103 protein-coding genes, 2 tRNA genes and 1 pseudogene (1 of these 106 running past the window's edge) are annotated in these 115,343 nt (G+C 60.9%); 64 read left to right on the top strand and 42 right to left on the bottom strand.

Features of this window, described 5'->3' with window-relative positions:
• The 6 genes from uvrC to H9642_RS08080 all read right to left on the bottom strand — a co-directional run.
• A protein-coding gene (gene uvrC / locus H9642_RS08105) for an excinuclease ABC subunit UvrC (protein WP_251835928.1) crosses the window boundary here: on the bottom strand, positions 1–650 show its 5' portion. The gene continues 1,180 nt to the left of window position 1, outside the view; the window shows 650 of its 1,830 coding nt (coding positions 1–650); the start codon lies at positions 648–650; its stop codon lies beyond the left edge, outside the window.
• 2 nt (positions 651–652) lie between these two features.
• Positions 653–1,297 carry a response regulator transcription factor GacA gene (gene gacA / locus H9642_RS08100; RefSeq protein ID WP_251835927.1) on the bottom strand — a complete coding sequence of 215 codons (645 nt, stop codon included), beginning with the start codon at positions 1,295–1,297 and terminating at the stop codon, positions 653–655.
• Between the two features lie 231 nt (positions 1,298–1,528).
• On the bottom strand, positions 1,529–3,328 hold the full coding sequence (locus H9642_RS08095) for a thiamine pyrophosphate-requiring protein (protein WP_251835926.1): 1,800 nt from the start codon (positions 3,326–3,328) through the stop codon (positions 1,529–1,531).
• 107 nt (positions 3,329–3,435) lie between these two features.
• On the bottom strand, positions 3,436–3,663 hold the full coding sequence (locus H9642_RS08090; RefSeq protein ID WP_251835925.1) for a PLD nuclease N-terminal domain-containing protein: 228 nt from the start codon (positions 3,661–3,663) through the stop codon (positions 3,436–3,438).
• A 399-nt stretch (positions 3,664–4,062) separates the two neighbouring features.
• Entirely contained in the window at positions 4,063–6,426 is a 2,364-nt protein-coding gene (locus H9642_RS08085) for a DNA polymerase II (RefSeq protein ID WP_251835924.1), read from the bottom strand.
• Between the two features lie 529 nt (positions 6,427–6,955).
• A tRNA-Ser gene (locus H9642_RS08080) sits at positions 6,956–7,043 on the bottom strand.
• A 146-nt stretch (positions 7,044–7,189) separates the two neighbouring features.
• On the opposite strand from H9642_RS08080, the gene H9642_RS08075 reads away from it, so the two are divergent.
• The 7 genes from H9642_RS08075 to H9642_RS08045 all read left to right on the top strand — a co-directional run bounded on the left by H9642_RS08075 (position 7,190) and on the right by H9642_RS08045 (position 11,443).
• Positions 7,190–7,858, top strand: a complete 669-nt coding sequence (locus H9642_RS08075) for a Bax inhibitor-1/YccA family protein (protein ID WP_251835923.1) — start codon at positions 7,190–7,192, stop codon at positions 7,856–7,858.
• Between the two features lie 112 nt (positions 7,859–7,970).
• Positions 7,971–8,363 carry a sulfurtransferase complex subunit TusD gene (gene tusD / locus H9642_RS08070; RefSeq protein ID WP_251835922.1) on the top strand — a complete coding sequence of 131 codons (393 nt, stop codon included), beginning with the start codon at positions 7,971–7,973 and terminating at the stop codon, positions 8,361–8,363.
• Between the two features lies 1 nt (position 8,364).
• Positions 8,365–8,724 (top strand): sulfurtransferase complex subunit TusC, encoded by a 360-nt coding sequence (gene tusC, locus H9642_RS08065; RefSeq protein WP_251835921.1) that lies wholly within the window; start codon positions 8,365–8,367, stop codon positions 8,722–8,724.
• Positions 8,724–9,020 carry a sulfurtransferase complex subunit TusB gene (tusB, locus tag H9642_RS08060; protein ID WP_251835920.1) on the top strand — a complete coding sequence of 99 codons (297 nt, stop codon included), beginning with the start codon at positions 8,724–8,726 and terminating at the stop codon, positions 9,018–9,020. Before tusC ends, tusB begins: the two co-directional genes overlap by 1 nt.
• The gene (locus tag H9642_RS08055; protein WP_251835919.1) at positions 9,017–9,352 is read left to right on the top strand and encodes a TusE/DsrC/DsvC family sulfur relay protein; all 336 of its coding nucleotides are present in this window, start codon (positions 9,017–9,019) and stop codon (positions 9,350–9,352) included. Before tusB ends, H9642_RS08055 begins: the two co-directional genes overlap by 4 nt.
• A complete protein-coding gene (locus tag H9642_RS08050) occupies positions 9,349–10,332 on the top strand; it encodes a glycosyl transferase family protein (protein ID WP_251835918.1) in 984 nt (327 codons plus the stop codon). The genes H9642_RS08055 and H9642_RS08050 overlap by 4 nt, the downstream gene beginning before the upstream one ends.
• 109 nt (positions 10,333–10,441) lie before the next feature.
• On the top strand, positions 10,442–11,443 hold the full coding sequence (locus H9642_RS08045; protein ID WP_251835917.1) for a glutathione S-transferase family protein: 1,002 nt from the start codon (positions 10,442–10,444) through the stop codon (positions 11,441–11,443).
• A gap of 149 nt (positions 11,444–11,592) precedes the next feature.
• On the opposite strand, the gene cysG is transcribed toward H9642_RS08045, so the two are convergent.
• The 6 genes from cysG to H9642_RS08015 all read right to left on the bottom strand — a co-directional run bounded on the left by cysG (position 11,593) and on the right by H9642_RS08015 (position 19,211).
• Positions 11,593–12,981, bottom strand: coding sequence for a siroheme synthase CysG (cysG, locus tag H9642_RS08040; RefSeq protein WP_251835916.1), 1,389 nt, complete (start codon positions 12,979–12,981; stop codon positions 11,593–11,595).
• A 132-nt stretch (positions 12,982–13,113) separates the two neighbouring features.
• Positions 13,114–14,397, bottom strand: coding sequence for a serine--tRNA ligase (gene serS, locus H9642_RS08035; RefSeq protein WP_251835915.1), 1,284 nt, complete (start codon positions 14,395–14,397; stop codon positions 13,114–13,116).
• A gap of 15 nt (positions 14,398–14,412) precedes the next feature.
• Positions 14,413–14,787: a fluoride efflux transporter CrcB gene (gene crcB, locus H9642_RS08030; RefSeq protein WP_251835914.1), complete on the bottom strand. Its 375-nt coding sequence runs from the start codon at positions 14,785–14,787 to the stop codon at positions 14,413–14,415.
• Positions 14,787–16,109 (bottom strand): replication-associated recombination protein A, encoded by a 1,323-nt coding sequence (locus tag H9642_RS08025; RefSeq protein WP_251835913.1) that lies wholly within the window; start codon positions 16,107–16,109, stop codon positions 14,787–14,789. Before H9642_RS08025 ends, crcB begins: the two co-directional genes overlap by 1 nt.
• Positions 16,110–16,127: 18 nt before the next feature.
• Positions 16,128–16,760 (bottom strand): outer membrane lipoprotein periplasmic chaperone LolA, encoded by a 633-nt coding sequence (lolA, locus tag H9642_RS08020; RefSeq protein WP_251835912.1) that lies wholly within the window; start codon positions 16,758–16,760, stop codon positions 16,128–16,130.
• 15 nt (positions 16,761–16,775) lie between these two features.
• Positions 16,776–19,211 (bottom strand): DNA translocase FtsK, encoded by a 2,436-nt coding sequence (locus H9642_RS08015; protein WP_433962685.1) that lies wholly within the window; start codon positions 19,209–19,211, stop codon positions 16,776–16,778.
• Positions 19,212–19,421: 210 nt separating this feature from the next.
• Here H9642_RS08015 and trxB point away from each other — a divergent pair, with 210 nt between their 5' ends.
• The 4 genes from trxB to infA all read left to right on the top strand — a co-directional run bounded on the left by trxB (position 19,422) and on the right by infA (position 22,154).
• Positions 19,422–20,372 (top strand): thioredoxin-disulfide reductase, encoded by a 951-nt coding sequence (trxB, locus tag H9642_RS08010; protein WP_251835910.1) that lies wholly within the window; start codon positions 19,422–19,424, stop codon positions 20,370–20,372.
• Positions 20,373–20,413: 41 nt separating this feature from the next.
• Positions 20,414–21,130, top strand: a complete 717-nt coding sequence (aat, locus tag H9642_RS08005; protein ID WP_251836154.1) for a leucyl/phenylalanyl-tRNA--protein transferase — start codon at positions 20,414–20,416, stop codon at positions 21,128–21,130.
• Entirely contained in the window at positions 21,127–21,834 is a 708-nt protein-coding gene (locus tag H9642_RS08000) for an arginyltransferase (RefSeq protein ID WP_251835909.1), read from the top strand. The genes aat and H9642_RS08000 overlap by 4 nt, the downstream gene beginning before the upstream one ends.
• Before the next feature lie 101 nt (positions 21,835–21,935).
• On the top strand, positions 21,936–22,154 hold the full coding sequence (gene infA / locus H9642_RS07995) for a translation initiation factor IF-1 (protein ID WP_093113882.1): 219 nt from the start codon (positions 21,936–21,938) through the stop codon (positions 22,152–22,154).
• A 126-nt stretch (positions 22,155–22,280) separates the two neighbouring features.
• Here infA and clpA read toward each other — a convergent pair whose 3' ends face one another.
• Together clpA and clpS are read right to left on the bottom strand one after the other, a co-directional pair.
• On the bottom strand, positions 22,281–24,551 hold the full coding sequence (gene clpA, locus H9642_RS07990; RefSeq protein ID WP_251835908.1) for an ATP-dependent Clp protease ATP-binding subunit ClpA: 2,271 nt from the start codon (positions 24,549–24,551) through the stop codon (positions 22,281–22,283).
• Between the two features lie 27 nt (positions 24,552–24,578).
• Positions 24,579–24,938: an ATP-dependent Clp protease adapter ClpS gene (gene clpS / locus H9642_RS07985; RefSeq protein ID WP_251835907.1), complete on the bottom strand. Its 360-nt coding sequence runs from the start codon at positions 24,936–24,938 to the stop codon at positions 24,579–24,581.
• A 216-nt stretch (positions 24,939–25,154) separates the two neighbouring features.
• On the opposite strand from clpS, the gene cspD reads away from it, so the two are divergent.
• A complete protein-coding gene (gene cspD, locus H9642_RS07980) occupies positions 25,155–25,412 on the top strand; it encodes a cold shock domain-containing protein CspD (protein WP_251835906.1) in 258 nt (85 codons plus the stop codon).
• A gap of 65 nt (positions 25,413–25,477) precedes the next feature.
• Here the strand turns inward: cspD and icd are convergent, their stop codons facing one another.
• Complete coding sequence (gene icd / locus H9642_RS07975) at positions 25,478–26,734, bottom strand: NADP-dependent isocitrate dehydrogenase (RefSeq protein WP_251835905.1); 1,257 nt, start codon at positions 26,732–26,734, stop codon at positions 25,478–25,480.
• A gap of 361 nt (positions 26,735–27,095) precedes the next feature.
• Here icd and H9642_RS07970 point away from each other — a divergent pair, with 361 nt between their 5' ends.
• The 22 genes from H9642_RS07970 (at position 27,096) to nuoN (ending at position 53,038) form a co-directional block, all read left to right on the top strand.
• Positions 27,096–29,318, top strand: coding sequence for an NADP-dependent isocitrate dehydrogenase (locus H9642_RS07970; RefSeq protein WP_251835904.1), 2,223 nt, complete (start codon positions 27,096–27,098; stop codon positions 29,316–29,318).
• Positions 29,319–29,413: 95 nt separating this feature from the next.
• A complete protein-coding gene (locus tag H9642_RS07965; RefSeq protein ID WP_251835903.1) occupies positions 29,414–29,851 on the top strand; it encodes an NUDIX hydrolase in 438 nt (145 codons plus the stop codon).
• An 80-nt stretch (positions 29,852–29,931) separates the two neighbouring features.
• Positions 29,932–31,053: a tRNA 2-thiouridine(34) synthase MnmA gene (gene mnmA, locus H9642_RS07960; protein WP_251835902.1), complete on the top strand. Its 1,122-nt coding sequence runs from the start codon at positions 29,932–29,934 to the stop codon at positions 31,051–31,053.
• Positions 31,050–31,679, top strand: a complete 630-nt coding sequence (gene hflD / locus H9642_RS07955) for a high frequency lysogenization protein HflD (RefSeq protein WP_251835901.1) — start codon at positions 31,050–31,052, stop codon at positions 31,677–31,679. The genes mnmA and hflD overlap by 4 nt, the downstream gene beginning before the upstream one ends.
• A gap of 118 nt (positions 31,680–31,797) precedes the next feature.
• Complete coding sequence (gene purB / locus H9642_RS07950; RefSeq protein ID WP_251835900.1) at positions 31,798–33,168, top strand: adenylosuccinate lyase; 1,371 nt, start codon at positions 31,798–31,800, stop codon at positions 33,166–33,168.
• A gap of 77 nt (positions 33,169–33,245) precedes the next feature.
• The gene (locus H9642_RS07945; RefSeq protein ID WP_251835899.1) at positions 33,246–34,412 is read left to right on the top strand and encodes a ribosomal protein uL16 3-hydroxylase; all 1,167 of its coding nucleotides are present in this window, start codon (positions 33,246–33,248) and stop codon (positions 34,410–34,412) included.
• Positions 34,405–34,830: a GNAT family N-acetyltransferase gene (locus H9642_RS07940; RefSeq protein ID WP_251835898.1), complete on the top strand. Its 426-nt coding sequence runs from the start codon at positions 34,405–34,407 to the stop codon at positions 34,828–34,830. The genes H9642_RS07945 and H9642_RS07940 overlap by 8 nt, the downstream gene beginning before the upstream one ends.
• A 157-nt stretch (positions 34,831–34,987) precedes the next feature.
• Positions 34,988–35,743, top strand: coding sequence for a secretin N-terminal domain-containing protein (locus tag H9642_RS07935; protein ID WP_251835897.1), 756 nt, complete (start codon positions 34,988–34,990; stop codon positions 35,741–35,743).
• 462 nt (positions 35,744–36,205) lie between these two features.
• The gene (locus tag H9642_RS07930; RefSeq protein WP_251835896.1) at positions 36,206–37,801 is read left to right on the top strand and encodes an isocitrate lyase; all 1,596 of its coding nucleotides are present in this window, start codon (positions 36,206–36,208) and stop codon (positions 37,799–37,801) included.
• A 257-nt stretch (positions 37,802–38,058) separates the two neighbouring features.
• Positions 38,059–38,469, top strand: a complete 411-nt coding sequence (locus H9642_RS07925; protein WP_251835895.1) for an NADH-quinone oxidoreductase subunit A — start codon at positions 38,059–38,061, stop codon at positions 38,467–38,469.
• Positions 38,470–38,479: 10 nt separating this feature from the next.
• Positions 38,480–39,157, top strand: coding sequence for a NuoB/complex I 20 kDa subunit family protein (locus H9642_RS07920; RefSeq protein ID WP_251835894.1), 678 nt, complete (start codon positions 38,480–38,482; stop codon positions 39,155–39,157).
• 69 nt (positions 39,158–39,226) lie between these two features.
• A complete protein-coding gene (nuoC, locus tag H9642_RS07915; RefSeq protein ID WP_251835893.1) occupies positions 39,227–41,008 on the top strand; it encodes an NADH-quinone oxidoreductase subunit C/D in 1,782 nt (593 codons plus the stop codon).
• Position 41,009: 1 nt separating this feature from the next.
• A complete protein-coding gene (gene nuoE / locus H9642_RS07910; protein WP_251835892.1) occupies positions 41,010–41,504 on the top strand; it encodes an NADH-quinone oxidoreductase subunit NuoE in 495 nt (164 codons plus the stop codon).
• On the top strand, positions 41,501–42,835 hold the full coding sequence (gene nuoF / locus H9642_RS07905) for an NADH-quinone oxidoreductase subunit NuoF (RefSeq protein WP_251835891.1): 1,335 nt from the start codon (positions 41,501–41,503) through the stop codon (positions 42,833–42,835). Before nuoE ends, nuoF begins: the two co-directional genes overlap by 4 nt.
• A gap of 140 nt (positions 42,836–42,975) precedes the next feature.
• Positions 42,976–45,681, top strand: a complete 2,706-nt coding sequence (gene nuoG / locus H9642_RS07900; protein ID WP_251835890.1) for an NADH-quinone oxidoreductase subunit NuoG — start codon at positions 42,976–42,978, stop codon at positions 45,679–45,681.
• Complete coding sequence (nuoH, locus tag H9642_RS07895) at positions 45,678–46,670, top strand: NADH-quinone oxidoreductase subunit NuoH (protein WP_251835889.1); 993 nt, start codon at positions 45,678–45,680, stop codon at positions 46,668–46,670. The genes nuoG and nuoH overlap by 4 nt, the downstream gene beginning before the upstream one ends.
• Before the next feature lie 11 nt (positions 46,671–46,681).
• Positions 46,682–47,230: an NADH-quinone oxidoreductase subunit NuoI gene (gene nuoI / locus H9642_RS07890; protein ID WP_251835888.1), complete on the top strand. Its 549-nt coding sequence runs from the start codon at positions 46,682–46,684 to the stop codon at positions 47,228–47,230.
• A gap of 130 nt (positions 47,231–47,360) precedes the next feature.
• Positions 47,361–47,861 (top strand): NADH-quinone oxidoreductase subunit J, encoded by a 501-nt coding sequence (gene nuoJ / locus H9642_RS07885; RefSeq protein WP_251835887.1) that lies wholly within the window; start codon positions 47,361–47,363, stop codon positions 47,859–47,861.
• Positions 47,862–47,865: 4 nt separating this feature from the next.
• Positions 47,866–48,174 (top strand): NADH-quinone oxidoreductase subunit NuoK, encoded by a 309-nt coding sequence (gene nuoK / locus H9642_RS07880; RefSeq protein ID WP_251835886.1) that lies wholly within the window; start codon positions 47,866–47,868, stop codon positions 48,172–48,174.
• A complete protein-coding gene (gene nuoL / locus H9642_RS07875) occupies positions 48,171–50,015 on the top strand; it encodes an NADH-quinone oxidoreductase subunit L (RefSeq protein ID WP_251835885.1) in 1,845 nt (614 codons plus the stop codon). The genes nuoK and nuoL overlap by 4 nt, the downstream gene beginning before the upstream one ends.
• A gap of 22 nt (positions 50,016–50,037) precedes the next feature.
• Complete coding sequence (gene nuoM / locus H9642_RS07870) at positions 50,038–51,570, top strand: NADH-quinone oxidoreductase subunit M (RefSeq protein ID WP_251835884.1); 1,533 nt, start codon at positions 50,038–50,040, stop codon at positions 51,568–51,570.
• 7 nt (positions 51,571–51,577) lie between these two features.
• Positions 51,578–53,038, top strand: a complete 1,461-nt coding sequence (nuoN, locus tag H9642_RS07865; protein ID WP_251835883.1) for an NADH-quinone oxidoreductase subunit NuoN — start codon at positions 51,578–51,580, stop codon at positions 53,036–53,038.
• A 118-nt stretch (positions 53,039–53,156) separates the two neighbouring features.
• On the opposite strand, the gene H9642_RS07860 is transcribed toward nuoN, so the two are convergent.
• The 3 genes from H9642_RS07860 to H9642_RS07850 all read right to left on the bottom strand — a co-directional run bounded on the left by H9642_RS07860 (position 53,157) and on the right by H9642_RS07850 (position 57,408).
• Complete coding sequence (locus H9642_RS07860; RefSeq protein WP_251835882.1) at positions 53,157–54,218, bottom strand: AI-2E family transporter; 1,062 nt, start codon at positions 54,216–54,218, stop codon at positions 53,157–53,159.
• Positions 54,219–54,417: 199 nt separating this feature from the next.
• Positions 54,418–55,002 (bottom strand): Fe-S biogenesis protein NfuA, encoded by a 585-nt coding sequence (nfuA, locus tag H9642_RS07855; protein WP_251835881.1) that lies wholly within the window; start codon positions 55,000–55,002, stop codon positions 54,418–54,420.
• A gap of 126 nt (positions 55,003–55,128) precedes the next feature.
• A complete protein-coding gene (locus tag H9642_RS07850; protein ID WP_251835880.1) occupies positions 55,129–57,408 on the bottom strand; it encodes a fatty acid cis/trans isomerase in 2,280 nt (759 codons plus the stop codon).
• Between the two features lie 204 nt (positions 57,409–57,612).
• Here H9642_RS07850 and metH point away from each other — a divergent pair, with 204 nt between their 5' ends.
• The 3 genes from metH (at position 57,613) to H9642_RS07835 (ending at position 63,341) form a co-directional block, all read left to right on the top strand.
• Complete coding sequence (metH, locus tag H9642_RS07845; protein WP_251835879.1) at positions 57,613–61,323, top strand: methionine synthase; 3,711 nt, start codon at positions 57,613–57,615, stop codon at positions 61,321–61,323.
• A gap of 337 nt (positions 61,324–61,660) precedes the next feature.
• Positions 61,661–62,962, top strand: coding sequence for a leucine-rich repeat-containing protein kinase family protein (locus H9642_RS07840; protein WP_251835878.1), 1,302 nt, complete (start codon positions 61,661–61,663; stop codon positions 62,960–62,962).
• A 103-nt stretch (positions 62,963–63,065) separates the two neighbouring features.
• Positions 63,066–63,341 carry a hypothetical protein gene (locus tag H9642_RS07835; protein ID WP_251835877.1) on the top strand — a complete coding sequence of 92 codons (276 nt, stop codon included), beginning with the start codon at positions 63,066–63,068 and terminating at the stop codon, positions 63,339–63,341.
• A 23-nt stretch (positions 63,342–63,364) separates the two neighbouring features.
• On the opposite strand, the gene H9642_RS07830 is transcribed toward H9642_RS07835, so the two are convergent.
• A complete protein-coding gene (locus H9642_RS07830; protein WP_251835876.1) occupies positions 63,365–63,667 on the bottom strand; it encodes a DUF1883 domain-containing protein in 303 nt (100 codons plus the stop codon).
• 723 nt (positions 63,668–64,390) lie between these two features.
• Between H9642_RS07830 and H9642_RS07825 the strand changes: the two genes are divergently transcribed.
• The 8 genes from H9642_RS07825 (at position 64,391) to H9642_RS07790 (ending at position 76,338) form a co-directional block, all read left to right on the top strand.
• Complete coding sequence (locus H9642_RS07825) at positions 64,391–67,045, top strand: nitrate/nitrite transporter (protein ID WP_251835875.1); 2,655 nt, start codon at positions 64,391–64,393, stop codon at positions 67,043–67,045.
• A gap of 57 nt (positions 67,046–67,102) precedes the next feature.
• Positions 67,103–70,873: a nitrate reductase subunit alpha gene (locus tag H9642_RS07820; protein ID WP_251835874.1), complete on the top strand. Its 3,771-nt coding sequence runs from the start codon at positions 67,103–67,105 to the stop codon at positions 70,871–70,873.
• Positions 70,870–72,426 carry a nitrate reductase subunit beta gene (gene narH, locus H9642_RS07815; protein ID WP_251835873.1) on the top strand — a complete coding sequence of 519 codons (1,557 nt, stop codon included), beginning with the start codon at positions 70,870–70,872 and terminating at the stop codon, positions 72,424–72,426. The genes H9642_RS07820 and narH overlap by 4 nt, the downstream gene beginning before the upstream one ends.
• A complete protein-coding gene (gene narJ, locus H9642_RS07810; RefSeq protein ID WP_251835872.1) occupies positions 72,419–73,204 on the top strand; it encodes a nitrate reductase molybdenum cofactor assembly chaperone in 786 nt (261 codons plus the stop codon). The genes narH and narJ overlap by 8 nt, the downstream gene beginning before the upstream one ends.
• A 10-nt stretch (positions 73,205–73,214) precedes the next feature.
• Positions 73,215–73,898, top strand: a complete 684-nt coding sequence (gene narI / locus H9642_RS07805; RefSeq protein ID WP_251835871.1) for a respiratory nitrate reductase subunit gamma — start codon at positions 73,215–73,217, stop codon at positions 73,896–73,898.
• 14 nt (positions 73,899–73,912) lie between these two features.
• Positions 73,913–74,731 carry a peptidylprolyl isomerase gene (locus H9642_RS07800; protein WP_251835870.1) on the top strand — a complete coding sequence of 273 codons (819 nt, stop codon included), beginning with the start codon at positions 73,913–73,915 and terminating at the stop codon, positions 74,729–74,731.
• A gap of 72 nt (positions 74,732–74,803) precedes the next feature.
• Positions 74,804–74,944, top strand: coding sequence for a hypothetical protein (locus H9642_RS07795; protein WP_251835869.1), 141 nt, complete (start codon positions 74,804–74,806; stop codon positions 74,942–74,944).
• A 65-nt stretch (positions 74,945–75,009) separates the two neighbouring features.
• Entirely contained in the window at positions 75,010–76,338 is a 1,329-nt protein-coding gene (locus tag H9642_RS07790; RefSeq protein WP_251835868.1) for a ferredoxin reductase family protein, read from the top strand.
• Between the two features lie 59 nt (positions 76,339–76,397).
• On the opposite strand, the gene H9642_RS07785 is transcribed toward H9642_RS07790, so the two are convergent.
• The 6 genes from H9642_RS07785 to H9642_RS07760 all read right to left on the bottom strand — a co-directional run bounded on the left by H9642_RS07785 (position 76,398) and on the right by H9642_RS07760 (position 81,324).
• Positions 76,398–78,188, bottom strand: a complete 1,791-nt coding sequence (locus tag H9642_RS07785; protein ID WP_433962684.1) for a SulP family inorganic anion transporter — start codon at positions 78,186–78,188, stop codon at positions 76,398–76,400.
• Between the two features lie 7 nt (positions 78,189–78,195).
• Positions 78,196–79,059, bottom strand: a complete 864-nt coding sequence (locus H9642_RS07780; protein WP_251835867.1) for an MBL fold metallo-hydrolase — start codon at positions 79,057–79,059, stop codon at positions 78,196–78,198.
• Between the two features lie 132 nt (positions 79,060–79,191).
• Positions 79,192–79,608 (bottom strand): YeeE/YedE family protein, encoded by a 417-nt coding sequence (locus H9642_RS07775; RefSeq protein WP_251835866.1) that lies wholly within the window; start codon positions 79,606–79,608, stop codon positions 79,192–79,194.
• Between the two features lies 1 nt (position 79,609).
• Positions 79,610–80,044: a YeeE/YedE family protein gene (locus H9642_RS07770; RefSeq protein ID WP_251835865.1), complete on the bottom strand. Its 435-nt coding sequence runs from the start codon at positions 80,042–80,044 to the stop codon at positions 79,610–79,612.
• Positions 80,034–80,366, bottom strand: coding sequence for an ArsR/SmtB family transcription factor (locus tag H9642_RS07765; RefSeq protein ID WP_251835864.1), 333 nt, complete (start codon positions 80,364–80,366; stop codon positions 80,034–80,036). The genes H9642_RS07770 and H9642_RS07765 overlap by 11 nt, the downstream gene beginning before the upstream one ends.
• A gap of 148 nt (positions 80,367–80,514) precedes the next feature.
• Positions 80,515–81,324, bottom strand: a complete 810-nt coding sequence (locus tag H9642_RS07760) for a TlpA disulfide reductase family protein (protein ID WP_251835863.1) — start codon at positions 81,322–81,324, stop codon at positions 80,515–80,517.
• A gap of 259 nt (positions 81,325–81,583) precedes the next feature.
• Here H9642_RS07760 and H9642_RS07755 point away from each other — a divergent pair, with 259 nt between their 5' ends.
• The 3 genes from H9642_RS07755 to H9642_RS07745 all read left to right on the top strand — a co-directional run bounded on the left by H9642_RS07755 (position 81,584) and on the right by H9642_RS07745 (position 85,365).
• Entirely contained in the window at positions 81,584–82,681 is a 1,098-nt protein-coding gene (locus H9642_RS07755) for a carboxynorspermidine decarboxylase (protein WP_251835862.1), read from the top strand.
• A 20-nt stretch (positions 82,682–82,701) separates the two neighbouring features.
• The gene (locus H9642_RS07750) at positions 82,702–83,946 is read left to right on the top strand and encodes a saccharopine dehydrogenase family protein (RefSeq protein WP_251835861.1); all 1,245 of its coding nucleotides are present in this window, start codon (positions 82,702–82,704) and stop codon (positions 83,944–83,946) included.
• A gap of 264 nt (positions 83,947–84,210) precedes the next feature.
• Entirely contained in the window at positions 84,211–85,365 is a 1,155-nt protein-coding gene (locus tag H9642_RS07745; RefSeq protein ID WP_350027858.1) for an MFS transporter, read from the top strand.
• 160 nt (positions 85,366–85,525) lie between these two features.
• Here H9642_RS07745 and H9642_RS07740 read toward each other — a convergent pair.
• The 3 genes and pseudogenes from H9642_RS07740 to H9642_RS07730 all read right to left on the bottom strand — a co-directional run.
• Positions 85,526–85,879: pseudogene (locus H9642_RS07740) on the bottom strand (Rossmann-fold NAD(P)-binding domain-containing protein); the annotation flags it as partial.
• 123 nt (positions 85,880–86,002) lie between these two features.
• Positions 86,003–86,761, bottom strand: coding sequence for an SDR family NAD(P)-dependent oxidoreductase (locus tag H9642_RS07735; RefSeq protein WP_251835859.1), 759 nt, complete (start codon positions 86,759–86,761; stop codon positions 86,003–86,005).
• Positions 86,762–86,895: 134 nt separating this feature from the next.
• A complete protein-coding gene (locus tag H9642_RS07730) occupies positions 86,896–87,798 on the bottom strand; it encodes a DMT family transporter (RefSeq protein ID WP_251835858.1) in 903 nt (300 codons plus the stop codon).
• Between H9642_RS07730 and H9642_RS07725 the strand changes: the two genes are divergently transcribed.
• The gene (locus H9642_RS07725) at positions 87,722–87,946 is read left to right on the top strand and encodes a hypothetical protein (RefSeq protein WP_251836168.1); all 225 of its coding nucleotides are present in this window, start codon (positions 87,722–87,724) and stop codon (positions 87,944–87,946) included. The two genes, H9642_RS07730 and H9642_RS07725, sit on opposite strands and share 77 nt — an antisense overlap.
• On the opposite strand, the gene H9642_RS07720 is transcribed toward H9642_RS07725, so the two are convergent.
• Positions 87,885–88,166: a PhnD/SsuA/transferrin family substrate-binding protein gene (locus tag H9642_RS07720; RefSeq protein WP_350027857.1), complete on the bottom strand. Its 282-nt coding sequence runs from the start codon at positions 88,164–88,166 to the stop codon at positions 87,885–87,887. The two genes, H9642_RS07725 and H9642_RS07720, sit on opposite strands and share 62 nt — an antisense overlap.
• Positions 88,167–88,271: 105 nt before the next feature.
• Between H9642_RS07720 and H9642_RS07715 the strand changes: the two genes are divergently transcribed.
• Positions 88,272–89,120 (top strand): GNAT family N-acetyltransferase, encoded by an 849-nt coding sequence (locus tag H9642_RS07715; RefSeq protein ID WP_251835856.1) that lies wholly within the window; start codon positions 88,272–88,274, stop codon positions 89,118–89,120.
• A gap of 109 nt (positions 89,121–89,229) precedes the next feature.
• Here H9642_RS07715 and H9642_RS07710 read toward each other — a convergent pair whose 3' ends face one another.
• Complete coding sequence (locus tag H9642_RS07710) at positions 89,230–90,270, bottom strand: NADP(H)-dependent aldo-keto reductase (protein WP_251835855.1); 1,041 nt, start codon at positions 90,268–90,270, stop codon at positions 89,230–89,232.
• A gap of 146 nt (positions 90,271–90,416) precedes the next feature.
• Here H9642_RS07710 and H9642_RS07705 point away from each other — a divergent pair, with 146 nt between their 5' ends.
• Entirely contained in the window at positions 90,417–90,830 is a 414-nt protein-coding gene (locus H9642_RS07705) for a DoxX family protein (RefSeq protein ID WP_251835854.1), read from the top strand.
• Positions 90,831–90,892: 62 nt separating this feature from the next.
• Here the strand turns inward: H9642_RS07705 and H9642_RS07700 are convergent, their stop codons facing one another.
• Entirely contained in the window at positions 90,893–91,135 is a 243-nt protein-coding gene (locus H9642_RS07700; protein WP_251835853.1) for a hypothetical protein, read from the bottom strand.
• 215 nt (positions 91,136–91,350) lie between these two features.
• On the opposite strand from H9642_RS07700, the gene H9642_RS07695 reads away from it, so the two are divergent.
• From H9642_RS07695 to H9642_RS07660, 8 genes are all read left to right on the top strand, one after another.
• Positions 91,351–92,766, top strand: coding sequence for a hypothetical protein (locus H9642_RS07695; protein WP_251835852.1), 1,416 nt, complete (start codon positions 91,351–91,353; stop codon positions 92,764–92,766).
• Positions 92,767–92,863: 97 nt separating this feature from the next.
• Entirely contained in the window at positions 92,864–93,073 is a 210-nt protein-coding gene (locus tag H9642_RS07690; RefSeq protein ID WP_251835851.1) for a DUF3079 domain-containing protein, read from the top strand.
• A gap of 73 nt (positions 93,074–93,146) precedes the next feature.
• Positions 93,147–94,085: a curved DNA-binding protein gene (gene cbpA, locus H9642_RS07685; protein ID WP_251835850.1), complete on the top strand. Its 939-nt coding sequence runs from the start codon at positions 93,147–93,149 to the stop codon at positions 94,083–94,085.
• 1 nt (position 94,086) lies between these two features.
• Entirely contained in the window at positions 94,087–94,392 is a 306-nt protein-coding gene (locus H9642_RS07680) for a chaperone modulator CbpM (protein ID WP_251835849.1), read from the top strand.
• Positions 94,393–94,723: 331 nt separating this feature from the next.
• Complete coding sequence (locus H9642_RS07675) at positions 94,724–95,074, top strand: metalloregulator ArsR/SmtB family transcription factor (RefSeq protein ID WP_251835848.1); 351 nt, start codon at positions 94,724–94,726, stop codon at positions 95,072–95,074.
• A 99-nt stretch (positions 95,075–95,173) separates the two neighbouring features.
• Positions 95,174–96,178 (top strand): ArsJ-associated glyceraldehyde-3-phosphate dehydrogenase, encoded by a 1,005-nt coding sequence (locus tag H9642_RS07670; RefSeq protein WP_251835847.1) that lies wholly within the window; start codon positions 95,174–95,176, stop codon positions 96,176–96,178.
• A gap of 69 nt (positions 96,179–96,247) precedes the next feature.
• Positions 96,248–97,471, top strand: coding sequence for an organoarsenical effux MFS transporter ArsJ (gene arsJ / locus H9642_RS07665; protein WP_251835846.1), 1,224 nt, complete (start codon positions 96,248–96,250; stop codon positions 97,469–97,471).
• A 26-nt stretch (positions 97,472–97,497) separates the two neighbouring features.
• A complete protein-coding gene (locus H9642_RS07660; protein WP_251836167.1) occupies positions 97,498–97,692 on the top strand; it encodes a hypothetical protein in 195 nt (64 codons plus the stop codon).
• Between the two features lie 23 nt (positions 97,693–97,715).
• On the opposite strand, the gene rssC is transcribed toward H9642_RS07660, so the two are convergent.
• From rssC to H9642_RS07645, 3 genes are all read right to left on the bottom strand, one after another.
• A complete protein-coding gene (gene rssC, locus H9642_RS07655) occupies positions 97,716–98,198 on the bottom strand; it encodes an anti-sigma factor antagonist RssC (RefSeq protein ID WP_251835845.1) in 483 nt (160 codons plus the stop codon).
• Positions 98,195–99,379 carry a two-component system response regulator RssB gene (gene rssB, locus H9642_RS07650; RefSeq protein WP_251835844.1) on the bottom strand — a complete coding sequence of 395 codons (1,185 nt, stop codon included), beginning with the start codon at positions 99,377–99,379 and terminating at the stop codon, positions 98,195–98,197. Before rssB ends, rssC begins: the two co-directional genes overlap by 4 nt.
• Positions 99,380–99,560: 181 nt before the next feature.
• Positions 99,561–100,214: an MlaA family lipoprotein gene (locus tag H9642_RS07645; protein ID WP_251836152.1), complete on the bottom strand. Its 654-nt coding sequence runs from the start codon at positions 100,212–100,214 to the stop codon at positions 99,561–99,563.
• Positions 100,215–100,388: 174 nt separating this feature from the next.
• Here H9642_RS07645 and H9642_RS07640 point away from each other — a divergent pair, with 174 nt between their 5' ends.
• Positions 100,389–100,811, top strand: a complete 423-nt coding sequence (locus tag H9642_RS07640) for an acyl-CoA thioesterase (RefSeq protein ID WP_251835843.1) — start codon at positions 100,389–100,391, stop codon at positions 100,809–100,811.
• 118 nt (positions 100,812–100,929) lie between these two features.
• Positions 100,930–101,196 carry a DUF4404 family protein gene (locus H9642_RS07635; RefSeq protein ID WP_251835842.1) on the top strand — a complete coding sequence of 89 codons (267 nt, stop codon included), beginning with the start codon at positions 100,930–100,932 and terminating at the stop codon, positions 101,194–101,196.
• Between the two features lie 53 nt (positions 101,197–101,249).
• Here the strand turns inward: H9642_RS07635 and queF are convergent, their stop codons facing one another.
• The 4 genes from queF to H9642_RS07615 all read right to left on the bottom strand — a co-directional run bounded on the left by queF (position 101,250) and on the right by H9642_RS07615 (position 104,436).
• On the bottom strand, positions 101,250–102,077 hold the full coding sequence (gene queF, locus H9642_RS07630) for an NADPH-dependent 7-cyano-7-deazaguanine reductase QueF (RefSeq protein WP_251835841.1): 828 nt from the start codon (positions 102,075–102,077) through the stop codon (positions 101,250–101,252).
• A 103-nt stretch (positions 102,078–102,180) separates the two neighbouring features.
• The gene (locus tag H9642_RS07625) at positions 102,181–102,660 is read right to left on the bottom strand and encodes a cupredoxin domain-containing protein (RefSeq protein WP_251835840.1); all 480 of its coding nucleotides are present in this window, start codon (positions 102,658–102,660) and stop codon (positions 102,181–102,183) included.
• Between the two features lie 70 nt (positions 102,661–102,730).
• On the bottom strand, positions 102,731–103,507 hold the full coding sequence (locus H9642_RS07620; protein ID WP_251835839.1) for an ABC transporter permease: 777 nt from the start codon (positions 103,505–103,507) through the stop codon (positions 102,731–102,733).
• Positions 103,504–104,436 carry an ABC transporter ATP-binding protein gene (locus H9642_RS07615; protein ID WP_251835838.1) on the bottom strand — a complete coding sequence of 311 codons (933 nt, stop codon included), beginning with the start codon at positions 104,434–104,436 and terminating at the stop codon, positions 103,504–103,506. The genes H9642_RS07620 and H9642_RS07615 overlap by 4 nt, the downstream gene beginning before the upstream one ends.
• A gap of 228 nt (positions 104,437–104,664) precedes the next feature.
• On the opposite strand from H9642_RS07615, the gene H9642_RS07610 reads away from it, so the two are divergent.
• Together H9642_RS07610 and H9642_RS07605 are read left to right on the top strand one after the other, a co-directional pair.
• Entirely contained in the window at positions 104,665–107,112 is a 2,448-nt protein-coding gene (locus H9642_RS07610; RefSeq protein WP_251835837.1) for an acyl-CoA dehydrogenase, read from the top strand.
• A 67-nt stretch (positions 107,113–107,179) separates the two neighbouring features.
• On the top strand, positions 107,180–107,587 hold the full coding sequence (locus H9642_RS07605) for a PA2817 family protein (RefSeq protein WP_251835836.1): 408 nt from the start codon (positions 107,180–107,182) through the stop codon (positions 107,585–107,587).
• Positions 107,588–107,699: 112 nt separating this feature from the next.
• Here the strand turns inward: H9642_RS07605 and H9642_RS07600 are convergent, their stop codons facing one another.
• The 3 genes from H9642_RS07600 to H9642_RS07590 form a co-directional block, all read right to left on the bottom strand.
• Positions 107,700–109,205 (bottom strand): efflux transporter outer membrane subunit, encoded by a 1,506-nt coding sequence (locus H9642_RS07600; RefSeq protein ID WP_251835835.1) that lies wholly within the window; start codon positions 109,203–109,205, stop codon positions 107,700–107,702.
• Positions 109,195–112,377, bottom strand: coding sequence for an efflux RND transporter permease subunit (locus H9642_RS07595; protein ID WP_251835834.1), 3,183 nt, complete (start codon positions 112,375–112,377; stop codon positions 109,195–109,197). Before H9642_RS07595 ends, H9642_RS07600 begins: the two co-directional genes overlap by 11 nt.
• Positions 112,378–112,490: 113 nt before the next feature.
• Positions 112,491–113,678 carry an efflux RND transporter periplasmic adaptor subunit gene (locus H9642_RS07590; protein ID WP_286010271.1) on the bottom strand — a complete coding sequence of 396 codons (1,188 nt, stop codon included), beginning with the start codon at positions 113,676–113,678 and terminating at the stop codon, positions 112,491–112,493.
• Between the two features lie 404 nt (positions 113,679–114,082).
• Here H9642_RS07590 and H9642_RS07585 point away from each other — a divergent pair, with 404 nt between their 5' ends.
• Complete coding sequence (locus tag H9642_RS07585; RefSeq protein ID WP_251835833.1) at positions 114,083–115,105, top strand: LysR substrate-binding domain-containing protein; 1,023 nt, start codon at positions 114,083–114,085, stop codon at positions 115,103–115,105.
• 162 nt (positions 115,106–115,267) lie between these two features.
• Here the strand turns inward: H9642_RS07585 and H9642_RS07580 are convergent.
• Positions 115,268–115,343, bottom strand: a tRNA-Gly gene (locus tag H9642_RS07580).

The raw sequence follows: 115,343 nt of genomic DNA, 5'->3' as shown, positions 1-115,343 counted from the left end.
TGCTCCATTGCAGTCGATAGCTCCTCGGTCAGCGCATTGCTGCGTCCTTCCAGGAACATCACCGAACGACGCACATCCTCAGCATACTCGACAGGGTCTACCAGCCCCACACAAGGCCCTTTACAACGCTTGATTTGGTATTGCAGGCAGGGGCGAGTACGATTTTTGAAGAAGCTGTCTTCACATTGGCGCACCAAAAAAGCTTTTTGCAATAGAGCCAAGCTTTCCCGGATCGCGCCAGCACTGGGGTAAGGGCCAAAATAGCGACCCTTTTGCTTCTTCGCGCCGCGATGAATACCCAAGCGTGGGTAGAGGTCTTCACTGGACAGGAACACGTAAGGATAGGATTTATCATCACGCAGCAAAATGTTGTACGGCGGCCGCCATTCCTTGATCAGCGTCTGTTCGAGCAGCAGCGCCTCGGTTTCATTGGCGGTAATCGTGGTTTCAATTTGCGCGATGCGGGAGACCAGCGCAGCCGTTTTGCTAGCCAGACCTGTCTTGCGAAAGTAGCTGGAAAGTCGTTTTTTGAGGTTCTTGGCTTTGCCCACATAGAGCAGTTTGGCGCTCGCATCGAACATGCGATAGACGCCTGGGTGATTGCTACAGACAGCCAAAAAGGCTGCCGGATCAAAAACGGGTGTAGACATGATCAGCCGACGGCATCCACCATTCCATGACGCACAGCCAGCAGCGCCAGTTCCACATCACTGGTAATGGCAAGCTTTTCGAAAATGCGGTACCGATAGGTATTCACAGTCTTGGGGGACAAGCAGAGCTTGTCCGAAATATTCTGCACTTTATGACAATTGGCAATCATCAACGCGATCTGAATTTCACGCTCCGAGAGCAATTCGAACGGTGAAGATTGGCTATTGGGCTGGAAGGATTTGAGTGCCAACTGCTGCGCGATTTGCGGACTTAGAAAACGCTGCCCAGCGTGAACCATACGAATCGCCTGCACCATTTCTTCCAGCGCGGCCCCCTTAGTCAGGTAACCGGCCGCACCCGCCTGCAAGAGCCGGGTAGGAAACGGGTCTTCTTCACAACTGGTGACGGCCAGCACTCTAATGCCAGGGAAGCTACGCAGGAGTTTGCGAGTTGCTTCCAGACCTCCGATGCCAGGCATCCTGATATCCATCAGCACCACATCCGGCTGCAGCTCTCGCGCCTTCAGCAGTGCCGCCTCACCCGAATCGGCCTCCCCTACCACGCTCAACTCGCTGATATCACCCAGCATGCGAATGATGCCCGTACGCACCAGATCGTGATCATCGACCACCAGTACCCTAATCAAAAGACACCTCGTTTCGCATGACCGCTCAAATTGGCGGTTTCTTAGTATTGAGTTCACCCTAACAAAAAATACTCCAAGGGCCTAGCGCGTCCAGGCGCACGATATCACGGGAGCTCTCGACACCGCTCGGAGAAGCTTTAGGCACAGCCAGCAGCGGACAGGATCATGTTCAGGGCCGACAGCAGTGGGGCCAGGCTGAACTGCCTGACCCATAGCGTTGGAAGTACCCCTCTACTTGCCCTTATGATGCCCAGGCAGCAAAGAGCCCAAGACCTGCTTGGCGGTCTGCTTGATGATCCCGGACCGATCAGGATCTCCCCCTAAAAGCGCAGATGCGTATGCCTTGGCCTGTTCCAGCGTGATGTGCGAAGGCAACGGAGGTACGTCCGGGTCGGTTTTGAATTCGATCACCACTGGCCGGTCGGCAGCCAGCGCCTCGTCCCAGGCGCCGGCTACTGCGTCCTCGCGGTCGACGTAGATACCCCGAAGCCCGATGGATTCGGCGAAGCGGTGATAGGGAACATCAGGGATGTTCTGCGAGGCCTCAAACTTCGGATCGCCCTGCATCACCCGCTGCTCCCAAGTCACCTGGTTGAGGTCTTCGTTGTTGAATACGCAGCAGATCCACTGTGGGTTCTGCCATTCCCTCCAGTACTTGGCCACAGTAATCAATTCGGCCAGATTACTCATTTGCATGGCACCGTCACCGACCAGCGCCACAACCGGACGGTCTGGGTGGACAAACTTGCCGGCAATCGCATAGGGCACCGCCGCCCCCATCGAGGCCAGCCCGCCCGAAAGCGAACACATCATGCCGCGGCGGATCTTGATGTCGCGGGCGAACCAGTTGGCGCAGGAGCCAGAATCACAGGTAATGATGGCGTCATCGGGCAGACGGGGCGACAGCTCGCTGGCCACGCGCTGTGGATTGATAGGATCAGCACTGGCCATGGCCCGCTCTTCCAGCGTCTTATCCCATGAGCCGCGCCATTCCTCGACCTGTCGGCGCCAACTGCGATCAGCTTTCTCCATCAGCAGCGGCAGCAAGGCGCGTAGCGTCTCCCCAGCATCGCCGTGCAGATTCACATCCATGGGGTAGCGAATGCTCAGCATGTCCGCCTTGATATCAATCTGTACGCCGCGGGCCTTACCCTCCTCAGGCAGGAATTCGGCGTAAGGGAAGCCTGAGCCGACCATCAGCAGCGTGTCGCATTCGGTCATCAACTTATAGCTGGCCTCGGTGCCGAGCAGGCCGATCGAACCGGTGACCCAAGGCAGGTCATCCGGCAGTGCCGCTTTGCCGAGCAGCGCCTTGGCCGCACCTGCACCGAGCCTTTCCGCCACGGCGATAACCTCATTAGCAGCCCCCAGTGCACCGGCACCGACCAGAATGGCTACCTTGTTACCTGCATTAAGCACCTCGGCAGCGTGGCGCAGATCCTCATCGTGGGGCAATAGTCTGGGACGCGCATAACCGATACCGGAATGCACCGCACCATGGGCGCGCGGTGGTTCACTGTAAGCTTCGTCCTGCAAATCATTGGGCAGGATGATCACCGCCACCTTGCGCTCGGCCAGTGCCGTGCGTATCCCCCGGTCGATCAAATGTCGAACCTGCGCCGGTGCGGAGGCCTGCTGTACGAAGGCGCCAGCGACGTCCTTGAACATCGACGCCAGATCAATCTCTTGCTGGTAATGAGAACCCAACGCGGTGCGTGCCTGTTGCCCACAAATCGCCAGCACGGGCATGTGATCAAGACGGGCATCGTAGAGTCCCGTGAGCAAGTGCGTAGCACCGGGTCCTGATGTCGCGATGCAGACTCCCAGCCCTCCACCAAACTTGGCTTCAGCGGATGCCATGAACGCCGCCATTTCTTCATGGCGCGCCTGGATGAAGCGGATTTTTCCGTCGGCCCGGTTCAAGGCGCCGAACACACCATTGATGCCATCTCCCGGATAGCCGTAAATACGGCGCACGCCCCACTGGTAGAGGCGCTCGATGAAATAATCGCTGACGGTCAAGCTGCTCATGAAGCACCCCGTTGCTGAGTGATTTCAAGAATCGCCAGCGCCTTGGTGTCTTGAATACCGCCGTATCGCCTTGAAGACGATGACGCGACCAAAACGTGGCGGCTTGCTTATCCCTTACTGTGCTCGGGAGAACTGGGACCTTGTTTGACCCCTCTCGGCCCTGCCACGCCCCAAACGATAAGCCCCAGCACGGGAAAGATGATCAATCCAATTGCCCAAGCTGCCTTGATACCTACCGTCTTATCACTGCGAAAAATACTGACCATCACCCACAAATCCAGCAGCAGGATGATCGCGGCTACAGCTATCCAGAAATAAATCACGGCATCAGACATGGCTAAGTCCTCAAAAATGACGGGGAAACCGCTACGAGGTTCTTGGCTTCTGGAGTCAGTACACCGTATTGCACTTGCCAGCACTAATCTCCTTTAAGTGCAACAGCTGGCTCACAGCTACTGACTTTGAACTGCGGATCCAAGCGAAACGCTTAAACGCGACCTGTCGCTGTCTGGTTTCGAGGTATGCAACTGTTGAACAGTTCAAAGACCTGGCCATACGGTGCGATCCAGGCAGTAGCCCGCCTACGCCTGCGTTGCGGGGCATACGGCTAGAAAGAAAGAGGGGCCCCACGCTGCTGGCATCGTCACCATCACTCCAGCCATGCATTACCTGCGCGCTAACCTATGCCGCGCACAAGCGCCGCATGGGTGTTTCTATCTGGGAAGGCCTTCGCTTCAGAACAGATTCATCTGCCCGTCCACTAGGCGCTGGAAGTCGCTGTGTACGAAGGGCAGGATGGCGTCGGCCACAGGCTTGAGCTGGCGCGTCACGTAGTGGTCGTAGTCGATTGGCGCCTGGCGATTCTCCAGGGGTTCGGGGCCGGTAACGGTGATCACATAGCTGATCCAGCCACCGCGCTGGTACTGCAGTGGGCGTCCCTGGCGGGCATTGAACTCATCGGCCAGCCGCGCCGCCTTCACATGGGGCGGCACGTTGCGCTCGTAGTCCTCCAGGCGCCGGCGCAGGCGCTTGCGGTAGATCAGCAGCTCATCCAACTCGCCCGCCAGGGTGCTGCGCACGTAGCCACGCACGTAATCCTCGAAGGGTTGCCGCCTGAAGATGCGCTGGTAGAGCTCCTGCTGGAACTGCCGTGCCAGCGGCGACCAGTCGGTACGCACGGTTTCCAGGCCCTTGAAGACCATCTCCTCGCTGCCGTCGGCGCGCTGCACCAGTCCGGCGTAGCGCTTCTTGCTGCCCTCCTCGGCGCCGCGGATGGTGGGCATCAGGAAGCGTCGGTAATGGGTCTCGTACTGCAGTTCGAGGGCACTGTCGAGGCCGAACTCGGTAGCCAGATGGTCGCGCCACCACTGGTTGACCTGCAGCACCAGCTCGCGGCCGATGCGGCCCGCTGCATCCTCCGCGTGCCCGCTGCCGAGCCAGACGAAGGTGGAGTCGGTGTCGCCGTAGATCACCTGGTAGCCGCGCGCCTCGATCAACTCGCGGGTACGTCGCATGATCTCGTGTCCGCGCAGGGTGATCGATGACGCCAAACGCGGGTCGAAAAAGCGGCATCCGCTCGAACCGAGCACGCCGTAGAAGGCGTTCATGATGATCTTCAACGCCTGCGCCAGGGGCTTGTTGCCGTCGCGCTTGGCCAGGTCGCGGCCTTCCCAGACACGCGCGACGATCGCCGGCAAGCTGTGCCGGGTGCGCGAGAAGCGCGCACCGCGAAAGCCCGGCACTGAGTGCGCGTCATCGGGCTGGCGCAAACCCTCGATCAGGCCGACCGGGTCGATCAAGAAAGTGCGGATGATCGACGGGTACAGGCTCTTGTAGTCCAGCACCAACACCGACTCGTAGAGGCCCGGGCGCGAATCCATGACAAAACCACCGGGGCTGGTTTCCGGCAGGCGCTCGCCGAGGTTGGGCGCGACGAAACCCTGGCGGTGCATCAACGGCAGGTAGAGATGGGTGAAGGCCGCCACCGAACCACCGCTGCGGTCGGCCGCCAGGCCGGTGACCGTGGCCCGTTCCAGCAGGAACGTCAGCAACTCGGTCTTATCGAAGATGCGCGTCACCAACTCGCAGTCCTTGAGGTTGTAGTGCGCCAGTGCCGGCTTGTCCTCGGCGAAGCGGCGATCGATCTCCGTCATGCGCTGGTAGGGGTTGTCGATCGCCTTGCCCTCCCCCAGCAGCGTCTGCGCCACGTTCTCCAGGCTGAACGAGGGGAAGCTCCAGGTCGCCGAACGCAGCGCCTCGATGCCGTCGATGATCAGCCGCCCGGCGGCCTCGGCGAAGAAATGGCTGTTGCGACTGCCATGTTCGCGCCAACCCATCTCCTCGCCACCGCGCCCCAGGCGCAGCGGTACCTTCAGGCGCTGAGAGTGATCGCGCAGCACGCGCAGGTCAAACTGCACCAGGTTCCAGCCGATGATGGCATCGGGATCATGGCGCGCCAGCCAGTCGTTGAGTCGCTCCAGCAGTTTCGCGCGGCTGTCGCAATACTCCAGGTCGAAATCCAGCGCGGTCGCGTCGCCATTGGCCGGGCCGAGCATGTACACCTGGCGCTGGCCGCAGCCCTCCAAGGCGATGGAGTAGAGGTCGCCCCGGCTGTTGGTCTCGATATCGAGGGAGACCAGCCGCAAGCGCGGTCGATAGTTCGACACGGAACGCAGCTGAGCATCTCGCAGCAAACCGTCGTCGCCCAGCGTGCCGCTAAAAGATACCGGCGCGGTGATAAAGCGCTCCATGAGAAAACGCTCGGGCGGGCGGATGTCGGCCTCGTAGACATCCACGCCTGCGGCCCGCAGCGCCTTTTCCAGACTCAGCAGCTGGCGGTACTGACGGCAGTAGAGCCCGAGAATCGGACGATGACGGAAATCGCAAAGCCCGAGCTCGCGCAGCTCGGCATCTGGCTCGCCGTACAGCAGTTGCTCGGCGCGCTCGCGCTGTTCGGCCGGCACAAAGGCCACCGCTGGCTGTACGGGAACACGTACACGACAGGGACCGTTATCAGTAGCCAGCCAGAACTCGACCTCGATGCCCGCAGGCGTGTCGCGCCAGTGCCGCGTCAGCACGAAACCCAGTTGCCCTTCCACACCGATGACCTTGAAAGAATGCTGACGAGGGAATACTACATGCTCAGCACGCTGGTCGTTTGTGCGGGTTGAACGTCCGAACCAACATGTTGCGCTTGAAAGTCAGGCCGGATTGCAAGTACAGCACACCAGCATTCGAAAGCCGAACGCATCGAGTTGATTGACCGCGACAACCGGGCCCAAATGGTGCGCTTCGTGTTGGGCCAGCGGCGAGCCGTATCGAACATCCGACGTACTACGCCACGGCTGGTGGATCAGCCAGTTGAAGAAGCTGGCGTACGACAGCGCGGACCGAACACCTGCCGGCATACATTCGCCAGTCAGATGCTGAGCAGTACAACGCGAAGTGGATCAACGAAGACGGCCCGGATGCCGTGAGCCTGCTCAACCAGGCGCTAAAGCTCGGTTGAAAAATGAAAAAGGGGCCGTAAAGGCCCCTTTCTTTTGCCTGATATTCCCAAAGTGTTCCCAAATCGCCCCTTTTTCAGGGTTGGCTCGGTCTAAAACCCAATGAAATCAAGCAATTATATGGCGGAAGCGTAGAGATTCGAACTCTAGGACAGTTGCCCGTCGGCGGTTTTCAAGACCGCTGCCTTAAACCACTCGGCCACGCTTCCAGATATGAATAACTCGCCAGTAGCGTGGCGAGCGGCGGCAATATTACCGGATCGCAACACGCTGTCAAATTCTCTTGCTTCCCGCGTCCCAGAGCTTTGCTATGATCGCGTCATCTACAAATCGTATTCCTTCAGGAGTAACCCTCATGCAACAACGTGAATACGCGCTTAATCCTGCTCAGGTCGAGCAACGTGAAATCAGCGGCGTCCTTCGCAATACCTATGGGCTGCTGGCCATGACCCTGGCGTTCAGCGGGTTGGTGGCTTACCTGTCCCAACGCGCCAACGTTGCCTATCCCAATATCTTCGTGGTCCTGATTGGCTTCTACGGCCTGTTCTTCCTGACCATGAAACTGCGCAACTCCGCCTGGGGCCTGCTTTCCACCTTCGCCCTGACTGGCTTCATGGGCTACACGCTAGGCCCGATCCTCAACCGTTACCTGGGTATGGCTAACGGCGCCGAGGTGATCAGTTCGGCCTTCGCCATGACTGCCGTGGTATTCCTGGGCCTGTCCGCTTACGTGCTGACCACCCGCAAGGACATGAGCTTTCTGGGCGGTTTTATCACCGCCGGTTTCTTCGTCCTGCTCGCTGCCGTGTTGGCCAGCTTCTTCTTCCAGATCAGCGGCCTGCAATTGGCGATCAGCGCCGGCTTCGTGCTGTTCTCCTCGGCGGTGATCCTGTACCAGACCAGCGATATCATCCACGGCGGTGAACGCAACTACATCATGGCCACCATCAGCCTGTATGTGTCGATCTACAACCTGTTCATCAGCCTGCTGCAAATCTTTGGCATCATGAGCGGCGACGACTGATCCGGATCAACAGCTGACCCAAAAGCCCGCACCTGCGGGCTTTTTTGTTTTAGGCGCGTGGTACTCGCGGGGTATCATGTAAGCACCTCGGTTCTCTGCTTCGAGCATGTTTATGAAATTCGTCATCGCCCTCTTCTCAGCTCCCCATGCCCCTTCAGCGCGGCGTGCCCTGCGTTTTTCCGAGGCGGCGCTGGCCGAGGGGCATGAAATCGTCCGTGTATTCTTCTACCGTGAGGGCGTTTACAGCGCCTCACAGGCGGTGGTCACGCCTCAGGATGAGTTGGACGTTGCCGCCCAATGGCGCGCCTTCGTGACGCAGCACAATCTGGACGCCGTGGTGTGCATCGCCGCTGCCCTGCGCCGAGGCGTGCTCAATGCAGAAGAAGCACAGCGCTATGAACGACAGGCAGTGAGCTTGGGCGCACCTTGGGAATTGTCAGGACTTGGGCAATTACACGAAGCGGCTCAGCAAGCCGATCGGCTGATCTGTTTTGGAGGCGACTGAGATGGCTAAATCGATGTTGTTGATCAGCCGCCACAGCCCCTGGAGCGGCACCTGCGCCCGCGAAACGTTGGATATTGCCCTTGCCGGCGGTGCCTTCGACTTGCCTATCGCCATGCTGTTTCTGGATGACGGCGTGTTTCAACTGGCAGCCCAACAGAACCCGGTCGTACTGCAGCAAAAAGACCTGGGCGCCAACCTGCAGGCCCTGCCGTTGTTTGGTGTGGATGAGATATATGTGTGTGGCGAAAGCTTGGTCCGGCGGGGCCTGGATTCAGACAGCCTCGCCCTGCCCGCCCAGGCACTGGACGCTGCCGCGCTCGCCGCCCTTGTCGATCGTTATGACCTGGTGATTACGCTCTAATGGCCACTTTGCACCTGCTTGCTCAATCGCCTTACTCCAGCGCGCTGGATAGCGCCCTGCGTCTGCTCAGTACCCAGGATGCTGTGCTATTCACAGGCGACGCCTGCCACGCCTTGCAGGCCGGTAGCGCTCCTCTGAAACAACTGCAGCACATGCCGGATGGCATTGAGTTCTACGCATTGAAGGAAGATATGCAGGCGCGCAACATCAGCGCGCCTGCACGGGTCACGCTGGTGGATTACCCTGCATTCGTTGCGCTCAGTCTTCGTTTTGACAAGGTCAACAGTTGGCTATGAATGAACTGTTAGTCGACGGCCGACACCTGCCCCTGGACCAAGATGGTTATCTAGCCGAGCGCCAGGACTGGTCGGAAGCAGTCGCAGCCGCCCTTGCCCTACGCGAGGAGATGGAACTGAGCAACGAACATTGGGAAGTGCTCTATTTGCTGCGCGACTTCTACAGCGAATTCCAACTCTCTCCGGCCACCCGCCCCCTGATCAAATACGCGGCCCTGAAACTCGGTCCGGAAAAGGGCAACAGCCTGCACCTGAATCGCCTTTTCAAGGGCACTCCTGCAAAACTTGCCGCCAAACTGGCCGGCCTGCCAAAACCGACCAATTGCATATGACCGATCTGACCGCTGTTGAACATCCGTTCGCCCCATTCATTCGCATCCTTGGTAAGGGCAAGCGCGGCGCCCGTGGCCTAACGCGCGCCGAAGCTCATGAAGCCATGGGTATGCTGCTGGATGGGCGCACCGAGGACACCCAACTGGGGGCCTTCCTCATGCTGCTGCGCTACAAAGAGGAAAGTGCCGAGGAAATGGCCGGCTTTGCCCAAGCCGTGCGTGAGCGAGTCAATGCGCCCAGAATCGCCGTGGACCTGGACTGGCCCAGCTATGCCGGCAAGAAGCGCCATTTGCCCTGGTACCTGCTGGCGGTCAAATGCCTGGCAGCCAATGGCGTGCGCATCCTGATGCACGGCGGTGGCGCCCATACCGCAGGCCGCCTATATACCGAACAATTGTTGGAAACACTCCATATTCCCCTCTGCCAGAACTGGGACGAGGTGGCGAGCGCACTGCAACAAAGTCAGCCCGCCTTTATCCCACTGAGTGCCTGGATGCCGCGCCTGCAAGCCATGATCGAGCTGCGCAATACCTTGGGGCTACGCTCGCCGATTCATTCTCTGGCACGCATTCTCAACCCACTCGGCGCTCGCTGTGGGCTGCAGAGCATTTTTCATCCGGGTTATCAGGAAATCCATCGCTCGGCCAGCCAACTGCTGGGCGACCACGCCATCGTCATCAAGGGCGACGGTGGCGAGATTGAAGTCAATCCGGATGTAATATCGCACCTGTACGGCACCCAGAACGGTGAAAACTGGGATGAGGAATGGCCCGCCCAGGCCGAGCGCCGGCACGTGAAACCGGATGTCCTGGAGCCTGCCCATCTGCTGGCGGTCTGGCGCAACGAAGCCACTGACAGCTATGGAGAGCTGGCTGTGATCGCCACCATGGCGCTGGCTCTACGCGGCCTGGGTCATCCACGCGAAGCCGCTTTTACCCTGGCTCGACAGTATTGGGCGGCACGCAATACATCGAACTGACCGATAGGAACAACCCGAGCTTTGCGTCTTTCCATTGCTCGGGGGTCGCTAGACTTCACCCCAGACCATCAGGCATCAAAGCCTGCCCCATCAGATCTGAGGTGAAGTCATGGGTTTGCTTATCGAAGGGCGCTGGCACGACCAGTGGTACGACACCGCCAAAGACGGCCGTTTTCAGCGAGAACAAGCACAACGACGTCATTGGATTACCGCCGATGGCAGTGCCGGACCAAGCGGCGACAGCGGCTTTGCCGCCGAAGCCGGGCGCTATCACCTGTATGTCAGCCTGGCCTGTCCTTGGGCCCATCGCACGCTGATCCTGCGCACGCTCAAGGGACTGGACAGCGTGATCGATGTATCAGTGGTCAGCTGGTTGATGCGCGAACATGGCTGGACCTTCGATCCACAATTCGGCTCCAGCGGCGATGCCTTGGATAGCTTCACTTTCCTGCATCAGCGCTACACCGCCGAAGACCCGCGCTACACGGGCCGCGTCACCGTACCCCTGTTGTGGGACAAACACCGCCAGCGCATCGTCAGCAACGAGTCGGCGGAGATTATCCGCATGTTCAACAGCGCATTCGACGACGTGACGGGCTCGCGGCTGGACTTCTATCCCGAACCGCTGCGCGCCAAGATCGATGCGCTCAACGACCGCATCTACCCCCGCGTTAACAACGGCGTATATCGCGCCGGTTTCGCCACCACGCAGGAGGCTTACGAAGAGGCGTTCGACGAAGTGTTTGGCGAATTGGACTGGCTGGATCAGCACCTCGCCGAGCATCGTTACCTGGCCGGTGAGTACCTGACAGAGGCCGATTGGCGTTTGTTCACCACCCTGATTCGTTTTGATCCGGTCTACCACGGACATTTCAAGTGCAACCTGCGGCGCATCACGGACTACCCGCAGCTGTCCAATTGGCTGCGTGAGCTGTACCAGTGGCCGGGCGTCGCCGAAACGGTAGATTTCACCCATATCAAGGGCCATTACTACGCCAGCCACGCGACCATCAACCCGACCGGGGTGATCCCAAAGGGGCCGGCGCAAAACCTGCTGGCTGCCCATAACCGCGATCGGTTGGAAGGCAATGGGATCTGGCAGCGAAACTGACTGACAAAAAAAGCCACCCGGCGAGAGCAATCCCGCAGAGCGGACTCACCCACGATTAGCGACAGGGTCGTGACTGGAGCAATACGGGCAGCTACCGTTTTACCTGTGGAGAACCGACGCCATTGTAGGATACGCCGCGCCAGATCAGCCTACTCCCCTGCCCCTTCAAACCAGGCCAGCTTGTCGCGCAAGGTGACCACCTCGCCGACGATTACCAGCGTCGGCGCCTGCACCTGCTGTTCGGCAACCAACTGAGGCAGATCGGCCAGGGTGCCGGTAAATACCCGCTGATTGCTGGTCGTACCCTGCTGGATCAGCGCCGCCGGGGTGTCCACGCCACGACCGTGGCGAATTAGCTGCTCGCAGATCACCGGCAGACCGACCAGGCCCATATAGAACACCAGGGTTTGCCCGGGGGCGACCAGATCGGCCCAAGGTAAATCACAGCTGCCATCCTTCAAATGCCCGGTAACAAAACGCACCGACTGGGCGTGGTCGCGATGGGTCAGCGGGATGCCGGCATAGGCGGCACAACCCGAAGCAGCGGTAATACCGGGCACCACTTGGAAGGGAATACCTTCGGCCGCCAGCTCTTCGATTTCTTCGCCACCGCGTCCGAAGATGAACGGATCTCCGCCCTTCAGGCGCAGCACCCGCTTACCGGCCTTGGCCAGTTCCACCAGGCGACGATTGATCTGTTCCTGAGGCACGGTGTGATCCGAGCGCTGCTTGCCGACGTAGATACGCTCGGCATCGCGCCGGCACAGCTCGATGATCGCCGGAGCTACCAGCCGGTCATAAAGCACCACATCGGCCTGCTGCATCAGGCGCAGGGCTCGAAAGGTCAGCAGATCGGGATCGCCTGGGCCGGCGCCCACCAGGTACACCTCGCCCAGCGCTTTGGGTTTTCCGCCGGCAATCTTTTCCTCCAGCAGCCGCTCGGCTTCCGCCGGCTTGCCGGCGAACAGGCTTTCGGCAATCTGGCCCTGAAAGGTTTCCTCCCAGAAAACGCGGCGTTGCTGAACATCCGGCAGCAAGGCTTTGACTCGAGCACGAAACTTCTTTGCCAGCCCAGCCAGCTGGCCATAGGCCGAGGGAATCCAGGTCTCGATCCGCGCGCGGATCAAGCGTGCCAGCACAGGCGCATCACCGCCGCTGGAAACCGCAACGATCAAGGGCGAACGGTCAACAATCGCGGGGAAGATGACCGAGCACAAGGCCGGCGCATCCACCACATTGACGGGAACGCCGCGCGCTTGGGCCTGCTGGGAAATGTGTGCATTGAGCGGTTCGTCATCTGTGGCGGCAATTACAAGCACCACATCCTCCAGGTCGCCCACTTGATAGCCCCGCAGCATTACCTGACTGCCACCCTGCCCGGCCAGCTCATGCAATCCATCGAGTACTTCGGGCGCAACCACGCGCAAAGTGGCGCCGGCATCGGCCAGCAGGCGCGCCTTGCGCAACGCGACCTCACCACCACCGACCACCAGAACACGGCGGTCTTGCAGCTTGTGAAAGAGGGGAAGGTAATCCATGAGCGAATCCCGTTCGAGCCTGAGAAAAAGATAGGGGCATCACAGCCGATTAGCGACCTGATGCCCCTGTCGAAAATCAAGGTTTTCAGCGTTCCTCCGTCAAGGGGGCAGGTGGAACCCCCACCTTACGGCTTACTTGCTGATGATTTCGATCCCACCCATATACGGCTTGAGCACCTCCGGCACACGAATGGAGCCGTCGGCCTGCTGATAGTTTTCCAGCACCGCGACCAGGGTACGGCCCACTGCCAGGCCGGAGCCGTTCAGGGTGTGGACTAGCTCCGGTTTGCCGGTGGCGGGATTGCGATAGCGCGCCTGCATGCGACGCGCCTGGAAATCGCCACAGTTGGAGCAGGAGGAAATCTCCCGGTACTTGTCCTGGCTGGGGATCCACACTTCCAGGTCGTAGGTCTTAACCGCGCCAAAACCCATGTCCCCGGTGCACAGCGCCAGCTTGCGGTACGGCAGGTCCAGCAGTTGCAGCACACGTTCCGCGTTGGCCGTCAGGCTTTCCAGGGCTTCGAAGGATTTTTCCGGCTCGACGATCTGCACCATCTCGACCTTGTCGAACTGGTGCTGACGGATCATTCCGCGGGTGTCGCGACCGGAAGCACCGGCTTCACTGCGGAAGCAAGGCGTGTGGGCGACAAATTTCAGCGGCAGTTGCTTGGCATCGAGAATCTCACCGGAAACGATGTTTGTCAGGGATACTTCAGCAGTGGGTATCAGATACAGATCGGCCTGATCCTCACGCTGGATTTTGAACAGATCCTCCTCGAACTTCGGCAACTGGCCAGTCCCCTGCAGTGCCGGCGCTTGCACCAGATACGGGGTGTAAGCCTCTTCGTAGCCATGCTCGGCGGTATGCAAGTTGATCATGAATTGCGCCAGCGCGCGATGCAGCCGTGCAATCGACCCGCGCATCAGGGCAAAGCGGGCACCGGACAGCTTGGCGGCGGTTTCGAAGTCCAGCCAGCCCAGGTTCTCGCCCAGTGCCACATGGTCCTTGACCTCAAACTCGAAGCTGGGGGGCGTACCCCAGCGGGAGACCTCGACGTTGCCGTCCTCATCTTCACCCACCGGCACCGACTCATGCGGCAAGTTGGGAATGGTCAGCAGGATGGCGTCCAGTTCGGCTTGGATACTATCGAGTTCGCGTTTACCGCTTTCCAGGTCGCTGCCCATCTGATCGACTTCAGCCAGCAACGGGGCGATATCCTCACCGCGCGCCTTGGCCTGGCCGATCGACTTTGAGCGGCTGTTACGCTCCGCCTGCAGCTGCTCGGTGCGGGTTTGCACGGTCTTGCGCTGCGCTTCCAGCGCTTCGATACGCGCCACATCCAGTTGATAGCCACGGGTCGCCAAACGGGCGGCGACGTCCTGCAGCTGAGTACGTACCAGTTTCGAATCGAGCATGTCAGTTCTCGTCAGTCAGAATTTGTTCAAAGCCAGGCCTGCCCAGGTCGCCAGCAAGCAGACCACTACGCTGGCTGAGGCATAGCCGAAGGCGGTAGTCAGCTGGCCGCTTTCCAGCAGGCGCAGGGTATCCAGGGAAAAAGAGGAAAAGGTGGTCAGACCGCCGAGAAAGCCGACGATCAATCCGGCGCGCAGCTCAAGGGGCCACTCCGGACGCTGCAGAAATACGCCGTAGAGATAACCGATCACCAGGCAGCCCGCAATGTTCACAGCCAGGGTAGCCAAATAGAAATGCTGGGGCCAATGCGCCGAAATCCAGTTTGAACTGGCGAAACGCAGCAGACAACCCAGCGCACCGCCTCCCGCCACAGCGAGAATTACGCCGATCATTAGCGCCTCCGCCGGCGCGGACTGTTGCGGTCCAACTCAGCCAGGTGTTTCAGCTTGTCGCGAATTTTCAATTCCAAGCCACGCGGCACCGGCTGGTAATAACGCCGCGGCTCCAAGCTCTCGGGGAAATAGTCTTCGCCTGCCGCAAAGGCATCTGGCTCGTCGTGGGCGTAGCGGTATTCTTCACCGTAGCCCAGCTGTTTCATCAGTTTGGTCGGCGCGTTGCGCAGGTGCAGCGGCACTTCCAAGGAGCCGTGCTCGCCAGCCTCACTCATCGCCGCCTTGAAGCCCATATACACCGCATTGCTCTTGGGCGCGCAGGCCAGGTAGACAATCGCCTGGGCCACGGCCAATTCGCCTTCCGGGCTGCCCAAGCGTTCTTGCACATCCCACGCATTCAGGCACAGCGTCAGCGCGCGCGGGTCGGCGTTGCCAACTTCCTCGCTGGCCATGCGCACCACTCGGCGGGCGATGTACAACGGATCACAACCCCCGTCGAGCATGCGCGCGAACCAGTACAGCGCACCATCCGGGCTGGAGCCGCGCACCGACTTGTGCAGCGCAGAGATCTGGTCGTAAAACGCCTCGCCGCCCTTGTCGAATCGACGATGGCTGTCGCCAAGCAGATTCTGCAGGGTTTCTGCGGCGATGGACTCGCCGTCCTCCACGAGGTCCGAGGCGTTTTCCAGCAGGTTGAGTAACCGGCGTCCATCGCCATCGGCGGCAGCCAGGAGAATCTGGAAGCTTTCTTCAGGTAGAGCGAGATGACGCGCCCCCAGCCCTTTCTCTTCACTCAGCGCGCGCTTCACCAGTTTGCGCAGGGCCGCTTCGTCGAGGCTTTTCAGCACGTAAACACGCGCCCGTGAGAGCAACGCATTGTTCAGTTCAAACGACGGATTTTCCGTGGTCGCCCCGATAAAAATCAGCGTACCGTCTTCCACATAGGGCAGGAAGGCATCTTGCTGGCTCTTATTGAATCGGTGCACTTCATCCACGAACAGGATGGTGCGTTTGCCATACTGAGCCGCATGTTGCTGGGCAATTTCAACCGCCTGGCGAATTTCCTTGACGCCGGAAAGCACGGCGGAAATCGTCTCGAAGTGGGCATCGGAGACCTTGGCCAGAAGCCGGGCCAGCGTTGTCTTGCCAACGCCCGGCGGACCCCAGAAGATCATCGAATGCAGCGCACCCTGCTCCAACGCCTCGCGCAGTGGTTTGCCCCGCGCCAGCAAATGCTCCTGCCCCACATACTCGTCCAGATTGGCCGCGCGCAAGCGAGCGGCCAGGGGCTGGGCAATCGGAGTACGTTGAAACAGATCCATGTGGCGATGAAACCTCGGTCAATCCTGGATAATGTCGGTACCGGCAGGCGGCACAAAACGGAACATCGAAGCGTTCAGCGGCGTATTCATTTTCACCCCGGAAAACAGGATATTGGTGCGCTGGCCAACGCTGTCGATCAATTGCATGTCATTGATCACGCCATTGCGAAACGACAAGCGCAAATTGTCGAACAGGGTATCGCGGGACTTGGGCTTGAGGACGAAGTCGACCACACCGCTGGTTTCTTTATGGCTGATGTCGAAATTTTCGCTGATCTTCGACACATCGCCAGACAACAGTAACGCCGGGGTGTGGGTCAGGCGCTGATCGAGTTGCTGAATAGTGACCTGCTCAAGATCCGGATCATACAGCCAGACCTGCTTGCCATCGGAGACCAATAGTTGCTCCATCGGCGCGTCGGTGTGCCAGCGGAACTGCCCAGGGCGCTTCAAGGCCATTTCGCCTGTGGACTCTTGCAGATTGACGCCGGAGCCGTCCAGCGTCAGCTGGGAAAACCGCCCGGTGAGCGTCTGCGCCTGGTTAAGCAACTCGGTGAGTCGCTTCACGGCAGCACTGTCGGGGGCAGCACTGGCCTGTAGCGGAAGCGCAACACTCAACACCGCCAGCAGGAACATGCGAATCATGGCCATGGGAATCCTCGTCATTCAGTCGCGCATCGGTGCCGGCGCGATCACTTCGCGCGAGCCATTGGTATTCATCGGAGTCACCACACCGGCCATTTCCATGGCCTCGATCATCCGCGCGGCACGGTTGTAGCCAATCTTCAGCTTGCGTTGTACCGAGGAAATCGAGGCACGCCGGGTTTCGGTGACGAAACGGACGGCTTCATCATAGAGCGGATCGGTCTCACTCCCTTCACTGTCGCCGCTGCCGCCGTCAAAACCGGAGTTCGCACCTTCATCGGCGCCCGCGAGGATTTCCTCGACGTAATCCGGCGCACCGCGCAACTTCCACGCGTCGACCAGGCGGTGCACTTCTTCATCCGAGACAAAGGCGCCATGCACGCGAATCGGCAGACCAGTGCCGGGTGGCAGGTAGAGCATGTCACCATGGCCGAGCAGTTGCTCTGCCCCGCCCTGATCGAGGATGGTCCGCGAATCGATCTTGCTGGACACCTGGAACGCCATGCGCGTCGGAATGTTAGCCTTGATCAAGCCGGTAATCACGTCCACGGAAGGCCGCTGAGTGGCAAGAATCAAGTGAATGCCGGCCGCACGCGCCTTCTGCGCAATGCGCGCAATCAACTCTTCAACCTTCTTACCGACGATCATCATCATGTCGGCGAACTCGTCCACCACCACGACGATGGTCGGCAGTTTTTTCAGCAGTGGCGCTTCGTCTTCCATGCTTTCGCGGCGGTAGAGCGGATCGGTGAGCGGCGCGCCCGCCTCTTCAGCGTCTTTGACCTTGCGGTTGAATCCCGCCAGGTTGCGCACGCCCATGGCCGCCATCAGCTTGTAGCGCCGCTCCATCTCGGCAACGCTCCAGCGAAGAGCATTGGCCGCTTCCTTCATGTCTGTCACCACGGGACACAGCAGGTGCGGAATGCCCTCGTAGATCGACAGCTCGAGCATTTTCGGGTCGATCATGATCAGTCGCGCATCTTCCGGCGTCGACTTGAACAGAATCGACAGAATCATTGCGTTAACACCAACCGACTTACCGGAGCCCGTCGTGCCCGCTACCAGAAGGTGGGGCATCTTTGCCAGGTCGGCGAATACCGGGCGCCCGCCGATGTCATGCCCCAAAGCCAGCGTAACCGGCGACTTGGCTTCTTCGTATTCGCTGGACTCGAGCACTTCGGAGAAGTACACGATTTGCCGGTCTTCGTTGGGAATCTCGATGCCCACTGTGGTTTTGCCCGGGATAACTTCCACCACACGAACACTGATCACTGCCAGAGAGCGCGCCAGGTCTTTGGCCAGATTGGAAATACGGCTGACCTTGACGCCTGCCGCCGGCTGGATCTCGAAGCGGGTAATCACCGGGCCGGGATAGACACCTTCCACAGCCACTTCGACGCCAAATTCCTTGAGCTTGATTTCCAGCAGGCGCGACATGTCGGCCAGCGATTCTTCGGAAAAGCTCTGCGGTTTCTTTTGTGCCGGATCGAGCAGCGAGATCGGCGGCAAAGTACCCTCCAGGGCGCTGTCAACGAAGCGGGCGGCCGGGTTACGCGGCGCCTGCTCGGACGTATCATCAAGCTTGGGCAAAGGCGGTGGCGGCGCGAGGATAGGCACCATGCGCTTTTCAGGTGCGGCAGCCACCTTGACTGGAGCCGGCTTGCTCGGCCTGGCAGTCGGCGCAGCAGTTGTTATGACCGGTTCCTTGCGGATCGACTTTCGCGGCGGCTCGGAAAACACCGGCTCGTCGAGTTGCAGCTCCAGTTCCGAATCATAAGCCCTCTCCAAGCGCACCTTGGCCGGACGAGCCTGCCGGCGGGAGTTCCACCAATTGCTGAGACTGCCCTGAATCAGTTCCAGTAGATCCAGCGTGATCTTGCCCGTCACGTCGATGACCCTGAACCAGGAAAGATCGGTAAATACGGTAAAGCCAAACAGGAACAGTGCAAGAAACAGCAATGTACTGCCCTGTACGTTCAAAGAGGCGATGGCCAGCTGACCCAGGCTTTCACCCAGCGCGCCGCCGGCCGAGGCTGGCAAGCCGGGCGCAGACTCAAAATGGATATAGGCCAGGGCAGCGCCGGACAATACAAAAAACACCAGACCAATCGCCCGCCAGGAAAACAGCCAGCCGCTCCAATGCCATGGCTGATGACGAACGCGAAATACCCGCCAGGTTTTGATCGCCAGCAAGACCGGAAACAGATAGGCGAAATAACCCAATGCCACGAACATCACGCTGGACAACCAGGCGCCCAGGCTGCCGCCGGCGTTACTGATACGTTCGACCTGCACGCTATGGTCCCAGGCCGGATCGGCGGAGTCGTAGGTGAGTAACGCCATGGACAGGTACAGACATAAGGCGCCCAAGGCAATCAACGCACCTTCCTTGAGTCGGATCGGCAACTGTTGGCGCCACTCGGGAGTCTGAACGCTGCTAGAGGTGGAATTCTTCAAAACACGTAAGTTCCTGCTAGGAGATGCATGCGAGACGCTTGTCGCCATTGTACGGCTTTGACTGCCCCATGCCACGCAGGCCAGTCGCCATCACGCGCGGCGCGCTCCCGCTCCTACCCTGCTTCGGTGTAGGATTGACGGCAGTATTTTGCATGCCGACCAATTGGACCATGCATTCTCTTTAGAGACAAAGGCTTATGAGGGTTATTTATGAGTGAAGTCAAGCATTCGCGCCTGATCGTTCTGGGCTCCGGCCCGGCAGGCTACACCGCCGCCGTCTATGCGGCCCGCGCCAACCTGAAGCCCTTGGTCATCACCGGCATTCAACCGGGCGGACAACTGACCACAACCACCGAGGTGGATAACTGGCCGGGCGACGTGGAAGGCCTCACCGGCCCAGCGCTGATGGAGCGGATGCAGAAGCATGCCGAGCGTTTTGCCACCGAGATCGTCTACGACCACATTCATACGGCCGAGTTGCAAAAGCGTCCCTTCGTTCTCAAGGGCGACAGCGGCACCTATACCTGTGACGCCCTGATCATTGCCACCGGCGCCTCTGCCCAATACCTGGGCTTACCGTCTGAAGATGCGTTCGCCGGCAAGGGTGTGTCTGCTTGCGCCACCTGCGACGGCTTCTTTTACCGCAACCAAGTGGTTGCTGTAATCGGCGGGGGCAATACGGCTGTCGAAGAAGCACTTTACCTGTCCAACATCGCCAAGGAAGTGCACCTGATCCATCGCCGCGACAAACTGCGTGCGGAGAAGATCCTGCAGGATAAGCTGCAGGACAAAGCCAATAACGGGAACATCCGCCTGCACTGGAACCATACGCTTGAAGAAGTGCTTGGCGACACCAGCGGTGTTACCGGCGTGCGCCTCAAGGACACCCAAAGCGGCCTCGAAAAGGCGCTGGATCTGGCAGGTGTGTTCATTGCCATTGGCCACAAGCCCAACACTGACCTGTTCCAGGGCCAGCTGGAAATGCGCGATGGCTACTTGATCATTCAGGGCGGCAGTGAAGGCAACGCCACCGCCACCAGTGTTCCGGGCGTGTTCGCCGCCGGGGACGTAGCTGATCACGTCTATCGCCAAGCCATCACGTCGGCCGGCGCAGGCTGTATGGCTGCGCTGGATGCCGAAAAATTCCTCGATGACATCTGACACGGGAAGGCGGTCGTTATCGACCGCTCTACTCTTTGACCATGCTGACCTGGCTTGATCGCAACTCACTCGAGTTTCCCCCACTGAATCGCGCCCTGCATGAACCCAACGGCCTGCTGGCGGCTGGTGGCGACTTGAGCCCGGAACGCCTGATCCAGGCTTATCGGCATGGCTGTTTCCCCTGGTATCAAGAGGGCCAGCCACTTCTGTGGTGGTCCCCTGATCCGCGTACCGTCTTGTTCCCGGATGACTTGCATGTTTCGCGCAGCCTGACCAAGTGTCTACGCCAGCAGCGCTACCGGGTCACCTTTGACCACGCGTTCAGCGAGGTCATGGCCGGCTGCGCAGGCCCTCGCCGTGATACCGACGATACCTGGATCACCCACCCTATGCAGCACGCCTATGCAACGTTGCATCAGCGAGGAATTGCTCACTCCGTCGAAGTCTGGCAAGAAAGCCAACTGGTCGGAGGCCTCTACGGGCTGGCCATGGGACAGCTATTCTTTGGTGAGTCTATGTTCAGTCATGCCGATAATGCATCGAAGGTCGGGTTTGTAACCTTGGTCCGCCAGCTCAAAGAGTGGGGTTTCGTACTGATCGACTGTCAAATGCCAACCCAACATCTGCTCAGCTTCGGGGCGCGCTCGATCAGCCGCGACGTTTTCGCCACCTACCTGCATCGCCATCTTGATCAGGCGAGCGACGCCAATTGGCCTGGCATACACTGTCCCTCAGGTTCAATGAGGTTCGATCCATGACCGAGCTGGCTCGCCTGAAATTCTATGCTACCCAGCCCCATGCGTGCAGCTATCTCCCAGGCGAGCAGGCGACGACGCTGTTTCTTGATCCCAGCCAGCCAATGGATGCGCATGTTTATGCCGAGCTTTCAGAGCTGGGCTTTCGCCGTAGCGGTGACCACCTCTACCGCCCCCACTGCCAGAACTGCAATGCCTGCACACCAGCACGCATAAATGCGGAACGATTTAGGCCCAATCGCCAGCAGCGTCGTATCTTCAAGCGCAATGCCGACCTGCGCGTCCGTTCGGCACGCCCCCACTTCACCGAAGAATACTACGCGCTTTACGCCCACTACATCGAGCAGCGCCATGCGGATGGCGATATGTACCCGCCCAGTCGCGAGCAATTCCAGACGTTTCTGGTGCGCAACTTATCTTTTGCGCGCTTTTACGAGTTTCGTCTGGGTGATCGGCTCGTCGCCATTGCCGTTACCGACGTCCTGCCCAATGGGCTTTCTGCGGTTTACACCTTTTACGACCCTGACGAAGAACGCCGCAGCCTGGGACGTTTCGCCATCCTCTGGCAAATCGATGAGGCCGCACGTCTCGGCCTTGCCGATCTTTACTTGGGGTACTGGATCAAAAACTGCAGGAAGATGAATTACAAGACCGAATATCGGCCACTTGAGCTGCTAATCAATCAGCGCTGGGTCAGTCTGACCTGAAGGCCTTGGCGTAACGTGTCATTTTCGGGCACAATGCACGCCGCTTTTGCTGGGTCCCCAATGGAGTCCGGCTATTCATAGAACACCGAGGGCACTATTGCATGTCGAAAGAAGACAGCTTCGAAATGGAAGGCACTGTCGTCGACACCCTGCCCAACACCATGTTCCGCGTGGAGTTGGAAAATGGGCACGTCGTTACCGCGCATATTTCGGGCAAAATGCGTAAGAATTACATCCGCATCCTGACCGGTGACAAGGTTCGTATCGAGCTGACGCCTTACGACCTGAGCAAGGGACGCATCACCTACCGCGCCCGCTGACAGACCGTACAGACAAAATTGCCCGGCTTATGCCGGGCGTTTTCGTTTGCCTGACATTTATTCAAAACACCAAAAGCACTTAAAAAAACGCCCGGACTGGCCGGGCGTGATTTGGTAGCCGATTAATCAAGCCGTCTCGATTACCGTCTCGAAATCAAAGGTCAGCTCTCCGGCCTCAAGGTCAACGTGCACGATACCACCGTGCTCGGCTAGCTCTCCAAACAGAATGGCTTCCGCCAGAGGACGCTTGATCTTTTCCTGGATCAGCCGTGCCATGGGTCGAGCTCCCATTTGTACATCGTAGCCATGCTCAGCCAGCCAGCCGCGCGCCGCGTTGCTGACGTCCAATTGCACGCGCTTGTCTTCTAGCTGCGCCTGAAGTTCGGTGAGGAACTTGTCGACGATGCTCTTGATTACTTCATGACTCAATCGACCGAACTGGATAATCGTGTCCAGACGGTTGCGAAACTCCGGTGTGAAACTCTTCTTGATGACTTCCATGGCATCCGACGAGTGATCCTGCAGCGTAAAGCCGATAGAGGCCCTCGCCGCGGTCTCTGCCCCGGCGTTCGTTGTCATGATCACGATCACATTGCGAAAATCCGCTTTGCGCCCGTTGTTATCCGTCAGCGTGCCATGATCCATTACCTGCAACAGCAGGTTAAAGACCTCCGGATGCGCCTTCTCGATTTCGTCGAGAAGCAGCACACAATGGGGCTGCTTGGTAATCGCCTCCGTCAGCAAACCACCCTGATCGAAACCTACATAGCCAGGCGGCGCCCCGATCAAGCGCGATACGGTATGCCGCTCCATGTATTCGGACATATCGAAACGCACTAGCTCGATACCCAACGACCGTGCCAGCTGACGGGCCGCCTCGGTCTTGCCGACGCCGGTAGGCCCGGCAAACAGGAACGACCCCACCGGCTTGTCCGGCGCCTTGAGCCCTGCCCGGGAAAGCTTGATCGCCGTCGCCAGAGAATCGATAGCTTCATCCTGACCAAACACGGTGAGCTTGAGATCCCGCTCAAGATTGCGCAGCAGTTCCTTATCGGAACTGGAGACATGCTTGGGCGGAATGCGCGCGATTTTGGCGACGATATCCTCGACCTGAGCTACTTCGATGCGCTTGACACGCTTGTCCTCCGGCTGCAGACGCTGATAAGCGCCCGCCTCATCGATCACATCGATTGCCTTGTCAGGCATATGCCGGTCATTGATGTAGCGGGACGCCAGCTCGGCCGCCGCTCGCAACGCCTCGTCGCTGTACTCGATCTGGTGATGCTGCTCGAAACGGCCTTTCAGGCCGCGCAGGATACCGATCGTATCCTCCACCGACGGCTCACCCACATCGACCTTTTGAAAACGCCGAGCCAAGGCCCGGTCCTTTTCGAAGATGCCGCGAAATTCCTGGAAGGTCGTCGAGCCAACGCAGCGAATCTCACCCGAGGAAAGCAACGGCTTGAGCAGGTTGGAGGCATCCATCACGCCGCCAGAAGCCGCTCCGGCACCGATGATGGTATGGATTTCGTCAATGAACAGAATCGCATGGGGGCGTTTGCGCAGCTCGTTGAGCAGCGCCTTGAAGCGTTTCTCGAAATCGCCGCGATACTTGGTGCCTGCCAAGAGCGCTCCCAGATCCAGGGAATACACCACACTTTGCGAAAGCAGCTCAGGAACCTGACCGTCGACGATGCGCTTGGCCAGGCCTTCGGCAATGGCTGTCTTGCCGACACCGGCCTCGCCCACAAGTAGGGGGTTGTTCTTGCGACGCCGAGCCAGAATCTGCGCGACCCGCTCGACCTCCTGCTCACGTCCCACCAGCGGATCAATCCGCCCTTGGCGGGCAAGCTCATTCAGATTACTGGCGTAGGCATCCAGCGGACTGCTGGAAGCAGCGGGCTCGCCACCCTCCTCGTCCGACAAATCCTGATCATTATCGACATGGGAGGCATGCCCCGGCACTTTGGAGATGCCATGGGCGATGTAATTGACCACATCGATGCGGGCAACCGTCTGCTGCTTGAGCAGAAACACCGCCTGGCTTTCCTGCTCACTGAAGATGGCAACGAGCACATTAGCCCCGGTGACTTCACGCTTGCCGGAGCTTTGCACGTGAAAGACAGCCCGCTGCAACACGCGCTGAAAACCCAGCGTCGGCTGTGTTTCACGCTCCTGATCATGCTGCGGAATCAGTGGAGTAGTGGAATCGATAAACTCGTGCAGATCATGGCGAAGTTTATCGAGGTTGGCGCCGCACGCACGCAGCACCGTGGCGGCAGCCTCATTATCCAACAATGCAAGCAGCAAATGCTCAACCGTCATGAACTCATGGCGCTTGGCGCGTGCTTCCTTGAAAGCCAGATTGAGGGTGACTTCGAGCTCTCGATTTAACATGGCTTCACCTCATCCCAAGCGGCCGTTTCAGCCGTCCTTCTCGATTTCACAGAGTAGCGGATGCTGGCACTCCCTGGCGTATTGATTGACTTGCTCCGCCTTGGTTTCGGCGATATCACGAGCATAGACCCCACACACAGCACGTCCCTCAGTGTGAACCCTGAGCATGACCTGAGTCGCCAGCTCCCGGTTCAGTGCAAAAAAACCCTCAAGCACTTCGACAACGAAATCCATGGGTGTGTAGTCGTCGTTGAACATGATGACCTTGTACAACGGAGGCGCCTCCAGCTTCGGCTTGGCCTCCTGCACGAGCAGGTCCGAATCACCCTCATGGGAAGCGGGGCGATCCTGATTGAATGTTAGTCGAATCTGATTGCGTAAATACATGCCGTGACAGTGCTTCATCATTGGGTCGAAATTGAAGAGATTTGACTCGCTTCGCAGCCAGCCAATGGCTTCCCTTGACTATCAGAGAATCGGTGATACAAACAAGGAATACCCACTTTCGGGTATCCGGGGTTCCATGCCACGGCAGTTCGGCCTCACATGGAATTGAAGTCGATGATACTCCAGTGATGGAGTCCTATGCAGAGGGATATCAGCATGCTTAGCGGTAAGGTCAAGTGGTTCAACAACGCCAAGGGCTACGGTTTCATCGTCGCAGACGGCCGAGATGAGGACCTGTTCGCCCATTACTCGGTCATTCAGATGGACGGCTACAAGACCCTCAAAGCAGGTCAACCCGTCAACTTTGACATTGTGCAAGGTCCTAAGGGCCTTCATGCCGTGAATATCCGCTCGGCTGCCGTTGAAGTTGTCGCTTCCAGCCCAACCCTGAGCGCACATACCGAAGACGCCTGAGGCTTCGTGTCATGCACAATAAAAAACCGGCCTTTGGGCCGGCTTTTTATCGCCCATCGCTTGGCTTACATATGAGCAATCAGAGCATCGCCGAATTCCGAGCAGGATAGCAACGTGGCGTCTTCCATCAAGCGCTCGAAGTCATAGGTGACCGTCTTCGCGGCAATGGCGCCATTGGTGCCCTTGATGATCAGATCAGCAGCTTCAACCCAGCCCATGTGGCGCAGCATCATCTCCGCCGAAAGAATCAGCGAGCCGGGGTTCACCTTGTCCTGGCCCGCATACTTCGGCGCGGTGCCGTGGGTTGCTTCGAACATGGCGATGTTGTCTGAAAGGTTGGCACCCGGGGCGATACCGATACCGCCCACTTCTGCAGCCAGCGCATCAGATAGGTAGTCGCCGTTCAGGTTCAGGGTGGCAATCACGTCATATTCAGCCGGTCGCAGCAGGATCTGCTGCAACATCGCATCAGCGATCGCATCCTTGACCACAATGGTCTTGCCCGTATTGGGGTTCTTGAAGTGCATCCACGGGCCGCCATCCAACAACTCGGCCCCGAACTCGTCGCGCGCCACTTCATAGGCCCATTCCTTGAAGGCACCTTCAGTGAACTTCATGATGTTGCCTTTGTGAACAATGGTCAGCGAGCTGCGATCATTGTCCACGGCGTATTGCAGAGCCTTGCGCACCAGGCGCTTGGTGCCTTCCAGGGAAACCGGCTTGATGCCGATGCCGCAGTTTTCGGTGAAGCGAATCTTGGTGACACCCATTTCCTCAGTGAGGAACTTGATGACCTTTTCTGCTTCCGGACTGCCGGCTTTCCACTCGACTCCCGCATAAATGTCTTCCGAGTTTTCGCGGAAGATGATCATGTCCACATCGCCTGGCTTCTTCACCGGGCTGGGCACGCCCTCGAACCAGCGTACCGGACGCTGGCACACATACAGATCCAACTCCTGACGCAGGGCTACGTTCAGGGAACGAATGCCGCCGCCGACAGGCGTGGTCAACGGACCCTTGATGGAAACCACATAATCGCGCACAGCTTCCAGGGTTTCCTTGGGCAGCCAGGTGTCCTGATCGTAAACGGTGGTGGCTTTTTCGCCGGCGTAAACTTCCATCCATGCAATCTTGCGCTGACCGTCATACGCCTTCTCGACGGCTGCATCCACTACCTTGATCATGACCGGACTGATATCAACACCAATGCCATCGCCCTCGATGAAGGGGATGATCGGGTTGTTCGGTACAGTAAGCGACATGTCGGCATTAACGGTAATTTTGTCACCGTTAGCAGGCACCTGGATCTTTTGGTATCCCATGCTGGACTCCGTGTGATTGTTGAACCGGGTTGCAACTGCCCGAGCGTACCCAATCGCGCCGGACAAAAAAACCTCTCCTTCGTTAGTCGAAGGTATAAGGCCACTCTTCAGGCATGGAGGACCAATGGTATACTCCGCCGCCGTGACATAACTGTCATCAGGGCCGCCTTGCCTCCCTTCGGCAACCGGCCCTGAACCGGCTGAGCCGCCACCATGGTTCGACTGTGCTACAGGCTACTGGTGCCACCAATATCACCGGGCGACATCTCGACTTCGCTTCAATCCATCATTGAATCGAAGCGCCTTATCCGGCGCGCCTCGAGATCCGTGCCCGCACCGCAAGAGAGAGAGTCCTACTCTGATGTCCAATCGCTCGAAGATTACCTACACCTTCACCGACGAAGCCCCTGCCCTCGCCACTTACTCGCTTCTCCCCATCGTAAAAGCCTTCGCTTCCTCAGCAGACATTGACGTCGAAACCCGCGATATCTCTCTAGGCGCCCGGATCCTCGCCGCCTTTGCAGACAAACTCGACGGACAACAGATTCAGGATGATCTTGCTTACTTGGCGCAACTGGCCACCTCGCCGGCAGCCAACATCATCAAACTGCCCAACATCAGCGCCTCGATCCCCCAGCTCAAGGGCGCGATCGCCGAACTGCAGGCCCAGGGCTACCAGATCCCCGATTTCCCCGAAGACCCGCAGAGCGACGCCGACCATGAGATCCGCGCTCGCTACAGCAAAGTACTGGGCAGTGCGGTAAACCCGGTATTGCGTGAAGGCAACTCCGACCGTCGCGCACCCGCCGCGGTCAAGGCCTTTGCACGCAAGTACCCACACTCCATGGGCAAGTGGAGCATGGCGTCCCAGTCCCACGCAGACTACATGCGCGGCGGCGACTTCTTCTCCAGCGAACAGTCCTTCACTATGGACAAAGCTGGCAAGGTCCGCATTGAATTCGTTGGCAAAAACGGCCAGGTCGAAGTCAAGAAGGAGCTGTCCCTTCAGCAAGGCGAAATTCTCGACGGCATGTTCATGAGCTGTAACAAGCTGCGCGCCTTCTTCGAGCAAACCTTGCAGGACTGCAAGGAAACCGGCGTCATGTGGTCCCTGCACGTCAAGGCGACCATGATGAAGGTCTCCCACCCGATCGTCTTCGGCCACGCCGTGACCGTCTATTACAAGGACGTGTTCGAAAAGCACGGCAAGCTGTTTGAAGAAATCGGCGTCAACCCGAACAACGGCCTGTCCAGCGTCTACGACAAGATCAAGTCGCTGCCCTCCGCCCAGCAGGAAGAAATCCTGCAAGACATCCACGAGACCTATGCCCATCGCCCGGAAATGGCCATGGTCGACTCGGTCAAGGGCATCACCAACCTGCACATTCCCAGCGATGTGATCGTTGATGCCTCCATGCCGGCAATGATCCGTAACTCCGGTCAGATGTGGGGCCGCGACGGCAAGCAGAAAGACACCAAGGCAGTGATGCCGGAAAGCACCTATGCCCGCATCTACCAGGAGATGATCAACTTCTGCAAGACCAACGGCGCCTTTGACCCCACCACCATGGGCTCGGTCTCCAACGTTGGTCTCATGGCGCAGAAGGCCGAGGAATACGGCTCCCACGACAAGACCTTCGAAATGGCTGCCGACGGCATCATGCGCGTGACCCTGGAAGACGGCACCGTGATGATCCAGCACGAAGTCGAAGCCGGTGATATCTGGCGCGCCTGCCAGACCAAGGACGCCCCGATCCGCGACTGGGTCAAGCTAGGCGTCAATCGCGCCCGCCAGTCCAACACTCCGGCCATCTTCTGGCTCGATCAGGAGCGCGCCCATGATCGCGAATTGAAGAAGAAGGTTGACCTGTACCTCAAGGACTACGACCTGACCGGCCTCGACATCCGTTGCATGGACTACAACGAAGCCATTCGCGTAAGCATGGAGCGCTTGATCCGTGGCCTGGACACCATCTCGGTGACCGGCAACGTACTGCGCGACTACCTGACCGACCTGTTCCCGATCATGGAACTGGGCACCTCGGCAAAAATGCTCTCGATCGTCCCGCTGATGGCTGGCGGCGGCATGTATGAAACCGGCGCCGGCGGCTCGGCACCGAAACACGTACAGCAGCTGGTTGAAGAGAACCACCTGCGCTGGGATTCCCTGGGTGAATTCCTGGCCTTGGCCGTCTCCCTGGAAGAAACCGGCATCAAGACCAACAACACCAAGGCCAAGCTGCTAGGCAAAGCCCTGGACGAAGCCACCGGCAAACTGCTGGACAACGGCAAATCGCCGTCGCGCAAGGTCGGCGAGATCGACAACCGCGGCAGCCACTTCTACCTGGCACTGTACTGGGCCCAGGCCCTGGCAGCACAGACTGAAGATGCCGCTCTGGCCGCTCACTTCGCACCTGTGGCCAAGGCACTGAGCGAGCAGGAAGCGACCATCATTGCCGAGCTGAACCAGGCCCAGGGCAAGCCTGCCGAGATCGGCGGTTACTACTGCGCCAACCCGGAACTGACCAGCAAGGTCATGCGCCCGAGCAACACCTTCAATGCAGTGATCGACGCACTGGTTTAAGGTAACGCGCGCAGCTTCTGGCGAAAGCACAAAACCCCCGGCCTTGCCGGGGGTTTTGTTTCCAGGCCCCAAAACCCACTGACGAGACACTCAACATGGACTGGCAACCCCACATCACCGTCGCCACCATTGTCGAAGACCAGGGACGTTTCCTGCTGGTCGAGGAACTGGCGGGCGGGCAGGCGGTTTTCAACCAGCCTGCCGGACATCTCGAAGCCAACGAAACCCTGCTCCAGGCCGCCGTGCGTGAAACCCTGGAAGAAACCGGTTGGGAGGTCGAGCTGACCGCAGTGACCGGTATCTACCTTTACACCGCACCCAGTAACGGCGTCACCTACCAACGCGTCTGTTTCAGCGCGCGCCCCTTGCGCCACCTGCCCGACAGCCCGCTGGACCATGGCATCATCGGCCCTCGCTGGCTGACCCGCGATGAACTGCTGGCCGAGCGCGCTCACTGGCGCAGCGAGCTGGTCTTGCGCTGCATCGACGATTACCTGGGCGGCGAGCACTTTTCGCTTGGTCTGATTCGCTAACCCCTCGCAAGCCCATACGGCGTTTGCAACGGTGCTTATCTGGTAGAATCGCCGCTTTCCGCTGTCATTATTTCGGTCCCATGCCCAATCCAACTCTTACTCGCGTCATCGTCGGCATGTCCGGCGGTGTGGACTCTTCCGTATCTGCCTTGCTGCTGATGGAGCAGGGTTACCAGGTCGAAGGCCTGTTCATGAAGAACTGGGAAGAAGACGACGGCACGGAATATTGCACCGCACGCGAAGACCTGGCCGACGCCCAGGCGGTGTGCAACAAGCTCGGCATCAAGCTGCACACCGCCAATTTTGCTGCAGAATATTGGGACAATGTCTTTGAGCACTTCCTGGAAGAATACAAGGCAGGCCGCACACCGAATCCCGATATTCTGTGTAACCGCGAAATCAAGTTCAAAGCCTTTCTCGACTACGCCCTGACGCTAGGCGCCGAGCTGATCGCCACCGGCCACTATGTGCGTCGTCGCGACCTCGACGGGCGTAGCGAACTGCTAAAAGGCCTGGATCCAAACAAGGATCAGAGTTATTTCCTGCATGCCGTAGGCGGTGAACAAATCGCCAAGACACTGTTCCCGGTAGGCGAACTGGAAAAGCCTCAGGTGCGCGCCATCGCCGAAATGTACGGCCTGGTGACGGCAAAGAAAAAAGACTCCACCGGGATCTGCTTTATTGGTGAGCGCCGCTTCAGCGATTTTCTCAAGCAGTACCTCCCTGCCCAGCCCGGCAATATCGAAACGACCGAAGGCGAGACCATTGGCCGTCATCACGGCCTGATGTACCACACCATCGGCCAGCGCCAGGGCCTGGGCATCGGCGGACTCAAGGATGCCGGCGATGAGCCCTGGTACGTGCTGGAAAAGGATCTATCGCGCAACGTACTGATTGTCGGTCAGGGAAATGACCACCCTTGGCTGTTTTCACGCGCCCTGCTTGCCTCGGACATCTATTGGGTCAACCCGATCGACCTTAGCGCACCGAAACGCCTCACCGCCAAGGTGCGCTACCGTCAGAACGACCAGCCCTGCGTCCTGCACGCCACCGACAAGGGCTATCGCGTCGAATTCGATGAACCGCAACGCGCTGTAACACCCGGCCAGTCCGTGGTGTTCTACGACGGCGAAGTCTGCCTCGGCGGCGGTGTGATCGAGAGCGCTGAACCCTGGCATTCGCGAAACGGAGTATCGGCATGACGCCATTACAAGAGCAGTTGGTTGCCCTGAGCGCAGTCTTCAATGCCGCCATTCAGGTCGACCGGATTGCCCGTACCGGACAAAGCAGCGAGCCCGCCCTGGCCTGCATGGTAGGCAGTCTGCTCGTACGCAACCCAGAAAACACCCTGGCGGTTTACGGAGGCGACGATCTGTACTTGCGTGACGGATACCGCGCCCTGGCAAGTACTCTGGAGCGCTCGCCAACCAACCTGCAACGCGACCCCTTGCGCTATACCCTGGCCATGCTTGCACTGGAGCGGCAACTGGATAAACGCGGAGATTTGCAGGACATCATTGGCAGCCGACTGGAGCAGATCGAACAACAGGTGCAGCACTTCGGCGTCAGCCATGACAACGTCATCGCCTCATTTGGCGCGCTGTATCAGGACACGTTGAGCACCTTTCGCCAGCGCATTCAGGTGCAAGGCGACACACGCTTCCTGCAGCAGAGCGGCAACGCGGCGAAAATCCGCACACTGCTGTTTGCCGGCATTCGCTCGGCACGCCTGTGGCGGCAGCTGGGCGGTCATCGCTGGCAGCTGGTCTTCAGTCGCCGCAAGCTGCTCAACGAGCTTTACCCCCTGCTACGCGGCAATGAAAGCTAGGTTTTCAGACCCGCACCGCTCGTAACACGAACCGCGCCTGATACCTGCCCGCCAATACCCCCTTGCTTTCAGGTATCATATGCGCCCTTTTTCCGCCCCCGACTTCCAGAGAATACCCATGCAGCTTTCTTCGCTCACTGCGGTCTCCCCCGTCGATGGCCGCTATGCCGGCAAAACCAGCGCTCTGCGCCCGATTTTCAGTGAGTACGGTCTGATCAAAAGCCGTGTTCTGGTCGAAGTACGCTGGCTGCAGCGCTTGGCCGCTCACCCTGGCATTCCGGAAATCGCTCCTTTCTCTTCAGCCGCCAATGGACTGCTCGACCAACTGGCTGAAAATTTCCAGATAGAGCACGCCGAGCGCGTGAAAGAGTTCGAACGCACGACAAACCACGACGTGAAGGCTGTGGAGTACCTGCTCAAGGAGCAGGCCAAGCAGCTACCCGAGCTGGCCGCTGTCAGTGAGTTCATCCACTTCGCCTGCACCAGCGAGGACATCAACAACCTGTCCCACGCCCTGATGCTGCGTGAAGGTCGCGACGATGTGATTCTGCCGCTGATGCGCCAGTTGGCCGACGCCATTCGCGCGTTGGCCGTGCAGTTCGCCGACGTCCCGATGCTGTCACGCACCCATGGCCAGCCGGCATCGCCGACCACGCTGGGCAAGGAGCTGGCTAACGTAGTCTATCGCCTCGAGCGTCAGATCGCCCAGGTTGCGGCCGTACCGCTACTGGGCAAGATCAATGGCGCCGTTGGTAACTACAACGCCCACCTCAGCGCTTACCCGGACATCGACTGGGAAGCCAATGCCCGCGAGTTCATTGAGAACGACCTGGGCCTGAGCTGGAACCCCTACACCACCCAGATTGAGCCGCACGACTACATTGCCGAGCTGTTCGATGCCATTGCGCGCTTCAACACCATTCTGATCGATTTCGATCGCGATATCTGGGGCTACATTTCCCTCGGTTATTTCAAACAGCGCACCATCGCTGGCGAAATTGGCTCATCGACCATGCCGCACAAGGTCAACCCGATCGACTTCGAGAACTCCGAAGGCAACCTGGGAATCGCCAACGCGGTACTTCAACACCTGGCCAGCAAACTGCCAATTTCCCGCTGGCAGCGCGACCTGACCGACTCCACCGTGCTGCGCAATCTGGGCGTTGGCTTCGCCCACAGCGTCATCGCCTATGAGGCCACCCTGAAGGGCATTAGCAAGCTGGAGCTGAACACTCAGCGCATCGCTGAAGACCTGGACGCCTGCTGGGAAGTACTGGCCGAGCCGGTGCAAACCGTCATGCGCCGCTATGCGGTGGAAAACGCCTACGAAAAACTCAAAGAACTGACCCGCGGCAAGGGCATCAGCCCGGAAGCTCTGAAGGTCTTTATCGGCGGCCTCGATATCCCCGCCGAAGCCAAGGCTGAACTGAGTAAGCTGACCCCGGCTGCCTACATCGGCAACGCTGTGGTGCAGGCCAAACGCATCTGAGTGCCGAAATGACTTCCGCGCCCGGCTCAGCCGGGCGTTTTTATTTTTAGCTCTTACGTAAGAGCAAGGTCTTAACCATGACTTCTAATACACCACTTCAACTTCTGGGCGGCATGAGCGTGCGCGAATTTCTGCGCGATTATTGGCAGAAAAAACCGCTGTTGATTCGCCAGGCCATTCCGGATTTTGAAAACCCGATCTCGCCTGACGAACTTGCTGGCCTGTCGCTCGAGGAAGAAATCGAATCCCGCCTGGTTCTCGAGCACGGCGAGCAACCATGGGAATTGCGCCGCGGCCCGTTCGCCGAAGATACTTACCAGCACCTGCCGGAGCGCGACTGGACCCTGCTTGTACAAGCGGTCGACCAATTCGTCCCGGAAGTCGCTGAACTGCTGGAACAGTTCCGCTTCCTTCCCAACTGGCGCATCGATGACGTGATGATCAGCTACGCCGCGCCCGGCGGCGGCGTCGGCCCGCATTACGACAACTACGACGTATTTTTGCTGCAAGGATACGGCAAACGTCGCTGGCGCATCGGCCAGATGTGCGACAGCGAAAGCCCGCTGCTGGATCATCAAGACCTGAAAATCCTCGCCGAATTCGAAGGCACCGAGGACTGGATACTTGAACCCGGCGATATGCTTTATCTGCCCCCGCGCCTGGCGCATTTCGGCACTGCCGAAGATGAATGCATGACCTACTCGATAGGTTTTCGCGCACCGAGCGCCAGCGAAGTCCTGACCCACTTCACCGACTTTCTCGCCCAGTTCATTCCGGATGAAGAGCGCTACAGTGACGCCGACCTGGAACCCCAGGACGACCCTTCGCAGATTCAGAACGACGCCCTGGTACGCTTGAAAAACTTGCTGACCGAGCACATGAGCGATGAACGCCTGCTGATGACCTGGTTCGGCCAGTTCATGACCGAACCGCGCTACCCTGAACGCGTCGCAGGCCCGGAAACCACAGCTGAAGATCTGCTCGCAGACCTGGAAGACGGCGCAGTCCTGATTCGCAACCCCAGCGCTCGCCTGGCCTGGAGTGAAATCGATGTAGGGCTGTTGTTGTTCGCCAGCGGCCAGAGCCGCCTGCTGCCCACTCATCTGCGTGACCTGCTCAAGCTGGTTTGCTCAGCCGACGCATTGCACGCGGATAATCTTGCCCAGTGGCTGAGCGATGAAGAGGGACGTGATCTGCTCTGCGAACTGATCAAACAGGGAAGCCTGGAATTCGCCCATGAATAATATCCATATACGCCTTGCCGACTGGCAAAGGGATAACGCTGATCTACAGCGCATCCGCGAAGCGGTTTTCATCACCGAGCAAGCCGTACCCCCGGAACTGGAGTGGGACGCCGAAGATGCGGGCGCCGTACACTTCCTTGCCTGCGAAGGTGATTACCCGATCGGTACCGCACGCCTCCTCACCGACGGACACATCGGCCGGGTTGCGGTGCTCAAGGATTGGCGAGGTCTGCACATCGGCGCCGAGCTGATGAAGGCGGTGATTGCCGAGGCCGAACGACGCGGCTTGCAGCGCCAGTTTCTTACCGCCCAGGTACACGCCACCGCCTTCTATGAGCGACTGGGGTTTACCATTGTCAGCGACGAGTTCCTCGAAGCCGGCATCCCTCATGTCGACATGGTACGCCAGAGCCAATAAGCATAAGCCAGCATCCCGCCAGGCAAACAGACAATGCCCGGCGGGGGCTTCCTGCGCCGCGGCTTATCGTCAGTACCACTGAGCCTTGGTTCGCTTTGTCTCAGGCTGCATTCACGCAGTATGCTGACGGGGCACCCGCGAATAAGGACGCCCTACGATGAACCTGCGCACTCAGCTCTGCACCCTGACCCTGCTTCTGTGCGCCAGCCTGTCTACCCAGGCCGCCACGGAGCTGCTACCTCTCAAGCACCGTCTTGCTGAAGACCTTCTTCCAGCGGCACAAGCCGTCCTGAACGGGGAAGGCAGCGTCACCGCTTACGGCAATCAACTGATCGTTACTAGCACGCCTGAAAAAATGCGCGAGCTGCGCGAACTTGCCGAACAGCTGGACGCCCCTGCCCGACGGCTGCTGATCAGTGTCTCAAGCCAGGAGAGTGGCACATACAACATCAAAGGCCCCGATCATTCCCGAGCTCCACTGCGAATCATTAATCACAGCACCACCCGCAACGGTGAGGTGCAGCAAGTCCACGCCAGCGAAGGCTATCCCGCACTGATCCAGACGGGCCAAAGCATACCGATCACCTCGTTTTCCAGCGGCCCCTACGGAGAGCTGTATGCCGATACCCAACACCGTGATCTGGCCCGCGGACTGTATGTGACCGCCAGACTCAGCGGTGACATCGTGCACCTTGCACTCAGCAGCCAGCATGACAGCCTGGACCAGAGCTCCCGCGAGATCATCAACTCCCGCCAAGCCGACACACGCGTAAGCGGACCGTTGGGTGAGTGGATTTTGATCGGCAGCTCAGGCGAGTCCTACAGAGCACAGCATGGCGGCACCGTTGTGCGCCGTTCAACCGGCTCGCCAGATGACTTCATCTTGCGCGTGAAGGTCGATGTGATTCCTTAAAAGGCAGTCCCCAGCAGCGGCACACGAATTATGTAGTGCCCGACAAAAAACACTACAAAACATTTGACGAAGCCTTTTTTCCATAGCATGATGCCCTCGCTCCCGCTAACCAGAGGCTCTAAACAGGGCCTCCTGAGCGCGCTCCAGCCAACCAGCCGAGCCGCTTAGTGCCGATTCAGCCTTACCGGGCGATCGACGAGGTTGCGACTGGAACGAGGTCGTCCTCAGGGACGGGGAAGCGATTGATTCAGCGCAAGACCCAAGCCAAGCGAAGCCTGTGCGTGCCGAGCAGAAACATCGGGATCTTGTTTGTTCGTTTCATCCCCCTCTTGTCTACCTCCCACAGTCGCCATCTCTGCGCTCCAGCGGCAGCACCCGCAACAAACGCCTTCAACAGATAGGTTTGTCAGTCGGGAAAGTCGGTACGTAATCAAATCAATATCTTGTTTGAAAGGATTGACCATGTCCGCTTATCAGAACGACATCAAAGCTATCGCCGCCCTGAAAGAGCAGTACGGCAACAGCTGGAGCGCCATCAACCCGGAATCGGTCGCCCGTATGCGCGCTCAGAACCGTTTCAAGACCGGCCTGGAAATCGCACAGTACACCGCCGACATCATGCGCAAGGACATGGTCGAGTACGACGCCGACTCTTCCGTTTACACCCAGTCGCTGGGTTGCTGGCACGGCTTCATCGGTCAGCAGAAGATGATCTCCATCAAGAAGCACCTGAAGACCACCAACAAGAAGTATCTGTACCTGTCCGGCTGGATGGTCGCCGCGCTGCGCTCCGACTTCGGCCCGCTGCCCGACCAGTCCATGCACGAGAAAACAGCCGTCTCCGATCTGATCGAAGAGCTGTACACCTTCTTGCGCCAAGCTGATTCCCGCGAGTTGGACCTGTTATTTACCGCTCTGGACGAAGCCCGCGAAGCTGGCGACAAGGCCAAGGCTGCCGACATCCAGAACCAGATCGACAACTACGAAACCCACATCGTACCGATCATCGCCGACATCGACGCCGGTTTTGGCAACCCGGAAGCCACCTACCTGCTGGCTAAGAAAATGATCGAAGCCGGTGCTTGCTGCATCCAGATCGAAAACCAGGTGTCCGATGAGAAGCAGTGCGGCCACCAAGACGGCAAGGTTACCGTGCCCCACGCCGACTTCCTCGCCAAGATCGCTGCAGTCCGCTATGCATTCCTGGAACTGGGTATCGACAACGGCGTGATCGTTGCTCGTACCGACTCCCTGGGTGCCGGCCTGACCAAGCAGATCGCCGTGACCAACGAGCCGGGCGACCTGGGCGACCTGTACAACTCCTTCCTGGACTGCGAAGAAGTCACCCCTGCCGAACTGGGCAATGGCGACGTGATTCTCAACCGTGATGGCAAGCTGCTGCGTCCCAAGCGCCTGCCGTCCAACCTGTTCCAGTTCCGCGCTGGCACCGGCGAAGACCGTTGCGTACTCGACTGCATCACCTCGCTGCAAAACGGCGCCGACCTGCTGTGGATCGAAACCGAGAAGCCGCACGTGGGCCAGATCAAGGCCATGGTTGACCGCATCCGCGACGTCATCCCGAACGCCAAGCTGGTGTACAACAACAGCCCGTCCTTCAACTGGACCCTGAACTTCCGCCAGCAGGTGTACGATGCATTCGTCGCCGAAGGCAAGGATGTCACCGCCTACGACCGCGCCAAGCTGATGAGCGTTGAGTACGACAACACCGAGCTGGCTGTCGAGGCTGACCGCCGCATCCAGACCTTCCAACGTGACGGTGCTGCTCAGGCTGGTATCTTCCACCACCTGATCACTCTGCCGACCTACCACACTGCGGCCCTGTCCACCGACAACCTGGCCAAGGGCTACTTCGCCGACGAAGGCATGCTGGCCTACGTGAAGGGCGTACAGCGTGAGGAAATCCGCCAGGGTATCGCCTGCGTCCGCCACCAGAACATGGCTGGCTCCGACATCGGTGACAACCACAAGGAATACTTCGCGGGTGAAGCTGCCCTGAAGGCAAGTGGCAAGGACAACACCATGAACCAGTTCCACTAAGGACGGTTGCCGGGCGACGTAAGTCGCCTGGTAAGGTGCAGCCAAAAGCCCTGACAGCAATGTCAGGGCTTTTTACTGGGCGAAAAGAGCTAAAAGCCGCTAAAGGCAGTTAATAGCGCCTCTATACAGAACAAAGTCAATTGCTCCGAGGGGCAATTTACTTGCCCTCATATCGAGCCTACACTACTGGCTCTTCACGGGCGGTACGCTCTGCGTCGCCTCATAGACGCATCAGTAGTCCCCCACAGGAGTCCGGCATGACCGATGTTTCCAGCCTCTCCCACAATTGGGCATTTGCCGTTTTCATTTTTGGCATTGTGGCGTTGTGTGCATTCATGCTCGGAGTCTCCAGCCTGCTCGGCAGCAAGGCGTGGGGACGCAGCAAAAACGAGCCGTTTGAATCCGGCATCGTTTCCACCGGCAGTTCTCGTCTACGCCTGTCGGCAAAATTCTATCTGGTCGCGATGCTCTTCGTGATCTTCGACATTGAAGCCCTATTTCTCTTTGCCTGGGCTGTTTCAGTGCGCGAAAGCGGCTGGGCAGGCCTCATTGAAGCTACCGTTTTCATAGCAATTCTGTTGGCGGGTCTTGTTTATCTTTGGCGGATCGGAGCGCTCGACTGGGCGCCTTCCGGCCGTCGCGAACGACAGGCGAAGCTAAAACAATGAGGCTTTGGCAATGCAATACACGCTTACCAGAATCGACCCGGATGCTCCGAATGAGCAGTATCCGATCGGCCAGCGGGAGACCGTAACCGATCCACTTCTCGAAGATCAGGTCCACAAGAACATCTTCATGGGCAAGCTTGAAGACGTTCTCCATAACGCAGTGAACTGGGGACGCAAAAATTCCCTGTGGCCGTATAACTTTGGCCTCTCCTGCTGCTATGTGGAAATGACCACCGCCTTCACTGCCCCCCACGACGTTGCCCGCTTCGGCGCAGAAGTCATTCGCGCCTCGCCACGCCAAGCCGACTTCATGGTGATTGCCGGCACGCCGTTCATCAAGATGGCGCCCGTCATCCAGCGACTCTATGAGCAGATGCTAGAGCCAAAATGGGTGATTTCCATGGGCGCCTGCGCCAACTCGGGGGGAATGTACGATATCTACTCGGTCGTTCAGGGCGTGGATAAGTTCCTGCCGGTGGACGTTTATATCCCTGGCTGCCCTCCGCGCCCCGAGGCGTTTCTGCAAGGGCTGATGCTGCTGCAGGAATCCATTGGCAAGGAGCGTCGGCCATTGTCCTGGGTGGTTGGCGATCAAGGCGTGTACCGCGCCGAGATGCCGTCACAAAAAGAACAGCGCCGCGAACAACGCATACAGGTTACCAACCTGCGCAGCCCAGACGAAGTGTGACCCAGCGTCGCAGGTGCCTGTTCACCTGCATCTGACTCACTCCACCGTTGACCGAAAGTGATCGAGATCATGACTGCAGGCAGTGCTCTGTACATCCCGCCTTACCGGGCTGACGACCAGGATGTCGTCGCCGAACTGAATGTGCGCTTCGGCGCCGAAACCTTCATCGAACAACCTACTCGCACCGGCATGCCCGTGCTGTGGGTGCAGCGCGAAAAGCTCATCGACGTCCTTAGCGCCCTGCGCCAGGTCAGCAAGCCGTACGTGATGCTCTACGACCTGAGCGCCGTCGATGAGCGCCTGCGCACCAAGCGCCGCGGGCTGCCCGGCGCCGACTTCAGCGTCTTCTATCACCTGATGTCGCTGGAGCGAAACAGCGACGTGATGATTAAAGTGTCGCTGATGGAAGGCGACCTGAATCTGCCGACTGCTACCCGTATCTGGCCGAACGCCAACTGGTACGAGCGCGAAGTCTGGGACATGTATGGCATCACCTTCACGGGCCACCCGTTCCTGACCCGAATGCTGATGCCGCCCACCTGGGAAGGCCACCCGCTACGCAAGGACTACCCGGCACGCGCGACTGAATTCGACCCGTACAGCCTGAGCGCCGCCAAGCAGGACATGGAACAGGAAGCCTTGCGCTTCCGGCCCGAAGACTGGGGGATGAAGCGCCAGGGCGAGCACGAGGACTTCATGTTCCTCAACCTCGGCCCCAACCACCCCTCCGCCCACGGTGCCTTCCGCATCATCCTGCAACTGGATGGCGAAGAGATCGTCGACTGCGTCCCGGAGATCGGCTACCACCATCGTGGCGCCGAAAAGATGGCCGAGCGCCAGAGCTGGCATAGCTTTATTCCCTACACCGACCGGGTGGACTACCTCGGCGGAGTGATGAACAACCTGCCCTACGTGCTGGCGGTGGAGAAACTGGCCGGGATCACCGTCCCGGACCGCGTCGACTTCATCCGCGTGATGATGGCCGAGTTCTTCCGCATCCAGAATCACCTTCTCTATCTTGGCACCTATATTCAGGACGTCGGCGCCATGACGCCGGTCTTCTTTACCTTCACTGACCGCCAGCGCGCCTACAAGGTGATTGAAGCCATCACCGGCTTTCGCATGCACCCTGCCTGGTACCGCATTGGCGGAGTCGCCCACGACTTGCCGCGCGGCTGGGAAAAGCTGGTGCGTGAGTTCCTCGACTGGATGCCCAAGCGCCTCAACGAATATGAAAAGGCCGCACTTAAGAACAGCATCCTGATCGGCCGTACCAAAGGTGTCGCTGCTTACAACACCAAGGAAGCCCTTGAATGGGGCACCACCGGTGCCGGTCTGCGCGCTACAGGCTGCGACTTCGACATTCGCAAAGCCCGCCCCTACTCCGGCTATCAGCATTTCGACTTCGAAGTGCCGCTGGCGGTCAATGGCGACGCCTACGACCGTTGTATGGTCAAAATGGGTGAAATGCGCGAAAGCCTGAAAATCATCGAGCAATGCCTGAATCACATGCCCGAAGGTCCCTACAAAGCCGACCATCCGCTGACTACGCCGCCGCCGAAGGAACGCACGCTGCAGCACATCGAGACCCTGATCACCCATTTCCTGCAAGTGTCTTGGGGGCCGGTGATGCCCGCCAACGAGAGCTTCCAGATGATCGAAGCGACCAAGGGCATCAACAGCTATTACCTGACCAGCGACGGTAGCACCATGAGCTACCGCACGCGTATCCGCACGCCCAGCTTCCCGCACCTGCAACAGATTCCGGCGGTTATCCGCGGCAGCATGATTGCGGACCTGATCGCCTACCTGGGCAGTATCGACTTCGTTATGGCCGACGTGGACCGCTGATATGAGTACTTTGATTCAGACCGACCGTTTTGCCCTGAGCGAAACCGAGCGCTCGGCCATCGAGCATGAAATGCACCATTACGAAGACCCGCGCGCGGCCTCCATCGAGGCGCTGAAAATCGTCCAGAGTGCCCGCGGCTGGGTGCCGGACGGTGCCTGCGATGCCATCGGCGAAGTTCTCGGCATTCCCGCCAGCGATGTCGAAGGCGTGGCGACCTTCTACAGCCAAATTTTCCGAGTCCCCGTCGGCCGTCACATCATTCGCGTGTGCGACAGCATGACCTGCTACATCGGCGGTCACGAAAATGTGCTCGACAGCATCAAGCAGCAGATCGGCATCGAGCCGGGACAGACTACTGCTGATGGACGCTTCACCCTGATTCCTGTCTGCTGCCTGGGCAACTGCGACAAGGCCCCAGCGCTGATGATCGACGATGATACTTACGGCGATGTACAGCCCGGCGGCGTGGCGAAATTGCTGGAGGTCTACCCATGACCCTTCCCTCCTTCGGCCCGATCAACCGCATCGAGCGCCGCGAAGAAACCCACCCGCTCACCTGGCGTCTGCGTGACGACGGCCAACCGGTCTGGCTCGACGAGTACCAGCAGAAGAACGGCTACGCCGCCGCCCGCAAGGCCCTGGCCGACATGGCCCAGGCCGACATCGTACAGACCGTCAAGGATTCCGGCCTCAAGGGCCGTGGCGGCGCCGGTTTTCCCACAGGGGTGAAATGGGGGCTGATGCCCGCCGATGAATCGCTGAACATTCGCTACCTGCTGTGCAACGCGGACGAAATGGAACCCAACACCTGGAAGGACCGCCTGCTCATGGAGCAGCTGCCGCACCTGTTGGTGGAAGGCATGCTGATCAGCGCCCGCGCGCTCAAGGCCTACCGTGGCTACATCTTCCTGCGCGGCGAATACGTCGACGCGGCGCGCAACCTTAATCGCGCCATTGACGAAGCCAAGGCCGCTGGCCTGCTGGGCAAGAACATCCTTGGTTCGGGCTTCGATTTCGAACTCTTCGTGCACACCGGCGCCGGCCGCTACATCTGCGGTGAAGAAACCGCGCTGATCAATTCGCTGGAAGGCCGTCGCGCCAACCCCCGTGCCAAGCCGCCGTTTCCCGCCGCCGTCGGCGCGTGGGGCAAGCCGACCTGCGTCAACAACGTGGAAACCCTGTGCAACGTGCCGGCCATCGTCGGTAACGGCGTGGACTGGTACAAATCCCTGTGCCGTCCTGGCAGTGAAGACATGGGCACCAAACTCATGGGCTTCTCCGGCAAGGTCAACCACCCCGGCATCTGGGAGTTGCCCTTTGGCATCACCGCCCGCGAGTTGTTCGAGGACTATGCCGGCGGCATGAAGGATGGCTATACGCTGAAATGCTGGCAACCCGGCGGCGCCGGCACCGGTTTCCTGCTGCCCGAGCACCTCGAGGCGCAGATGTACGCCGGCGGCATTGCCAAGGTCGGCACGCGCATGGGCACCGGCCTGGCCTTGGCGGTGGATGATTCGATCAACATGGTGTCGCTGCTGCGCAACATGGAGGAGTTCTTCGCTCGCGAGTCCTGCGGCTGGTGTACTCCCTGCCGTGATGGACTGCCGTGGAGCGTCAAGACCCTGCGGGCGCTGGAGCACGGCCAGGGCACCAGCCAGGACATCGATATCCTGCTGGGCCTGGTCGATTTCCTCGGCCCAGGCAAGACCTTCTGTGCCCATGCGCCCGGTGCGGTAGAGCCGTTGGGCAGTGCGATCAAGTATTTCCGCTCGGAGTTCGAGGCGGGCGTCAGCCAGGTGGCTCTCCCCGCCGTACAGCCGGCATAGAGAATTGACAGACGCTGGAGGCCAAAGGCTGAAGGCTGGACGAACAAGCGACTCGGAGATCGTTCACCTCAAGCCCTTAGCCTCCGGCGCCAGAAAGAATCCTATTTAGACCCGCGCAAGCGGGATGAGAAGACCTAGAAATGGCCACTATCCACGTAGACGGCAAAGACTACGAAGTCGACGGAGCGGACAACCTGTTGCAGGCCTGTCTGTCGCTCGGTCTCGACATCCCCTACTTCTGCTGGCACCCGGCGCTCGGTAGCGTCGGTGCCTGCCGCCAATGCGCGGTCAAGCAGTACAGCGACGAAAACGACACCCGCGGCCGGCTGGTCATGTCCTGCATGACCCCGGCCACCGACAACAGCTGGATCTCCATTGATGACGAGGAAGCCAAGGCGTTTCGCGCCAGCGTCGTCGAATGGCTGATGGTCAACCACCCGCACGACTGCCCCGTGTGCGAGGAAGGCGGACATTGCCATCTGCAGGACATGACCGTGATGACCGGCCACAACCAGCGCCGTTATCGCTTCAGCAAACGCACCCACCAAAACCAGGAGCTCGGCCCCTTCATCGCCCACGAGATGAACCGCTGCATCGCCTGCTACCGCTGCGTGCGTTACTACAAGGACTACGCCGGCGGCACTGACCTTGGTGTGTTCGGTGCCAACGACAACGTGTATTTCGGGCGTGTCGAAGACGGCGTGCTGGAAAGCGAATTCTCGGGCAACCTCACCGAGGTTTGCCCAACCGGCGTGTTCACCGACAAGACCCACTCCGAACGCTACAACCGCAAGTGGGACATGCAGTTCGCACCGAGCATCTGCCATGGCTGCTCGGCAGGTTGCAACATCAGTCCCGGCGAACGCTACGGTGAAATTCGCCGTATCGAGAACCGCTTCAACGGTGCGGTGAACCACTACTTCCTGTGCGACCGGGGCCGCTTCGGCTACGGCTCCGTCAACCGCGAGGATCGGCCACGCCAGCCGCTGCTGGGCACTGCAACGCTCGGCGTCGATGCCGCCCTGGACAAGGCCGCCGAGCTGCTCAAGGGCAAATCCCTGATCGGCATCGGATCGCCCCGCGCCAGCCTGGAAAGCAACCATGCGCTGCGCGAATTGGTCGGCGCCGACCGGTTCTACAGCGGGATCGCCGCTGCCGAACTGGACAACATCCGCCTGATTCGCGAGCTGATGCAGAACGGCCCGTTGCCCGTGCCCTCGATGCGCGACATCGAAAGCCATGATGCGGTGTTCATTCTCGGCGAAGACCTGACCCAGACTGCTGCCCGTATCGCCTTGGCGGTCCGCCAGGCGGCCAAGGGCAAGGCCACTGAAATCGCCGCCTCGATGAAGATTCAGGAGTGGCACATGGCGGCCGTGCAGAACGTCGCACAAAACGCCCTGCATCCGGTCTTCATCGCCAGCGTCGAGGAAACCCGCCTCGACGACATCGCCGCACAATGCGTGCATGCCGCACCGGCCGACCTGGCCCGCCTCGGTTTCGCCGTGGCCCATGCCATTGACCCCAGCGGCCCGGCGGTCGAAGGCCTGGAAGCGGAAGCCTGCGAATTGGTGCAACAGATCGCCGATGCCCTGCTGGCCGCCAGGCGCCCGCTGCTGATCAGCGGCGCCTCGCTGGGTGACAAATCCCTGATCGAAGCGGCCGGCAATATTGCCCAGGCGCTAAAGAATCGCGAGAAAAAGGCCTCCATCAGTTTGGTGGTGCCAGAGGCCAACAGCCTCGGCCTGGCCCTGCTGGGTGGCGAATCCGTAGATGCTGCGCTGGACGCGCTGATCGACGGCAACGCCAACGCCGTAGTCGTGCTGGAAAACGACCTGTACCGGCGCGCCGACCAGGCCAAGGTGGATGCCGCACTGGCAAACGCCCAGGCCGTTATCGTTGCCGATCACCAGCAGACCGCGACCACCGCCAAGGCCCATCTGGTGCTTTCAGCCGCCAGCTTCGCCGAAGCCGATGGCACCCTGGTCAGCCAGGAAGGCCGTGCGCAGCGCTTTTTCCAAGTGTTCGAGCCCAGCTACTACGACAGCAGCATCCTGGTACGCGAAGGCTGGCGCTGGATGCATGCGCTGCATTGCACACTGCAAGGCAAGGCTGTGGACTGGACCACCCTGGACCATGCAACTGAGTCCTGTGTGGCCGCCAATCCGCAGTTGATCGGCATTCAGAATGCCGCGCCCCACGCGTCGTTCCGCATCAAGGGCTTGAGGATGGCCCGCTCGCCGCTGCGCTACAGCGGTCGCACCGCCATGCGCGCCGACATCAGCGTGCATGAGCCGCGTCAGCCGCAGGATGTGGATTCGCCGTTCGCCTACTCCATGGAAGGCTATTCGGGCTCCGCAGAAGACCGTCAGCAAATTCCCTTCGCCTGGTCACCGGGCTGGAACTCGCCGCAGGCCTGGAACAAATTCCAGGACGAAGTCGGCGGCCACCTGCGTGCAGGCGATCCGGGCGTTCGTCTGCTCGACCATGTCCGCCAGAATCGCGATTGGCATTCGGTGCCGGCTGCGTTCTCACCGGCTCCCGGCACCTGGGAAGTCGTACCCCTGCATCACCTGTTCGGCAGCGAGGAAACCTCCGCACTCGCCGCACCGATCCAGACGCGCATCCCGCAGGCGTATGTGGCCCTGGCCGAGGCTGAAGCCAAGCGCCTGGGCGTGGCCGAAGGCGAACTGCTCAGTCTCAAGGTTGCCGATCAACCTCTGCGCCTGCCGGTACGCATCAGCACCGCGCTAAGTATCGGCCTGGTCGGTCTGCCCGTCGGGCTGGCTGGCCTCCCGGTCTTGAGCCCCGGCTGCCTGGCCACTGAACTGGAGATCTCCCGATGAGTTGGCTGACTCCCGAGGTGATCGACGTGATCATCGCCGTCATCAAGGCCCTGGTTATCATGCTGGCAGTGGTGGTGTGCGGCGCCTTGCTGAGCTTCGTCGAACGCCGCCTGCTGGGCTGGTGGCAGGACCGCTACGGCCCTAACCGGGTCGGACCGTTCGGCATGTTCCAGATCGCTGCGGACATGATCAAGATGTTCTTCAAGGAGGACTGGAACCCGCCGTTCTCCGACCGTCTGATCTTCACCCTGGCGCCGGTGGTGGCCATGGCCTCGCTGCTGCTGGCCTTCGCCATCGTGCCGATTACCCCAACCTGGGGCGTGGCGGACCTGAATATCGGTATTTTGTTCTTCTTCGCCATGGCCGGTCTCACCGTGTATGCGGTGTTGTTCGCCGGCTGGGCGAGCAACAACAAGTTTGCCCTGCTCGGTGCACTGCGTGCTTCGGCGCAGACGGTGTCCTACGAGGTGTTTCTCGGCCTGTCGCTGATGGGCATCGTCGCCCAGGTCGGCTCGTTCAACATGCGTGATATCGTTGACTACCAGCAGCAGCACCTATGGTTCATCATTCCGCAGTTCCTGGGCTTCTGTACCTTCTTCATCGCCGGCGTCGCGGTCACCCACCGCCACCCGTTCGACCAGCCGGAAGCCGAGCAGGAATTGGCCGACGGCTACCACGTCGAATATGCGGGCATGAAGTGGGGCATGTTCTTCGTCGGCGAATACATCGGCATCGTCACCATTTCCGCGTTGTTGACCACACTGTTCTTCGGTGGCTGGCACGGGCCGTTCCTGGACACCCTGCCGTGGCTGTCGTTCTTCTGGTTCGCGATCAAGACCGCCTTTTTCATCATGCTGTTCATCCTGCTGCGCGCTTCGCTGCCGCGTCCGCGCTATGACCAGGTGATGGCCTTCGGCTGGAAGTTCTGTCTGCCGCTGACCCTGCTCAACCTGCTGGTGACCGGCGCACTCGTGCTGGCGGCCCAGTAAGGAGAAATACCATGTTCAAATACATCGGCGAGGTGCTGCACGGCACCTACACCCAGCTGCGCAGCCTGGTGATGATCTTCAGCCACGGCTTTCGCAAACGCGACACCCTGCAGTACCCGGAAGAAGCGGTGTATCTGCCGCCACGCTATCGCGGCCGCATCGTGCTGACCCGCGACCCTGATGGCGAAGAACGCTGCGTGGCCTGCAATCTCTGCGCGGTGGCCTGCCCGGTGGGTTGCATCTCCCTGCAGAAGGCCGAGACGCCGGACGGTCGCTGGTTCCCGGAATTTTTCCGCATCAACTTCTCGCGCTGCATCTTCTGCGGCCTGTGCGAAGAAGCCTGCCCGACCACCGCGATCCAGCTCACGCCGGACTTCGAGCTGGGCGACTACAAGCGCCAGGATCTCGTATACGAGAAGGAAGACCTGCTGATCTCCGGCCCCGGCAAGTACCCCGACTACAACTTCTATCGCGTCTCCGGCCTAGCCATTGCCGGCAAGCCCAAGGGCGCCGCGCAAAGCGAAGCGGAGCCAGTCAACGTCAAGGGGTTGATGCCATGAGGCAGCGCGTAGCACGTTCCCTTGGGGAAGGATTCGATGAAAAGCGCTGGCGGCTGGAAAGCGGGACGATCAGCACGGCTTTTTCGTTCAGCTTTCAGCCTTTCGCCTTCCAGCGCCCGAGGAGCTTCTGATGGAATTCGCGTTTTACTTTTCGGCCGGTATCGCTGTGGTGTCCACCTTGCGGGTGATCACCGGCAGCAACCCGGTGCATGCCCTGCTCTACCTGGTCATTTCCCTCTTGGCCGTGTCGATGTGCTTTTTCAGCCTCGGTGCGCCCTTTGCCGGCGCGCTGGAAATCATCGTCTACGCCGGCGCCATCATGGTGCTGTTCGTGTTCGTGGTGATGATGCTCAACCTCGGTCCGGCCACGGCCGGCCAGGAGCACGCCTGGATGAAGCCGGGGGTTTGGATCGGCCCTGGGCTGCTGGCCCTGATTCTTTTGCTGCAATTGCTCTGGGCCTTGTTCGCCGCCCCCGAGTACGCTCCGCTGGGCCTGACCACGGTAGGCCCCAAGGCGGTGGGTATTTCGCTGTTCGGCCCGTACCTGCTGGTTGTGGAACTGGCCTCCATGTTGCTGCTGGCGGCATTGGTCGCTGCCTATCACCTAGGCCGCCATGAGGCGAAGGAGTAACGCCATGCAATCAATTCCACTGGAGCACGGCCTGGCCCTTGCCGCTGTGCTGTTCTGCCTCGGCCTGGTCGGCCTGATGGTCCGCCGCAACATCCTGTTCATGCTGATGAGCCTGGAGGTGATGATGAACGCCGCCGGCCTGGCCTTCATTGTCGCGGGCAGCCGCTGGGAGCAACCCGATGGGCAGGTCATGTTCATCCTGGTGATCACCCTGGCCGCCGCCGAAGCCGCCATCGGCTTGGCGATCCTGTTGCAACTGTATCGCCGCTTCAACACCCTGGATGTCGATGCTGCTAGCGAGATGCGCGGATGAATCTTCTATTTCTGACCTTCGTTTTCCCGCTGATCGGTTACGTGCTGATGGCCTTTTCCCGCGGTCGCACTTCCGAGAACTTAGCGGCGATCATTGGCGTCGGCTCGGTCGGCCTGTCGGCATTGACCACCGCCTGGATCATCTGGCAGTTCAACGTTGCCCCACCCGAGGGTGGCGTGTTCACCCAGCACCTCTGGCAATGGCTGGATGTGGCCGACTTCAGTGTCGCCGTCGGCCTGCACCTGGACGGCTTGGCGCTGACCATGCTTGGCGTGGTCACGGGCGTGGGCTTCCTGATCCACCTGTTCGCCAGCTGGTACATGCGCGGTGAAGAGGGTTACTCACGCTTCTTTGCCTACACCAACCTGTTCATCTTCAGCATGGTGTTGCTGGTGCTGGGCGATAACCTGCTGCTGCTCTACTTCGGCTGGGAAGGCGTGGGGGTCTGCTCCTACCTGCTGATCGGTTTCTACTACAAGGAACGCAAGAACGGCAACGCGGCGCTCAAGGCCTTCGTCGTCACTCGTGTCGGCGACGTGCTGATGGCCTTCGGCCTGTTCATCCTCTTTGTCCAGCTCGGCACGTTGAACATTCAGGAGTTGCTGACGCTGGCACCCCAGAAATTCGCCAGTGGCGATCTGTGGATCAGCCTGGCGGCCCTGGCCCTGCTCGGCGGTGCGGTTGGCAAATCCGCCCAGCTGCCGCTGCAGACCTGGCTGGCCGACGCCATGGCCGGTCCGACTCCGGTATCGGCGCTGATCCACGCGGCGACCATGGTAACCGCAGGCGTCTACCTCATCGCGCGCACCCACGGCATCTTTCTGCTGGCACCCGAGGTGCTGGAACTGGTGGGCATCGTCGGCGGGGTGACCCTGGTGCTGGCCGGCTTCGCCGCCCTGGTACAGACCGACATCAAGCGCATCCTCGCCTACTCGACCATGAGCCAGATCGGTTACATGTTCCTGGCCCTGGGCGTTGGCGCCTGGGATGCGGCGATTTTCCACCTGATGACCCATGCCTTCTTCAAGGCCCTGCTGTTCCTGGCTTCCGGCTCGGTGATCAATGCCTGCCACCACGAACAGAACATCTTCAAGATGGGCGGTCTGTGGAAGAAGCTGCCACTGGCCTACGTCAGCTTCATCGTCGGCGGTTCGGCGCTGGCCGCGCTGCCGCTGATTACCGCCGGTTTCTATTCCAAGGATGAGATTCTTTGGGAAGCCTTTGCCAGCGGTCACGGCGGCCTGCTGTATGCCGGCCTGGCGGGTGCCTTCCTGACATCGCTGTATACCTTCCGGCTGATCTTCATTGCCTTCCATGGCGACGCGAAGACCGATGCGCATGCCGGTAGTGGCCTGGCCCACAACCTGCCGCTGATCGTGCTGATCATCCTCTCTACCTTCGTCGGTGCGCTGATCGTGCCGCCGCTGGCCGGTGTGCTGCCGGAAAGCGTCGGACACGCCGGCGGCGCCGCCAAACACAGCCTGGAAATCGCCTCTGGGGCAATCGCCCTGGCCGGTATCGTGCTCGCCGCCATGTTGTTCCTGGGCAAGCGCAGCCTGGTCACCGCCCTTGCACAAAGCGCGCCTGGCCGTTTGCTGAGTGCCTGGTGGTTCGCCGCCTGGGGCTTCGACTGGCTCTATGACAAAGTGTTCGTACAGCCCTATCTGCTGATGTGCCGCCTGCTCGGTCGCGACCCGGTGGACGCCAGTTTCGGCCTGGTGCCGCGCCTGGCGCGTGGCGGGCACGGCTCACTAAGCCGTAGCCAGACGGGCCAGCTACGCTGGTATGCCCTGTCCATCGTTGGCGGAGCCGTGCTTTTGCTCGGCGTCGTTCTGCTCTGAATCTGCGCAAGGACTCGAACTCGTGATTCTGCCCTGGCTAATCCTGATTCCCTTTATCGGCGGCGTGCTCTGCTGGGTCGTCGAACGTTTCGACAAGACCCTGCCGCGCTGGATCGCCCTGTTGACCATGGGCCTGTTGCTCGGCATCGGCCTCTGGTTGTGGAGCATCGGCAACTACCAACTGGCGCCTGCCCCCGGTGCCGAGGCGCAGTGGGCCTTTGAATTCAAGCATGTGTGGATCGAGCGCTTCGGCATCAATCTGCACCTTGCCCTGGATGGCCTGTCGCTGCTGATGGTCGTACTGACCGGCCTGCTCGGTGTGCTGTCGGTGCTGTGCTCCTGGAAAGAGATCCAGCGCCATGTCGGCTTCTTCCACCTCAACCTGATGTGGATTCTCGGCGGTGTGGTCGGCGTGTTCCTCGCCCTGGACCTGTTCCTGTTCTTCTTCTTCTGGGAAATGATGCTGGTGCCGATGTATTTCCTCATCGCGCTCTGGGGTCACAGTTCCAGCGAAGGCAAGAAGTCGCGCATCAACGCCGCCACCAAGTTCTTCATCTACACCCAGGCCAGTGGCCTGATCATGCTGGTGGCGATCCTCGGCCTGGTGCTGGTTAATTACCACAACACCGGCGTGCTGACCTTCGATTACGCGCTGCTGCTCGACGCCGAACTGGCACCCGGCACCGAGTACCTGCTCATGCTCGGCTTCTTCATCGCCTTCGCGGTGAAGTTCCCCATCGTGCCGCTGCACTCCTGGCTGCCCGATGCCCACGCCCAGGCACCGACCGCAGGTTCCGTGGATCTGGCCGGCATCCTGTTGAAAACCGCCGCCTACGGGATGATCCGCTTCGCCCTGCCGCTGTTCCCCAATGCTTCGGCGGAATTCGCGCCGATTGCCATGGCGCTGGGTCTGATCGGCATTTTCTACGGTGCCTTCCTGTCCTTCGCACAGACCGACATCAAGCGCCTGGTGGCGTATTCGAGCATCTCGCACATGGGCTTCGTGCTGATCGGCATCTACTCCGGCAGCCAGCTCGCCCTGCAGGGTGCGGTGGTACTGATGATTGCCCACGGCCTCTCCGCGGCCGCACTGTTCATCCTGTGCGGTCAGCTCTACGAGCGCCTGCATACCCGCGACATGCGAGAAATGGGCGGTTTGTGGAAGCGGCTGGCGTGGCTGCCAGCGCTGAGCCTGTTTTTTGCCGTCGCCTCTCTGGGTTTGCCCGGCACCGGCAACTTCATTGGCGAGTTCCTGATTCTGTTCGGCGCCTTCGCCGCCAACCCCTGGATCGTGGTTATTGCCACCTTTGGCCTGGTGTTCTCGTCGGTCTACTCGCTGATCATGGTGCACCGCGCCTACTTCGGGCCTTCCAAGAGCGAGCAGATCCTGCACGGCCTGGATGGCCGCGAACTAGGCATGGTGCTACTGGTCGCGGTCCTGCTGATCCTGCTCGGCATCTATCCACAGCCGGTGCTCGACGTTTCCCAGGCGACCATGACAGGCGTGCAGCAGTGGTTCAGCGCCGCCTTCTCCCCACTCGTTTCGGCTCGGTAGTCGCGTTATGGAATTTACTCAACAACACTTCATTGCCCTGCTGCCGCTGCTAATCACCTGCGCCACCGTCGTGGTGGTGATGCTGGCGATCGCCTGGCGGCGTAACCATCGACTCAGCTACGTGCTGTCTGCGGCCGGCCTGATCCTGGCGCTGCTCTCCATCGCACCAGCGTCCCAAGTGGCCCCGCTGGAAGTGACCGGACTGTTGATGCTGGACAGCTTCGCCTTCTTTTATACAGGGCTGATGCTGGTAGCGACGCTGGTGTGCGTCACCCTGGCCCACGCCTATCTGGGAGAAAAACCCGGCACCGGCGGCTTCCCGGGCAACCGCGAGGAGCTTTACCTGCTCATGCTGTTGGCGGTGGCCGGCGGCATCGTACTGGTTAGCGCCCAGCACCTGGCGGGCTTGTTCATCGGCTTGGAACTGCTTTCCGTACCGGTCTACGGACTGGTGGCTTATGCCTTCTTCGACCGCCGCTCCCTGGAAGCCGGCATCAAGTACATGGTCCTGTCTGCTGCCGGCTCAGCCTTCCTGCTGTTCGGCATGGCGCTGCTGTATGCCGAGTCGGGTAGCCTGAGCTTCGCCGGGATCGGCGCCAGCCTGGCGGCCCAGGGCTCTTCTGCCTTGGTGCAGGCCGGCATCGGCATGATGCTGGTGGGCTTGGGCTTCAAGCTGTCGCTGGTGCCCTTCCACCTGTGGACGCCCGACGTGTACCAAGGCTCGCCGGCACCGGTGGCGACCTTCCTGGCCACCACCAGCAAGGTTGCGGTGTTTGCCGTGCTGCTGCGCCTGTATCAGATCTCCCCAGCCACCAGCGGCGGCTGGCTGAACGACGGCCTGACCCTGATCGCCATCGCCTCGATCCTGATCGGCAACCTGCTGGCCTTGAACCAGAGCAACCTCAAACGCCTGCTCGGTTACTCGTCCATTGCCCACTTCGGTTACCTGCTGGTGGCCCTGATCGCCAGCAAGGGCCTGGCCGTGGAAGCGATCGGCGTGTACCTGGTGACCTATGTGCTGACTACCCTCGGCGCCTTCGGGGTGATCACCCTGATGTCCAGCCCGTACAAGGGCCGCGACGCGGACGCCCTGTTTGAATACCGTGGCCTGTTCTGGCGGCGCCCTTACCTGACAGCGGTACTCACGGTGATGATGCTGTCCCTGGCCGGCATTCCCATGAGCGCGGGCTTCATCGGCAAGTTCTATGTGATCGCTACGGGTGTCGAGGCTGAACTCTGGTGGCTGCTGGGTACCCTGATTGTGGGTAGCGCCATCGGTCTCTTCTACTATCTGCGGGTGATGGTCACCCTGTTCATGGTCGAACCGGGCATGCGCCTGCGCATGCCGCCGATCAACTGGGCGCAACGAGCCGGCGGCATCATGCTGCTGTTCATTGCAGCCCTGGCCTTCTTCCTTGGTGTCTACCCGCAACCGTTGTTGCAAATAGCACAGGCCGCAGGCCTGTAAACGCAAAAAGGCGGTGCTGTTCAGCGCCGCCTTTTCGTTTTTTCTTCGTTCCGCTTTCCCATCATCACACTGCATCACGGCCGAAACCGGCCTGGTGACTTCCGTTTCGGTGCGTCTGTTACTCCAACGCCTCTTCAGGTTCGCGGTCGATAAACAGTCCCCACGACGACATGAATAGCGCAGCAATCAACGGCCCGATGACAAAGCCATTGAGACCGAACAGTGCCAACCCGCCCAACGTGGAAATCAGCACCACGTAGTCCGGCATCTTGGTGTCCTTGCCCACCAGGATCGGACGCAGCACGTTGTCTACCAGGCCGATCACGCAAATCCCGTACAGCGTCAGGATCAAGCCGTGCCAGAAATCGCCACTGACGAAGTAATAAATCGCCACGGGTGTCCAGATCAGCCCCGCCCCCACTGCCGGCAGCAGCGACAGGAAAGCCATCACCACGCCCCACAGCAGCACGCTGGGGATACCTAAAAACCAGAATATCAGCCCGCCCAGCGCGCCCTGGGTGATCGCCACCACCACATTGCCTTTCACCGTAGCGCGCACCACACGGGTGAACTTGCTGAACAGACGGCGCTTTTGCTCGTCTTCCAGCGGGATGGCCTCGCGCATCTTGGCCACCAGTTGCCGGCCATCGCGAATCAGGAAAAACAGCAGGTACAGCATGACCGCGAATACGATCAAGAACTCGAAGGTGCCCTGCCCGAAACTGAAGGCCTTGGTCGCCAGGAACTGACTGCCTTGCAGCGCATAGCCAGACAATTGTTCGCGCACATCCTGCAAATCGCCCAGACCCACACGCTGCAGTTGGCTCTGAATACTCTGCGGCAACATGTCGCGAAATTGCACCAGATAAGCGCCAATATCCAGTTCGCCGCTTTCGATCCGCTGATAGAGCGCCGCTCCTTCCTGCACCAGCAGCGTGGTGATGATCGCCATAGGCAGCACAGCAATCAGCAGCGTTGCCAACAGAGTCAGCAAGGCCGCCAGGTTGGGCTTGCCCCGAAACCGACGCGCCAGGCGCCGCTGTAGCGGTGCGAACAGGATGGCCAGAATCACTGCCCAGAACACCGCCCCATAAAAGGGGAACAGTACCCAGCAGAACGCAATGGAAACCAGCAGGAGCAACGCCAGAAAGACCTTGTTCTCTAGAGTGGGGTTGTTCATGTAGCTCCCTTGTTTGAACGGCTTTGGGTGAATGCGAGAATCCTACCGGCATTAAGACCTCCGGGCAGGCAAAAAGAGCGCTGCCGTATGGCCTAGTTGAATTCTGTGACTGAGGTATAAAAATAAGGAAGCCAGAAACAACAAAGCCTGCCGTATTGGCAGGCTTTGTCAGCCGGGCGAGTTGCTACTCTTTGGCAAATCAGTAGTAGGCGTTTTCCCGGTTACTGTGGTCGGTAATATCACGCACGCCTTTCAGTTCCGGGATACGTTCCATCAGGGTCTTTTCGACGCCATCCTTGAGGGTGGTATCGACCATGCCGCAGCCCTGGCAGCCGCCGCCAAATTGCAGGACGGCGATACCTTCATCGACGATATCCACCAGGCTGACCTGGCCGCCGTGGCTAGCCAGCCCAGGATTGATCTCGGTCTGCAGGTAGTAGTTGATGCGCTCGGTCATTGGACTGTCTTCGCCGATCATCGGTACCTTGGCGTTCGGCGCCTTGATGGTCAGCTGACCGCCCATGCGGTCGGTGGCGTAATCAACCACGGCATCTTCGAGGAAGGGCTCGCTGATCCCGTCGATCCAGGCGACGAACGATGCCAGCGACAGCGCGGTGTCTTCCGGTTTCTGCTCGCCTGGTTTGCAGTAGGCGATGCAGGTTTCAGCGTAGGGAGTACCCGGCTGAGTGATAAAAACTCGGATGCCAATTCCCGGCGTGTTCTGCTTGCTGAGCAGATCGGCCAGATAGGCTTCGGCGGATTCGGTGATGGTAATGGCGCTCATGGCAACTCCTCGCAGAACATGTGCGCAGTGTACGCCAATTGGGTTATGCCCGGTAAGTCCCAGTGTTTTGGTCGGGTAAGCAAAATGCTCAGCACATGCCACGCAAGCACCTTGCAGGGTTGGCTGTCACAAGTTCTGGTAACGGTTCATGTCCAGCATTCCCGCTTCGCGCGGCTCGGTTTCCTGCAAGTAGGCTGGCAGGTCATTGAAGTAACGCCAGAAATCGGGATGGCTGCGCCGAATACCCCAGCGGTCGACCACTCGCTCGAACGCCTGCCCTCCCTTTGCCCGTTCCAGCGCCTCGACAAACGCCGACACATCCGCTGCAGGCAGGTTGAACAGGAAGTTGGGGTAACTGCTGAGAATCCCCGGAAAAATCGTCAGCGTGTCCTGCTCGGGCTGATAACGCAGCGATTCACCCAGCATGAAGGCCACGTTGCTGTGCGCTCGGTTGCGCAACACGCTGTAGATCTCCCGGGAGCCGTCGGGCAGCTCGACCCGCAACAGAGTAGCCTCTGGCAATTGGCGAATGAATGGCAACTGCGCCGCGGGCGTGGCAGCGAGGCGGCTTAGTGCTTGCTCCACCGCCTGCAAGGGTTGCGCGATATCAGGGCGGTAACAGTGTTGCCCCGAGCAACGATTGATCGGATCGGCACGGGCGTTGATGTTGGCCAGGCGCTGCAGCAACTGATCGGCGAATGCCTGCTTCGCGTCCTGACTGGCCGGCAGCGCCAGACGACTTTTGGTTTGGGTGTCGATGCCTGTGTAGGTCAGCCACAGCTTGAGCTTGCCACTGTTTTCGTACCAGCTGTTGAGCAGCGTCTGCCGAGACTCGGCCGGCAACAGGCGCAAGAAATTGAGCTCGGCGCCATTGCGGATCAGGTCGAAATACAACCGCGTCTGCGCCTGGTGGGAGACGTTGCCGAACACGTCGAAATTGACCACCAACTGGTAATAGGTGCGCTCCAGCAGCGGGTAATCCATCCACCACAGCGTCTGCGGCACCTCGCCGAGCAGCCCCTTGCGCACCGAGGCGCTGTCCTGCTGACGAAAAACAGTCAGCAGCGCATTGTCATTGCCTCGCCACAGGTGCTCCCATTCCGCCGGCACGCCACTGTACATCTGGCGGCGCAGGTTTTCGTACTGGTTGCGCTTCTCGCGATAGCCACCCCACAAGGTGAACAGATCACCAAGGCTATCCAGCTGACCCGGCATGCTCAGAAGCGGCGTAGCTTGGGCGCGGTAGGTGGCATTGGTGATGTACTCATCGTGATCGGGCGCCTGAAACATCACCCAGAACTGATCACGGATAACATCAGTGGCGATCTGCCCGCGACACACCGGGCCACGAATGAAGGTGCGCACGAAGTACTCGGCGTTATCCAGCATGAACTGGTAGCGCGCCCGCGCCGGAATCGTCTCGAACGTCGCAAAGGGATTGGCGCGCCGCTGCATGCCATAACCGGGCAGCGCACCGACCTGCCAGGCCTCGCTGAAGAACAGCTGCTTGACCCGTGCCAGCTTCTGCGCGCTCAACGGATAGGTGATGTGGGTCTTGTGCACGATGACGCCCTGAATCGGCAACAAACGGTAGTAGAACACCTGCCCCGGATCGTCATTGGGTCGCCGTGTGGCAATGGGGTCAACTGGCTGACCGCTGGGCGTGCGCGAGCGCACCAGCTGGAAGAAGTGCCCCTGCTCACCGTTGTCGAAATACAGATGAGCGAGGAACAGGTGTTCATACAGCCAGCGGCCGACCAGCTGTTCTCGGTCATTGGGGCCGTTGAGCAGCGCTTCCCAGTCGGCAATCTGCTGCTGCTCATCGACACTGGGTTGTAGCGGCGCCGTCTCCACGGGTGCACCCTGCTCCAGCCATTGCTGAAGGGTTGAATATTCCTCATCGTTGAGCCCGGTAACCGCAAAGGGCATGCCGGCCTGGGCATGCTTTTGCGCATAACCCTCGAACTCGCCGGGCAACGGACACTGGTTCTGTCGATAGATGCCGATATCCAGGTTCGCCGGCAGTTTGGCGTTGGCGACCGGGGGATTGGCCCTGCCAAGTTCCAGCATGCGTGCCATCAGCGCCGCCTGGTTGGGCTGGGCATCCAGCACCGAAAAGAAGTCCTTGCGCCGCCAGGCCGGCTCGCCATGGGCATCGAGGTACAGGCGCGTGGTCTCCTGCGCCTGGGTACGGGTGCCGTTGTATACCGGTAACTTGTGAGCTCCGCGCAGCACGCCTTCGTCACTGCCCAGATTCAGCTGGCACGGCGCGTCGTAACAGGCGTGGCAGGCCACACACTTGGCGGTAAAGATCGGCTGGATATCGCGCTGGTAAGACAACGGCTCGGCCGCTAGTGAACCACCCATTGCCAACAGCAGGCCTGCGAGCATTGCACGCCAGGTCATGGCACGGCTCCCTGAAAAATGTCCGCCATTCTATCCAGCACGGCTCTTTAGAGCGAATTGCACGTTTCGCGTTATAACGCTTGGATGAAGAAAGCCCCTTTGCTCAACATGAATACTTTTCACCTACAACCGCGCCCAGCTCAAAAGCCATGCAGCTTTGCTATCATTCGCGCTCTTTTGTTTTCCGCTTCCAGGTAGTTTTCCATGTCCAGTCTCAATGCCCGTCTCCAGGCCCTACAGCAAGCTCTCAAAGAGCGCATCCTGATCCTTGATGGCGGCATGGGCACTATGATCCAAAGCTACAAGTTGGAAGAAGCCGACTTCCGCGGCGAACGCTTCGCCGACTGGCCGCAGGACGTGAAGGGCAATAACGATTTGCTGCTGCTGTCCCGCCCGGAAGTCATCCAGGCCATCGAGCGTGCCTATCTCGATGCCGGCGCCGATATTCTAGAAACCAACACCTTCAACTCCACCCGGGTGTCCCAGGCCGACTACGGCATGCAGGAACTGGCCTATGAGCTGAACCGTGAAGGCGCCCGCCTGGCCCGTGAGGTCGCCGACGCCAAGACCCTGGAAACCCCAAATAAACCACGCTTCGTTGCCGGCGTCCTCGGCCCAACCAGCCGGACCTGCTCGCTCTCGCCGGACGTCAACAATCCGGGCTACCGCAACGTCACCTTCGATGAGCTGGTCGAGAACTACAGCGAAGCCACCCGCGGCCTGGTCGACGGCGGCGCGGACCTGATCATGATCGAAACCATCTTCGACACCCTCAACGCCAAGGCAGCGATCTTTGCCGTGCAGGGCGTGTTCGAAGAAGTGGGCATCACACTGCCGATCATGATTTCCGGCACCATCACCGACGCCTCGGGCCGTACCCTGTCCGGGCAAACCACCGAAGCCTTCTGGAACTCGGTACGTCACGCCAACCCGATCTCCGTGGGGCTGAACTGCGCCCTGGGCGCCAAGGAGCTGCGTCCGTACCTGGAAGAACTGGCCAGCAAGGCGGACACCCACGTGTCGGCCCACCCCAACGCCGGCCTGCCCAACGCCTTCGGTGAATACGACGAAAGCCCGGCAGAAACCGCGGCCGTGATCGAAGAGTTTGCCCAGAGCGGCTTCCTCAACATCGTCGGCGGCTGCTGCGGCACAACGCCTGCGCATATCCAGGCGATCGCCGAAGCTGTGGCCAACTACGCGCCCCGCGTGATCCCGGACATTCCCAAGGCCTGCCGCTTGTCCGGCCTGGAGCCGTTCACCATCGATCGCAACTCGCTGTTCGTGAACGTCGGCGAGCGCACCAACATCACCGGCTCGGCCAAGTTTGCGCGCCTGATCCGCGAGGACAACTACACCGAGGCGCTGGCCGTTGCCCTGCAGCAGGTCGAGGCCGGCGCCCAGGTGATCGACATCAACATGGACGAGGGGATGCTGGACTCGAAGAAGGCCATGGTGACCTTCCTCAACCTGATCGCCGGCGAGCCGGACATCTCCCGCGTGCCGATCATGATCGACTCCTCCAAGTGGGAGGTGATCGAAGCCGGTCTGAAGTGCATCCAGGGCAAGGGCATCGTCAACTCGATTTCCATGAAGGAAGGGGTCGAGGAATTCAAGAAGCACGCCCGCCTGTGCAAGCGCTACGGCGCCGCCGTGGTGGTCATGGCCTTCGACGAAACCGGCCAGGCTGACACCGCCGCGCGCAAGCGCGAGATCTGCCAGCGCAGCTACGACATCCTGGTCAATGAAGTGGGCTTCCCGCCGGAAGACATCATCTTCGACCCGAACGTCTTTGCCGTGGCCACCGGCATCGAGGAGCACAACAATTACGCGGTGGACTTCATCGAGGCCTGCGCCTTCATCCGCGACAATCTTCCCTACGCCCTGACCTCGGGCGGCGTGTCCAACGTGTCCTTCTCGTTCCGCGGCAACAACCCGGTACGCGAGGCGATCCACTCGGTGTTCCTCTATTACGCCATCCAGAACGGCCTGACCATGGGCATCGTCAACGCTGGCCAACTGGAGATTTACGACCAGATTCCACTCGACCTGCGCAACAAGGTCGAGGACGTGATCCTCAACCGCAGCGCCGGTGCCACCGAAGCCCTGCTGGCCATCGCCGAGGACTACCGTGGCGACGGTTCTGTCAAGGAAGTCGAGAACGAAGAGTGGCGCAGCCTGCCGGTCGACAAGCGCCTCGAGCATGCGCTGGTCAAGGGCATCACCACTTTTATTGTTGAAGACACCGAGGAATGCCGCCAGCAGTGCGCGCGGCCCATCGAGGTGATCGAAGGCCCGCTGATGGCCGGCATGAACGTGGTCGGCGACCTGTTCGGCTCGGGCAAGATGTTCCTGCCGCAAGTGGTGAAATCCGCCCGCGTGATGAAGCAGGCCGTGGCGCATCTGATTCCCTTCATCGAAGCGGAAAAAGGCGACAAGCCGGAGGCCAAGGGCAAGATTCTCATGGCCACGGTCAAGGGCGACGTGCATGACATCGGCAAGAACATCGTCGCTGTGGTGCTCGGTTGCAACGGCTACGACATTGTCGACCTGGGCGTGATGGTCCCGGCCGACAAGATCCTCAAGACCGCCATCGAAGAGAAGTGCGACATCATCGGCCTGTCCGGCCTGATCACCCCGTCGCTGGATGAAATGGTGCACGTTGCTCGCGAAATGCAGCGCCAGGGTTTCACCCTGCCGTTGATGATCGGCGGCGCCACCACCTCCAAGGCGCACACGGCGGTGAAGATCGACCCGCACTACAAGAACGATGCCGTGGTGTACGTCACCGACGCCTCGCGCGCCGTGGGCGTGGCCACCACCCTGCTGTCCAAGGAAATGAAGCCGGATTACGCGACCAAGATTCGCGAAGAGTACGCCGTGATCCGCGAGCGCACCGCCAACCGCGCCGCCCGCACTGAACGCCTGACCTATGAAAAGGCGATCGCCGCCAAGCCGCAATTCGACTGGAGCGGCTACACGCCGGTCAAACCGACCTTCACCGGCAGCAAGGTGCTGGAAGACATCGACCTCCGGGTGCTGGCCAAGTACATCGACTGGACGCCGTTCTTCATCTCCTGGGACTTGGCCGGCAAATACCCGCGCATCCTCACTGACGAGGTGGTAGGCGAAGCCGCCACGGCGCTGTTCGCCGATGCCCAGGCCATGCTGAACAAGCTGATCGACGAGAAACTGATCAGGGCCCGCGCCGTGTTCGGCTTCTGGCCGGCGAATCAGATCGACCAGGACGACCTGGCCGTCTACGGCGATAACGGCGAACAACTCGCCACCTTGCACCACCTGCGCCAGCAGACCATCAAGACCGATGGCAAGCCGAACTTCTCCCTGGCCGACTTCGTTGCGCCCAAGGACTCCGGCATCACCGACTACGTGGGTGGCTTCATCACCACCGCCGGGATCGGCGCCGAAGAAGTGGCCAAGGCCTACCAGGATGCCGGCGACGACTACAACTCGATCATGGTGAAAGCACTGGCCGACCGCCTCGCCGAAGCCTGCGCCGAGTGGCTGCACGAGCGCGTGCGTAAAGAGTACTGGGGCTACGACAAAGACGAAGCGCTGAGCAACGAAGATCTGATCCGCGAGCGCTACAAGGGCATCCGCCCGGCACCGGGTTATCCGGCCTGCCCGGATCACACCGAGAAAAAAGCCCTGTTCGCCCTGCTCGATCCGGCCGCCGAGTTCAATAAAGCCGGCGACAGCGGCGTGTTCCTCACCGAGCATTACGCCATGTTCCCCACCGCCGCCGTCAGCGGCTGGTACTTCGCCCACCCTGAAGCGCAATACTTCGCGGTCGGCAAGATCGACAAGGATCAGGTGGACAGCTACTCGCAGCGCAAGGGCCAGGACCTCGAGATCAGCGAACGCTGGCTGATGCCGAACCTCGGTTACGACGTCTGACGACCCGTAGGGTGGATGTCGCATTTTACATCCACCCTTGGTCCCGCACGGTGGACAACGAACAACGGTTGTCCACCCTACGTTCTCTACAGCGGATTGCCGGCCCGGTTAACGTCGCTTTTTTACATCCACCGCTGGTCCCGCACGGTGGACAACGAACAACGGTTGTCCACCCTACGTTCTCTATACCGGATTGCCGGCCCGTAGGGTGGATGTCGTTTTTTTACATCCACCGCTGTACCCCGCACGGTGGACAACACACAACGGTTGTCCAGCCTACGAATGGAACCCCAGAGGCCCGCACCAGCGGGCCTCCGTCTTTATAAGCCTTGTTCCCATGCACACCCTCGACCAACTGCGCCGTGGCGATCTGGCCGGCATTACCCGCCTTGATCTGTCCGCCAACCTCAGTGAGTTTCCCGAAGAGATCTTCGCGCTGGCCGACAGCCTGGAGGTGCTCAATCTCTCCGGCAACCAGCTGACCCGCCTGCCAGCCGACCTGTCGCGCCTGCACAAGCTGCGTATCCTGTTTTGTTCGGACAATCCCATCACTGAAGTGCCGGACGTGCTGGGCGACTGCCCGCATCTGGAAATGGTCGGCTTCAAGTCCTGCCGGATCGAACAGGTGCCGGCGGCCTCGCTGCCGCAGCGTTTACGCTGGCTGATCCTCACCGATAATCGCGTGCGGCACTTGCCGGATGAGCTGGGCAACTGCTCAGGCCTGCAGAAACTGATGCTCGCCGGCAACCAGCTTACGGCACTGCCGCAGGGCCTCGCCGACTGCCAACGCCTTGAACTGCTGCGCATGGCCGCCAACCGTTTCGAGACACTGCCGCCATGGCTGCTGGAACTGCCCCGCCTGTGCTGGCTGGCCTTTGCCGGCAATCCCTGTGTGGGTAGCCGCGAAACCGCAGCACTGGGAACTGCCATCTCACGCGCGGAGATTACCCTCGGCGAAGTGCTCGGCCAGGGCGCCTCCGGGATCATTCACGCCGCCGAGTGGCGGCACGCCGGCCAGCCCATGGCCGTCAAGCTGTTCAAGGGCCAGATGACCAGCGATGGCCTGCCCGACAGCGAAATGGCCGCTTGCCTGCAGGCTGGCGAACACGCCAACTTGATTCGCGTCGCCGGCCCGCTGGAAACCCTACCCGGCGACCTGCCCGGCCTGCTGTTGGAGCGGATCGATGCGTCCTACCAAACGCTCGCCGGCCCGCCTTCCCTGAGCAGTTGTACCCGCGATTGCTATGCCGAGGATCGACGCTTCACCGTGGCGAGCGCCTTAAGCATTGCACGTGGCGCCGCAGCCGCCGTTGGCCATTTGCATGGCCGAGGCATCCTGCATGGCGATTTTTACGCCCATAACCTGCTGGTCGATACCCATGGGCGCTGCCTGCTGGGCGACTTAGGCGCGGCGTCGTTCTTCGATCCGCACAGCCAGTCAGGACAACGGCTGCAACGCATCGAAGCGCGTGCCTTCGGCAACCTGCTGGAGGAACTGTTGCAACGCTGCGCCCCGGATGACCGGCCGCAGGCGCAAGCTGCGCTGCATGAACTGCACGCCCAGTGCACCCACGAGCTAGTCACGCAACGGCCCGCGTTTTCGGAAATCAACGAAGTCCTGGAAGCCATCAGCCCCTGAGCACAGGCATTAGCAGCTGCGTAGGGCCATTAATGCGGAGCGTGTCGAGAACACTGGCGATCGACTGCGCTTGAATGCCACCCTTTCAGCGTAAGGAGCATTCATGGGCATAGTGGTACTGATTTTCTTTGCGTGGCTTGTGCACCAGAACCACCGCCCCCTTCGCATGGCCGCGTTGTACACCGGCTTGATGGCCCTTCTGAGCCTGCTAGCGGGTGCTGGTCTGGGCACACTGCTGCTCAATGGGATGGTCACGCTGGCCTACATGAGCGGCTTTTTCTGGCTGCTGGATCGCTACTCGGACACCCTGGTCATCTGGTTTGCGCTGCTGTTCAGCGGCGCGCTGCTGTGGTTCGGCGCGGGCATCCTGCTGACCTGAGCCGCCTGATGCTGCACATCACATCAACTCAGCCGTGAAGGCGAACGCCGCACGATCTTGATCGAGCAATCCATCTTTGGCTTGCGGGTCACGCTGATTGCACGGGTCGTCACGGTATCCAGGGTGATGTTCCAGAAGCCGGTGCTGGGCACGGTGATCTTCGCCGGGAAGCGATCAAACGCGCCGCCATGGTAGGTATGCCGTCCGCCGTTCTTGAAGCTGCGAAAGTTCGCATCGTTCATCAGGCGAATGTTGCAGGGCTGCGAACACTGGATGACAACCAGGTCGTCTTCATTCAAATGCTCGCGTTGGTGTATGAATTTCATCGTCAGCTCCACGGGTGACACAGGGAATCACGCGGGAACACCCGCCTTGCACAGAAACATGCCGCGCGGCCGCCCAACGCATTGGGTGGTCAAGACGACAAGTCCGCACAAGCATGGATGCGCGCGAAATAAGGATTCAGGCTGCTTCCCGCAACCAGGGCATGCGCCGGCAAACGCCGTGGCACGCTACCGGCAATGGACCGAAAACGGCCCGCTTTGCCGGCGGGTGGCAAGCTTAACGCCGTCTGCCGGCTCAGCCTAGGGGCTGTCTTGCCTGCTTGGGTAACCGAGCGGGTAGCAAATCCACAGGGCATCAAGCCTTCTGATGAACGGCACACTCTGGCAGCGGCCGTCTGCCTCCTGTTCTGCGAACTCGCTACAGCATGACAAACCCACCTGCTATCTGGGTTTTTGCCGGCGCGCCAATTAGCGTCTAGGCTCATTTTCAATTCGCCTTGGAGCCTGCCCCATGCCCTGCGAGCCGCACGATAGCAAGCCATTTCCACTGGCGCGGCAGCACGGCTGCTCCCCCGTCCGATGGGGCAAGACGCCTGAAACATCCGGCAATCGCACTTCTACCAGGCCCTTCGCCAGCTTGCCCCTGGCCAGAGCCTGAAGTGGCGGCTACTTCGCCGAACCGCCTTTGCCGACCAGCACAAATAACCGTAACGCGTAACGAAAGCGCCCTCCGAATACTGATGTGTTTGCGCAAGGGAGTTTCAGATGCCAATAACTGCACCGGTATCACGGCCTGAACAATATCGCGCGCTAGGTCTCTCCACCCTGGCCTTCACGCTGTGCTTTGCGGTCTGGACGATCTTTTCCATCCTGGGTTTGCAGCTCAAGGGCGACTTCAACCTGACCGACACTCAGCTCGGACTGTTGATGGCCACGCCAGTGCTCACAGGCTCCTTGTCGCGGCCGTTACTGGGCGTGTGGACCGACCGTTTTGGCGGGCGCTGGGTGTTCGGCCTGTTAATGCTGTTGTCCGCGCTGTTCATCTACCTGCTGACTCTGGCCAACAGCTATTACATGCTACTGCTGGGTGCCTTGGGCGTCGGTCTGGCCGGCGGCGCCTTCAGTGTCGGCGTGGCCTATACCTCGGCCTGGTTCGAGCCTGAGCGCCAGGGCACGGCACTGGGCATTTTCGGCGCCGGCAACGTTGGCGCCGGTCTCACCAACTTTGCGGCGCCCTTCCTGCTCCTGGCGCTGGGCTGGCAGGGCACCGCGCTGGTCTATGCCACCGTGCTGGCGATCATGGGCGTCGGCTTCATTGCCCTGGCACGCAACGACCCCCAGAGCAGCGAACGCCAAGCCCAGCCCTTGCCACTCAAGGAGCAACTGGCTCCGTTGGGAGAGCTGCGGGTCTGGCGTTTCTCGCTCTACTACTTCTTTGTGTTTGGCGGTTTTATCGCCCTCGCCCTCTGGCTGCCCCATTACTTGATGCAGGTCTACGGCCTTAGCCTGGCCGCCGCCGGCATGGTGGCGGCGCTGTACACGGTGCCCGCTTCGGTATTTCGCATCCTCGGCGGCTGGCTGTCCGACCGCTACGGGGCCCGGCGGGTGATGTACTGGACGCTGACCGCTTCGGTGATCAGCACCTTCCTGCTCAGCTACCCGCCGACTCGTTATATCGTCACCGGCGTTGAGGGCGAGATCAGCTTTTCCCTGACCCTGAACGTCGTCGCCTTCGCGCTGCTAACCATGGTGCTGGGCTTCTTCATGTCGCTGGGCAAGGCCGCGGTGTTCAAGCACATCCCGGTCTACTACCCCAAGCATGTCGGCATTGTCGGTGGGGTGGTCGGCATGGTCGGTGGTCTGGGCGGCTTTTTCCTGCCGCTGACCTTCGGCATGCTCAACGATGTGATCGGCATCTGGCAAAGCACCTTCATGCTGATGTTCCTGATCGCTGCTGGCTCCCTGGCCTGGATGCACTATTCGATTCGCCAGGCCGAGCGGGTGGAATGGCCGCAGCAACGCGAGACGCGCGACCTGCCGGAACTGTCCACGCCCAACGCCTTCGTGCTGCTTGACTGGCGACCCGAAGACAGCACCTTCTGGGCCACCCAGGGCAAGCCCATCGCCGCGCGCAACCTGTGGATCTCGATCCCCAACCTGCTGCTGGGTTTTGCCATCTGGATGGTCTGGTCGGTGGTGGTCGCCAAACTGCCCCTGCTCGGTTTCGACTACAGCCCCAACCAGCTGTTCTGGCTGGCCGCCCTGCCCGGTTTGTCGGGCGCCACGCTGCGGATTTTCTACAGCTTCATGGTGCCGATCTTCGGTGGCCGGCGCTGGACGGCCCTGTCCACCGGCTCGCTGCTGCTGCCGGCGCTGTGGATCGGTTTCGCCGTGCAGGACCCGAACACCCCCTACCTGATCATGCTGATCCTCGCCTTGCTGTGCGGCCTGGGCGGCGGCAACTTCTCATCGAGCATGGCCAATATCTCGTTCTTCTTCCCGAAGAGTGAAAAAGGCAAGGCCATGGGCCTCAATGCCGGCCTAGGCAACCTCGGCGTCAGCATCATGCAGTTTCTGGTGCCACTGGTGATCACCATCGGCGTGTTCGGCGCGCTGGGCGGCGAACCCCGGCAAACCAATACAGGTCAGTCGTTGTGGCTGCAGAACGCCGGTTTCATCTGGGTGCCCTTCATCATCCTCGCCACGCTGGCCGCCTGGTTCGGCATGAACGACATTGCCAGTGCCAAATCCTCGTTCGCCGACCAACTGGTGATTTTCAAGCGCAAGCACACCTGGCTGATGAGCGTCCTCTATACCGGCACCTTTGGCAGCTTTATCGGCTTTTCCGCCGGCTTTCCGCTGCTGGCTGGCAATCAGTTTCCCAACGTCGACGTGCTCAAATTCGCGTTCTTCGGCCCGCTGGTGGGTGCGCTGAGTCGCGCCTTCTCCGGCGGCCTGGCCGACCGACTCGGCGGCGCCAAGGTCAGCCTGTGGGTATTCGTGGCAATGTCGCTGTGCGTGGTGGGCGTGCTGTTCTTCCTCGGCATCAAGGATCAGCCTGGCGCTTTCTGGGGCTTCTTCGGCATGTTCCTGTTGCTGTTCTTCTTCTCCGGCGTCGGCAATGCCAGCACCACACAGATGATTCCGGCGATCTTCCGCACCATGACGCCGCGCCTGACGCCACACCTGCCCCCCGCCGAACAAGCCATGCAAAGCGAGCGTGAATCCGCCGCCGCCGTCGGCTTCATTTCGGCCATCGCCGCCTATGGCGCCTTCTTCATTCCGAAAGCCTACGGCACCTCGATCAGCATGACCGGCGGCGCCGAAATGGCGTTGTACGGTTTCATCCTGTTCTACCTGTTGTGCATCGCGTTGACCTGGTTCTACTACACCCGCCGGAATGCGGAGGTGCCCTGCTAAAGGGTCTGACACCTAGCCACGGGGTGGGCCTGACATCCCGTCGAGGAGGCAAACAAGATGAGTCATTTCATTGACCGCCTGAAGTACTTCACCACCCGCCCGGCAGAGTTTGCCGATGGACATGGCGAAACCCGCGACGAGACCCGTGACTGGGAAGACGGCTACCGTCAGCGCTGGCAATACGACAAGATCGCTCGCTCGACCCACGGGGTGAACTGCACCGGCTCGTGCAGCTGGAAGATCTACGTCAAGAACGGCCTGGTGACGTGGGAAACCCAGCAGACCGACTACCCCCGCACCCGTCCCGACTTGCCCAACCATGAGCCGCGCGGCTGCCCGCGCGGCGCCAGCTACTCCTGGTACCTGTACAGCGCCAATCGCCTCAAATACCCGCTGATTCGCAAACCGCTGATCCAGCTGTGGCGCGCCGCCCTGGCGCGGCATACCGACCCGGTGGACGCCTGGGCGAGCATCGTCGAGAACCCGGACAGCACCAAACAGTACAAACACGATCGCGGTCTCGGTGGTTTCGTACGCGCCGACTGGGACGAGATGCAGACGCTGATCGCTGCCGCCAACGTTTACACCGCCAAGCAATACGGGCCAGACCGCATCATCGGCTTTTCGCCTATTCCCGCCATGTCGATGGTCAGCTACGCCGCCGGCACCCGCTACCTGTCACTGATCGGCGGGGTGTGCCTGAGCTTCTATGACTGGTACTGCGACCTGCCGCCCTCCAGCCCGCAAACCTGGGGCGAGCAGACCGACGTGCCGGAATCGGCCGACTGGTACAACTCCGGCTACATCATCGCCTGGGGTTCCAATGTGCCGCAGACGCGCAGCCCCGACGCGCATTTCTTCACCGAGGTGCGCTACAAGGGCACCAAGACCGTGGCCATCACCCCGGACTATGCGGAGGTGTCCAAGCTCTGTGATGAGTGGCTGAGCCCCAAACAGGGCACCGACTCGGCGCTGGCCATCGCCATGGGCCACGTGATCTTCAAGGAATTCCACCTGGAGAGTCCCAGCGCCTATTTCACCGACTACGTGCGGCGCTACACCGACATGCCAATCCTGGTGGAGCTGGAACCCCGCGCCGATGGCAGCCTGGTGCCCGGCAAGCAACTGCGCGCCAGCGACATCGCCGACAACCTGGGCCAGGCCAACAATCCCGAATGGAAAACCCTGGCCTGGGACGAAACCGGCGACCGCCTGGTGGTGCCTCGCGGCTCCATCGGCTTTCGCTGGGGCGAGGATGGACACTGGAACCTGGAACCGGTGGACGCGGACGGCCAGGACGTGTCCCTGGCACTGTCGCTGCTTGGCCGTCATGACGACGTGGCCCGCGTCGGCTTCCCCTATTTCGGCGGCATCCAGCATGCGCACTTCCCCCATACCACCGTGCGCGACGTGCTCTACCACCATGTGCCCGCCAAGCGCGTGCAACTGGCCGATGGCCGCCAGGTGCTGGCGGCGACGGTGTTCGACCTGATGGCCGCCAACCACGGCATCGACCGTGGCTTGCGGGCCACCATCGGCGGCAGCGGTGAAGACGACGGCGCCACCGCCTACGACCAGATCAAGCCCTACACCCCGGCCTGGCAGGAAACCATCACCGGCGTGCCCGCCGCCCAGCTGACCCGCCTGGCCCGTGAGTTCGCGCAAAACGCGGACAAGACTCGCGGCCGCTCGATGATCATCGTCGGTGCCGGGGTCAACCACTGGTACCACATGGACATGACCTACCGCGGACTGATCAATCTGTTGATCATGTGCGGCTGCATCGGTCAGACCGGCGGCGGCTGGTCGCACTATGTCGGCCAGGAAAAGCTGCGCCCGCAGACCGGCTGGACGCCGCTGGCCTTCGCCCTCGACTGGCACCGACCGCCGCGCCACATGAACGGCACCTCGTTCTTTTACAACCACTCCAGCCAGTGGCGCTTCGAGAAGCTCAAGGTCAACGAGATCCTCTCGCCCTTGGCGCCGCCGGAGAAATACCGCGGCAGCTTGATCGACTTCAACGTACGCGCCGAACGCATGGGCTGGCTGCCCAGCGCGCCGCAGCTCGACCGCAACCCGCTGCGCCTGGCCGCCGAAGCGCAAGCCGCCGGCAAGCGCACGCAGGATTATGTGGTCGATCAGCTGAAAAGCGGCGCCCTGCGCTTCGCCTCGGAGGACCCGGACAATCCGGTCAACTTTCCGCGCAACCTGTTCGTCTGGCGTTCCAACCTGCTGGGTTCCTCCGGCAAGGGCCACGAATACATGCTGCGCTACCTGCTGGGCACTCGCCACGATCTGCTGGGGAACGACCTGGGCAAGACCGGCGGCGACAAGCCGGAGGAAGTCGTCTGGCGCGACGAGCCGGGCGAAGGCAAGCTCGACCTGCTGGTGACTCTGGACTTCCGCATGTCCACCACCTGCCTGTATTCGGACATCGTGCTGCCCACCGCCACCTGGTACGAAAAGAACGACCTGAACACGTCGGACATGCACCCCTTCATTCACCCGCTGACCGCCGCCACCGACCCGGCCTGGGAAGCGCGCAGCGACTGGGACATCTACGACGGCATCGCCAAGGCGTTCGCCCGGGTGTGCGTCGGTCACCTGGGCGAGGAAACCGACCTGGTCACCCTGCCCCTGCAACACGATTCTCCCAGTGAACTGGCCCAGCCCGAGGTGCGCGACTGGAAGCGCGGCGAATGCGAGGCGATTCCCGGCAAGACCATGCCGTCACTGGTGGAGGTCAAGCGTAATTACCCGGAAACCTACGAACGCTTCAGCTCCGTCGGAACCCTGCTGGACACCATCGGCAACGGTGGCAAGGGCATCGCCTGGAAAACCGAGGAGGAAATCGACCTGCTCGGCAAGCTCAACTACCGCAAGCAGGACGGCTCGGCCAAGGGGCGTCCGCGCATCGCCTCGGCGCTGGACGCCGCCGAGATGATCCTCGCCCTGGCGCCGGAAACCAACGGCAACGTGGCAATCAAGGCCTGGGCGGCGCTGTCGAAGATCACCGGCCGCGACCACACCCACCTGGCGCTGCCCAAGGAAGACGAGAAGATCCGCTTTCGCGACCTGGTTTCGCAGCCGCGCAAGATCATCTCCAGCCCCACCTGGTCAGGGCTGGAAGATGAGCATGTCTCCTACAACGCCTGCTACACCAACGTCCATGAGCTGATTCCCTGGCGCACGCTTACCGGCCGCCAGCAGCTGTATCAGGATCACCCATGGATGCGTGACTTCGGCGAGAGCCTGATGGTCTACCGCCCGCCCATCGACACCAAGGCGCCGGCCGGCGTGGCCGAACACAAGGCGATCAGCAACGGCAATCCGGAGATCATCCTCAACTGGCTGACTCCCCACCAGAAATGGGGCATCCACTCCACCTACAGCGACAACCTGCTGATGCAGGTGCTGTCGCGCGGCGGGCCGATCGTCTGGATGTCGGAAACCGACGCCAAGAGCATCGGTGTCGAGGACAACGACTGGATCGAGTTGTACAACGCCAACGGCGCGGTGGCCGCCCGCTCGGTGGTCAGCCAGCGGGTCAAGGTGGGCACGGTGATGATGTACCACGCCCAGGAACGCATCCTGAATACACCCGGCAGCGAGATCTCCGGCACCCGTGGCGGCATTCACAACTCGGTGACGCGCGTGTGTCCCAAACCCACCCACATGATCGGCGGCTACGCGCAGCTCTCCTATGGCTTCAACTACTACGGCACCGTCGGCTCCAACCGCGACGAGTTCGTCATCGTGCGCAAGATGAAGCACGTCAACTGGCTGGATGGCGAAGGTAACGACTACACCCAGGAGGCCGTGAAATGAAAATCCGCTCGCAAGTCGGCATGGTGATGAACCTGGACAAGTGCATCGGCTGCCACACCTGTTCGGTCACCTGCAAGAACGTTTGGACCAGCCGGGAAGGCATCGAATACGCCTGGTACAACAACGTCGAGACCAAGCCCGGCATCGGCTATCCCAAGGAGTGGGCCAACCAGAAAAAGTGGCGCGGTGGCTGGGTGCGCAATGCGGACGGCTCGATCAACCCGCGCATCGGCGGCAAGTGGCGGGTGCTGGCGAATATCTTCGCCAACCCCGACCTGCCGGAGATCGACGACTACTACGAACCCTTCACCTTCGACTACCAGCACCTGCACACCGCCAAGGCCGGCGAGCATCAACCGACCGCCCGGCCGCGCTCACGCATCTCCGGGCAGCGCATGAACAAGATCGAGTGGGGCCCCAACTGGGAAGAAATTCTCGGCACCGAGTTCGCCAAGCGCCGTAAGGACGTCAACTTCGATCGCATCGAGGCCGACATTTACGGCCAGTTCGAAAACACCTTCATGATGTACCTGCCGCGCCTGTGCGAGCACTGCCTGAACCCCAGTTGTGTGGCGTCCTGCCCGAGCGGCGCGATCTACAAGCGCGAAGAAGACGGCATTGTGCTGATCGATCAGGACAAGTGCCGGGGCTGGCGCATGTGCATCAGCGGTTGCCCGTACAAGAAGATCTATTACAACTGGAAGAGCGGCAAATCCGAGAAGTGCATCTTCTGCTTCCCGCGCATCGAGGTCGGCCAGCCGACGGTGTGTTCGGAAACCTGCGTGGGGCGCATTCGCTATCTGGGTGTGCTGCTGTATGACGCCGACCGCATCGGCGAAGTGGCCGCCGCGCCGGATGAGCGCGACCTGTACCGGCGCCAGTGCGATATCTTCCTCGACCCCCATGACCCGGCGATCATTGCCCAGGCGCGCAAGGACGGTGTCACCGACAACGTGATCAAGGCCGCGCAGGCCTCGCCGGTGTACAAGCTGGCCATGGACTGGGGCCTGGCGCTGCCGCTGCACCCGGAGTTCCGCACGCTACCGATGGTCTGGTACGTGCCGCCGCTGTCGCCCATTCAATCCGCTGCCGAGGCCGGGCACATCGAGTTCGACGGCGTGCTGCCGAAGATCGAGTCGCTGCGCATTCCGGTGCGCTACCTGGCCAACATGCTCACCGCCGGCGACGAGGCGCCGGTGGTGCTGGCCCTCAAGCGCCTGATGGCCATGCGCGTGTACATGCGCGGCAAGCACGTGGACGGCGTACTCAACACCGAAGTGCTCGATCAGGTCGGCCTCAGCCAGGCGCAGGTCGAGGACATGTACCGCTACCTGGCCATCGCCAACTACGAGGATCGCTTCGTGATCCCCACCGCCCACCGTGAGATGGCCCGCGACGCCTATCCCGAACGCAACGGCTGCGGCTTCACCTTCGGCAATGGCTGCCAGGGCGGCAAGAACCAGACCAGCCTGTTCGGCGGCAAAAAAGCCACCACCACCCTGGTCAAACCCGTCGAGGAATTCGACCCGCTGGAGGACATGCGTCATGAATAGTCCCGCCGCCGCCCCTCATGAGGTCGTGCAAGGCCTGCGCAGTCTGCGGGCCCTGGCACGGCTGCTCGACTACCCCTCGGCCGACCTGCAGCTCGCCGCCGACGAACTGGCGGGCATCCTGACGGGCGAAGCGCGCCTGGATGCCCGCCTGCGGGCACGCTTCGCCGACTGGTGCCAGCACCTGGCCCAGGCGCCGCTGCTGGATCTGCAGGCCGAGTATGTCGAGCTGTTCGACCGCGGGCGCGCCACCTCGCTGTTGCTGTTCGAGCATGTGCATGGCGAGTCGCGCGCCCGTGGCCAGGCGATGGTCGACCTGCTGGCCGAATACGAGGCCGCCGGCTTCGCCCTGGATGCACGGGAGCTGCCGGACCATCTGCCCCTGTTCCTCGAATACCTGTCGACCCGTGACGAACAGGACATCGGCCGCTGGCTGGGCGAGATCAGCCACATTCTTGCCCTGCTTACCGCGCGTTTGGAAGAGCGCAACGCCAGCCACGCCTTGGTGCCCCACGCGCTACTCGCGCTGATCGGCGCCACCGAGCAGATCGACCAGCACCGCCCGACCGTGGCCGCCGAGGAGCCGGACCACACGCCACAGGCGCTGGATCAAGTCTGGGAAGAAGAAGTCGTGCGTTTTTCAGCCACGTCCGATGAAGACTGTGCGCTTCAATCCGCCGAAGGGCGACGCCTGGCCGAACGCAAATACGCGTCGGCTCCGCAGGTCGTAACCGTCATGCCCGCCAGCCCGTCGTCGACAGTGACCGACAGTCACCAGTAGGAGCGCCGCCATGTTCGCCGAATATCTACAGCACCTGATCTATGGCTATTACCCCTACCTGGCCGGTACCGTGTTCCTGGTCGGCAGCCTGTTGCGCTTCGACCACGGGCAATACACCTGGAAAGCGCACTCCAGCCAGATCCTGTCGAAAAAGAACATGCGCCTGGCCAGCAACCTGTTCCACGTTGGCATCCTGGTGATCTTCTTCGGTCACCTGTTCGGCATGCTCACGCCGCACTGGATGTACGGACGCTTCATCAGCGCAGGCGACAAGCAACTGTTGGCCATCATCATCGGTGGCATCGCCGGGGCCATGGTGGTGATCGGCGGCGGCATGCTGCTGTATCGACGCTTGTTCAATCCCCGGATCAAGGCGACTTCGGGTGCGATGGACAACCTGATTCTTGCGCTGATCGTATTTCAGGCCTGCCTGGGAATGGTCACCATCATCTTCTCCCTCGGCCACCTCGAGGGCGATGTGATGCTGACCCTGGCGTCCTGGGCGCAAGCCATCGTGTTCTTCAACGGCGGCGCGGCGAACTACCTGGAAGAAGTCTCATGGATCTACAAGGTCCATATCTTCGTCGGCCTGACCATCATCTTCCTGTTCCCCTTCACCCGGCTGGTGCATGTCTGGAGCATTCCGCTGGGCTACCTGGGGCGTAATTACCAGATCGTGCGCAAGCGCGGCTGAGCGCGAGGTTTGTGATGGAACTGATCGAAATCAAAACCCTGCAGGAAGCACCTGCCCCGGTCATTCGCGTCGGCGCGGTGGAGTTCGGCGAAGCGGAAATCGCCAGGGAAACGCCCTTTCACCCAGCCGCCTCGCTGGCCGAAGCCCAGCTCCAGGCCGCTCGCGCCCTGGTGGTGCGCGAACTGCTCAGCCAGCGCGCCGCAGAGCTGGGGTTACCGCCGGTGGTGGATGCCGAGGGGCAAGAAAACGATGAGGCCATGGCCGTTCTGCTGGAGCGCGAACTGGCCGTACCCGAGCCCGACGAAGCCGCCTGCCGGCGCTTTTTCGAGACTCACCGGCAGCGCTTTTCCGCACCCAGCCGCTTGCGAGTGCGCCACATCCTGCTTGCGGCAGCGCCGGACGATCCCCGCGCACGCGATGCCCAGTACCGCCTCGGCCAGAAGCTGCTGCGCCAACTGGGCGAGGCGCCCGAGCGCTTCACCGAACTGGCCCAGCGTTATTCGGCCTGCCCTTCCAAGGGCGAAGGCGGTGAACTGGGCTGGTTGGGTGAAGGCCAGACCGTCGCCGAACTGGACCGCGCGCTACAGCATCTGCCGGAGGGCCTGCATGAACGACCGCTGGCCTCGCGCTATGGATGGCACATCATCAGCATCGACGAACGTCAGGAGGCCCGTCCGCTGCCCTATGAACAGGTTGCCGAGCGGGTACGCCACAGCTTGCGTGAACAGGCTACGCGCCGCGCCCTGCGTCATTACCTGCTGGCTCTGGAGGAGGCAATCGGTGTCGAGGGCCTGCGCCTGGATGGCGATGCGGACGGTAGCCTGATGCAGTGACGACGCCCGACAGACCGCCGCAGGGCAACGGTTCGATCGGAAAGGTGAAGACACAGCCAAGGGCAAGCATCCATGTCGGCAAAATGGCTAGCCATCGGTACCCTGCTTGGCGTGGGCATCGGTGCGCTAATGGGCAACATCACACTGGGCATCGGTATTGGCATTGCTCTGGGCATCGCGCTGGAGATTATGCAGCGCCCCGGCGATCGTTGACTCCGGTCATGGCACCTCTCCGAACAGAGCGGACAATGCCTGAATGTTAGCCTTGAGATGTCCGCATGAAACCCATCAAGATCGGTTATCTGGCCCTGCTGCTGGTTCTTACCGTACTCTGGCTGCCGGCCGATCCGCTGCTGCCGCCCACTTTCGGATACTTCGATGTACGCCATATGCTGGTGACTTACACCGGCATCATCGGCATCGGGGTGATGAGCGTGGGCATGCTGCTGGCGCTCCGCCCGGTGCGGATCGAGCCCTTATTCGGCGGGCTGGACAAGACCTACCGGCTGCACAAATGGCTGGGTATTACCGCTCTGGTGGTGTCGATCATCCATTGGCTTTGGGCCCAGGGCACCAAATGGGCGGTCGGCTGGGGCCTGTTGACCAAGCCGCACAAGGGACCGCAGCCCGAGCAGACAGTCGAGCTGTTTCGATTCTTCCGCAGCCAGCGCGGCCTGGCCGAAAGCATCGGCGAATGGGCGTTCTACGCACTGGTCTTGCTAGTCGTCCTGGCTCTACTCAAGCGCTTCCCTTACCGGTATTTCTTCAAGACGCACCGTGTGCTGGCGCTGGTCTACCTAGCGCTGGTCGTACACTCGGTGGTGCTGATGCCGTTCGAATTCTGGAGCGCACCCATCGGCCTGCTGATGCTAATCCTCATGGCCGGCGGCACGCTCGCCGCCTTTATCTCGCTGTTCCAGCGCGTCGGTTATAAACGCCGCGCCGTGGGTGAAATCGAGGAAGTGCTGCACCACCGCGACAACCGCGTGCTGAAGTTCGCCATCACGCTGAAAGATCGCTGGCCCGGCCACCAGGCCGGCCAGTTCGCCTTCGTGACCCTAGACCCGCACGAAGGCGCGCACCCCTATACCATTTCTTCGGCCTGGCACGGCGACGGCCGTATGTTTTTTCTGGTCAAGGGGCTCGGTGACTACACCAACACATTGCCCGACACGGTAAAAGTCGGCGATCTGGTCAGTATCGAAGGGCCCTACGGCCGTTTCGACTTCAGCTGCGGCAAGCCACGCCAGATCTGGGTCGCCGGCGGTATCGGCATCACCCCGTTCATTGCCCGCCTGCAGGCGCTAGCCAAGCAGCCCGATGGCAAGGCCATCGATCTGTTCTACAGCACCAAGGAGCCTGACGAAGGGTTTATCGAGCGGGTTCGCCAGCTTGCGCAGCGTGCCGGGGTGCGCCTGCACGTACTGGTGACGAGGCGTGACGGAAGGCTGGACGGCGAGCGCATCCGTCAACTTGTCCCGGAATGGCCGTCCGCAACGTTCTGGTTCTGCGGCCCGGCCGGCTTTGGTCAGGCGCTGCGGGAGGATTTCAAGGCCCACGGCCTGGCCGAAGCCGACTTTCACCAGGAACTCTTCGATATGCGCTGAAAGCCTGCACCCTGTTGTACAGGCAAACCCGTGCCACCCCCCACTTAGCGCCCCGCGGTTCAGGCCTTGGTCGATGGGCGTATTTCATCAGATAGCCCCCCCGAGGGCGGGCCGAACGCAACAGTACCTGCGTCGGCCATAGCACTGCGGGTAACCTCCGGGTCCAGCTCGGCCAGGGCCTGGAACTGACTGACGAACACTCGCCCGCCGAAATGCTGGAGAAACTCCGAGCGTCTGAGCCGGTCCATAACCGGTCCCTTGACCTCGGACAGGTGCAATTGGATACCGGCGGTGCGCAAGCGCTCAACGATCATCTCCACGCTTTCCAGAGCGCTGGCGTCGATCAGGTTTACGCCCGAGCACATCAGGACCAGATGCTCGATCGCCGGATGCTGGGCCACCAGTTCGATGATGCGCTCCTCCAGGTAGCGGGCATTGGGGAAGTACAGGCTCTCATCCACCCGCAGCGACAGCACCTTCGGGCTTTGCACCACCTCGAAGCGCTCGACGTTGCGAAAATGCTCACTGCCCGGCAACTGCCCCACCACCGCCATATGCGGGCGACTGGTACGCCAGAGAAACAACAGCAGCGACAGGCCCATGCCGAGCAGCACACCCGCCTCGACGCCAACCAGCAACACGCCAAGCAGCGTGGCGAGCTGAGCGGCGCCATCCTGCCGCGAATAGCGCCAGGTACGGCGCAAGGAGCGAAGATCCACCAGCTTGAGCACGGCGACGATGATGGTCGCCGCCAGCACAGCCTGCGGCAGATCGCGCAGCCAGGGGGTGAAGAACAGCACACCCACGGCCATGGCGACGGCGCTGAACACCCCGGCCATCGGGGTGCGGGCACCGGCGTCGAAGTTGACCACGGAGCGAGAAAAGCCTCCCGTGACGGGCAGACCTCCCGCCACTGCAGCCGCCAGATTGGCCGCACCGAGCCCGGCCAATTCATTGTCCGGATCGATGCGCTCACGGCGTCGAGCCGCCAGACTTTGCCCCACCGACACCGACTCGACGAAGCCGACCAGGCTGATCAGCAGCGCCGCTGGCAATAGCTGACGCGCCAACATCCAGTCCCACTCCGGCAACTGCGGCACCGGCAAGCCCCGGGGAATTTCACCCACCACCGCTACGCCCTGCTGCGCCAGGCCCAGCCCGCCGACCACCGCAATCGACAGCACCAGCAGCAACGCCGGCATGATCCGGCTCCAGGTGACGGAACAGCCATGCCGCCGCAGCAGCTCCGTAAACGGCGCGCCAGCCCACCACAGCAGCGCCAGGCTGCCGACGCCGAGAATCAGCGTCGGCATGTGCAGCTGCGGCAGCAGGATCAACAGGCGCGGCAGGAGCTCCGGCAATGTCGAGCCCTGCAGGGGTATGCCAAACAGGTGGCGCAACTGGCTCAGGACAATCAGCAGTGCCGAAGCGGTTATGAAGCCGGAAATCACCGGATGACTGAGAAAACTGGCCAGAAAGCCCAAACGCAACACCGCCATGCCGGCCAGAAGCAACCCGGACAGCAGCGCCAGCAACAGTGCGGCGCCCTGGTACTCGGCAGTACCCGGAGCGAACAAGGGCGTCAGCGCGGCGGCGGTCATCAGCGAAATCACCGCCACCGGCCCCACCGCCAGGGTGCGGCTGGAGCCGAACAGCGCATAGGCGATCAACGGCAAGATGCTGGCGTACAGACCCGCCTGCGGCGGCAGCCCGGCCAGCAGCGCATACGCCAGGCTTTGCGGGATCAGCATCAAGGTGACGATCAGCGCCGCCAGTCCATCCGGAAGCGCGGTTTCCCGGCGGTAGCCGGGAACCCAGTGCATGAAGGGGAACCAGCGGCGCACGTTCATCGGTACCTCAGAGCTGGTTCAGCGGGATTTTCAGGTAACGCACGCCGTTGTCTTCCGCTGGCGGCAGCTCGCCGGCGCGCATGTTGACCTGCACCGAAGGCAGGATCAGCACCGGCATGTCCAGCGTGGCATCGCGCGCCTGGCGCATGGTCACGAACTGCTCCTCGCTGACGCCCTGATGAATATGCACATTGCGCTGACGCTGTTCGCCCACGGTGCTCTGGTAGTGATGCTCGGTACGCCCGGCGGGCAGGTAGTCGTGGCACATGAACAGCCGGGTGTCGTCAGGTAGTGCAAACAGGTGCTGGATCGATTGATACAGGGCATGTGCGTCGCCACCCGGGAAATCGCAGCGGGCAGTTCCGTAGTCCGGCATGAACAGCGTGTCGCCGACGAAAGCGGCATCGCCGATCAGGTAGGTCATGCACGCGGGCGTATGTCCCGGGGTGTGCATGGCACACGCTTCGAGCGAGCCGATCGCAAAGCGCTCACCATCAGCGAACAGGCGGTCGAACTGACTGCCGTCCGTGGCAAAACCGGCCTCGGCGTTGAACAGCGGGCCGAAGGTCCGTTGTACCTGGGAGATCTGCGCGCCAATGGCCAGCGTGCCGCCGAGCGTCGAGCGGACATAGGCCGCCGCGGAGAGATGGTCGGCATGCACGTGGGTTTCCAGCAGCCACTCCACCTGCAGCTCGTGTTCGCGCACATAGGCAATCAGCCTGTCGGCGCTCGCATGGGAGGTACGGCCCGAAGCCGGGTCGTAATCCAGCACCGGGTCGACGATGGCACAGCGGCCTGTGGCCGAGTCACTGACCACATAGCTGTACGTGTAGGTAGCGGGGTCGAAAAACGCTTCAATGACCGGTTGCATGCCTTCTCTCCTCTTGGAATCAAACCGCCGGCTCGCTGTGCAGACGGGTACGTTCAGCGGCGTGGGCACTGCGATCGACTTCTGCTAACGCCACGAAGCGGTAACCCAGGCAGCCCTGCACACGGATGATTTTCAGGCGCGCTGGCGTTCCAGCACAGAAAACAGCCACATTCCGGCGAACATGGCCAACACGAACAACAGGATCTGCCAGTAGCCGGTGAGCATCAGCGCCACCGCCGGTCCCGGACAGATGCCAGCGATGCCCCACCCAACCCCGAACAGCAGACTACCGCCGATCAGACGACGATCCAGTTCGCGTTTCTGCGGCAGTTGCATGGGAGCGTTCAGCAGCGAACGGGTCTGCCGGCGCGCCCAGGTAAAGGGCAGCAAGGCCACGGCGACCGCGCCGCCCATGACCAGCGCCAGCGAGGGATCCCAGTGGCCGGCCAGGTCGAGAAAGCCAATGACCTTGGCCGGATCGGCCATGCCCGACAGCAGCAAGCCGATGCCAAACAGCAATCCGGCGGCAAAAGCAGTCACCTTGCGCATATCAGCCTCCCCACAGATGACGTAGCACGAACACCGTGACAAAACCGCTGGCCATGAACGCAGCGGTTGCGGCCATGGAACGGGGCGACAGGCGTGAAATGCCACACACGCCATGGCCACTGGTGCAGCCGGAGCCATAACGGGTGCCTACCCCGACCAGCAACCCGGCCACCAGCAGACCCAGCCAGTTGGTCTGGAATTGCGGCACTGGCAGAGCGGAGAAGATCAGCCATAACAGCGGCGCGACCAGGATCCCCAGCAAAAACAGGCCTTTTTCGCCGCGCCCTTCGCTGCCCCGCTCCAGCAAGCTGGCGAGCAAGCCGCTGATGCCGGCGATACGCCCGTTCAACATCACGAACAGACCGGCGCCCAGGCCGATCAGCGCGCCGCCGGCCAATGAAGACCAGGGCGTGAAATGTGCCCAATCAATGATCATGTCGACTCTTGGCGCAAAACAGTTGATACAGGGTGGAAATTACCGCCAGCGCCTCGGGGCTGCTGATCCGGTAGTAAATCTGCTTGCCATCGCGGCGGGTTTCCACCAGGCCTTCCCGGCGCAACACGCCCAGCTGCTGGGACAGCGTCGGCTGCTGGATGCCCAGCAACGCTTCCAGCTCACTCACGTTGCGCTCGCCCTGTGACAGCTGACAGAGCAGCAGCAAACGATCGGGATTGGCCAACGCCTTGAGCAACTGCCCGGCGCTGTCGGCATTGGCGCGCAGTTTCTGGATGTCCAGGGGAAGAGGATGTGTGTCCATTAAGGGTTTCGTTCACTTAAGATGCAGACAATATATTCTTATATATATTATCTTTCAAGAAACAAATGCGCTCTGCGGAAACAACAACGCCGGGCCTTAATCACTCAGGTCCCGGCGTTGTTGCACCCTGGCTATTTCAGCGCTACGGCTACGGATCGCCGTGCACGGTCTCCAGCGCATGCGCCAGGCTTGCCCGCGACAATTCGCCGAGATGGCTGCCCACCTGGCGACCCTCGGCGTCATAGAACAGCGTGGTAGGCAACGCCCGCGAGCCTACGTGCTGGCCGAGACGCCCACCTTGGTCGAGCAGCACATTGCGCAGGCCCAGCTCGGTGGTTTCCATAAAGCGGTTGACCTCCCCCTGTCCTTCGCCCTGATTGACGAACAAAAACGTCACCTCACTGTGACGCGCCTGTGCTTCGGCCAGTACCGGCATTTCCCTGCGGCACGGCGGGCACCAGGTGGCCCACAGGTTGATGATCAAACGCTTGCCCTGGTAGTCGCTCAACGCAACCGGCGCGCCCTGGCTGTCGTATAGCGCCATCTCCGGCAGCCGCGTGCCCTGTTCCAGAGACTGCCAGACGAAATGACTCCCTCCCCAACTCAGCACACCCACCAGCAAGGCCACGCCAAGCGGCCTGCGCAACTCCCGGTTGCGCCACGCCTGCCAGAGACCCAGCGCCAGCCCGGCCAGCACCCCGGGCCAGGCCATGAAGCCACCGTCACGGATATCCAGCACGCGCCACAGCTCGTCCTGGTAGTACTCCAAATAGCGGACGACAAACGCCAGCCGCGCGATCAGCACGGCAAACAGCAGCAAACGAAACAGGTTAGGTTCAGGATTGCGCCCAGCGCGCCGACCGATCCACCAGCCGGTGAAGATTGCCAGCAACAAACTGCCAAACAGCAACACATGGGACACTGCCAAGGCCAGCGGCCCAACATTCAAGGTCAACATTTATACTCCGAACTAGACACGTCCACGGGCACCGCCCAGTTATGGCCGCGGAGAATGTACCCTTAAAACCCGAAGGTCGCGGTAAATCGGCCCTCCAGAGACAGTTGCCCACGATCCTCACCCCCTACATTCACGACGAATAACCACAAAATCGCTCGCCGACCTTTCAGTCATCGCCAGTTGTGGGCACAATCCGCGTCCTCTAATGGGAGGGGGACAATTGCCCCCTTCTGCCGGCTGAATTGGCACGGATTTCAAGATGATCAAGACACCTTATTACCTGATCGACAAACAGAAGCTGCTGGTCAATCTTGAGAAGATTGCCTACGTACGCGAGCAGTCCGGGGCCAAGGCCCTGCTGGCGCTCAAGTGCTTTGCCACCTGGTCGGTCTTCGACCTGATGCAGCAGTACATGGACGGCACAACCTCGTCGTCGCTGTACGAGCTCAAGCTGGGCCGCCAGAAGTTCGCCGGCGAAACCCACGCCTACAGCGTGGCCTGGGCCGATGACGAAATCGACGAGATGCTGGGCAACTCCGACAAGGTCATCTTCAACTCCATTGGCCAGCTGCAGCGCTTCGCCGAAGCTTCCAGCGGTGCGGTGCGCGGCTTGCGCGTCAACCCGCAGGTGAGCAGCTCCGACTACTTGCTGGCCGACCCAGCGCGTCCGTTCAGCCGTCTGGGAGAATGGGACCCGGTGAAGATCGAAGGCGTCATCGAGCAGATTTCCGGCTTCATGTTCCACAACAATTGCGAGAACGGCAGCTTTGAGCTGTTCGATCAGATGCTCACCACCATTGAGGAGCGCTTCGGCCATCTGCTGCACCAGGTGCAATGGGTCAGCCTGGGTGGCGGCATCCATTTCACTGGCGAAGGCTACCCGCTGGACGCCTTCTGCGCGCGCCTGAAAGCCTTCTCGGAACGTTACGGCGTGCAGGTCTACCTGGAGCCAGGCGAAGCGGCGATCACCCAGAGCGCATCCCTGGAAGTGACCGTGCTCGATACCCTGTACAACGGCAAGAATCTGGCGGTGGTGGACAGCTCCATCGAAGCACACATGCTCGATCTGCTGATCTACCGTCAGGATGCCAAGATGGAACCCTGCGAGGGCGAGCACACTTATATGGTGTGCGGAAAGTCCTGTCTTGCGGGTGACATCTTCGGCGAGTACCAATTCGATCGTCCGCTGACCATCGGCGATCGGCTGTCGTTCATCGACGCGGCGGGTTACACCATGGTCAAGAAAAACTGGTTCAACGGACTCAAGATGCCGGCCATCGCCGTGCGTCAACTCGATGGCGACGTCGAGTTGGTTCGCGAGTTTGGTTTCGACGACTATCTGTCCAGCCTCTCCTGAGGCGGCAGTGAGGGAGATAAATGAAGAGAAACGTTCTGATCATCGGTGCAGGAGGTGTGGCCAAGGTTGTGGCCCATAAGTGTGCGCAACACAATGATGAACTCGGCCAGATCGCCATTGCCTCACGCAGTGTCGACAAATGCCAGGCCATCATCGAAAGCGTCAAGGCCAAGGAGAGCCTCAAGGTTCCAGCTGAAATCAAGGCCTACGCCTTGAACGCGCTGGATATCGAAGCGACCAAGTCGCTGATCCGCGAAACCGATTCACAGATCGTCATCAACGTCGGTTCGGCATTCCTCAACATGTCGGTGCTGCGCGCCTGCATGGAGACCGGAGCGGCGTATCTCGACACCGCCATTCACGAAGAGCCGGGCAAGATCTGCGAGACCCCGCCGTGGTATGGCAACTACGAATGGAACCACCTGGCCGAGTGCCAGGAAAAAGGCGTCACGGCGATTCTCGGCGCCGGCTTCGATCCGGGTGTGGTCAATGCCTGGGCAGCGTTGGCGGCCGAGCGGCACTTCGACCAGATCGACTCGATCGACATCCTCGACGTCAATGCAGGTTCCCACGGCAAGTACTTCGCCACCAACTTCGACCCGGAAATCAACTTCCGCGAGTTTACCGGCCAAGTGTGGAGCTGGCAGAACAGTCAATGGACCAGTAACACGATGTTTGAGGTTAAGCGCACCGACGACCTGCCGGTTGTGGGCAAGCAGAACCTGTACCTCACCGGGCATGACGAGGTGCATTCGCTGTCGAAAAACCTCAACGTGCCGAACATCCGCTTCTGGATGAGCTTCGGTGAGCACTACATCAATGTGTTCACCGTGCTGAAGAACCTCGGCCTGCTGTCGGAGCAGCCGGTGAAAACCGCGGAAGGCCTGGAAGTCGTCCCGCTCAAAGTGGTCAAGGCCGTGCTACCTGATCCCGCCTCGCTGGCACCGGGTTACACCGGAAAGACCTGCATTGGCGATTTGATCAAGGGCACCAGGGACGGCCAAGAACGCGAACTGTTGATCTACAACGTCGCCGACCACGAGGACGCCTACGCCGAGACGGACAGCCAGGGCATTTCCTACACCGCCGGCGTTCCACCGGTGGCCGCCGCGCGCCTGATCGTCAGCGGCGAATGGGATGCCAAGCGCATGGTCAACGTCGAGGAACTGCCTGCCGCGCCGTTCCTCACCTTGCTTGACCAGATGGGCCTGCCCACCCGCATCAAGGACGCCAACGGCGACCGACCCTGGGATCAGTTGGCCTGACCCACACACCGCCCGCCTTCTTGGCGGGCGGTGTGCTTTTGGCTCTCTTAATACTCTCGTCCTGCGCGTGCAGGATGGCGTGAGCGCAGCGATGTTGTGTTGACAATGAGCCAATTCAGCCAGCGTCTATGCAGTGCTACCATGCGCACCCGGTCCGCTTTGCTACCTTCCCCGCCTCCGCGCGCCCAACTCGTATACCGCACGCTCGTGCAAGGCTTGATACATGTCTGATACTCCTTCGACAGTTATGGGCGCAGAGACTTTATTACCATCGCCCTGGCGCTGACTGCCGCCACGATTGGCGCCTCGCTGATCAGCCCGTTGTTTCCCCTCTACCAAAACGCCTGGCAACTGCCGACCAGCGGCATTACTGCCATTTTCGTGTACTACATGGTGGGGGCGATTGTCGCGTTTCTATTTCTGGGGCGTTTGGTTGGCTACATGGGGCCGGCCCGGGTGCTGAAAATTGCCCTAGTGGTCATGTTGCTGGGTTTGAGCCTCTGCGCGGTGGCGCAGAGCGAGTGGGTCCTGGGCATTGGCCGTTTCATTTCCGGCGTCGCCTCGGGAATGGCCAGCACCTCGGCAACCATTGCGCTGATCAAATATGCGCCGCAGGCGTGGAGCAAGCAGGCTCCGGTGGTCGCCACCACCACGACCATGGCCGGCTTCGGCATGGGACCCATCGTCTGCGGCGCTCTGGCGCAATGGCTACCGTGGCCATTACGCCTGCCGTATATCGTGGTGTTCATCGCGGTGCTGGCCTGCCTGATCGCCTTGATGCGCATCCGGCTGCCTGTCAGGGAAACATTGACTGGTCAGCTGTCCTTCATGCCTGGCTTCGCCCTGCCGGAGCGAGCGCGCCTGACGCGATTTTTGCTGGCGTCGATGGGCGTCTTCTGTGCCTCGGCGCTGTTCAGCCTGCTCGCTTCCCTCGCACCGAGCATGCTGGACGAAATGCTGCCGTGGCACGGCCCCGTGATCAGCGGTCTGTCCATTGGCGTGATCTTGATGATTTCCGCCAGCATTCAGATTCCGGCCTCACGCCTGGCTCTGCACTCGTCCGCCCGCCTCGGCTTTGCGCTGATGGGACTGGGTCTGGCGATGCTTGGCGTGTCGCTGTACAGCCACTCATTTGCGATCTTCCTAGCGGCGGTGATCACCATCGGCCTGGGCCATGGCATTTCATTCATGGCCGGGCTAACCGTGGTCGCCCACTCCTCAACGGAAGCGGAGCGCGGTCGGATGATCGCCTCGTTCTACACCATCGGCTATTTGGGTACCATCCTGCCGACCCTGGCCGTGGGTTGGGCAGCGGATCATCTGGGTGTGCTGACCGCCAGCCTGGCGTATTGCGTGCTGGGGGTGCTGCTCATCGGCGGGCTGTTGGTGATGGCGTTTCGCGAGTTTCGCAAAGTTTGACGATGCCGGCGCGGGGGGGGGGAAATCGCTGCGCTCACGTCATCCTGCGTGTCTCGCGCAGGATGAAGCTAGGAAGGTGGAGAGTTATGCCCCTCGCACCTGCGGATTTACGCGGTAACGTGGCGTACCACCCAGCAGTGCCTTTTCCAGGTTATCCAGGGGCAATCCGACGCGCAGCGCTGATCAGCAACGCGAAGCCCAGGTCGGCGGTGGTCTCGGTCAGCACGTCCGGCGTATTGGTCAGCAGAATACCGCGCTCGTTGAGGTAATCCAGGTCGTAGTTGTCGTAGCCCACCGAAATCGTCGAGATCACTTCCAGGCGGCCTGCCTGGGCGAGCTGCGCCCTGCCCAGCGCGCGTCCCACACCCAGCAGGCCGTGGGCTTCAGGCAGCGCCGCAGCGTATTGGGCGTCGATATCGCCTTGAGGGTCGAGTTGCGTGACGTTGAAATTATCCTCAAGCCGCAGCACATATTCCGAATCCAACCTGCTGAATACAAAGACATTCTTTTTCATTCACAGTTACTCGAAAGATGTAAAGCGCTATCTACCGACACGGCGGGACGCTGCCCTCTGGCACTTGCCACGAGGGCGTGGCGTCCACTCCCACAGGTTTACCCCAGTGCTCTGACGCGCTCGTCAGTCGCGATCGACAGCAAACGCCGACCAGGCCTGACGGGTCGGCATGACTTCCAGTCGGTTGAAATTGATGTGATCCGGCAGGTTGGCCACGTAGAAGATCTGCTCGGCAATGTCTTCGGCTGCCAGCGGTGTGGTGTCCCCATACAGTCGATCCGAGGCTGCCTGGTCGCCCTTGGTGCGCACCAAGGTGAATTCGGTTTCGGCCATGCCCGGCGCAATGTCGGTAACCCGCACACCGGTGGCGATCAGGTCGCAGCGCAGGTTGTAACTGAATTGCTGCACGAAGGCCTTGGTGGCGCCATAGACGTGGCTACCCGGATAAGGCCATTGGCCCGCGGTGGAGCCGATATTGATGATGCTGGCCCCAGCGCCGGTTTTGATCAGCGTGGGTAGCAGCGCATGGGTCACGTTCACCAGGCCGGTAACGTTGGTGTCGATCATGGTGTGCCAGTCGGCCAGATCCACCTTTTGCGCTGGCATGGGCGCGAGGGCCAGGCCGGCATTGTTGATCAGCGCGTGAATCTGGCGAAAATCTTCGGGCAATTCAGCCACGACCTGCTGCACGGCGGCGGCATCGCGCACGTCCAGCGCGGCGATATGCACCGGCACCTGCTCGCGCAATTCATTCTGCAGTTCCTGCAGGCGCTCCACCCGACGTCCGCACAGCACCAGCGACCAGCCACCGGCCGCAAAACGCCGCGCCGCGGCGCGCCCGAAACCGGACGTAGCCCCGGTGATGAAAACGATCTTGCTCATTTGCCTACCTCGTGTTGCGAATTCACTGGAAGGAACTGCCCACGGCACTTCCGGTTGCGGCCAAGACAATATCCCAATCCCACCCGGTTTTGGCAGCGTGCTACCGAGATATCAGCCGATGCTGCTGCGCTTTTTTACCTGGAAAAGCGTTTCGCACCCGCCACACAGAGAATCACCGCCAGGGTTACGCCCAGCATGCCCAAGCTGACCCGTTCGTGAAGCAAGGTGGCGGCCAACGCCAGGCCGAAGAAGGGCTGCAGCAACTGCAGTTGCCCAACGGCCGCAATGCCACCCTGGGCCAGGCCGCGATACCAGAACACAAAGCCGATCAACATGCTGAACACCGACACGTACGCCAGGCTCATCCAGGCCGGCAAACTGACCTCGGCAAACGACACCGGCATCAACAACCCGGCCAGCAACGCCATGACCGGCAATGACAGCAACAGCGCCCAGGAGATTACCTGCCAGCCGCCCAGCGTCCTGGACAGTTGCGCACCTTCGGCATAGCCGAGACCGCACACGAGGATAGCCAGCAGCATAAGCACATCTCCCTTCAGCGATGCGCTAACGCCTTGGGACACAGCGAAGCCAACCACCAGAAGGCTGCCCATCATCGAGAAGAACCAGAATACGGGACGGGGGCGTTCACCGCCGCGCAGAACGCCAAACGCGGCCGTTGCCAGAGGCAGTAAGCCGAGAAAAACAATGGAGTGGGCCGACGTCACGTACTGCAGAGCCAAGGCCGTTAGCAACGGAAAGCCGACGACAACGCCCATCGCAACAATGGCCAAGGACAGCAACTGATGTCGAGCAGGACGCTGCTCCTTGAAAAACAACACAAGCCCCAGGGCCAGAACGCCGGCAATGGTCGCGCGGGCGCCCGTCAGGAAAACGGGATCCAACTCCAGCACCGCCACTCGCGTCGCAGGCAGCGAGCCGCTGAAGATAAGCATGCCAATGAATCCATTGATCCATCCGCGGGTATTCGTGTCGCTCATCTGTTTTTGCACGGTCGTTGTCCGTTCAGAGGGCATGCTGATTGCCGATTACTGCACGGACAACCGAACCGGTCAATCAGGGCGTTTCAGGTTGTATGAAACGCAGCAGCGATTGGTAATGCTCATGACCGACGGGCGCAAACCCCGTCGCGTACTGGGATGCAAAAAAATCCGCGAGAAGTGAGCCCTGCACATAACCCACCCCGGAAGACGTACGGGTCGTAGTGAATCGGCGCGGAACGCCAGAGTACGCGCAGGGTGCTCTGGTCGATGAGGTCCCGTGCCAGGTAATCACCGGCACTCTCACTGACCACAAACGCAGCATCCACGCGCTTGTCCAGCATGGCATCCAGCGAGTTGGGGTGAGAGCCGGTATGCACTTGGGCAGCAAAGAAGCGTTCCAGAGGGGCGCCAAAGTTCCAGAAAGATGTTCGAAAATCTTTGAATCTTTCGAGAACGGATGGGTCAGAACTGCTTCACCTGCCAATAGGCAGGCCAAGGATCGGCTCATGAAGGTGCAATGGAGGCCTAGGCCTTTCAGGCTTCATGGCCGTGTTGTCTTAAAAAAACATCACGAGGCCATCATGGAAAATTTGCGCAAACAAGGTAATTTCGCTTTATTCAAGCTGAAGTTCAAACAACAAGGCTGGCGTCAAACCAGCCATTTGTTGATGATCAAAGTCATCAAGCTCATCGGCCTGTTCAAGCTCCTGCGCGGCATGCTCCTGCTCAAGGTCAACCCGTCCCACCTTGAGTGCCCCTCCGATTACACCTGCCAGTTTCTCAACAAGGCCCAATTGCGCCACTACGCGCAAGATCCCGAGAACCAAATCGAAGCCGATTTTCTCAACGAAGCCCTGAATAAGGGCGATCGTTGCTACGCCATTCTCGACGGCGACAAGCTGGCCGCCTATAGCTGGTATTCACACCAACAGACCCGGATTGATCCCGCGGATCTCCTGATCGATTTCAATCCGCGCTACGTCTACATGTACAAGGGGCTGACCAAGCCTGAGTATCGGGGCAAGCGTTTGTATGTAATTGGCATGAACCGCGCATTGCATTGGTATCAGCAGCGAGGTTCGCTCGGAATGATTTGCTACGTCGAGTCGACCAATTTCGAATCGCTCAAAGCTTGCATGCGCCTGGGCTGCCAGATTTTCGGCTCGATTTATCTGCTGCGTTTTTTGGGCCGTTATCTGTTGCTGGCGACACCCTCTTGCCGACAGTTTGGCTTTCGGCTGCAGGAAATCGCGCACTTTGCTATCGACTGGGCGCGTGCGACGCCAAAGTACTCTCCCCAGGGTTACCCAATATCCACCGGCAAGAGCGCTACTGCAGCAGACTGTACAGGCTGATGCACTATTGAAACGGAGATAAACCGCGCTGCATAAAAGTGGCATTGCAGCGTGAACAGCGGGCACTACGTCGCCTTGCACAGCCGCCTGTGCCTGCGCCTCAACACTCTCAGGGAGCCGGGCTGGGCTGTTCTACATGGATACGCTCGATCCCGGCCAGCAGCTCATCACTCAGTTGCAGTTGAGCGCTGGCCAGGTTGCTCTCTAGCTGTTCAAGGGTGGTGGCGCCGATGATGTTACTGGTCAGAAACGGGCGGCTGCTGACATAGGCCAGCGCCATCTGGGCTGGGTCGATTCCATGAGTGTTGGCCAGTGTCACATAAGCGCTCGCGGCACGGCGTGCCTGCGGATTGTTGTAGCGCTGGAAGCGCGCGTACAGCGTCAAGCGGCCCTGGGGCGGCTGAGCGCCATTCTCGTACTTGCCGGACAAGAGCCCAAACGCCAGCGGTGAATAGGCCAGCAGCCCCACCTGTTCGCGAACAGCGATTTCCGCTAGGCCGACCTCAAAGCTGCGGTTGAGCAGGTTGTAGGGGTTCTGGATCGACACCACACGAGGCCAGCCCCGCGTCTCGGACAGGTGCAGGAAACGCTGCACACCCCAAGGCGTCTCGTTGGACAGGCCTATGTGGCGGACCTTGCCGCTCTTCACCAGTTCATCGAGCACTTCAAGCGTGTCTTCGATGGGCGTGAAATGCGTGTCGGGATCGTGCTGGTAGCCCAACTGGCCGAAGAAGTTGGTATTCCGGTCCGGCCAGTGCAACTGATAAAGGTCGAGGTAGTCGGTTTGCAAACGACGCAGGCTGTCGTCAACGGCCTGGGTGAGGTTGGCGCGATCGAAATGGTTGTGACCGCCTCGGATGTGGCTGATGCCATTGCCTGGCGCAGCCGCCTTGCTGGCGATGATCCAGTCGGCCCGCCCGCCATGGCGCTTGAAATAGTGGCCGATGATGCTTTCCGTAGCACCATAGGTTTGTGCGTTCGGCGGCACTGGGTACATCTCGGCGGTGTCGATGAAATTGATGCCCGCTGCCTGGGCGCGGCGGATTTGCTCGAATGCCTCAGCTTCGGTGTTCTGCTCACCCCAGGTCATACTGCCCAGCGCCAGCGCGCTGACATTGAGATCGGTTTTGCCAAGTGGTCGGTAACGCATCGAATCCTCCTGTATTGAAGAAAAATGAATGCCGCGCATGACGCGGTCCCGCGGGCGCCAAGCGCGGACAGCAATTGCCCATCCTCTCTGCTAGCGTCAACGGTGCGCAAGCAAGCGCGCCCCCTTCTCTCGCAAAGGTACAGGCCATGAGATACACCCTACTGGATAACCTGCGAAACGAGATCATTCTGCTGGCCCGAATTCTGCTGATGATTCTGTTCATCATGTCTGGCTGGAGCAAACTGTTCGGTTTTGGAGGAACCGTGGCGTATCTGGAATCGCTGGGTACGCCTGTACCCATGCTTGCCGCCGCGATTGCTGTACTCATGGAATTCTTCGTCGCCATTGCGATCATCCTGGGCTTTTATACCCGGCCGCTGGCCTTTCTCTTCGCTTTGTTCGTCCTCGGCACTGCGTTGATCGGGCATGACTTTTGGAACATGGCCGACCCTGAGCGAGCCGCCAACATGACGCAGTTTTTCAAGAACATCAGCATCATGGGCGGCTTGCTATTGCTGGGCGTGACCGGTGCGGGAAAATACTCGCTAGATGGCCGCTAGCTTGCTTGATAGTTGGTTAATACAAGGGTAACGCCAACACCTGTGAGCCTGCGGGCTGGCTATCAGCGTGGATTGGGTTGATCGTCCATTTCCGCCTTGTCAGGATCGAGATCCCCCAGGTCAGGATCAAGGCCAACATCGCTCTCCTCGGGAAGTTCTCCGTCATTGTCAGGCAGCTCATCGATGCCTGGCTCACGGTCTGGATTGACATCGGTCCGCCCCGGACTGAGCGGCCGGGGCGTGCCCGGAAACTCATTTTCTGTGTTGTCCGGGTTTTGCGCGTATACACCCTCTCGCCTGTTCATGCCTGCACCTCATCTGCTGAATACCCTTGGCTTTGGAGTCCGATTGACGGCATTCAATGTCTGGGGACTGCATATTTCCGCCCACCGGCATTCGAACGAACAAACGCACTTCATTTCCCCATTCAACTCCGATAAATGCTATCCCCACCGCGCCTTGGAATAATCCTTTAGAAAGCTTGGTATCCTTCCTCTCTTCAATTGCCATTGGGGGAGCCGTGTATTCACTAAAGCGCAAGGGCGATTACCGTCTGCAACTGACCCGCACATTGAAAAAACCAGGCCGCCATAACGTCGAGCTGTATTTGTTCACGCCTCACGAAAGCAACTTTTCCGCCTGGACTCTGGCCGAGGAACAGTTCTTCTTCAGCGCCCTGTCCCACCGCTTCGGCCTGCTGGGACTGCCAGCCAAAGACCGCCCCAGCAAGGCCAACACAACGTTTTCGCTACTCTCGCCCCACTACGAAATCATGTATGGGTCCTGGCTCTTTCAATATCAGGCCTCGATGGACCGCCTTCGCCAACAATTGCTGGCCTCGGGCGTCACGGCAGAGTCGATCGGTCGCGCCCTGCGGCTTAGCCAGAACTTTGCGCAACGCCTGCGCAAGTCCGCTCCCCGGCAAACAAGTCAGCAACGCTATTTCCGTCAGATGGATATCTACTTTTCCTGGTATGCCGAACAGTTCATGCTGGAAAGTATGACTCTGGACGGCTTCGCCGAGCTGGAGGAAGAACTCAAGCAGGCGATGGGCGACTTCCTGCGCCAGGAGCACAAGCACCGCAAGGAGCGCGAGTACCTGAGTGATTTTCACGGCACACCGACCCGCGTCTGGAACCGCATGAGCCTGTATCACCGGCTGCTGGAGTATCCGGTACTGCTGCGCTCAACGATCACCGAGCTGGGCCCTGGCACACGCAAGCTGGTCAAGGCGGCGTCCACCACGTTGATCATGTCGCTGTTTACCTATTTTCTGTTCAACGCGCGGGACGCCAGCCAGAAGCTGTCGCTTACTCTGCTGCTGGGCATCGCACTGGTCTATGCCCTGCGCGACCTGCTGCGCGACGATATGATCACGGCGATCACACGCTGGCTGCGCAAAGGCAAGCCACGCTGGAAGATCCGCCTCCTCATGCCCTACACGAAAAAACTGCTGGCCCAGCAGCTGGTTTGGCTGGACTACCGCAAACTACCCGAACTGCCCCGGCAGGTGCTGGAACACTCCGTCAAATGGGCTACTAACGAAGAGCGACAAATCATTTGCTATCGCTCGGTACTCAACCTCGACAAGGCGGCGCTGGAGCAAGACGAGATCCAGGAGCGCCTGACACTGGACTGTGAACGGCTCTGCGAGATGATTCTGGCCAGCAAGCACCAGTTATTCGTGAGTGCGGACGAGGCCGATCCGTTTGCCTCCATCCAGGCGCACCCCATCGAAAAACAGCACGATTACAACCTCCTGCTGGTACACACGGAACCCGGCCAGTCCTTTCCTTCTGCACAGCGCTGGCGGGTGCGGCTGGGAGCCAACGGCATCGTGCAGTGCGAGAGCAAGAAGGTGCACTGGCCCGACCCACCGGAACGGCAGACGACACGCTGGCATCGGCGACTAATCGCCCCGTGGCGGCGAAGCTGAGCTATGCCTGCCGCCACGCCCGCTTGACCCGAATCAAGGCAAAGGCAAAAAACTGCGCACAGTATGGCCAGACACGAGTGCCCTGGAGTGTTTTGTCATGGCCAAGAAATTCCCGCTGAACCCTGTGCATCCCGAGCGGATCTGCTGGGGATGCGACCGCTATTGCTCAGCAGACGCATTGGGGTGCGGCAATGGCGCTGATCGCACCATGCACCCCATCGAGGTCTGGGGCGAAGACTGGCACGCCTTCGACGCCCTGAGTACGGACAACAGCCAGCCGCAGGCAAGCAAGCCACCGGCCGCCTGAGCGCTGCGCACCCGGGTCATGAGAAGCAGCCCTCGACTACGCTTCGAAATGACCAATCCAGCAGGTGCCTGCCATGGAGTTCAAGGACTATTACGCAACGCTCGGCGTGGAGCCCTCGGCCGATGACAAGGCGATCAAGACCGCCTACCGACGCCTGGCGCGTCAGTACCATCCGGACGTCAACAAGGAGGCCGACGCGGAAGATCGCTTCAAGGAGGTGGTCGAGGCCTATGAGGTGCTGAAGAGCCCGGAGAAACGCGCCGAGTACGATCAGATCCGCCAATACGGCCACGCCGGGCAAACCTTCAACGCACCACCCGGCTGGCAACCCTCGGGCGGGTTTTCCGCACAGCACGAGCAGTTCGAGGGCGACTTCTCCGAGTTTTTCGAATCGATTTTCGGCGCTCAACGGGGCGGCCGCCAGCAGCACCGGGCGGCGCGCCGCGGTCGCGACATCGAGCTTGAGCTGCCGGTGTTCCTGGAAGAAATCCTCGGTAAAACCAGCAAGCCAATCGAGTATCTGCTACCCAGCTACGACGAGCATGGCCAGCGCCAGCCCGATCAGCGCAAGAGCCTCAACGTGAAGATTCCCCCCGGTATCACTGATGGCGAGCGCATTCGCCTCAAGGGACAAGGCGGTCTGGGCAGTGGCGGTGCGCCGAATGGCGATCTGTACCTGTTCATCCGTCTGGTGCCGCACCCGCTGTTCGACGTAGAGGGCCATGATCTGCTGATCACGGTGCCCCTGGCGCCCTGGGAAGCGGCGCTGGGTGCGCGGGTCGAAGTGCCGACACTGACCGGGCGCATTCACCTGAATATTCCGGCCGACAGCCAGAGCGGTCAGCGCTTGCGCATCAAGGGCAAGGGGTTGCCGAGCAAGCAAGGCACGGGCGATCTGTATGCGGTACTGAAAGTGGTAATGCCACCGCGCAGCACGGAACAGGCGCGTAATTTGTGGACTCAGCTGGGCGACGCCGCAGACTTCGACCCGCGCAGCCGATGGAGTAAATGACATGGCAACTTCCCTGCTCCTGCAACTGACCCTGGAAGAATGCTGCCAGCGGCTCGAGTTGCCCGAAGACATCCTGATCGAAATCGTCGAATACGGCATCGTTGAACCGGACGGCAAGACCCCCGCCGAATGGCGCTTCGATACGGCTGCGCTGAGCCGCTTGCGCCAGGCCCGCCGTCTGCAACGGGAGCTGGAGCTCGACTGGGCAGCCGTGGCAGTTACGCTGGACCTACTGGGCGAAGTGGAGCGGCTGCGGACCGAGAACGACAGCCTGAAACGCCGTTTGCTGCGCTTTCTGGAACTCTAGCCCGTACCCGTGCGATGCCGTGTGGCGCTACGCTTAAAGCCGCCGCGCACCCGCCAGCGAACCCAGGTCTCAATCGGCAGGACCGACCTGCACACGTTGCCCGTGATGATTTGGCACCCTCTTAGCCGGGTCGCTGTACGTCGCCGTCTTACCATCAGGTTCGCTGCACAACGTGAGAAGGGCTCTTCACTTCTCGCCTCCTCGCCCGACGCCTGCATCGAAGGTCTTCGAGCGAACTGAACGCGCAATCCTTGCGCCTACATATGAGAATCCATATATTCCCCAAGCCATATCTTTAGCCGACTACCAACCTACTGCGGCCGAGGACAGCATGCACATGACTCCAACCACAGTTTTCAAATGCCTGGCCGATGAAACCCGGGCACGCATGACATTGCTGATCGCTCGCGAAAGCGAGCTGTGCGTCTGCGAGCTGACCACCGCACTCCAAGAAAGCCAGCCGAAGATTTCGCGCCACCTGGCGCAGCTGCGCAACTGCGGCGTACTGGAAGATCGTCGCCACGGCCAGTGGGTGTATTACCGCTTGCATCCAAACCTGCCGGACTGGGTACACGAGATGATCAACGCCACTCTCGCGGCCAATAAAAACTGGCTCCGGCCGAATACCGAGCGCCTGGAAGGCATGCGTGAGCGCCCCGAGCGTGCCACGGCCTGCAGCTGATTGCCTCCGGCAAAGCGGGCTGACGTGTTGCACAAGAAATCGGCGACAAAACTGTCCAATCGAGTCGATCAACCATTCTGTTTTTGAGGGGACCCCGGAATGACCATCAAAGTAGGCATCAACGGTTTCGGCCGCATCGGACGTCTGGCGCTGCGCGCCGCCTGGGGCTGGCCTGAACTGGAATTCGTGCAGATCAACGACCCGGCCGGCGACGCGGCGACCCACGCGCACCTGCTGAATTTCGATTCGGTGCATGGTCGCTGGCAGCATGAAGCCGGCAGCGAGGGCGACGCTCTGCTCATCGACGGCCAGCGCATCCGGGTGACCGCCAACAAGGCTATCGCCGACACTGACTGGTCGGGCTGCGACCTGGTGATCGAGGCCAGTGGCAAGATGAAAACCGTCGCCGTGCTGCAGGGCTATCTGGACCAGGGCGTCAAGCGCGTAGTGGTCAGCGCGCCGGTCAAGGAAGCGGGCGCACTCAACGTGGTGGTGGGCGTCAACGACTCGCTGTTCGATCCGGCCCAGTACCGCATCGTCACGGCTGCGTCTTGCACCACCAATTGCCTCGCGCCGGTAGTCAAGGTGATCCATGAGAGCCTCGGCATCCGCCACGGCTCGATCACCACCATCCACGACTTGACCAATACCCAGAGCCTCCTCGACCAGCCACACAAGGACCTGCGCCGCGCCCGTGCTTCGCTGATGAGCCTGATTCCTACCACCACCGGTTCGGCCACGGCGATTGCCGAGATTTTCCCCGAGCTGCGCGGCAAGTTGAACGGTCATGCGGTGCGCGTACCACTGGCCAACGCCTCGCTGACCGACTGCGTGTTCGAAGTGGAGCGCGCCACCACGGTCAACGAGGTCAATCAGCTGCTCAAAAGCGCCGCGGACGGCGAGCTGCAGGGCATTCTTGGCTACGAAGAACGCCCGCTGGTCTCCATCGACTACCGCACCGACCCGCGCTCGTCGATCATCGACGCGCTGTCCACGCTGGTGGTCAACGGCACGCAGGTGAAGATCTACGCCTGGTACGACAACGAATGGGCCTATGCCAACCGCACCATGGAGCTTGCCAAGCTGGTCGGCGGCGCCGGCTGATCGGCAGGACAGCACTCCCGGCACCCCAGGTGCAGCGAATCACCCAGACTCCTTGACTCAGGCTCTTCCATGCATGCCCTCGCCCGCCTTTCGCCAGAAATTCGCCAATACCTACTGATCACTGGCAACTACTGGGCTTTCACCCTCACCGATGGTGCGTTGCGCATGCTCGTGGTGTTGCATTTCCATGCGCTTGGCTACAGCCCGCTGCAGATCGCGGCGCTGTTTCTGTTCTATGAGTTTTTTGGGGTGGTTACCAACCTGATTGGCGGTTGGTTGGGCGCGCGCCTGGGCTTGAATCGCACCATGAACATTGGCCTCGGCCTGCAAGTCGCTGCCCTGTTGATGCTCAGCGTGCCGGATGCCCTGCTCAGCGTGCCCTGGGTCATGGCGGCGCAGGCGCTGTCCGGCATCGCCAAGGACCTCAACAAGATGAGCGCCAAAAGCTCGATCAAGCTGCTGGTACCTGGCAACCAACAAGCCCGGCTGTACCAGTGGGTGGCGATCCTTACCGGCTCGAAGAATGCGCTCAAGGGCGTCGGTTTCTTTCTGGGTGGCGCGCTGCTGGCCTTGCTTGGCTTTACTGGCGCGGTGCTGGCCATGGCGACTGTGCTGGCGCTGGTCTGGGTAGCCAGCCTGGCGCTGCTTAAAAAGGATCTTGGCAAGGCCAACAGCACGCCCAAGTTCCGTGACCTGCTGTCCAAGAGTCGAGCCATCAACCAGCTGTCCGCCGCGCGCCTGTTCCTGTTCGGTGCGCGGGATGTCTGGTTCGTGGTAGCCCTGCCAGTGTTTCTGACCAGCAGCTTCGGCTGGGATCACTGGCGGGTGGGCGGCTTTCTGGCGCTGTGGGTGATGGGCTACGGCCTCGTTCAGTCGCTTGCCCCCCACGTCACCGGCAAGCGCCGTGGTCAGGTGCCGGATGGCGGTGCCGCGTGTGTCTGGGCACTGCTGCTGGCCGGACTGCCAGCGGCAATCGCCTTGGGCCTGGACAGCGACCTGTCCGTGCAAACGGTGCTGATCGGCGGCCTGCTGCTGTTCGGCGCACTGTTTGCCATCAACTCCTCATTGCACAGCTTCCTGATCGTCAGCTATGCCAAGGAGGATGGTGTGTCGCTGGACGTTGGCTTCTACTACATGTCCAACGCGCTGGGTCGCTTGATCGGCACCCTGCTGTCCGGCTGGGTCTTTCAGGCGTATGGTTTGCAAGCCTGCCTGTGGGTGTCCAGCGGCTTCGTGCTCCTGGCCGCACTGATCTCCGTCAGCCTGCCCCGCCATGCCGCTGTGCAGGCCTGAACCCTTTTTTTGCTTCGGAGGATCTCATGCCCCGCTCTGACCGCCCGCGCTTTCGCGTCAACGCCGACCGGCAATCGGCGAGCCGCCGAGTGCGCTATGTCGAAACCAATCAACCCGATGAAGGCGAATGCACGATCTGCATCTTGGATGAGCTGGCGGAAGCGGCCGAACACGCCGCTGCATCGCCTAATACTGCTGAGAAGAAATCAGGAGAAGCGTGAGCGCTTCAAGACGCTTGCGGGGTTCAACTGCGCTCCAGCGCCAACACCAAGTCATGAAACGCTTCGCGGTTGGACTCGTTCAAGCCCATGAGGATTCGGTGAGCCTCAAGCACCCGGGCTTTTACTTCAGGCTCGGACACATCCTGCGAGGGGAGATCCGTGAGATTTTCCGGCGTCACGCTTGGCTGATCGACGATATTGAAGACCTGATCAAAGCCCATGGAGTGCAGCAGCCGGGTTATATCCGGCTGGTCTGTCACCAATGTCGGTAACAGACCGACCTTTTGCCGCGACAGAATAGACAGCTTGGCCAACAGGCCCAGCGTGGTGCTGTCGATGCTGCGGGTCTCGATCAGGTCGATGACGATGGAGGTGAAGTTCGCCGAGGCGAAGATTTTTTCAATGGTTGCGTCCAGCGCAGAGCAGAGAGTCAGGCGAACCTCGCCGACGAATTTCAGCACGAAGATGCCATCCTGCTCGGCAAACTGAATTTTGCCGTTACTCATGCAAGGTTCCTGCTCAACACCAGCAAAGCGATATCGTCCGGCATATCACCCAACTGATCCAATCCCAATATCTGGCGCAGCCCTTCAAGGCCGCCACCGGCCGTGCTGATCAATGCAGGCAGCGCGGCTTCTTTAGCTTTGAGTGTGTCACCCGGCAAAAGATCGAGGATGCCGTCGGACAGCAAGGTCAGGCTGAACGACTTTGGCAGCTCCAGCTCCAGGTTTTCGTAGGTGGCGTCCTCAAACAAGCCCACCGGTAGCCCACGCCCTTCCAGGTACTCGGCACCGCTCTCGGTGTACAGCACGGGCAAGGGCAGATGCCCACCGATGCTGTAGGTAAGCCGGTCGGTGACCAGATCGATCACCCCGCCGAGCATGGTCACGTGCTTGCCCAGCTTGAGATTGATCAATCCACGGTTGATATGCCCCAGTACATCCGAGGGTTTGAACTCTGGCAACACCCCGCCGCGCCGCGATTCGTACAACAGCCGAGTGGTCATGAACTTGAGCAGCACCGTCACGAAGGCCGATGACGCGCCATGGCCGGAAACGTCCGCCAGGTAGAACGCGATGCGGCGATCATCGAGGCGAAAGTAGTCGACGAAGTCGCCGGACAGGTACAGCGACGGAATAATCTGGTGAGCAAAATTCAGCCCGTCGGCAAGCCAGGGAGTTTCCGGCAGCATGTTCATCTGCACCTGGCGGCCGGCGTTCTGATCTTCCTGAAGCAGGTGAAGACTGGCCTGCAGTTCGCGATTGGTAGCCTCCAGTGTTTCACGGTAACGGCGGTTTTCCAGGCGCAGGCGGGCGCGATCCAGCGCGCGACGTACCGAGTGCTCGAGCACAGCGAGGTCTTCAAGGGGCTTGATCAGGTAATCAGCTGCGCCCAAACGCAGGGCTTCCACTACGTCGCCCATGACGCCGGCGCCGGACACCACGATGACTGGTGCTGGGTTTTCCAGCTCGCCGATGCGACGAATCAGCTCCAGTCCGTCCACTTGCGGCATTCGCAAATCGCAAATGACCAGGTCCGGTTGCTCCCGCTCGAACATTTCCAGGCCCTGAACGCCATTGCTCGCTTGCTCGACGGCAAAGCCGCTGTCTTCAAGATAGGCTGCCAGGCTGGTGCGCACAGCTTCGTCGTCGTCAATGATCAGCAGTGTGGCGCTGGGATTATGCATGGGATTTCCAGGCAAACGACGCCGGGTGCAGTGGACGTGGTAACCGGCCATCGGCACGGCGGGATGTAGGGACTTTCTTCACGGCGCAGACGGTACTCCCATCCGCTGAGCGATTCAAGCTGTGGGCCCGGGGCCCATGATCTACTGAGACGAGTCTTGCTCCCAGGGTGGCGAGACGGCTTCAGAAATCGTCTTCGACCAAGCCATCCTTTACTTTGAATTCGCGATTTTGCAGATAGATGTTGCGAATGAACACGTATTTGTCTCCTTGGATCAGCTTTTCCGCTGATAGCAGACTAGCTCGCGTGTCGAGGGCATCCACACCCAACGTGGTATTGCGGGTCGGCACATGATCCATATAGGGATAGACGTTCAAGTACGCATCCGGCACGCGGGAAAAGGCGTCGCGCACGGTGCTTGGGCCAAGGAAGGGCAAGACCAGATAAGGACCGCTATCAAGTCCCCAGGCGCCCAGCGTCTGGCCAAAGTCTTCGTCGTTGCGCTGCAGGCCCATCTTGCTGGCGACGTCAAAAAACCCCAGCAGTCCGAAGGTCGAGTTGAACAAGATGCGGCTGGTATCGATGCCCGCATCGCGGAATTTGCCCTGCAGCAGATTGTTGGTCAGGGTGCGCACATCGCCCACATTGCTGAAGACGTTGTGGATGCCATCTTCCAGAAACTGGGGAGTGACGGCTCGGTAGCCTTCGGCCAGTGGCTTGAGCGCATAGGTGTCTACCTTGTCGTTGAAGGCAAACATCGTGCGGTTGAAGCCCTCCCACGGGTCTTCATCGGTGGCTGCCAAGACGCTGACAGGCACCAGCACCAGACTCAGCATGAATCCCACGCGACCTGCCCATCCTCGCCCCCAGTTGCCCGCAACCATTGCAGCACCTCATTGTTAGACGTAGTGTGGCGACCGCCCTGGACAAAGCCTCTGGGCTCAATCTGCCGCAATAAAAAAGACGCCGCGCAGTATACGGGCCAGCCTTACCAAGAGACAGACTTGAACATGCTTAGACAACCTGCATCCACCTTGTTGCATAGCGCTCGTATCCCCGTGCGCTGGGGCGACATGGATAGTTACGGCCACGTCAACAACACCTGCTACATCCAGTACCTGGAAGAGGCGCGCATCGCCTGGTTCGCCCAGATAGGCCTCGACATCGACCGAGGCAGCCAAGGTCCGGTCGTGTTGCAAGTTCAGCACACATACTTGAAGCCGGTGGTTCATCCGGCCACCGTGGTGATCGAACTCTATGCGGGCCAACTGGGCCGCAGCAGCGCCGTTCTCGAGCATCGACTGACAACCCTGGAAGATCCGAGCGCCGTGTATGGAGAAGGCTTTTGCAAGCTGGTCTGGATCGACCATGCCGAAAACCGCGCAGTTCCTCTGCCTGAGCGGCTGCGTGCCTTGATGAATCCCTCGGCCTGAATGCAACGTTTCCGGCACCGTATCGAGCAAACCCCGGCATCCTGCCTTATCTTTACAGGCAACGTGACGGCAAGGCCGTCACGGGCTGAGCCTTTGCTATTGGACCGGGAGTATCTTCATGCCTGCACAAGACCTACGGCTGCAACTGGAAGAACTGCGCAACCAACTGGAGCAGCAACCGCCGCTCAGCGACGAAGAACGCACGTCGATACTGACCGTCATTGCCCAGATCGAAGCCCAGCTCGTCAACCAAACCCCTCCCGCCTCTGGCGAAACCCTGGTCGATGGCGTCAACCTGGCCGTGGAGCGCTTTGAGGTCAGCCACCCAACCCTGGCCGGCACGCTACGCAACATCATGCAGAGCCTGGTAAGCATGGGGATCTGAGCGGCTGCGGCGACGTCGCATCGCACTAGCGTGTGGGAGACGCCGCGCTGCGCTTACTGGCGAGCCAAGCGTCGATTCTCCGGCTGGATTGTCATGCTGCTGCGGTAGGGGTTGATATCCAGTCCGCCGCGACGCACATAGCGCGCATAGACCGTCAGACGCTGCGGCTGCAGCAGACGCTGCAAGTCCATATAAATGCGCTCCACGCAATGCTCATGAAAATCCTGATGCTGGCGGAAGCTGACCAGGTAAGCGAGGAAGCTGGCGTGATCCAGCGCCGGGCCGCGATAGTCCACCACCACGCTGCCCCAGTCCGGCTGGCCAGTTACAGGACAGTTGGATTTGAGCAGATGGCTGTGCAGGGTCTCCTCCACTACTCCCGCACTTTCACAGCGCAGTAGCTCAGGGCGAGGCAGCGCATAGTCGCTGACGGCAATATCCAACTCATCGATGCACACGCCCGGCAGGCTGGCGCAGCCCTCAGCTGTGACCTCATCCAGGCGACGCACGCGCACCGTCACCGGCGCGCCCGCTATGGCAGACAAGTCTTTTTCAAGCGTTTCCTGTACCGCTTCGGCGTTAGCAAACTGGGTTTGATTCAACGAGTTGAGGTACAGCTTGAAGGATTTGGATTCGATGATGTTTGGCGAATTCGATGGAATCGAGAACTCGCCAATCGCCACCACCGGCTTGCCACGCAGCGTCAACCAGGACAGCTCGTAGCAGGTCCACAGGTCGACGCCCTGAAACGGCAAAGTGCTGGCTGTCAGGCCCAACTCGCTCCACTTCGCTGCGCGCGGAATGGAAAACAGCAACTGCGGGCTGTACTGATCTACGTAGTCGCTGGACTTGCCCAAGGGCGAGTGTTCGGCGGGATGCATGGCAGAAACCTGTAAAAAGGAAAACGACGGACAGTATAAGGCAAGGCTCGCAGCCACTGCGCCACCACCTGACGACCTTGCTGCCCTACGCCGCTACGGCTTTTCAGGGCATGATTTCCATTTGCCCGATCATACCCGCCTGATAATGCCCGTGGATGTTGCAGGCGAATTGCAGCCAGTCCGGCTGGTAGAAGGTCCAGGTCAGTTCACCCGCCTGCCCCGGCTCGACCACCAGGGTATTGGGCCCGGCATGGGCCAGATGGGCGTGGGCGCCATGCCCATGATCGCGCAAGGTTTCTTCAGCCTGCATGCGCAGCATTGCTTCGCGATGCTCCCGATGCATCGCGGTGTAGCCGAGGCTGAACTCGTGAGGAAAATTGCCCACATTCTTGAGCACGAAACGCACGGTTTCGCCTGCCTTGATCTGCACAAAGGCCGGCTTGAAGTACATCTCGCCCATCTCGATTTCGACGGTACGGGTTGCGGACTCGGGGCTGGCCGGCTTGCCGAAGACAAAACCTTCGGCAAGCGCTACCGGACTGCCAAGCAATATCGAGATGGACAGCAGGAATCGCAGCAACATGATTCATCACTCCTGAAGTAGAGAGAACAAGCCAGGCAACGCCCGGCTGTCCCCCTCAGGAGCCAGCCGATTACTGGCGCATTCCGCGCCCACTGATCAGCAGATGGACACAGAACAGGTATAGCAGCGCAGCGGCCACCAGCATGAAGCCAATGGCGGTGCCGATATGGATGTCGGACACGCCAAGAATGCCGTAGCGGAAGGCATTGACCATGTGCAGGATCGGATTGGCCAGCGACACCGTCTGCCAGAACGGCGACAACAGGTGGATGGAGTAGAAGACCCCGCCCAGGTACGTCAGCGGCGTCAGCACGAAGGTGGGAACGATGGAAATATCGTCGAAACTGCGCGCATAGACGGCGTTGATGAATCCACCAAACGCGAAGATGGTCGCCGCCAGCAGGATCACCAGCATGGTGATGCCCAGGTTATGCACCTGCAGATCGGTGAAGAACAGTGACAACAAAGTGACGATGAAGGCCACGCCCAGGCCGCGCAGCACACCGCCGGCGATATAGCCGATGAGAATCACATGGGGCGACATCGGCGCGACCATCAGCTCTTCGATGTTGCGCTGGAACTTGCTGCCGAAGAAGCTCGACACCACGTTGCTGTACGCGTTGGTGATCACCGACATCATGATCAGGCCCGGCACGATGTAATCCATGTAGGCGAAGCCGTCCATCTCGCCGATGCGCTGGCCGATCAGGTTGCCGAAGATCACGAAGTACAGAACCATGGTGATTGCCGGCGGCAGCAGGGTTTGCGGCCAGATGCGCAGGAAGCGCCGCACTTCGCGATAGACAATGGTTTGCAGGGCAATCAGATTAGGACGCAACTCACTCATTTCGCCACCTTGGCCAGGTTCTGTTCCACCAGGGAGACAAACAGTTCTTCCAGGCGATTACTCTTGTTGCGCAGGCTGAGCACTTCGATGCCCTGCTCCTTCAACTGCAGGAACAGCCCGGTGATGCCCTGGGTCTTGTCCACCTGCACTTCCAGGGTGCGGCCGTCCACCAGGTTTGCCGGGTAGCCATCAAGCTCCGGCGGCAGCAGCTGCGATTCTTTCAGATCCAGCAAAAAGGTTTCCACGTGCAGCTTCTGCAGCAAGGCGCGCATGCTAGTGTTCTCCACGATGCGTCCGTGATCGATGATCGCGATATTGCGACACAGCTGCTCGGCTTCTTCCAGGTAGTGAGTGGTGAGGATGATGGTCACACCTTGGCGATTAAGCTCGGTGAGGAAGGTCCACATCGAACGGCGCAACTCGATGTCCACCCCGGCGGTCGGCTCATCGAGAATCAGCAGACGCGGCTCGTGCATCAGCGCACGGGCGATCATCAGGCGCCGCTTCATCCCACCGGAGAGCATGCGCGACGGCACGTCACGCTTGTCCCACAGGCCGAGTTGCTTGAGGTAGCGCTCGGCACGCTCCTTGGCTACCCGCAGCGGAATGCCGTAGTAACCGGCCTGAGTGGTGAGGATATCGAAGGCCTTTTCAAACTGGTTGAAGTTGAACTCCTGGGGCACCACCCCCAGGCAGCGCTTGAGCCCGGAGGGATCGGCGTCCAGGTCATGGCCGAACACATTCACCGTGCCGCCAGACTTGGTTACCAGAGTGGAAAGAATGCCAATGGTGGTCGACTTGCCGGCGCCGTTGGGGCCGAGCAAGGCGAAGAAGTCACCTTCGGCGACATCCAGATCGATGCCATGCAGCGCCTGGAAGCCATTATCGTAAATTTTGGTCAGCTGCCGGATGGACAGGGCGGAACTCATGTTGAATGCACGCAAACAGAAAGGGAACCAGCTAGATAAGGGCTAGAGCAGCCAATTGCAACCTTGGGACCCGTTCCCGTTTCGCTGCGAACCACAACGAAGCGGGACAGAACCCTGGAGCAGCGGCAGACGAACTACGCTGATCGACACGGGTCCCTTGGGAGAACCCTACGCCGGCAAATGCCCGAGCAACCGTCACCTCATTCGCGCTCTTCAGGGAGGAAACCCATGCTTGCTATCTGGCTGATCGTTCTAGTGGTGGGCATTCTCATCCTTGCCCATCTGCGTATACCGGTACTGACCAGCCTGACAATCGTTGCGGTGTACCTCATTGCCATGGCCCTCACCGAAGTCGCCCCCGGCCTGTTGATGCTGGTGCTTGCACTGCTCTGGCTGGCGGTGGCCGTGCCGCTGCTGATGCCTGATTTTCGTCGGCGCCATATCACCGGCCCTGTCTTTGCGTGGTTTCGCAAGACCTTGCCCCCTTTGTCGCAGACCGAACGCGAAGCCATCGAAGCCGGAACCGTCTGGTGGGATGGCGAACTGTTCAGTGGCCGCCCGAACTGGAATCAATTACTGACCTACCCCAAGGCCCAACTGAGCGCCGAGGAACAGGCGTTCCTTGATGGGCCCACCGAAACGCTGTGTTCGATGGTCAGCGATTGGGACATCGGCCAGCGTATGGACCTGCCTGAAGCCGCCTGGGCCTTTATCAAGCAGGAAGGCTTCTTCGCCCTGATCATTCCCCGTGAATACGGTGGCAAAGGGTTCTCCGCCTATGCCCACTCCCAGATTGTGATGAAACTGGCCACCCGCAGCGCCGACCTGGCGTCTACCGTGATGGTGCCCAACTCCCTGGGCCCCGCCGAGCTGCTGGTGCGCTACGGCACCGAGGAACAACGCAACCGTTACCTGCCCCGGCTGGCGACTGGCGACGAAGTCCCCTGCTTCGCCCTGACCGGACCCCTGGCCGGTTCCGACGCCGGCGCCATGCCCGACAGCGGTATCATCTGCAGAGGTACCTGGCAAGGCGAGGAAGTGCTGGGCCTGCGCCTGAACTGGGAGAAGCGCTATATCACCCTCGGCCCGGTAGCCACCCTCCTCGGCGTAGCCTTCAAGGCCTACGACCCGGATCATTTATTAGGAGACGAGGACGAACTGGGCATCACCCTCGCGCTGATTCCCACAGATACCCCTGGCGTGACCATTGGCCGGCGCCACTTGCCGCTGGGCGCAGCATTCATGAACGGCCCCAATTCGGGCACGAATGTGTTCGTGCCGCTGGACGCCATCATTGGCGGTCAGGCCATGCTCGGCAAAGGCTGGATGATGCTGATGAACTGCCTGTCCGTGGGCCGCTCGATTTCCCTCCCCGGAGTGGGCACCAGCGCGGCCAAGTCCTGCGCGTACGTCAGCGGCCGTTACGCGCACATTCGCGAACAATTCAACGTGCCACTGGCCGCCTTCGAGGGTATTCAGGCGCCCCTGGCACGCATCGCCGGCAATGCCTGGCTGATGGACGCCGCGCGAATACTCACCGCCCACGCGGTGGACCTCGGCGAAAAGCCCTCGGTGCTCTCCGCCATTCTCAAATATCACCTCACTGAGCGCGGGCGCGAATGCATTGCCCATGCCATGGATATTCATGGCGGCAAGGGCATCATCATGGGCCCCAACAACTACTTGGCCCGCGCTTGGCAAGGCGCCCCGATATTCATCACCGTGGAAGGCGCCAATATCCTTACGCGCAACCTGATGGTCTTCGGGCAGGGGGCGATCCGCTGCCATCCCTATGTGCTCCAGGAGATGCAACTGGCCGATGCGGACGATCCGGATGCCGCACTGGATCAGTTCGATCCGCTGTTGCTGCAACATGTCGGTTTCGCTGTCAGCAACGCCGCCAGCAGCCTGCTGCTCGGCGTGACCGGGGGCCTGTTGAGCCAGGCACCGGGGCACGGCATCAGTCGTCATTATTTCCGCAAGCTGAATCGGCTGTCCGCGGCGTTCGCCCTGGTCGCCGACGTCTCGATGCTCTTGCTCGGTGGTGAACTCAAGCGCCGCGAACGCCTCAGTGCGCGCTTGGGCGACGTGCTCAGCTACTTGTATCTCGGCTCGGCGGCGCTCAAGCGCTACCACGACCTGGGGCATCCTGCAGAGCAGGAAATACTGCTGCGCTGGTCGCTGGAGGAGTGCCTGGAAAAAGCCGAAGCCGCGTTGGAAGCCTTGTTGGGCAACTTTCCTAATCGCCCAGTGGCCTGGCTGCTCCGACTGCTGGCCTTCCCCCTTGGCCGTCGCCATTTCGGCCCCCGGGATGCTCTGGATGCCGACGTCGCTGCCGTGCTCGGTAGGCCGCTAGACGACCCCGCCCTCGCCCGCCTGCTCGACGGCTGCTATCGACCGCAAGACCCTGAAGACCCCGTTGGCGCCTTGGAGCATGCTTTTCAGCTGCTGGCAGCCAGCGACTCCAGCACGAAGAAAGTGCAACGCGCGCTCAAGGAAAACCGCCTGCACCCCGCCGCTGGCGAAGACGTATTGGATGCCGCGCAAGCCGCCGGCATTCTGGATACAGAGGAATTAGCGGCGCTACGCACGGCCGAGATCACCCGGCGCCGCGTGATCGACGTGGATGACTTCAGCCAGGAAGACCTGCAGCCGGCATCTGGCAAAGTGCGCTGACTGCGTTACCCCTGCAGAGGGCGCAGCGACTATAATCGCGCGCCCTTTTTTGACTCACAGGTATCCCATGGCCAGCCCCCACCTCGACCATCATCTCCAACTGCTCGCCCACCTGCGCAGCATCCTGGTCGCCCTTGGCGAAGCCGAGCAGATCCCCGATGAAAGCCATGCGCTGTTTCTCGAGCGCTTCGATGAGCTGATCAGCGGCCTGCAAGATGCCTCCGCCCCGCTTTACCTCGGCCAGGACCTGATCTCCCAGGTTTTCCATCGCTACCCGCAGATCAGCCACTTGGTCCCGCGGGATCTGCTGTGGTTCTTCGGCGGCGACTGCCTGCACTTCATGCCCGAAGAGGAAATTGCCCTGTTTCAGGAACTCGACGAGCGCCGCTACGCCGCCGAAGCGCAAGGTTTGCCTTTCGACTGGAATCAGGAAAAACAGTTGCTGGCACTACCAGGCGACAGTTCGAAGCACTGAGTTCCGTACTGCAGGCAGCCGAACTCCGGTAATGGAAAAACCGCTTTCTAGTGCAGTCTTCGCGGCCTCCATGCCGACCGCGTAGCCACGCAAACACCCCGCCGACGGTGTTTTATTGGATGCCCCTATCGGCTTCGGCCAATGCGCGCTCAGGCGCCTGCGCACCGGTCACCGCCATAGGCTGCCCCCAGCCGCCCAGCGCCTTGTAGACCCCCACCACACCGATGTTGGTCGCCGCTTCGGCCACCGCCAGTGCATCGTCGGCGGCCAGCAGGTTGCGCTGGGCATCCAGCAGCGCCAGGAAATCCTCCGCACCATCCTGATAACGCGCCTGAGCCAGGATTTCGGCCCGCCGCGCGGCCATCGCCTGCTCAGCTATCAACAGCAAACGCTGCTGTTGCCGGGCATAGCGGACCATGGCGTTCTCGGTTTCTTCCAGCGCCAGCAACACGGTCTTTTCGTATTCGGCCGCCACGCCATCCGCCTCCGCCTCGGTGGCACGCAGCCGCGCCCGGACACTGCCCAGATCAAACACCGCCCAGCTCATGGTCGGCGTCAACGACCAGGCCTTGTTGCCGCCGCCGAGCAGCCCCGTTCCGTCCAGCGACAGGAAGCCGATGAAGCCATTGAGGCTGATACGCGGAAACAGGTCGGCTGTGGCCACGCCCACGTTGGCCGTTGCCACAGCCAGCCGGCGTTCGGCACCACGCACGTCCGGTCGCATGCGCAGCAGGTTGCTGGGGTCGCCCAGCGGCAGCGCCCGGATGTAGGGCGGGACGTCCCGGGGTTGCAACAGCGCTTCCAGCGCGCCAGGCCGCTGCCCCAGCAGCACCGCCAGGCGGTGCTTGGTCTGCACTTCGCTGGCTTCCAGCAACGGGATATCAGCCTCGATCGCCTTCATCCGCGCACGGCTGCTCTGCACATCCAGCTCGCTGCCGGCGCCCAGTACCCAGCGCTCCTCCGTCAGGCGCTGGGTCTGCTGCAGGTTCTCCAGCGTCTCACGCGCCAGCGCGATGCGTTTCTGGGTGCCCCGCAGCTGGAAATAGGTGCCCGCCACTTCCGCGGCGACGATCACCTGGGCATCCGCATGGTTTTCCCATTCGGCATCCAGGGCGGCACGGGCGGCCTCGGTGGCGCGGCGTTGCCGGCCGAACAGGTCCAGCTCCCAGGCGGCATCCAGCCCGAGTAATGCGCTTTCGGTGGTCACCCGCTGCCCGTCGGCCAACACCTCGGGCTGCCGGCGCCGGTCGTAGCTGCCGATTGCGGCCACGTGGGGAAACTGGTCCAGGCGCTGCTCGGTGAACAGTGCCCGCGCCATGCGTACCCGGGTCATGGCGATGTACAGATCCAGGTTGTCCGCCAGCGCCCGCTCTACCAGTTGCTCCAGGGTCGGATCGTCGAATGCAGACCACCAGTCAATCACTGGCGAGGCGCTGCTGAATGCGGGATCGGCTGCTGCCTGCAGTGTCACCGGTTCGGGTGCCGGCGGCTGATAATCCGGCCCCACGGTCATGCAGCCCACCAGCAGTGAGAGGGCCATGGCTCCCATGCCGGGCCGGAGAAAATGCCCGGAGAGGGGAAAGCCGACGCCCTGCTTCAGGTTCTGATTACTGCTCATAAGAGGCCTCGTTGTAAGGAGAAGCGGCAGATGCCTGGGGATCACGGCCGTTGCGGCTGACCAGCATGCGCAAGGCCACGTAGAACACCGGGGTGAGGAACAGCCCGAACAGGGTCACCCCGAGCATGCCGGCGAACACCGTAATGCCGGTGACTGAACGCACTTCTGCCCCGGCGCCCGAGGACAGCACCAGCGGCACCGTGCCGGCGATGAAGGCAATCGAGGTCATCACGATCGGGCGCAGCCGCAGGCGGCAGGCTTCCCGGGCGGCCTCGACGATGCCCCTGCCCGCCAGTTCCAGCTCACGGGCGAACTCCACGATCAGGATGGCGTTCTTGCAGGCCAGCCCCATGAGCACCACCAGCCCCACCTGCACGAAGACGTTGTTGTCGCCGCCGCTCAGCCAGACGCCGAACAGGGCCGACAGCAGCGTCATCGGCACGATCAGGATCACCGCCAGCGGCAGCGTCCAGCTTTCGTACAGCGCGGCCAGCACCAGGAACACCAGCAGGATCGCCACCGGGAACACCAGCAGCGCCGCCTTGCCCTGGGTCGCCTGCTGATAGCTGAGGTCGGTCCATTCGATGGTCATGCCGGTCGGCAGCACCCGCCCGGCGATCTCGGTCAGCGCCGCCATGGCCTGGGCCGAGGACAGCACTCGCGGGTCGGCCTCGCCGTTGAGATCCGCCGCCGGATAGCCGTTGAAGCGCAGCACCGGGTCGGGGCCGTAGGACGGCTTGAGGGTGACCATCGAGCCTACCGGCACCATCTCGCCCCGGTCGTTGCGGGTGTGCAGCTTGCCGATGTCTTCTGCATTGGCGCGGAACGGCGCATCGGCCTGGACGATCACCTGCCAGGTACGGCCGAACTGGTTGAAGTCATTCACGTAGGTGGAGCCCAGGTAGGTCTGCAGGGTGTCGAACAGCTCGGTCAGCTGCACGCCCTGGGCCTTGGCCTTGACCCGGTCCACCTCCGCGTCCAGCTGGGGCACATTGGCCTGGTAGCTGGTGATCGGGAAGCTCATGCCCGGCGTCTGCGCCACCGAGCCCTGCATGGCCTGCACGGCCTCCTGCAGCGCGCCGTAGCCGAGGTTGGCGCGGTCCTCGATGAACAGCTGGTAGCCGTTGCCGTTGCCCAGGCCGAGGATCGGCGGCGGCATCAGCGAGAAGGCGAAGCCTTCCTGCAGCCCGGCGATCTTCTGGTTGATCTCGGCATTGATCTGCGCCGCCGTGCGCCCGCCCCGCTCCTTGAACGGCTTGAGGGCGATGAAGGACACGCCGGTGTTCGGGGTGTTGGTGAACTGCAGGGCGTTCAGGCCCGGGAAGGAAATGGCGTCGGCCACGCCCTCGGTTTCCTGGGCCAGGCGCACCACCTCGGCCAGCAGGGCGTCGGTACGGTCCAGCGACGAGCCCTCCGGCAGCTTCACGCCGGCGATCAGGTAGAGCTTGTCCTGGGCCGGAATGAACCCCGGCGGCACGGCCAGGAACATCACCCCGGTGCCGACCAGCAGCAGCGCGTAGACGACAAACACCGCGCCGCGACGACCGAGCAGGCGCGACACATGACGCTCATAGCGGTCGGAACGGGTCTTGAAGAAGCGGTTGAAGCGCCGGAACAGCCAGCCGAACAGGCGGTCGATCAGCCGGGTCGCCGCATCCCTGGGCGCCCCATGGGCCTTGAGCAGGCGGGCGGCCAGCGCCGGCGACAGGGTCAGCGAGTTGATCGCCGAAATCACCGTGGAAATGGCGATGGTCACCGCGAACTGCTTGTAGAACTGGCCAGTGACCCCCGACAGGAAGGCCATGGGCACGAACACCGCGCACAGCACCAGGGCAATGGCGACGATCGGGCCGGAAACCTCCTTCATGGCCTGGTGCGCCGCTGCCGTGGGTGACAGCCCCTCCTCGATGTTGCGCTCGACGTTCTCCACCACCACGATGGCGTCGTCCACCACGATGCCGATGGCCAGCACCAGCCCGAACAGGCTCAGGGTATTGATGGAAAAGCCCAGCAGGTACAGCGCGGCGAAGGTGCCGACCACCGACACCGGCACGGCGATCAGCGGGATGATCGAGGCGCGCCAGGTCTGCAGGAACAGGATCACCACCAGCACCACCAGCAGCACCGCCTCGGCCAGGGTGGTAACCACCGCCTTGATCGAATCGCGCACGAACAGGGTGGTGTCGTACACCGATTCGTAGCTCATGTCGGCCGGGAAGCGCTGCCTGGCCTCCTCCATGCTGGCGATCACCGCGTCGCGGATTTCCAGCGCGTTGGCGCCGGGTGCCTGGAAGATGCCGATGCCCACGGCGTTCTGGCCGTTGAGCTGGGAGCGCAGGGTGTAGTCGCCAGCGCCGAGTTCGAGGCGCGCCACGTCCGCCAGGCGTACCTGTTCGCCGTCGGCGCCGGTCTTGAGGACGATCTCGCCGAACTGCTCCGGGGTGTTCAGGCGGCCCTGGGCGTTGATCAGGGTAAGGAAGCGACTGTCCGGCATGGGCTCGGCGCCCAGTTGCCCGGCCGATACCTGCACGCTCTGCTCGCGCATGGCGCGCACCACGTCGCCGGCGGTCAGCCCGCGCGAGGCGAGGCGGTCGGGGTCGAGCCAGGCGCGCATGGCGTAGTCGCCGCCGCCGAAGATCTGCGCCTCGCCCACCCCGGGGATGCGCCCCAGCGCATCCTTGATGTGCAGGCGCGCGTAGTTGCGCAGGTACAGGGTGTCGTAGGTGCCGTTGGGCGAGGTCAGGTGCACCACCATCAGGAAGGTGGGCGACTGCTTGGCGGTGGTCACCCCCTGCCGGCGCACATCTTCCGGCAGGCGCGCCAGCGCCTGGGAGACGCGGTTCTGCACCTTCACGGCGGCGTCATCCGGGTCGGTGCCCGGGCGAAAGGTGACGGTCATCTGCAGCACGCCATCGGAGCCGGCCACCGACTTGAGGTACATCATGCCCTCGACGCCGTTGATGGCCTCCTCGAGCGGTGTGGCCACGGTTTCGGCGATCACCTTGGGGTTGGCGCCCGGATACACGGTGCGCACCATCACCGAAGGCGGCACCACCTCCGGGTACTCACTGATGGGCAGGAACGGCATCGTCACCAGGCCGGCGGCGAAGATCATGATCGACAGCACCGCGGCGAAGATCGGCCGGTCGATGAAGAAGCGGGAAAAGTCCATGGGCGTGTCCCCTGGCTGGCTGACGTCGGCGTGCAGGCGCCCCGCCCTCGCCCGCAGGGGCAATGGCAACAGGGCCGGCACTCTCCGGCGTCAGGCGTGAAAGACGGCCAGCGTCAACGGCTGGCGGTGGACAGCGATTGCATGGTCACGCTGGTGACCTCCACGGGCATGCCCGGCATGAACACCTTCTGCACGCCGTTGACGATGATCCGGTCGCCGGGCGTCAGGCCCGCCTCGACCACCCGCAGGCCCTCGGCGCTGCGGCCCAGGCTGATATCGCGGCGCTGCGCGGTGCCGTCCTCGGCCACCACGTACACGTACTTGCGGTCCTGGTCCGTCAGTACGGCGCGGTCGTCGATCAGCATCGCCTCGTAGCGGCCACTGCCGAGCAGACTCACCCGGGCGAACAGCCCCGGCGTGAAGCGGCGGTCGCGGTTGTCCAGCACCGCGCGCATGGCGATGGTGCCGGTGCTGCGCGAGACCTGGTTCTCCTGGAAGTCCACCCAGCCTTCATGGGGGTAGCCCTCCTCGCCGCTCAGCCCTACCCGCACCGGCAGGCGCTGCTCCCGCGCGCTGGGTCGCTCGCCGCTGCGCGCCATCTGCGCATAGCGCAGGAAGGTGGCTTCGTCGGCTTCGAAGTACACATGGACGGTGTCGAGGGAAATCAGCGTGGTCAGCACGCTGGCCGCATCGCCCGCGGTGACCAGGTTGCCGGCGGTGACCAGGGCGCGACCGGCACGCCCGTCGATGGGCGCCCGCACCTGGGTGAACTCCAGGTTCAGCTTCGCGCTGTCCAGCGCCGCCTGGGCGGCCTCCACCTGGGCATCCGCCTGCTCGGCGGCGGCGCGGCGCTGCTCGACGATCTCCGTGGCGATGGCCTGCTTGGCCGCCAGCCGCCGGGCGCGCGCCGCATCGTTGTGTGCCAGTTTGGCCTGGCTCTGCGCCCTGGCCAGCTCGGCCCTGGCCCGGTCGAACTCGGCCTGGTAGCTGCGTGCATCGATGGTGAACAGCACATCGCCCTTGCGCACCTCCTGGCCTTCCACGTAGTTGACCTGCTCGATGTAGCCCGAGACCCGCGGGCGCAGCTCCACCCGCTCGACCGCCTCGATGCGGCCGTTGAACGCGTCCCAGTGCGTGACCTCCTTGACCAGCACCGGCGCGGCGCTGACCCGGGGCGCGGGGGGCATGCCTGACTCCTGGGCATGGCCGCCTTCGCAACCGGCCAGTCCCGCCAGCAGGAACAGGGAGAACGCGATGAGGGCCAACTGCCGACCCGGGTTATAGATGGGGTTGCCTTTCATGTCCGTCGTCCAGATGTCGTATGGTCGGAAACCCTGAAACGCATGCCGGCTTCGCCCTGGCGAAGCCGTGCCGGTGATGTGATCGGGGGAACGACGCCGAAAACTGTCCCGCTGACAAGATTCATTTTTTCATGGGTGGGACAACGGCTCGCTTGAAGGACACCCTGAGCGCTTACAGCCGTAACGCGCCCGTGCCCCTGAATCTCCTGAAAGGCCCGTCAGCTCAAGGATCCGGCGTCCACTCACCGCGTGATTCGCCATTGAGCGAAGGGCGCCGACCGATCACATCACACCGTCGTTCAGGCTCTGGGCACAAAGGTACGTGGCAATACCCGACTTGATTAGTCCGGATTAAAGGGAATAATCGTCCCACTCCCGAAACAATCCTTCAGGCGGGCATCCCCATGAACTCCGACCTCAACGACACCCTGATCTTCGTGAAAGTGGTCGAGCAAGGCAGCTTCACCGCCGCCGCACGCCTGCTGGGCCAGCCGAAAACCACTGTGAGCCGCAAGGTTCAGGAATTGGAAAGCCGGCTCGGTGCGCGCCTTCTGCACCGTACAACGCGGAGCCTGGGCCTGACCGAAGCGGGTACGGTGTACTACGAGCATTGCAAGCGCATCGCCGTCAATCTGGAACAGGCGGAAAGCGCCGTAAGCCAATTGCAGTCAGGGCCTCGCGGCTGGCTGCGGTTCACCGCCCCCTACGTCGTAGGCACCGCGTGGATTTCGCCTTTGCTGAGCCAATTCCAGAGCCAGTACCCCGAGATACGAGTGGACATGCACTTGAGCAATGAAAAAATGGATCTCATCTCAGGCGAGTTCGATATGGCATTGCGCCTGGGACCATTGCCTGATTCGAATCTGGTTGCCCGCAAGCTGGGCACGCTTCGCACCCAGGTATTCGCCAGCCCCGAATACATCAAACGCTACGGCGAACCACAGCACCCGGATGAATTGCAGTTCCACCGCACGCTGGCAATGAGCAAGCACCGACTGGGACAAAACAACCGTTTTGCGTGGCAACTAGGGCCCGAAGGTGGCCCACTGCAAGACTTCACTATCAATCCACAGATGGTGTCCAACGATACCTGTCCACTCCATCCGGTAATGGTGGCAGGAGAAGCGCTAATGCTCAGCAGCGATGTGATGGCCAAGCCCTTCGTCGAATCAGGAGCTCTGCAGCGTGTTCTGGCCGGCTGGACCGGGCCGGAATATGAGTTCAACGCAGTATTCGCTGGCGGCCGTCTGGTCTCGCCGAAAGTGCGCGCATTCATCGATTTCTTAGTCGACAAGCTCAACTTGGATGTTAATTACATGCTGACGCAATGTCCCAACGCCAAGCTGGCGACCCCAGAACAGCAACAACCCGGCCAGCAAATGCTGAAAGTAATCGACACCCGTACCCCCGAGGCCCAGACAGCCTAACGGCCGAGCAGTCCGGCGCCCGGCTATGCCTTGAGCAGCCTGGTGTGGATATCCAGACACTTGCAGTGCGGAGCTCAAAGAACCGACTGCTAGGGCGCGCCGGAGCGGCCATTTTTTAGCAGAAACGAAAAAAGCGACCTTTCGGTCGCTTCTTCGTAAATTTGGAGCGGGAAACGAGACTCGAACTCGCGACCCCGACCTTGGCAAGGTCGTGCTCTACCAACTGAGCTATTCCCGC

Origin of the sequence: Serpens gallinarum, from assembly GCF_014836765.1 — a bacterium.
Taxonomy (GTDB): domain Bacteria; phylum Pseudomonadota; class Gammaproteobacteria; order Pseudomonadales; family Pseudomonadaceae; genus Serpens; species Serpens gallinarum.
This window is presented reverse-complemented; position numbering and strand designations above follow the sequence as displayed.

Coding starts and splice junctions, on each gene's coding strand:
- narH (WP_251835873.1), top strand. CDS start 70,870: ATGAAAATCCGCTCGCAAGTCGGCATGGTGATGAACCTGGACAAGTGC.
- H9642_RS07700 (WP_251835853.1), bottom strand. CDS start 91,135: ATGAACAGGCGAGAGGGTGTATACGCGCAAAACCCGGACAACACAGAA.
- H9642_RS08045 (WP_251835917.1), top strand. CDS start 10,442: ATGGGTTTGCTTATCGAAGGGCGCTGGCACGACCAGTGGTACGACACC.
- H9642_RS07790 (WP_251835868.1), top strand. CDS start 75,010: ATGAAACCCATCAAGATCGGTTATCTGGCCCTGCTGCTGGTTCTTACC.
- rssB (WP_251835844.1), bottom strand. CDS start 99,379: ATGCATAATCCCAGCGCCACACTGCTGATCATTGACGACGACGAAGCT.
- H9642_RS07825 (WP_251835875.1), top strand. CDS start 64,391: ATGCCAATAACTGCACCGGTATCACGGCCTGAACAATATCGCGCGCTA.
- nuoG (WP_251835890.1), top strand. CDS start 42,976: ATGGCCACTATCCACGTAGACGGCAAAGACTACGAAGTCGACGGAGCG.
- nuoJ (WP_251835887.1), top strand. CDS start 47,361: ATGGAATTCGCGTTTTACTTTTCGGCCGGTATCGCTGTGGTGTCCACC.
- H9642_RS07710 (WP_251835855.1), bottom strand. CDS start 90,270: ATGCGTTACCGACCACTTGGCAAAACCGATCTCAATGTCAGCGCGCTG.
- H9642_RS07785 (WP_433962684.1), bottom strand. CDS start 78,188: ATGAACGTGCGCCGCTGGTTCCCCTTCATGCACTGGGTTCCCGGCTAC.
- H9642_RS07640 (WP_251835843.1), top strand. CDS start 100,389: ATGCTTAGACAACCTGCATCCACCTTGTTGCATAGCGCTCGTATCCCC.
- H9642_RS07935 (WP_251835897.1), top strand. CDS start 34,988: ATGAACCTGCGCACTCAGCTCTGCACCCTGACCCTGCTTCTGTGCGCC.
- H9642_RS07860 (WP_251835882.1), bottom strand. CDS start 54,218: ATGAACAACCCCACTCTAGAGAACAAGGTCTTTCTGGCGTTGCTCCTG.
- H9642_RS07625 (WP_251835840.1), bottom strand. CDS start 102,660: ATGTTGCTGCGATTCCTGCTGTCCATCTCGATATTGCTTGGCAGTCCG.
- cspD (WP_251835906.1), top strand. CDS start 25,155: ATGCTTAGCGGTAAGGTCAAGTGGTTCAACAACGCCAAGGGCTACGGT.
- H9642_RS07595 (WP_251835834.1), bottom strand. CDS start 112,377: ATGGACTTTTCCCGCTTCTTCATCGACCGGCCGATCTTCGCCGCGGTG.
- metH (WP_251835879.1), top strand. CDS start 57,613: ATGTCCAGTCTCAATGCCCGTCTCCAGGCCCTACAGCAAGCTCTCAAA.
- nuoH (WP_251835889.1), top strand. CDS start 45,678: ATGAGTTGGCTGACTCCCGAGGTGATCGACGTGATCATCGCCGTCATC.
- hflD (WP_251835901.1), top strand. CDS start 31,050: ATGACGCCATTACAAGAGCAGTTGGTTGCCCTGAGCGCAGTCTTCAAT.
- nuoC (WP_251835893.1), top strand. CDS start 39,227: ATGACTGCAGGCAGTGCTCTGTACATCCCGCCTTACCGGGCTGACGAC.
- nuoK (WP_251835886.1), top strand. CDS start 47,866: ATGCAATCAATTCCACTGGAGCACGGCCTGGCCCTTGCCGCTGTGCTG.
- H9642_RS07965 (WP_251835903.1), top strand. CDS start 29,414: ATGGACTGGCAACCCCACATCACCGTCGCCACCATTGTCGAAGACCAG.
- clpS (WP_251835907.1), bottom strand. CDS start 24,938: ATGTATTTACGCAATCAGATTCGACTAACATTCAATCAGGATCGCCCC.
- H9642_RS07775 (WP_251835866.1), bottom strand. CDS start 79,608: ATGCGCAAGGTGACTGCTTTTGCCGCCGGATTGCTGTTTGGCATCGGC.
- H9642_RS07725 (WP_251836168.1), top strand. CDS start 87,722: ATGAATCCATTGATCCATCCGCGGGTATTCGTGTCGCTCATCTGTTTT.
- H9642_RS07615 (WP_251835838.1), bottom strand. CDS start 104,436: ATGAGTTCCGCCCTGTCCATCCGGCAGCTGACCAAAATTTACGATAAT.
- mnmA (WP_251835902.1), top strand. CDS start 29,932: ATGCCCAATCCAACTCTTACTCGCGTCATCGTCGGCATGTCCGGCGGT.
- H9642_RS07800 (WP_251835870.1), top strand. CDS start 73,913: ATGGAACTGATCGAAATCAAAACCCTGCAGGAAGCACCTGCCCCGGTC.
- H9642_RS07780 (WP_251835867.1), bottom strand. CDS start 79,059: ATGCAACCGGTCATTGAAGCGTTTTTCGACCCCGCTACCTACACGTAC.
- cbpA (WP_251835850.1), top strand. CDS start 93,147: ATGGAGTTCAAGGACTATTACGCAACGCTCGGCGTGGAGCCCTCGGCC.
- nuoL (WP_251835885.1), top strand. CDS start 48,171: ATGAATCTTCTATTTCTGACCTTCGTTTTCCCGCTGATCGGTTACGTG.
- H9642_RS07605 (WP_251835836.1), top strand. CDS start 107,180: ATGGCCAGCCCCCACCTCGACCATCATCTCCAACTGCTCGCCCACCTG.
- H9642_RS07930 (WP_251835896.1), top strand. CDS start 36,206: ATGTCCGCTTATCAGAACGACATCAAAGCTATCGCCGCCCTGAAAGAG.
- tusC (WP_251835921.1), top strand. CDS start 8,365: ATGGCTAAATCGATGTTGTTGATCAGCCGCCACAGCCCCTGGAGCGGC.
- lolA (WP_251835912.1), bottom strand. CDS start 16,760: ATGGCCATGATTCGCATGTTCCTGCTGGCGGTGTTGAGTGTTGCGCTT.
- H9642_RS07690 (WP_251835851.1), top strand. CDS start 92,864: ATGGCCAAGAAATTCCCGCTGAACCCTGTGCATCCCGAGCGGATCTGC.
- narJ (WP_251835872.1), top strand. CDS start 72,419: ATGAATAGTCCCGCCGCCGCCCCTCATGAGGTCGTGCAAGGCCTGCGC.
- rssC (WP_251835845.1), bottom strand. CDS start 98,198: ATGAGTAACGGCAAAATTCAGTTTGCCGAGCAGGATGGCATCTTCGTG.
- H9642_RS08000 (WP_251835909.1), top strand. CDS start 21,127: ATGACCGAGCTGGCTCGCCTGAAATTCTATGCTACCCAGCCCCATGCG.
- H9642_RS08050 (WP_251835918.1), top strand. CDS start 9,349: ATGACCGATCTGACCGCTGTTGAACATCCGTTCGCCCCATTCATTCGC.
- nuoI (WP_251835888.1), top strand. CDS start 46,682: ATGTTCAAATACATCGGCGAGGTGCTGCACGGCACCTACACCCAGCTG.
- H9642_RS07610 (WP_251835837.1), top strand. CDS start 104,665: ATGCTTGCTATCTGGCTGATCGTTCTAGTGGTGGGCATTCTCATCCTT.
- H9642_RS07705 (WP_251835854.1), top strand. CDS start 90,417: ATGAGATACACCCTACTGGATAACCTGCGAAACGAGATCATTCTGCTG.
- H9642_RS07830 (WP_251835876.1), bottom strand. CDS start 63,667: ATGAAATTCATACACCAACGCGAGCATTTGAATGAAGACGACCTGGTT.
- H9642_RS07850 (WP_251835880.1), bottom strand. CDS start 57,408: ATGACCTGGCGTGCAATGCTCGCAGGCCTGCTGTTGGCAATGGGTGGT.
- H9642_RS07660 (WP_251836167.1), top strand. CDS start 97,498: ATGCCCCGCTCTGACCGCCCGCGCTTTCGCGTCAACGCCGACCGGCAA.
- H9642_RS07600 (WP_251835835.1), bottom strand. CDS start 109,205: ATGAGCAGTAATCAGAACCTGAAGCAGGGCGTCGGCTTTCCCCTCTCC.
- nuoE (WP_251835892.1), top strand. CDS start 41,010: ATGAGTACTTTGATTCAGACCGACCGTTTTGCCCTGAGCGAAACCGAG.
- H9642_RS07940 (WP_251835898.1), top strand. CDS start 34,405: ATGAATAATATCCATATACGCCTTGCCGACTGGCAAAGGGATAACGCT.
- H9642_RS08055 (WP_251835919.1), top strand. CDS start 9,017: ATGAATGAACTGTTAGTCGACGGCCGACACCTGCCCCTGGACCAAGAT.
- nfuA (WP_251835881.1), bottom strand. CDS start 55,002: ATGAGCGCCATTACCATCACCGAATCCGCCGAAGCCTATCTGGCCGAT.
- H9642_RS07840 (WP_251835878.1), top strand. CDS start 61,661: ATGCACACCCTCGACCAACTGCGCCGTGGCGATCTGGCCGGCATTACC.
- H9642_RS07795 (WP_251835869.1), top strand. CDS start 74,804: ATGTCGGCAAAATGGCTAGCCATCGGTACCCTGCTTGGCGTGGGCATC.
- H9642_RS07835 (WP_251835877.1), top strand. CDS start 63,066: ATGGGCATAGTGGTACTGATTTTCTTTGCGTGGCTTGTGCACCAGAAC.
- tusB (WP_251835920.1), top strand. CDS start 8,724: ATGGCCACTTTGCACCTGCTTGCTCAATCGCCTTACTCCAGCGCGCTG.
- aat (WP_251836154.1), top strand. CDS start 20,414: ATGCTGACCTGGCTTGATCGCAACTCACTCGAGTTTCCCCCACTGAAT.
- H9642_RS07945 (WP_251835899.1), top strand. CDS start 33,246: ATGACTTCTAATACACCACTTCAACTTCTGGGCGGCATGAGCGTGCGC.
- arsJ (WP_251835846.1), top strand. CDS start 96,248: ATGCATGCCCTCGCCCGCCTTTCGCCAGAAATTCGCCAATACCTACTG.
- H9642_RS07755 (WP_251835862.1), top strand. CDS start 81,584: ATGATCAAGACACCTTATTACCTGATCGACAAACAGAAGCTGCTGGTC.
- H9642_RS07735 (WP_251835859.1), bottom strand. CDS start 86,761: ATGAGCAAGATCGTTTTCATCACCGGGGCTACGTCCGGTTTCGGGCGC.
- H9642_RS07680 (WP_251835849.1), top strand. CDS start 94,087: ATGGCAACTTCCCTGCTCCTGCAACTGACCCTGGAAGAATGCTGCCAG.
- queF (WP_251835841.1), bottom strand. CDS start 102,077: ATGCATCCCGCCGAACACTCGCCCTTGGGCAAGTCCAGCGACTACGTA.
- H9642_RS07820 (WP_251835874.1), top strand. CDS start 67,103: ATGAGTCATTTCATTGACCGCCTGAAGTACTTCACCACCCGCCCGGCA.
- cysG (WP_251835916.1), bottom strand. CDS start 12,981: ATGGATTACCTTCCCCTCTTTCACAAGCTGCAAGACCGCCGTGTTCTG.
- H9642_RS07645 (WP_251836152.1), bottom strand. CDS start 100,214: ATGCTGAGTCTGGTGCTGGTGCCTGTCAGCGTCTTGGCAGCCACCGAT.
- H9642_RS07585 (WP_251835833.1), top strand. CDS start 114,083: ATGAACTCCGACCTCAACGACACCCTGATCTTCGTGAAAGTGGTCGAG.
- H9642_RS08095 (WP_251835926.1), bottom strand. CDS start 3,328: ATGAGCAGCTTGACCGTCAGCGATTATTTCATCGAGCGCCTCTACCAG.
- H9642_RS08025 (WP_251835913.1), bottom strand. CDS start 16,109: ATGGATCTGTTTCAACGTACTCCGATTGCCCAGCCCCTGGCCGCTCGC.
- narI (WP_251835871.1), top strand. CDS start 73,215: ATGTTCGCCGAATATCTACAGCACCTGATCTATGGCTATTACCCCTAC.
- H9642_RS07635 (WP_251835842.1), top strand. CDS start 100,930: ATGCCTGCACAAGACCTACGGCTGCAACTGGAAGAACTGCGCAACCAA.
- clpA (WP_251835908.1), bottom strand. CDS start 24,551: ATGTTAAATCGAGAGCTCGAAGTCACCCTCAATCTGGCTTTCAAGGAA.
- H9642_RS07590 (WP_286010271.1), bottom strand. CDS start 113,678: ATGAAAGGCAACCCCATCTATAACCCGGGTCGGCAGTTGGCCCTCATC.
- H9642_RS08075 (WP_251835923.1), top strand. CDS start 7,190: ATGCAACAACGTGAATACGCGCTTAATCCTGCTCAGGTCGAGCAACGT.
- trxB (WP_251835910.1), top strand. CDS start 19,422: ATGAGTGAAGTCAAGCATTCGCGCCTGATCGTTCTGGGCTCCGGCCCG.
- H9642_RS07670 (WP_251835847.1), top strand. CDS start 95,174: ATGACCATCAAAGTAGGCATCAACGGTTTCGGCCGCATCGGACGTCTG.
- icd (WP_251835905.1), bottom strand. CDS start 26,734: ATGGGATACCAAAAGATCCAGGTGCCTGCTAACGGTGACAAAATTACC.
- crcB (WP_251835914.1), bottom strand. CDS start 14,787: ATGATCGGCGTAATTCTCGCTGTGGCGGGAGGCGGTGCGCTGGGTTGT.
- infA (WP_093113882.1), top strand. CDS start 21,936: ATGTCGAAAGAAGACAGCTTCGAAATGGAAGGCACTGTCGTCGACACC.
- H9642_RS07620 (WP_251835839.1), bottom strand. CDS start 103,507: ATGAGTGAGTTGCGTCCTAATCTGATTGCCCTGCAAACCATTGTCTAT.
- H9642_RS07760 (WP_251835863.1), bottom strand. CDS start 81,324: ATGTTGACCTTGAATGTTGGGCCGCTGGCCTTGGCAGTGTCCCATGTG.
- H9642_RS07970 (WP_251835904.1), top strand. CDS start 27,096: ATGTCCAATCGCTCGAAGATTACCTACACCTTCACCGACGAAGCCCCT.
- H9642_RS07675 (WP_251835848.1), top strand. CDS start 94,724: ATGCACATGACTCCAACCACAGTTTTCAAATGCCTGGCCGATGAAACC.
- nuoF (WP_251835891.1), top strand. CDS start 41,501: ATGACCCTTCCCTCCTTCGGCCCGATCAACCGCATCGAGCGCCGCGAA.
- H9642_RS07715 (WP_251835856.1), top strand. CDS start 88,272: ATGAAGGTGCAATGGAGGCCTAGGCCTTTCAGGCTTCATGGCCGTGTT.
- H9642_RS07925 (WP_251835895.1), top strand. CDS start 38,059: ATGACCGATGTTTCCAGCCTCTCCCACAATTGGGCATTTGCCGTTTTC.
- H9642_RS07765 (WP_251835864.1), bottom strand. CDS start 80,366: ATGGACACACATCCTCTTCCCCTGGACATCCAGAAACTGCGCGCCAAT.
- tusD (WP_251835922.1), top strand. CDS start 7,971: ATGAAATTCGTCATCGCCCTCTTCTCAGCTCCCCATGCCCCTTCAGCG.
- H9642_RS08090 (WP_251835925.1), bottom strand. CDS start 3,663: ATGTCTGATGCCGTGATTTATTTCTGGATAGCTGTAGCCGCGATCATC.
- H9642_RS07750 (WP_251835861.1), top strand. CDS start 82,702: ATGAAGAGAAACGTTCTGATCATCGGTGCAGGAGGTGTGGCCAAGGTT.
- H9642_RS07730 (WP_251835858.1), bottom strand. CDS start 87,798: ATGCCCTCTGAACGGACAACGACCGTGCAAAAACAGATGAGCGACACG.
- H9642_RS07920 (WP_251835894.1), top strand. CDS start 38,480: ATGCAATACACGCTTACCAGAATCGACCCGGATGCTCCGAATGAGCAG.
- serS (WP_251835915.1), bottom strand. CDS start 14,397: ATGCTCGATTCGAAACTGGTACGTACTCAGCTGCAGGACGTCGCCGCC.
- nuoN (WP_251835883.1), top strand. CDS start 51,578: ATGGAATTTACTCAACAACACTTCATTGCCCTGCTGCCGCTGCTAATC.
- purB (WP_251835900.1), top strand. CDS start 31,798: ATGCAGCTTTCTTCGCTCACTGCGGTCTCCCCCGTCGATGGCCGCTAT.
- H9642_RS07770 (WP_251835865.1), bottom strand. CDS start 80,044: ATGATCATTGATTGGGCACATTTCACGCCCTGGTCTTCATTGGCCGGC.